At 35.1% G+C, this 115,343-nt stretch carries 111 protein-coding genes and 2 pseudogenes (1 of these 113 running past the window's edge); 110 read left to right on the top strand and 3 right to left on the bottom strand.

The annotated features are described in order from the left end of the window. The 4 genes from CQ058_RS15460 to CQ058_RS15450 form a co-directional block, all read left to right on the top strand. On the top strand, positions 1-465 hold the end of the coding sequence (locus tag CQ058_RS15460) for an L-threonylcarbamoyladenylate synthase (RefSeq protein ID WP_002016299.1). 576 nt of this gene lie to the left of the window's left edge; the window shows 465 of its 1,041 coding nt (coding positions 577-1,041); its start codon lies off the left edge, out of view; the stop codon is at positions 463-465. A 77-nt stretch (positions 466-542) separates the two neighbouring features. Further along, the gene (locus CQ058_RS15455) at positions 543-1,091 is read left to right on the top strand and encodes a manganese efflux pump MntP (protein WP_002016298.1); all 549 of its coding nucleotides are present in this window, start codon (positions 543-545) and stop codon (positions 1,089-1,091) included. Between the two features lie 19 nt (positions 1,092-1,110). Next, entirely contained in the window at positions 1,111-1,242 is a 132-nt protein-coding gene (locus CQ058_RS32310; protein ID WP_002139014.1) for a hypothetical protein, read from the top strand. An 81-nt stretch (positions 1,243-1,323) separates the two neighbouring features. Further along, on the top strand, positions 1,324-1,602 hold the full coding sequence (locus CQ058_RS15450; RefSeq protein WP_002034899.1) for a DUF3935 domain-containing protein: 279 nt from the start codon (positions 1,324-1,326) through the stop codon (positions 1,600-1,602). A gap of 189 nt (positions 1,603-1,791) precedes the next feature. Here the strand turns inward: CQ058_RS15450 and CQ058_RS15445 are convergent, their stop codons facing one another. Together CQ058_RS15445 and CQ058_RS15440 are read right to left on the bottom strand one after the other, a co-directional pair. Beyond that, on the bottom strand, positions 1,792-2,403 hold the full coding sequence (locus tag CQ058_RS15445; RefSeq protein WP_002034901.1) for a flavin reductase family protein: 612 nt from the start codon (positions 2,401-2,403) through the stop codon (positions 1,792-1,794). A gap of 166 nt (positions 2,404-2,569) precedes the next feature. Next, a complete protein-coding gene (locus tag CQ058_RS15440) occupies positions 2,570-2,956 on the bottom strand; it encodes a DoxX family protein (RefSeq protein ID WP_002068579.1) in 387 nt (128 codons plus the stop codon). Between the two features lie 388 nt (positions 2,957-3,344). On the opposite strand from CQ058_RS15440, the gene CQ058_RS15435 reads away from it, so the two are divergent. From CQ058_RS15435 to CQ058_RS15325, 21 genes and pseudogenes are all read left to right on the top strand, one after another. Further along, positions 3,345-3,842 (top strand): PTS sugar transporter subunit IIA, encoded by a 498-nt coding sequence (locus CQ058_RS15435; RefSeq protein WP_002016294.1) that lies wholly within the window; start codon positions 3,345-3,347, stop codon positions 3,840-3,842. 311 nt (positions 3,843-4,153) lie between these two features. Beyond that, positions 4,154-4,594, top strand: coding sequence for a low molecular weight protein arginine phosphatase (locus CQ058_RS15425; RefSeq protein WP_002130066.1), 441 nt, complete (start codon positions 4,154-4,156; stop codon positions 4,592-4,594). A gap of 96 nt (positions 4,595-4,690) precedes the next feature. Beyond that, entirely contained in the window at positions 4,691-5,134 is a 444-nt protein-coding gene (gene rpiB / locus CQ058_RS15420) for a ribose 5-phosphate isomerase B (RefSeq protein ID WP_000869917.1), read from the top strand. A 66-nt stretch (positions 5,135-5,200) separates the two neighbouring features. Beyond that, a complete protein-coding gene (locus CQ058_RS15415) occupies positions 5,201-5,773 on the top strand; it encodes a TIGR01440 family protein (RefSeq protein WP_002130064.1) in 573 nt (190 codons plus the stop codon). Between the two features lie 253 nt (positions 5,774-6,026). After that, positions 6,027-7,268 (top strand): serine hydroxymethyltransferase, encoded by a 1,242-nt coding sequence (gene glyA, locus CQ058_RS15410; protein WP_002191293.1) that lies wholly within the window; start codon positions 6,027-6,029, stop codon positions 7,266-7,268. 273 nt (positions 7,269-7,541) lie between these two features. Continuing rightward, on the top strand, positions 7,542-8,171 hold the full coding sequence (gene upp, locus CQ058_RS15405) for a uracil phosphoribosyltransferase (RefSeq protein ID WP_002034907.1): 630 nt from the start codon (positions 7,542-7,544) through the stop codon (positions 8,169-8,171). Positions 8,172-8,547: 376 nt separating this feature from the next. Next, complete coding sequence (locus CQ058_RS15400; protein ID WP_000232963.1) at positions 8,548-8,661, top strand: DUF4024 domain-containing protein; 114 nt, start codon at positions 8,548-8,550, stop codon at positions 8,659-8,661. A gap of 26 nt (positions 8,662-8,687) precedes the next feature. After that, positions 8,688-8,912: an AtpZ/AtpI family protein gene (locus tag CQ058_RS15395; RefSeq protein ID WP_002089742.1), complete on the top strand. Its 225-nt coding sequence runs from the start codon at positions 8,688-8,690 to the stop codon at positions 8,910-8,912. Continuing rightward, a complete protein-coding gene (locus CQ058_RS15390; RefSeq protein ID WP_002016288.1) occupies positions 8,912-9,304 on the top strand; it encodes an ATP synthase subunit I in 393 nt (130 codons plus the stop codon). The genes CQ058_RS15395 and CQ058_RS15390 overlap by 1 nt, the downstream gene beginning before the upstream one ends. 7 nt (positions 9,305-9,311) lie before the next feature. Further along, positions 9,312-10,031: a F0F1 ATP synthase subunit A gene (atpB, locus tag CQ058_RS15385; protein ID WP_000399874.1), complete on the top strand. Its 720-nt coding sequence runs from the start codon at positions 9,312-9,314 to the stop codon at positions 10,029-10,031. 56 nt (positions 10,032-10,087) lie between these two features. Then, the gene (atpE, locus tag CQ058_RS15380; RefSeq protein WP_000052064.1) at positions 10,088-10,306 is read left to right on the top strand and encodes a F0F1 ATP synthase subunit C; all 219 of its coding nucleotides are present in this window, start codon (positions 10,088-10,090) and stop codon (positions 10,304-10,306) included. Between the two features lie 129 nt (positions 10,307-10,435). Next, positions 10,436-10,942 (top strand): F0F1 ATP synthase subunit B, encoded by a 507-nt coding sequence (gene atpF / locus CQ058_RS15375; RefSeq protein ID WP_002016287.1) that lies wholly within the window; start codon positions 10,436-10,438, stop codon positions 10,940-10,942. Next, positions 10,939-11,481, top strand: coding sequence for a F0F1 ATP synthase subunit delta (gene atpH / locus CQ058_RS15370; RefSeq protein ID WP_002130060.1), 543 nt, complete (start codon positions 10,939-10,941; stop codon positions 11,479-11,481). Before atpF ends, atpH begins: the two co-directional genes overlap by 4 nt. An 11-nt stretch (positions 11,482-11,492) precedes the next feature. Next, positions 11,493-13,001, top strand: coding sequence for a F0F1 ATP synthase subunit alpha (atpA, locus tag CQ058_RS15365; RefSeq protein ID WP_000027511.1), 1,509 nt, complete (start codon positions 11,493-11,495; stop codon positions 12,999-13,001). 325 nt (positions 13,002-13,326) lie between these two features. Then, positions 13,327-14,187 (top strand): F0F1 ATP synthase subunit gamma, encoded by an 861-nt coding sequence (gene atpG, locus CQ058_RS15355; protein WP_002034912.1) that lies wholly within the window; start codon positions 13,327-13,329, stop codon positions 14,185-14,187. A gap of 69 nt (positions 14,188-14,256) precedes the next feature. Beyond that, a complete protein-coding gene (gene atpD / locus CQ058_RS15350) occupies positions 14,257-15,666 on the top strand; it encodes a F0F1 ATP synthase subunit beta (RefSeq protein WP_002034913.1) in 1,410 nt (469 codons plus the stop codon). A gap of 20 nt (positions 15,667-15,686) precedes the next feature. Further along, entirely contained in the window at positions 15,687-16,088 is a 402-nt protein-coding gene (gene atpC, locus CQ058_RS15345) for a F0F1 ATP synthase subunit epsilon (protein WP_002016279.1), read from the top strand. 396 nt (positions 16,089-16,484) lie between these two features. Then, positions 16,485-17,270: a DUF975 family protein gene (locus CQ058_RS15340; protein ID WP_002191291.1), complete on the top strand. Its 786-nt coding sequence runs from the start codon at positions 16,485-16,487 to the stop codon at positions 17,268-17,270. Between the two features lie 21 nt (positions 17,271-17,291). Next, a pseudogene (locus CQ058_RS32305) lies at positions 17,292-17,528 on the top strand (IS607 family transposase); the annotation flags it as partial. Then, positions 17,525-18,682, top strand: coding sequence for an RNA-guided endonuclease InsQ/TnpB family protein (locus CQ058_RS15335; protein WP_002191290.1), 1,158 nt, complete (start codon positions 17,525-17,527; stop codon positions 18,680-18,682). The pseudogene CQ058_RS32305 and the gene CQ058_RS15335, both read left to right, overlap by 4 nt. A gap of 156 nt (positions 18,683-18,838) precedes the next feature. Next, positions 18,839-19,492: a DUF975 family protein gene (locus CQ058_RS15325; RefSeq protein ID WP_002191289.1), complete on the top strand. Its 654-nt coding sequence runs from the start codon at positions 18,839-18,841 to the stop codon at positions 19,490-19,492. A gap of 17 nt (positions 19,493-19,509) precedes the next feature. Here CQ058_RS15325 and CQ058_RS15320 read toward each other — a convergent pair whose 3' ends face one another. Continuing rightward, the gene (locus CQ058_RS15320; RefSeq protein ID WP_105589845.1) at positions 19,510-22,239 is read right to left on the bottom strand and encodes a putative bifunctional diguanylate cyclase/phosphodiesterase; all 2,730 of its coding nucleotides are present in this window, start codon (positions 22,237-22,239) and stop codon (positions 19,510-19,512) included. Between the two features lie 306 nt (positions 22,240-22,545). Between CQ058_RS15320 and nuoA the strand changes: the two genes are divergently transcribed. The 85 genes and pseudogenes from nuoA to CQ058_RS14895 all read left to right on the top strand — a co-directional run. Further along, entirely contained in the window at positions 22,546-22,914 is a 369-nt protein-coding gene (nuoA, locus tag CQ058_RS15315; RefSeq protein WP_000179270.1) for an NADH-quinone oxidoreductase subunit NuoA, read from the top strand. Then, a complete protein-coding gene (nuoB, locus tag CQ058_RS15310; RefSeq protein WP_002089729.1) occupies positions 22,905-23,423 on the top strand; it encodes an NADH-quinone oxidoreductase subunit NuoB in 519 nt (172 codons plus the stop codon). The genes nuoA and nuoB overlap by 10 nt, the downstream gene beginning before the upstream one ends. Then, entirely contained in the window at positions 23,420-24,571 is a 1,152-nt protein-coding gene (locus CQ058_RS15305) for an NADH-quinone oxidoreductase subunit C (RefSeq protein WP_105589844.1), read from the top strand. The genes nuoB and CQ058_RS15305 overlap by 4 nt, the downstream gene beginning before the upstream one ends. A gap of 3 nt (positions 24,572-24,574) precedes the next feature. Continuing rightward, positions 24,575-25,675 carry an NADH-quinone oxidoreductase subunit NuoD gene (gene nuoD / locus CQ058_RS15300; protein ID WP_002191286.1) on the top strand — a complete coding sequence of 367 codons (1,101 nt, stop codon included), beginning with the start codon at positions 24,575-24,577 and terminating at the stop codon, positions 25,673-25,675. Next, a complete protein-coding gene (gene nuoH, locus CQ058_RS15295; RefSeq protein WP_002068471.1) occupies positions 25,675-26,676 on the top strand; it encodes an NADH-quinone oxidoreductase subunit NuoH in 1,002 nt (333 codons plus the stop codon). Before nuoD ends, nuoH begins: the two co-directional genes overlap by 1 nt. 25 nt (positions 26,677-26,701) lie before the next feature. Beyond that, on the top strand, positions 26,702-27,121 hold the full coding sequence (gene nuoI / locus CQ058_RS15290; protein ID WP_002016193.1) for an NADH-quinone oxidoreductase subunit NuoI: 420 nt from the start codon (positions 26,702-26,704) through the stop codon (positions 27,119-27,121). After that, positions 27,118-27,642, top strand: a complete 525-nt coding sequence (locus tag CQ058_RS15285) for an NADH-quinone oxidoreductase subunit J (RefSeq protein ID WP_001012819.1) — start codon at positions 27,118-27,120, stop codon at positions 27,640-27,642. Before nuoI ends, CQ058_RS15285 begins: the two co-directional genes overlap by 4 nt. Next, the gene (nuoK, locus tag CQ058_RS15280) at positions 27,635-27,949 is read left to right on the top strand and encodes an NADH-quinone oxidoreductase subunit NuoK (protein ID WP_105589843.1); all 315 of its coding nucleotides are present in this window, start codon (positions 27,635-27,637) and stop codon (positions 27,947-27,949) included. The genes CQ058_RS15285 and nuoK overlap by 8 nt, the downstream gene beginning before the upstream one ends. Positions 27,950-27,978: 29 nt before the next feature. Further along, positions 27,979-29,841, top strand: coding sequence for an NADH-quinone oxidoreductase subunit L (gene nuoL, locus CQ058_RS15275; protein WP_105589842.1), 1,863 nt, complete (start codon positions 27,979-27,981; stop codon positions 29,839-29,841). Further along, positions 29,838-31,340 carry an NADH-quinone oxidoreductase subunit M gene (locus CQ058_RS15270; RefSeq protein WP_002191284.1) on the top strand — a complete coding sequence of 501 codons (1,503 nt, stop codon included), beginning with the start codon at positions 29,838-29,840 and terminating at the stop codon, positions 31,338-31,340. The genes nuoL and CQ058_RS15270 overlap by 4 nt, the downstream gene beginning before the upstream one ends. Before the next feature lie 7 nt (positions 31,341-31,347). Continuing rightward, the gene (gene nuoN / locus CQ058_RS15265) at positions 31,348-32,862 is read left to right on the top strand and encodes an NADH-quinone oxidoreductase subunit NuoN (protein WP_002192256.1); all 1,515 of its coding nucleotides are present in this window, start codon (positions 31,348-31,350) and stop codon (positions 32,860-32,862) included. Between the two features lie 208 nt (positions 32,863-33,070). Next, on the top strand, positions 33,071-33,307 hold the full coding sequence (locus CQ058_RS15260; protein WP_002016201.1) for a DUF1146 family protein: 237 nt from the start codon (positions 33,071-33,073) through the stop codon (positions 33,305-33,307). Between the two features lie 51 nt (positions 33,308-33,358). Beyond that, positions 33,359-34,063, top strand: a complete 705-nt coding sequence (locus tag CQ058_RS15255) for a YwmB family TATA-box binding protein (RefSeq protein WP_002130043.1) — start codon at positions 33,359-33,361, stop codon at positions 34,061-34,063. 39 nt (positions 34,064-34,102) lie between these two features. After that, entirely contained in the window at positions 34,103-35,407 is a 1,305-nt protein-coding gene (gene murA, locus CQ058_RS15250) for a UDP-N-acetylglucosamine 1-carboxyvinyltransferase (protein WP_105589841.1), read from the top strand. Positions 35,408-35,765: 358 nt separating this feature from the next. After that, positions 35,766-36,785 carry a stage II sporulation protein D gene (gene spoIID / locus CQ058_RS15245; protein ID WP_002191281.1) on the top strand — a complete coding sequence of 340 codons (1,020 nt, stop codon included), beginning with the start codon at positions 35,766-35,768 and terminating at the stop codon, positions 36,783-36,785. A 102-nt stretch (positions 36,786-36,887) separates the two neighbouring features. Next, positions 36,888-37,895, top strand: a complete 1,008-nt coding sequence (locus CQ058_RS15240) for a LytTR family transcriptional regulator DNA-binding domain-containing protein (RefSeq protein WP_002191280.1) — start codon at positions 36,888-36,890, stop codon at positions 37,893-37,895. A gap of 179 nt (positions 37,896-38,074) precedes the next feature. Beyond that, entirely contained in the window at positions 38,075-38,917 is an 843-nt protein-coding gene (locus CQ058_RS15235; protein ID WP_002191278.1) for an ABC transporter ATP-binding protein, read from the top strand. Beyond that, entirely contained in the window at positions 38,917-39,624 is a 708-nt protein-coding gene (locus CQ058_RS15230) for an ABC transporter permease (RefSeq protein WP_002191277.1), read from the top strand. Before CQ058_RS15235 ends, CQ058_RS15230 begins: the two co-directional genes overlap by 1 nt. A gap of 161 nt (positions 39,625-39,785) precedes the next feature. After that, entirely contained in the window at positions 39,786-40,709 is a 924-nt protein-coding gene (spoIIQ, locus tag CQ058_RS15225; protein WP_002191276.1) for a stage II sporulation protein SpoIIQ, read from the top strand. A 141-nt stretch (positions 40,710-40,850) separates the two neighbouring features. Next, positions 40,851-40,985: a hypothetical protein gene (locus CQ058_RS15220; protein ID WP_002016211.1), complete on the top strand. Its 135-nt coding sequence runs from the start codon at positions 40,851-40,853 to the stop codon at positions 40,983-40,985. A 309-nt stretch (positions 40,986-41,294) separates the two neighbouring features. Then, positions 41,295-41,567, top strand: coding sequence for a sporulation transcriptional regulator SpoIIID (gene spoIIID / locus CQ058_RS15215; RefSeq protein WP_002089714.1), 273 nt, complete (start codon positions 41,295-41,297; stop codon positions 41,565-41,567). 161 nt (positions 41,568-41,728) lie between these two features. Next, positions 41,729-42,730 (top strand): rod shape-determining protein, encoded by a 1,002-nt coding sequence (mreB, locus tag CQ058_RS15210; protein WP_105589840.1) that lies wholly within the window; start codon positions 41,729-41,731, stop codon positions 42,728-42,730. 349 nt (positions 42,731-43,079) lie between these two features. Next, positions 43,080-43,475 (top strand): glycerol-3-phosphate cytidylyltransferase, encoded by a 396-nt coding sequence (tagD, locus tag CQ058_RS15205; RefSeq protein ID WP_070145571.1) that lies wholly within the window; start codon positions 43,080-43,082, stop codon positions 43,473-43,475. Between the two features lie 5 nt (positions 43,476-43,480). Then, positions 43,481-44,647, top strand: coding sequence for a CDP-glycerol glycerophosphotransferase family protein (locus tag CQ058_RS15200; RefSeq protein WP_139211977.1), 1,167 nt, complete (start codon positions 43,481-43,483; stop codon positions 44,645-44,647). 131 nt (positions 44,648-44,778) lie between these two features. Then, positions 44,779-47,283 carry a glycosyltransferase gene (locus CQ058_RS15195; RefSeq protein ID WP_105589851.1) on the top strand — a complete coding sequence of 835 codons (2,505 nt, stop codon included), beginning with the start codon at positions 44,779-44,781 and terminating at the stop codon, positions 47,281-47,283. 124 nt (positions 47,284-47,407) lie between these two features. After that, on the top strand, positions 47,408-48,415 hold the full coding sequence (locus CQ058_RS15190; RefSeq protein ID WP_002184556.1) for an NAD(P)H-dependent glycerol-3-phosphate dehydrogenase: 1,008 nt from the start codon (positions 47,408-47,410) through the stop codon (positions 48,413-48,415). A gap of 46 nt (positions 48,416-48,461) precedes the next feature. Further along, positions 48,462-49,658, top strand: coding sequence for a CDP-glycerol glycerophosphotransferase family protein (locus tag CQ058_RS15185; RefSeq protein WP_105589839.1), 1,197 nt, complete (start codon positions 48,462-48,464; stop codon positions 49,656-49,658). A 5-nt stretch (positions 49,659-49,663) separates the two neighbouring features. After that, positions 49,664-50,467 (top strand): ABC transporter permease, encoded by an 804-nt coding sequence (locus tag CQ058_RS15180; protein WP_105589838.1) that lies wholly within the window; start codon positions 49,664-49,666, stop codon positions 50,465-50,467. Positions 50,468-50,482: 15 nt separating this feature from the next. Next, entirely contained in the window at positions 50,483-52,156 is a 1,674-nt protein-coding gene (gene tagH, locus CQ058_RS15175) for a teichoic acids export ABC transporter ATP-binding subunit TagH (protein ID WP_002184559.1), read from the top strand. A 61-nt stretch (positions 52,157-52,217) separates the two neighbouring features. After that, the gene (galU, locus tag CQ058_RS15170; RefSeq protein ID WP_002184560.1) at positions 52,218-53,099 is read left to right on the top strand and encodes a UTP--glucose-1-phosphate uridylyltransferase GalU; all 882 of its coding nucleotides are present in this window, start codon (positions 52,218-52,220) and stop codon (positions 53,097-53,099) included. A gap of 558 nt (positions 53,100-53,657) precedes the next feature. Then, positions 53,658-54,356 (top strand): YveK family protein, encoded by a 699-nt coding sequence (locus CQ058_RS15165; protein WP_044439499.1) that lies wholly within the window; start codon positions 53,658-53,660, stop codon positions 54,354-54,356. Next, the gene (locus CQ058_RS15160) at positions 54,346-55,005 is read left to right on the top strand and encodes a CpsD/CapB family tyrosine-protein kinase (RefSeq protein WP_002184562.1); all 660 of its coding nucleotides are present in this window, start codon (positions 54,346-54,348) and stop codon (positions 55,003-55,005) included. Before CQ058_RS15165 ends, CQ058_RS15160 begins: the two co-directional genes overlap by 11 nt. A 441-nt stretch (positions 55,006-55,446) precedes the next feature. Continuing rightward, on the top strand, positions 55,447-57,261 hold the full coding sequence (locus CQ058_RS15155) for a polysaccharide biosynthesis protein (protein WP_105589837.1): 1,815 nt from the start codon (positions 55,447-55,449) through the stop codon (positions 57,259-57,261). A gap of 117 nt (positions 57,262-57,378) precedes the next feature. Next, complete coding sequence (locus tag CQ058_RS15150) at positions 57,379-58,533, top strand: glycosyltransferase family 4 protein (RefSeq protein ID WP_105589836.1); 1,155 nt, start codon at positions 57,379-57,381, stop codon at positions 58,531-58,533. Next, the gene (locus CQ058_RS15145; RefSeq protein WP_105589835.1) at positions 58,518-59,618 is read left to right on the top strand and encodes a glycosyltransferase family 1 protein; all 1,101 of its coding nucleotides are present in this window, start codon (positions 58,518-58,520) and stop codon (positions 59,616-59,618) included. Before CQ058_RS15150 ends, CQ058_RS15145 begins: the two co-directional genes overlap by 16 nt. A gap of 57 nt (positions 59,619-59,675) precedes the next feature. After that, positions 59,676-60,767 (top strand): hypothetical protein, encoded by a 1,092-nt coding sequence (locus CQ058_RS15140; RefSeq protein ID WP_070145563.1) that lies wholly within the window; start codon positions 59,676-59,678, stop codon positions 60,765-60,767. 30 nt (positions 60,768-60,797) lie between these two features. Next, complete coding sequence (locus tag CQ058_RS15135; RefSeq protein ID WP_070145562.1) at positions 60,798-61,700, top strand: glycosyltransferase family A protein; 903 nt, start codon at positions 60,798-60,800, stop codon at positions 61,698-61,700. Between the two features lie 151 nt (positions 61,701-61,851). After that, on the top strand, positions 61,852-62,925 hold the full coding sequence (locus CQ058_RS15130) for an EpsG family protein (RefSeq protein ID WP_105589834.1): 1,074 nt from the start codon (positions 61,852-61,854) through the stop codon (positions 62,923-62,925). A 103-nt stretch (positions 62,926-63,028) separates the two neighbouring features. Next, positions 63,029-63,769, top strand: coding sequence for a glycosyltransferase family 32 protein (locus CQ058_RS15125; RefSeq protein WP_105589833.1), 741 nt, complete (start codon positions 63,029-63,031; stop codon positions 63,767-63,769). A gap of 9 nt (positions 63,770-63,778) precedes the next feature. After that, a complete protein-coding gene (locus CQ058_RS15120) occupies positions 63,779-64,975 on the top strand; it encodes a glycosyltransferase (RefSeq protein ID WP_044439486.1) in 1,197 nt (398 codons plus the stop codon). Between the two features lie 84 nt (positions 64,976-65,059). Further along, entirely contained in the window at positions 65,060-66,091 is a 1,032-nt protein-coding gene (locus tag CQ058_RS15115; protein ID WP_105589832.1) for a glycosyltransferase, read from the top strand. 17 nt (positions 66,092-66,108) lie between these two features. Continuing rightward, on the top strand, positions 66,109-67,269 hold the full coding sequence (locus CQ058_RS15110) for a polysaccharide pyruvyl transferase family protein (RefSeq protein ID WP_105589831.1): 1,161 nt from the start codon (positions 66,109-66,111) through the stop codon (positions 67,267-67,269). A gap of 13 nt (positions 67,270-67,282) precedes the next feature. Further along, positions 67,283-68,473: a glycosyltransferase gene (locus CQ058_RS15105; RefSeq protein WP_105589830.1), complete on the top strand. Its 1,191-nt coding sequence runs from the start codon at positions 67,283-67,285 to the stop codon at positions 68,471-68,473. A gap of 12 nt (positions 68,474-68,485) precedes the next feature. After that, positions 68,486-69,667 carry a glycosyltransferase gene (locus CQ058_RS15100; RefSeq protein WP_105589829.1) on the top strand — a complete coding sequence of 394 codons (1,182 nt, stop codon included), beginning with the start codon at positions 68,486-68,488 and terminating at the stop codon, positions 69,665-69,667. 20 nt (positions 69,668-69,687) lie between these two features. Further along, positions 69,688-70,869 carry a glycoside hydrolase family 88 protein gene (locus CQ058_RS15095; protein ID WP_105589828.1) on the top strand — a complete coding sequence of 394 codons (1,182 nt, stop codon included), beginning with the start codon at positions 69,688-69,690 and terminating at the stop codon, positions 70,867-70,869. Positions 70,870-70,941: 72 nt separating this feature from the next. Continuing rightward, a complete protein-coding gene (locus tag CQ058_RS15090) occupies positions 70,942-72,108 on the top strand; it encodes an acyltransferase family protein (protein WP_105589827.1) in 1,167 nt (388 codons plus the stop codon). 128 nt (positions 72,109-72,236) lie between these two features. Then, positions 72,237-73,163, top strand: coding sequence for an SP_1767 family glycosyltransferase (locus CQ058_RS15085; RefSeq protein WP_105589826.1), 927 nt, complete (start codon positions 72,237-72,239; stop codon positions 73,161-73,163). Positions 73,164-73,206: 43 nt separating this feature from the next. After that, positions 73,207-74,214, top strand: coding sequence for a glycosyltransferase (locus CQ058_RS15080; protein ID WP_105589825.1), 1,008 nt, complete (start codon positions 73,207-73,209; stop codon positions 74,212-74,214). A gap of 48 nt (positions 74,215-74,262) precedes the next feature. Continuing rightward, a complete protein-coding gene (locus CQ058_RS15075; protein WP_105589824.1) occupies positions 74,263-75,810 on the top strand; it encodes a lipopolysaccharide biosynthesis protein in 1,548 nt (515 codons plus the stop codon). 440 nt (positions 75,811-76,250) lie between these two features. Then, entirely contained in the window at positions 76,251-76,847 is a 597-nt protein-coding gene (locus CQ058_RS15070) for a sugar transferase (protein WP_105589823.1), read from the top strand. 13 nt (positions 76,848-76,860) lie between these two features. Beyond that, a complete protein-coding gene (locus CQ058_RS15065) occupies positions 76,861-77,493 on the top strand; it encodes an acetyltransferase (protein ID WP_105589822.1) in 633 nt (210 codons plus the stop codon). A 13-nt stretch (positions 77,494-77,506) separates the two neighbouring features. After that, positions 77,507-78,676, top strand: coding sequence for an aminotransferase class I/II-fold pyridoxal phosphate-dependent enzyme (locus CQ058_RS15060; protein ID WP_105589821.1), 1,170 nt, complete (start codon positions 77,507-77,509; stop codon positions 78,674-78,676). Between the two features lie 1,039 nt (positions 78,677-79,715). After that, positions 79,716-81,653 carry a lasso peptide isopeptide bond-forming cyclase gene (locus tag CQ058_RS15055; RefSeq protein WP_105589820.1) on the top strand — a complete coding sequence of 646 codons (1,938 nt, stop codon included), beginning with the start codon at positions 79,716-79,718 and terminating at the stop codon, positions 81,651-81,653. A 14-nt stretch (positions 81,654-81,667) separates the two neighbouring features. Beyond that, positions 81,668-81,799 carry a paeninodin family lasso peptide gene (locus tag CQ058_RS15050; RefSeq protein ID WP_000808480.1) on the top strand — a complete coding sequence of 44 codons (132 nt, stop codon included), beginning with the start codon at positions 81,668-81,670 and terminating at the stop codon, positions 81,797-81,799. Between the two features lie 107 nt (positions 81,800-81,906). Then, positions 81,907-82,836 (top strand): aldolase, encoded by a 930-nt coding sequence (locus tag CQ058_RS15045; RefSeq protein WP_105589819.1) that lies wholly within the window; start codon positions 81,907-81,909, stop codon positions 82,834-82,836. Beyond that, a complete protein-coding gene (locus CQ058_RS15040; protein ID WP_000095761.1) occupies positions 82,836-83,135 on the top strand; it encodes a lasso peptide biosynthesis PqqD family chaperone in 300 nt (99 codons plus the stop codon). The genes CQ058_RS15045 and CQ058_RS15040 overlap by 1 nt, the downstream gene beginning before the upstream one ends. Before the next feature lie 45 nt (positions 83,136-83,180). Next, the gene (locus tag CQ058_RS15035; RefSeq protein ID WP_105589818.1) at positions 83,181-83,633 is read left to right on the top strand and encodes a lasso peptide biosynthesis B2 protein; all 453 of its coding nucleotides are present in this window, start codon (positions 83,181-83,183) and stop codon (positions 83,631-83,633) included. 22 nt (positions 83,634-83,655) lie between these two features. After that, positions 83,656-84,843 carry a nucleotidyltransferase domain-containing protein gene (locus tag CQ058_RS15030; RefSeq protein ID WP_105589817.1) on the top strand — a complete coding sequence of 396 codons (1,188 nt, stop codon included), beginning with the start codon at positions 83,656-83,658 and terminating at the stop codon, positions 84,841-84,843. A 2-nt stretch (positions 84,844-84,845) separates the two neighbouring features. After that, entirely contained in the window at positions 84,846-86,648 is a 1,803-nt protein-coding gene (locus CQ058_RS15025) for an ABC transporter ATP-binding protein (RefSeq protein ID WP_105589816.1), read from the top strand. A 1,195-nt stretch (positions 86,649-87,843) separates the two neighbouring features. Further along, complete coding sequence (fabZ, locus tag CQ058_RS15020; RefSeq protein WP_002184592.1) at positions 87,844-88,278, top strand: 3-hydroxyacyl-ACP dehydratase FabZ; 435 nt, start codon at positions 87,844-87,846, stop codon at positions 88,276-88,278. 600 nt (positions 88,279-88,878) lie between these two features. After that, positions 88,879-89,616, top strand: a complete 738-nt coding sequence (locus CQ058_RS15015; RefSeq protein ID WP_105589815.1) for a YveK family protein — start codon at positions 88,879-88,881, stop codon at positions 89,614-89,616. Next, on the top strand, positions 89,606-90,295 hold the full coding sequence (locus CQ058_RS15010) for a CpsD/CapB family tyrosine-protein kinase (RefSeq protein ID WP_002184594.1): 690 nt from the start codon (positions 89,606-89,608) through the stop codon (positions 90,293-90,295). Before CQ058_RS15015 ends, CQ058_RS15010 begins: the two co-directional genes overlap by 11 nt. A gap of 83 nt (positions 90,296-90,378) precedes the next feature. Beyond that, positions 90,379-91,146: a tyrosine-protein phosphatase gene (locus CQ058_RS15005; RefSeq protein ID WP_105589814.1), complete on the top strand. Its 768-nt coding sequence runs from the start codon at positions 90,379-90,381 to the stop codon at positions 91,144-91,146. A 235-nt stretch (positions 91,147-91,381) separates the two neighbouring features. Next, the gene (galU, locus tag CQ058_RS15000) at positions 91,382-92,263 is read left to right on the top strand and encodes a UTP--glucose-1-phosphate uridylyltransferase GalU (RefSeq protein ID WP_105589813.1); all 882 of its coding nucleotides are present in this window, start codon (positions 91,382-91,384) and stop codon (positions 92,261-92,263) included. 60 nt (positions 92,264-92,323) lie between these two features. Next, complete coding sequence (locus CQ058_RS14995) at positions 92,324-94,135, top strand: polysaccharide biosynthesis protein (protein ID WP_105589812.1); 1,812 nt, start codon at positions 92,324-92,326, stop codon at positions 94,133-94,135. Between the two features lie 23 nt (positions 94,136-94,158). Further along, complete coding sequence (locus tag CQ058_RS14990) at positions 94,159-95,274, top strand: DegT/DnrJ/EryC1/StrS family aminotransferase (RefSeq protein WP_105589811.1); 1,116 nt, start codon at positions 94,159-94,161, stop codon at positions 95,272-95,274. Continuing rightward, positions 95,274-95,918 carry a sugar transferase gene (locus CQ058_RS14985; protein WP_105589810.1) on the top strand — a complete coding sequence of 215 codons (645 nt, stop codon included), beginning with the start codon at positions 95,274-95,276 and terminating at the stop codon, positions 95,916-95,918. Before CQ058_RS14990 ends, CQ058_RS14985 begins: the two co-directional genes overlap by 1 nt. Then, on the top strand, positions 95,915-96,535 hold the full coding sequence (locus CQ058_RS14980) for an acetyltransferase (RefSeq protein ID WP_105589809.1): 621 nt from the start codon (positions 95,915-95,917) through the stop codon (positions 96,533-96,535). Before CQ058_RS14985 ends, CQ058_RS14980 begins: the two co-directional genes overlap by 4 nt. Next, positions 96,535-97,635 carry a glycosyltransferase family 4 protein gene (locus CQ058_RS14975; protein ID WP_105589808.1) on the top strand — a complete coding sequence of 367 codons (1,101 nt, stop codon included), beginning with the start codon at positions 96,535-96,537 and terminating at the stop codon, positions 97,633-97,635. Before CQ058_RS14980 ends, CQ058_RS14975 begins: the two co-directional genes overlap by 1 nt. 27 nt (positions 97,636-97,662) lie before the next feature. Then, entirely contained in the window at positions 97,663-98,931 is a 1,269-nt protein-coding gene (locus CQ058_RS14970) for an oligosaccharide flippase family protein (protein ID WP_105589807.1), read from the top strand. Positions 98,932-99,109: 178 nt separating this feature from the next. Next, positions 99,110-100,351 (top strand): hypothetical protein, encoded by a 1,242-nt coding sequence (locus tag CQ058_RS14965; protein ID WP_258169467.1) that lies wholly within the window; start codon positions 99,110-99,112, stop codon positions 100,349-100,351. Positions 100,352-100,354: 3 nt separating this feature from the next. Next, positions 100,355-101,530: a glycosyltransferase family 4 protein gene (locus tag CQ058_RS14960; protein WP_105589805.1), complete on the top strand. Its 1,176-nt coding sequence runs from the start codon at positions 100,355-100,357 to the stop codon at positions 101,528-101,530. Continuing rightward, positions 101,530-102,426: a glycosyltransferase family 2 protein gene (locus CQ058_RS14955; RefSeq protein WP_105589804.1), complete on the top strand. Its 897-nt coding sequence runs from the start codon at positions 101,530-101,532 to the stop codon at positions 102,424-102,426. Before CQ058_RS14960 ends, CQ058_RS14955 begins: the two co-directional genes overlap by 1 nt. A 5-nt stretch (positions 102,427-102,431) precedes the next feature. Next, positions 102,432-102,995, top strand: a complete 564-nt coding sequence (locus tag CQ058_RS14950) for an acyltransferase (RefSeq protein ID WP_258169463.1) — start codon at positions 102,432-102,434, stop codon at positions 102,993-102,995. 163 nt (positions 102,996-103,158) lie between these two features. Next, the gene (locus tag CQ058_RS14945; protein ID WP_105589802.1) at positions 103,159-104,532 is read left to right on the top strand and encodes a UDP-glucose dehydrogenase family protein; all 1,374 of its coding nucleotides are present in this window, start codon (positions 103,159-103,161) and stop codon (positions 104,530-104,532) included. Then, positions 104,510-105,535, top strand: coding sequence for a GDP-mannose 4,6-dehydratase (locus CQ058_RS14940; protein ID WP_105589801.1), 1,026 nt, complete (start codon positions 104,510-104,512; stop codon positions 105,533-105,535). Before CQ058_RS14945 ends, CQ058_RS14940 begins: the two co-directional genes overlap by 23 nt. A 171-nt stretch (positions 105,536-105,706) precedes the next feature. Beyond that, a complete protein-coding gene (gene tagU / locus CQ058_RS14935; protein ID WP_105589800.1) occupies positions 105,707-106,612 on the top strand; it encodes a polyisoprenyl-teichoic acid--peptidoglycan teichoic acid transferase TagU in 906 nt (301 codons plus the stop codon). 104 nt (positions 106,613-106,716) lie between these two features. Beyond that, a pseudogene (locus CQ058_RS14930) lies at positions 106,717-107,515 on the top strand (SGNH/GDSL hydrolase family protein). A 92-nt stretch (positions 107,516-107,607) separates the two neighbouring features. After that, positions 107,608-108,600: a UDP-glucose 4-epimerase GalE gene (gene galE, locus CQ058_RS14925; RefSeq protein ID WP_105589799.1), complete on the top strand. Its 993-nt coding sequence runs from the start codon at positions 107,608-107,610 to the stop codon at positions 108,598-108,600. Between the two features lie 120 nt (positions 108,601-108,720). Further along, entirely contained in the window at positions 108,721-109,392 is a 672-nt protein-coding gene (locus tag CQ058_RS14920; RefSeq protein ID WP_002191221.1) for a response regulator transcription factor, read from the top strand. Between the two features lie 11 nt (positions 109,393-109,403). Next, positions 109,404-110,834: a HAMP domain-containing sensor histidine kinase gene (locus tag CQ058_RS14915; protein ID WP_105589798.1), complete on the top strand. Its 1,431-nt coding sequence runs from the start codon at positions 109,404-109,406 to the stop codon at positions 110,832-110,834. 66 nt (positions 110,835-110,900) lie between these two features. Then, positions 110,901-111,683, top strand: coding sequence for a DUF3919 family protein (locus CQ058_RS14910; protein WP_105589797.1), 783 nt, complete (start codon positions 110,901-110,903; stop codon positions 111,681-111,683). After that, positions 111,680-112,714: an ABC transporter substrate-binding protein gene (locus CQ058_RS14905; protein WP_002143816.1), complete on the top strand. Its 1,035-nt coding sequence runs from the start codon at positions 111,680-111,682 to the stop codon at positions 112,712-112,714. The genes CQ058_RS14910 and CQ058_RS14905 overlap by 4 nt, the downstream gene beginning before the upstream one ends. A gap of 19 nt (positions 112,715-112,733) precedes the next feature. Next, positions 112,734-114,068 (top strand): MFS transporter, encoded by a 1,335-nt coding sequence (gene pgtP, locus CQ058_RS14900; RefSeq protein WP_002184617.1) that lies wholly within the window; start codon positions 112,734-112,736, stop codon positions 114,066-114,068. A 248-nt stretch (positions 114,069-114,316) separates the two neighbouring features. Then, on the top strand, positions 114,317-115,343 hold a 1,027-nt coding region (locus CQ058_RS14895; RefSeq protein ID WP_105589796.1), incomplete at its 3' end, for an efflux RND transporter periplasmic adaptor subunit.

The following is a 115,343-nucleotide window of genomic DNA, read 5'->3' as shown; positions in this document are numbered from 1 at the left end:
AGCGAGGTTCCGACGATTTTACGTCCAGGTGGGATTACGAAGGAGCAATTAGAGGCCGTGATAGGAAATGTTTCTTTAGATCCAGCTTTAAAGGATGAGAAAGAAAAACCAAAATCACCTGGAATGAAATATACACATTATGCACCGAAAGCGCCACTTAGTATTGTTGAAGGGTCCCGTGAGTTTATTCAACGTATTGTGGATGAGAAAAAGAAAGAAGGATTTAAAGTAGGTGTATTAACGACAGAAGAGTATCAGCATGTGTATAGTGCAGATGTTGTATTGTCTTGTGGTGTGCGAAGCGATTTAGCCAGCGTTGCGACTAAGTTATATGATGTGCTTAGAACGTTTGATGCAAGTGAAGTAGATGTTATTTTTAGTGAATCATTCCCGAATGAAGGCATAGGAAATGCAATTATGAATCGTTTAACAAAAGCTGCGGGACATCAGATTATTATTGAATGATAATGTACCTTTAGCAAACAGAATATTTCTCCTCGGATAAGCATATTGTGAAGTAGCACGTCCGAGGGGGGATATGAATGACACTTGAACAATTAATACCTTTAATAATTATGGCATTTGCCCTGGGGATGGATGCATTTTCAGTGAGCCTCGGTATGGGGATGGTAACATTAAAGTTAAGACAAATCCTTTATATAGGTATGACGATTGGGATATTTCATATTATTATGCCATTTATCGGAATGGTACTAGGACGTTTTCTATCAGAGAGGTATGGGGATGTCGCAAATTTTGCAGGAGCTATTTTATTAATTGGGCTAGGGTTCTATATCGTATATTCGTCTATTTTAGAAGGAGAAGAGACTAGAACTGCTCCAATTGGAATTAGTTTATTTGTATTTGCATTTGGTGTCAGTATAGATAGTTTTTCAGTAGGTCTTAGTCTTGGAATTTACGGAGCAGAGACAATTATTACGATATTATTGTTCGGACTAATAAGTATGTTACTGGCTTGGATGGGTTTATTGCTTGGTAGCCATGCCAAAAATATACTTGGCACATACGGTGAAATAGTAGGTGGTATTATTCTTGTTGGGTTTGGATTGTATCTCCTTTTTCCTATATAATTTTATGTAGGAGGGAATTATGAACAAGCTATTGGAATGGTATGTTAAGCTTTTAACCTTCTTTCCTCGATGGCTAAGAAGACTTATAATATTGGGTGTTATTTTGCAAATTTCGATGTTAGGTTGGATTAAGTTAATTCGTGAATGGTGAGATAGTTCCTTTCTGTGCATAGTTTCGTTTGTACTATATTGATCACACTAAAAAATTACAAATATAGAAAGGATGAGATGAATGACGAGATTGAAGCAAGTTTTTGGTATTATTATTAGTTTTTTTGTTTTTTGGTTCAGTATGCTCGGTGTACAAATGTTTGCTGAGTTTTTAGATATTGAGTCATTGAAGTTTGTTGCAGGAAAATCGGAGGCGGCGCGTACTTTTTATTCTCCGTACCCGTTTTTAATTGTTTTCCTTATTACGTTACTTTCCTTATATTTCTTTGTAATAAAGCTTGGTAGATCTAAAAAAGAGAAATTCCCGGCATTAGAGGAGAAGAACGAAGAATTACGATAAAAAACCCCCCGCTTTCAGCGGGGGGTTATGTTTGAGTGATGAAGCTGGAGCTTTTCGGTGGTATCCAGTTCCAGTGGCCAGCTCCAGCGGCTAGAATGGTCGGTGGCTTCGCGCCTTCCTGCGAGGCAAAAAGCGCCTCTACGTCAGGAGCTCCATCCCCCTCTCATTCTGAACGAGCCGCTTCCGCCTTTAAATGGGCCTCACTAATTCAAATTGTTCTCCTAGTTTTGCGTAGTTGTGTCCTGCTAGGCGGCTTATTGGTTTTAGTTCTTCGGCGTGAATTCGGCCGTTTTCGTATAAGTGTTCAGCGACGTGAAAGCGGACGACGCGGCCGATTAGTAGGTCACAAGCTGGCGAGTCTTCGGTTCCGCCGAGTGGGATAGCGCGTTCTAATATGCACTCCATTCGAATGTTTGCTTCTTTGACCCCTGGTACTGAAATGACATCACTGTCAATCGGTGTTAGTTTTGCTAATTCGATTTCACTTTCATTAGGAGGTAGGTTCGCTGCTGTTTCGTTGATCGCTTCTACGTAAGATTCATCAGAAATATGTACGACAAATTCCCCTTTTTCTATTGCGTTTCTGGAAGTGTCTTTCGGTTTTCCTTCTTTGCGTTGTACTGAAACTGAGATAAGTGGTGGATTGGCAGCGACGATATTGAAATAACTATATGGCGCACCGTTCAATACGCCATCTTTAGTTACAGAAGTAACGAATGCAACAGGACGTGGAATGATACTTCCTGTTAGTAATTTGTAATTATCTTTTTCAGTTTGTTCGTTTGGATTAATGGATAACATGTTGTAATCCCCTTTCTAAATATGAATACTTATTGTTCCTTTACAAGATATCAATGGGAATCTCCTGCTGAAAATAATATTTTTTTGATGATGTAAAAAAAGAGATTACCTCGATTGTACTGAAGTAATCTCTTTTTTGGTAAATATCTTGAAATAGAGATAAATATTAAAGTAAAACGTAAGCGCCAGGTCCAATTAAAGCTACACCGATAGCGACAGCGATTAACATTAAATTATATTCGAATCCGTTTTGTGTTACCCAGTAACCATTTTTTCCGTGAACTGTGAAAATTGCTACTAACATTGTTCCTACGATAAATAATGAACCAACTACAGTGAAAATACCTGCTGCGAATAAGAAACCACCTAATAGTTCAGTTGCGCCAGCCATAAAGGCCATAAATACACCAGGACGTAAGCCGATTGACTCCATCCAGCCGCCAGTTCCCTTTAAGCCGTAACCGCCGAACCAACCAAATAATTTTTGAGCACCATGACCCATGAATGTAATTCCTATAATAAGACGAATAATAAGAAGACCGATATCCATCATTTTAAAAAACCTCCTAAAAGTTATTAACTTACCTTATGTAAGTTAATAATAAAATAGTTACTTACTTTAGTCAAGTGGGTTTCAACAAAAATTTGAAAGGAATTTTACAAATTAACAACAAAAAATAAAATGTAGTAAAGACCTCTAGACAAGTAAGCGAAAAAAAGAGAAAATATAAGTAGAAGTTAACTTCTCATTGTTATTCAGACAATCAGAATTGACTGGAATTTTGTGAAGCGCTACAATAAGAGTCTAGTAGTAATGACATGATTTATTTCGAAAGAGTTTTTACAGTATAACATTCGAAGTATGAAGTCTTACGTGTATTTCGATCTTGAATAGAGATTGCCCTATAAACTTTTAGGTAAATTATAAGGAGGACTATCCTATGTTTAAAAAATTATTCGGTTTTGGTTCAAAAACAAATGAAGAAACAATCGTAGCTCCATTAACTGGAGCAGTGAAAAATATTGAAGAAGTACCAGATCCAGTATTCGCTGGTCGTATGATGGGTGACGGTGTTGCGATCGATCCTACTGAAGGTGTAGTTGTATCTCCAGTTGATGGTGAAATCGTACAATTATTCCACACGAAACATGCTATTGGAATTAAAGCGAAAAACGGTACAGAAATTTTAATCCACGTTGGATTAGAAACTGTAAAAATGGAAGGTGAAGGTTTCGAAGCTCACGTTTCTGAAGGACAAGCTGTAAAAGCTGGAGATAAATTAATCTCATTTGACTTAGAATTAATTCGTGAAAAAGCGAAAAGCACAATTACTCCAATCGTTATTACAAACACAGATGCAGCTGAGTCTATTAAGACAACTGTAGGTGTAACAGCTACAAAAGGTTCAACAGAAGTAATGAAAGTTACAATGAAATAATTATTTGATAGAAGGAATCCGTTTCATATGAAATGGATTCCTTATTTTGTTTCGTAGTGTGTTCATTATGTATGGTAAAATACTTTGGGCACTTGGAAATAGGGTTTCATATATGTGGATAAGGCGCATTTTTCTTAGAAAAAATATAAGAGAAATGCGCCTTTCGTATATTCACATTCCTTTTGTTCTATTCTAATGTACGCTATGATAAAGTGAAACTTTAATGAGTGGAGGGTGTTCATCCCCCGCTGATTATTAGCCTTCACCAATCGAGATAAATGTAGGAAACAGAAAAAAAGGGGTGGGTTTAGATGAAACGGGTGTTATTTGTTTGCACTGGAAATACATGCCGTAGTCCGATGGCTGAGGCTTTGCTTCGTCATTATGGAGAAGGTAAATTTGAAGTGCAATCTGCTGGTGTTTTCGCCTATCCTGGAAGCGATGTGTCGATACATGCAAAGGAAGCTTTAGCTGAAAAAGGAATTGTAATCGATCATGCCGCGCAGCAGGTAAACGATACTTTGGTTGATTGGGCGGATATTGTAGTAACAATGACGGAAAACCATAAGCAAATTGTACTTGGGTATTATCCGAGCGTGGAAAAGAAATTGGATACATTATATGGATTAACTGAGGGTGTAAGTAAGGATATTTCAGATCCATTTGGCGGATCGCTTTCTATTTATAAAGAAACGTTAGAAGAGATGGAAAAACTTGTACAAACTTTACTGAAAAAACATTCAGAAGGTTGATGTTTCGTGTATAATACGATATTGGAGATCACTTTGTTCCATTAAGGTAGCGAGTGTGAAATGAAGATAATTGATTGAAACTTCGGAGGGGTAAAAATGAAAGTAGTAGTAGCATCTGATCACGGCGGTATGAATATCCGTAAAGAACTTGTAAGTTTATTAGAAGAGTTAAATATTGAATATATTGATTTAGGTTGTGAATGTGAAGCTGGTTCTGTTGATTACCCTGATTTTGCGTTTCCAGCAGCAGAAATGGTCGCGAATGGTGAAGTGGATCGTGGTATTTTAGTTTGCGGGACAGGCATTGGTATGTCAATCGCAGCAAACAAAGTAAATGGTATTCGTTGTGCATTAGTTCATGATACTTTCAGTGCGAAAGCGACGAGAGAGCATAATGACACTAACATGTTAGCGATGGGCGAGCGTGTAATTGGAGCTGGTCTAGCGCGTGATATCGCGAAAATTTGGCTAACAACTGACTATGAAGGTGGCCGTCACGAAAACCGAGTAGGAAAAATTAAAACGTACGAAACAAAGTAATAGATTCTAACTATAAGTAGTATGAAATATAATTTGGTGAACCAACCTGTGAAAGGAAGAGGCGTAATGACAGAAATCGTAAAGGTAAGAGAACAGCTACAAATGTCGCTTTCTGATTTCCAAGAACAAGCCACGCTGCAAAGTGGTCAAATTTTTGTAGTGGGGTGTAGCACGAGCGAGGTGCTAGGTGAAAGAATTGGAACATCAGGAACGATGGAAGTGGCAGAGGCGATTTTTTCTGAGTTAAAACAATTTCAAGAGAGAACAGGTATTGAATTGGCGTTTCAATGTTGTGAGCATTTAAATCGTGCTTTAGTAGTTGAGAGAGATGTAGCGATGAAATATCAATTTGAAATTGTAACAGTTACGCCTGTTAGATCAGCAGGTGGTGCATTAGCGACGTATGCGTATCACAATTTTAAAGATCCGGTAGTAATTGAGTTTATTAAAGCAGATGCAGGAATGGATATCGGCGATACATTTATCGGTATGCATTTAAAGCATGTAGCTGTACCGGTTCGTACAAGTGTGAAGGAAATAGGAAGTGCGCATGTAACGATGGCGAAAACACGTGGGAAACTAATAGGTGGAGCACGTGCCGTTTATGCGGCAAATGAAGAAGCTATTCCTTGCCGTTAAACATGAAAAATTATAAAGTCTTATAACAGCTGTATATCGAAAGGTAAAAGGTATGTAGTCTGACTTTATAATAGAAGAAAGAAAAGACCAATTTTGGTCTTTTTTTTTCTTTTATGATATAGAAAGTCATGTTAGAATGTAGTTGAAAACATGAAGGTTCGAAAGAATTACAACCTGAATTTTCGTTTTTTCTGAATAAATGAGAAAAAACTATTGGGAATTGATGTAATTCGTTCAGAAAAGGGGGATTTTGGTGAATCATTTAAAACGTCAAGATGAAAAGGTATTTGCTGCAATTGAGGCAGAACTAGGAAGACAGCGTTCAAAGATCGAGTTAATTGCTTCGGAAAACTTCGTAAGTGAAGCAGTAATGGAGGCGCAGGGTTCTGTTCTAACGAATAAGTATGCTGAAGGATATCCTGGAAAACGTTACTATGGTGGTTGTGAACACGTAGACGTAGTAGAAGATATCGCACGTGATCGCGCGAAAGAAATTTTTGGCGCAGAGCATGTAAATGTTCAACCACATTCGGGTGCACAAGCGAACATGGCAGTATACTTCACGATTTTAGAGCAAGGCGATACAGTACTTGGCATGAATTTATCTCATGGTGGTCACTTAACACACGGAAGCCCTGTTAACTTCAGTGGAGTACAATATAATTTCGTAGAATATGGCGTGGATGCTGAATCTCACCGTATTAATTACGATGATGTATTAGCAAAAGCGAAAGAACATAAACCAAAATTAATCGTTGCAGGTGCAAGTGCATATCCTCGTGTTATCGATTTCAAACGATTCCGTGAGATTGCAGATGAAGTGGGAGCTTACTTAATGGTTGATATGGCACATATCGCTGGTTTAGTAGCAGCTGGTTTACATCCAAATCCAGTACCACATGCACATTTCGTTACAACAACAACACATAAAACATTACGCGGCCCACGTGGCGGTATGATTTTATGTGAAGAGAAATTTGCAAAACAAATTGATAAATCAATCTTCCCTGGTATTCAAGGTGGCCCACTTATGCATGTAATTGCTGCAAAAGCTGTTGCATTTGGTGAGACACTACAAGATGAGTTTAAAACATATGCACAAAATATCATTAATAATGCGAATCGTTTAGCTGAAGGCCTTCAAAAGGAAGGACTTACACTTGTTTCTGGTGGAACAGACAATCATTTAATCTTAATTGATGTTCGTAACTTGGAAATTACAGGTAAAGTAGCAGAGCACGTATTAGATGAAGTTGGTATTACAGTGAATAAAAATACGATTCCATTTGAAACAGCAAGCCCATTTGTAACAAGCGGTGTACGTATCGGTACAGCGGCGGTAACATCACGTGATTTCGGTTTAGAAGAAATGGATGAGATTGCAGCAATTATTGCTCATACATTAAAAAATCATGAGAATGAAGCTGAACTAGAAGAAGCGCGCAAACGTGTAGAAGCGTTAACGAGCAAATTCCCAATGTATACAAATCTATAATAGATTAAAAAAGACTGCTGAAACGTAATTGTTTTAGTAGTCTTTTTTTGTGGACATATATTGTTTTTAAAGTATGTATACAAATGATGAATAAATTTTGGCGATATAATGAAGGATACAGCTCCCATAATTGGTAAAGATACTAGATAGATTCATCGTAAAATCATGATTTTACCAAATTTGCCCTTGAATATTAGTAGCGTTTTCTTTACAATCGTAAATAGTGTAAAGAAGCGTGTAAACGCATGAATATCATCTAAAGGAGAGATTCACATGGGAAAACTGTATGTATTTGATCACCCGTTAATTCAACATAAGATTACATATATTCGCGATAAGAATACAGGTACGAAAGATTTTCGTGAATTAGTGGACGAAGTAGCAAGCTTAATGGCTTTCGAGATTACTCGTGACCTTCCACTTGAAGACATTGAAATTGAAACACCTGTAAGCAAAGCGACAACAAAAGTGATCGCTGGTAAAAAACTTGGTTTAATTCCGATTTTACGTGCAGGTTTAGGAATGGTTGATGGAATTCTGAAATTAATTCCAGCAGCAAAAGTAGGACACGTTGGTTTATACCGTGACCCTGAAACATTGCAACCGGTAGAATACTATGTGAAACTTCCAACGGATGTAGAAGAGCGTGACTTTATCGTACTAGATCCGATGCTAGCAACAGGTGGTTCTGCGGCTGAAGCAATTAATTCTCTGAAAAAGCGCGGTGCAAAGCAAATTAAATTAATGTGTATCGTAGCTGCTCCAGAAGGAGTAAAAGTAGTGCAGGAAGAGCATCCTGATGTTGATATTTATGTAGCGGCATTAGATGAGAAGTTAAATGACCATGGTTATGTAGTTCCAGGTCTTGGTGATGCTGGTGACCGTTTATTCGGAACGAAGTAAGACAACAGACGAGAGGGGGATTCCCCGCTCGTTTTTTTTTTCGCCCTCAGCGCACGGGGGAGGGGGAGATAAATATACAGGGTATATACAACATAAGTTATATACACATCACATATAATATAGAAGTCTTACGTCTCGGGGACACTATATTATGGAAGGAAAGCGCTATATCTTAAAAATATAATAGTGACAAACTTGTGAACATTTTCTTCTATTATAAAGAGAAAACTGTTAGAAATTGCATATCTCTAACCAGTATTTAGAAGGGGAACGTTTTCATTTTTGGGAGGAAATGCCTAATACTCAAATTTTTTGATTTTTTACGATTTCTCGTTGACACTGTTAATACCCTATTGTATGCTAACAACGGGGATAGATGGTAGGGCTTTCAGTGACAAAAATGCATCTATTCCGTGACGAAAATGTAAACTTTTTATTTTGTATAGAATTTATGCAGAAAAATGAGTTATTATTAACACATCGTGAATGAGGGTTACATATTGGAGGGATGAATCCTTGCAAAAAAACGATCGCAGCCATATAAAAGCGTATGCTTTAATGTCAGGAATACTTGCTCAGTTAGTTGGTTCTATTCTTATTGGAATCTTTGGTGGGCAATGGATTGATAATAAGGTTGGAACGTTTCCGTTGTTTCTTATTATAGGGTTATTACTCGGGTTAGGAACAGGGGTATACGCAATGATTCGACTCATTCAACATTACTATTCGGGAGAGCAATGATGATAGACGTACATGGACTTGTCCAAAGACAAAAGAAATATATGTACTACTTGCTTGCGCTTCTAGTGCTAGGATGGGGAATTACCTCTTACAAGGATGTATTTCTTGGGCTGATTATCGGAACGATTTTCAGTTTTCTTAGTTTGCGCATCATTGCACGTAGAACAGACAAGCTATTAGATCGCGTAACAAATGGAGAAAACGTGAAGTTTAAGGCGACAGCGGTAAGTACATATTCAAGATTCGCCACGATTGGGTTATTAATTTTATTTGCAGCCAAATATCAAGAGTTAATTGCGATGTGGGGCTTAGGTGTAGGATTGCTGACAGGATACCTTGTCATGATCATAGATTTTCTTTATTTAGAGTATACGAGCAGGGAAGAGAGGTGAATTACTAGTGGAACACGGTAAATTAGTTGAATTTCTAGGTTTAACGTTCGATTTGTCATCAGTTATGATGGTTACTGTAGCAGCAGTTATTGTTTTCTTAATCGCTGTTATCGGAACTCGCAGCTTAGCGCTTCGCCCAACCGGGATGCAAAATTTCATGGAATGGGTGTTTGACTTCGTGAAAGGGATTATCAATAGTACGATGGATTGGAAAACAGGTGGACGTTTCTTAACGCTTGGCGTTACGCTTATCATGTTTATCATCGTATCGAACTTCCTTGGTTTACCATTCATGTATTCAACAGTTGAGGCTGGCGAACATATTGCATGGTGGAGATCACCAACGTCTGATCCAGCAGTTGCATTAACATTAGCCGTGATGGTAGTTACCCTCACCCATTATTATGGAATTAAGATGAAGGGTACGAAAGAATATGTTAAAGGTTATTTCCAACCTATGAAATTCTTATTCCCATTAAAGGTTATTGAGGAGTTTGCTAACACATTAACGTTAGGTCTTCGTTTATTTGGTAACATTTACGCAGGTGAAATCTTATTAGGATTACTTGCTAAGTTAGGCGGGGCATCATTCTTAGGAGCATTAGGTGCACTTGTACCGATGTTAGCATGGATGGGATTCAGCGTATTCGTTGGTTCAATCCAGTCATTTATTTTCGTAATGTTAACGATGGTTTATATGGCTCATAAAGTAAGCCATGACCATTAATATAATTTAAGTAAGAAAAAATTTATTTTTTTATAATACAAAGGAGGACAAATTAAATGAGTTTAGGTGTAATCGCAGCTGCAATTGCAATTGGTTTATCAGCATTAGGTGCAGGTATTGGTAACGGTCTTATCGTATCACGTACAATCGAAGGTGTTGCTCGTCAACCAGAATTAAAAGGCGCACTTCAAACAATTATGTTCATCGGGGTTGCATTAGTTGAGGCACTTCCAATTATCGGTGTAGTTATTGCTTTCATCGTAATGAACAAATAAGGGAGACTCCCCTTACATAGATGGCGAAGAGTGTTTTTCCGAACTTTCTTCGCCATTGCTTTATGAACGAAACGTATGTCTTTGTTTTTCATATGATCAATTTAGATATTTTGAAGGGAGTGAATCCTTGTGCCAACTTTATTATTAGGGGCTTCCATTCCATTTGGAACGATTGCTTATACATTGTTCATTTTCTTACTTCTATTAGTAATGCTACGCAAATTCGCGTGGGGTCCTTTAATGGGAATTATGAAAGAACGTGAAGAGCATGTTACTAATGAAATCGACGCTGCAGAAAGAAGTAATGCTGAAGCGAAGAAATTAGTAGAAGAACAACGTGAAATGTTAAAACAATCGCGTGTTGAAGCACAAGAGTTAATCGAAAGAGCGAAGAAACAAGCTGTAGATCAAAAGGATGTTATTGTTGCTGCTGCGAAAGAAGAAGCAGAATCAATTAAAACATCTGCTGTACAAGAAATTCAACGCGAAAAAGAGCAAGCGATTGCTGCTTTACAAGAACAAGTTGCTTCTTTATCTGTTCATATTGCTTCTAAAGTAATTGAAAAAGAATTAAAAGAAGAAGATCAAGTGAAGTTAATTCGCGATTATATTAAAGAAGTAGGAGAAGCGCGATGAGCAATGGGATTGTAGCAAAACGTTATGCTGTCGCTCTTTTTAAAATTGCAAAAGAAAAACACGTATTAGAAATGTTTGAAGAGGAATTACGCCTTGTACAAAACGTTTTTACAAAGAACGGAGAACTACATAGCTTTTTAACGCAACCGAACATTTCAAAAGAGCAGAAGAAAACGTTTCTTGCAAACGTATTCGCATCTGTTTCTGAATCTATTTTAAATACGTTATATATTTTAATTGATAACAAGCGTATTGATATCCTACCTGAAATTGCAAATGAATATGTTGTTCTTGCTAATGAAGAACGTAACGTAGCGGATGCAACTGTATATTCTATTCGTCTTCTATCGGAAGAAGAAAAACTTAACATTGCAGAAGCATTTGCAAAAAAAACAGGAAAAGATGCAATTCGCGTGAAAAATGTTGTGGATGAAGATTTACTAGGCGGCATTAAAGTACGTATTGGAAATCGCATTTACGACGGAAGCTTACAAGGAAAATTAGCACGTATTCAGCGTGAATTAATGAAGAATAGATAGGGGTGAAGCACATGAGCATCAGAGCTGAAGAAATTAGCGCACTGATAAAGCAACAAATCGAGAACTATCAGTCTGAAATCGAAGTTAGTGATGTTGGTACAGTTATCCAAGTCGGTGACGGTATTGCGCGTGCTCATGGTCTTGATAACGTTATGGCTGGTGAACTTGTAGAGTTCTCTAACGGCGTTATGGGACTAGCACAAAACTTAGAGGAAAACAACGTAGGTATCATTATTTTAGGACCTTACACAGAAATCCGTGAAGGTGACGAAGTTCGTCGTACTGGTCGCATCATGCAAGTACCAGTAGGAAAAGAACTAATCGGTCGTGTTGTAAACCCATTAGGTCAACCAGTTGATGGTTTAGGCCCAATCAATACAACAAACACTCGTCCAATCGAAAGTCCAGCACCAGGTGTAATGGATCGTAAATCTGTTCATGAACCACTTCAAACAGGTATTAAAGCGATCGATGCTCTTGTACCAATTGGCCGTGGTCAACGTGAGTTAATCATCGGTGACCGCCAAACAGGTAAAACAGCAGTTGCACTTGATACAATCATTAACCAAAAAGATGAAGATATGATTTGTATCTATGTAGCTATCGGACAAAAAGAATCAACAGTACGTAACGTAGTAGAAACACTACGTAAGCACGGTGCATTAGATTACACAATCGTTGTAACTGCATCAGCTTCTCAACCAGCTCCATTATTATACCTAGCTGCTTATGCTGGTGTAACAATGGGTGAAGAGTTCATGTACAATGGTAAACACGTATTAGTAGTATATGATGACTTATCAAAACAAGCAGCGGCTTACCGTGAGCTTTCATTACTATTACGTCGTCCTCCAGGTCGTGAAGCATATCCAGGGGATGTATTCTACTTACATTCTCGCTTATTAGAGCGTGCAGCAAAATTAAGTGATGCAAGAGGCGGCGGTTCTTTAACTGCACTACCTTTCATCGAAACACAAGCAGGGGACGTATCAGCTTACATCCCAACAAACGTAATTTCGATTACGGATGGACAAATCTTCTTACAATCTGACCTATTCTTCTCTGGCGTACGTCCAGCGATCGATGCGGGTACTTCTGTATCTCGTGTTGGTGGATCTGCTCAGATTAAAGCAATGAGTAAAGTATCAGGTACACTTCGTCTTGACCTTGCATCTTACCGTGAGTTAGAAGCGTTCGCTCAGTTCGGTTCTGACCTTGATAAAGCAACACAAGCGAAATTAAACCGTGGTGCTCGTACAGTTGAGGTATTAAAACAAGGATTACACAAACCGTTACGTGTAGAGAAACAAGTTATCATTCTTTACGCTTTAACACGTGGATTCCTAGATGATATCCCAGTAGTAGATATCACTCGTTTCGAAGAAGAATTCCATGCTTGGTTAGATTCAAATGCAACTGACTTATTAGAAGAAATCCGCACAACTAAGAAACTTGCGGATGACGACAAGTTTGCAGCAGCAATTAACGGATTTAAAAAAGTATTCGTAGCTTCTGAATAATAAATAAAAGCGGAAGCGGCTCGTTCTGAATGTGAGGGGGATGGAGCTTCTGACGAAGAGGCGGTCTTTGCCTCGTAGGAAGAAGTGAAACCACCGAGCATTCAAGCCGCTGGAGCTAGATAAATAAAAAGTGAAGCCGACTGTGGCTTAGCTAGATCATATAAAGGCATCTCAGCTTTTGAGATTGCTGACGGTTATGTAAAGGAAAAGAGTAGGTGCACCTATTCTTTTCCTTCAATCATGAGCAAGAATATCTTGCAACGTAGATTAGAAAGAGGATTCTTACTAATCGTGCCAACTTCCGGAAAAAAGGTGGTGAAAACCTGTGGCATCTTTACGCGATATAAAAGCGAAGATTACCTCGACAAAGAAAACGAGTCAAATTACGAAAGCGATGGAGATGGTATCTGCATCTAAGTTAAACCGTGCAGAGCAAAATGCTAAATCTTTCGTTCCGTATATGGAAAAGATTCAAGAAGTAGTAGCGAGCATTGCGCAAGGAAGTAAAGGAATTAATCATCCAATGCTAAATGCGCGTCCTGTAAAGCGTACAGGATACATCGTTATTACATCTGATCGCGGACTAGCAGGTGGTTATAACAGTAACGTATTACGTACAGTAAGTAACGTAGTTCGTGAACGTCATAATATGGATTCAAACCAATATTCAATTATTGTGCTTGGACGACTAGGACGTGATTATTTAAAACGTCGCGGCTTTAACATCATTGATGAAGTAGTTGGATTATCTGACCACCCATCATTTACTGATATTAAAGATCTTGCTTCTCGAGCAATTGCGATGTTCGCAGACGGTGCTTATGATGAGCTGTACATTTACTACAATCATTATGTAAGTAAAATTTCACAAGAAGTAACGGAAAATAAAATTTTACCGCTTACGGATGTGGCGTCTAATAAACCGACGACAGCTTATGAATTCGAACCTTCTGAAGAAGAAATTTTAAAAGTATTATTGCCACAATACGCAGAAAGCTTAGTGTACGGTGCATTACTAGACGGTAAAGCAAGTGAGCACGCGGCGCGTATGACAGCAATGAAGAGTGCTACAGACAACGCAATGGAAGTTATCGATTCACTTACACTTTCATTCAACCGTGCGCGTCAAGCAGCGATTACGCAAGAAATTACGGAAATCGTTGGTGGAGCAGCAGCGTTAGAATAGTAATAAAAAATTAAAAGCCGACTTCTCTTAGAAAGCTGGCTAATTAAAAGAAAGCTAGGAGGGAACCCGATGAATAAAGGGCGCGTTACGCAAATCATGGGTCCGGTTGTAGACGTTAAGTTTGATGGCGGAAAGCTACCAGCAATCTACAACGCCCTTACGGTAAAACAAAGCAACGAAAACGGAGCAAGCATCAACTTAACATTTGAAGTTGCACTTCATTTAGGTGATGACACAGTTCGTACAGTTGCGATGTCTTCCACAGATGGACTTGTTCGTGGCACAGAAGTAGAAGATACTGGTAAAGCAATCTCTGTACCAGTTGGTGATGTAACACTTGGTCGCGTATTCAACGTATTAGGTGATGCAATTGACTTAGATGGTGATGTTCCTGCGGATGTACGTCGTGATCCAATTCACCGTCAAGCACCTGCATTCGAAGAACTATCTACAAGAATAGAAATTCTTGAAACTGGTATTAAAGTAGTAGATTTACTTGCTCCTTACATTAAGGGTGGTAAGATCGGTCTATTCGGTGGTGCCGGTGTAGGTAAAACGGTATTAATTCAGGAATTAATTAACAACATCGCACAAGAGCACGGTGGTATCTCTGTATTCGCTGGTGTAGGTGAGCGTACTCGTGAGGGTAATGACTTATACCACGAAATGAGCGATTCTGGCGTAATTAAGAAAACTGCGATGGTATTTGGACAAATGAACGAGCCACCTGGAGCACGTCAACGTGTTGCATTAACAGGTTTAACAATGGCTGAACATTTCCGTGATGAGCAAGGACAAGACGTACTATTGTTCATCGATAACATCTTCCGTTTCACGCAAGCAGGTTCTGAAGTATCTGCCCTTCTTGGTCGTATGCCATCTGCGGTAGGTTACCAACCAACACTTGCAACAGAAATGGGTCAATTACAAGAGCGTATTACATCTACAAATAAAGGGTCTATCACGTCTATCCAAGCGGTATACGTACCAGCCGATGACTATACTGACCCAGCACCAGCTACAACGTTCGCTCACTTAGATGCAACAACAAACTTAGAGCGTCGTTTAACACAAATGGGTATTTACCCAGCCGTAGATCCATTAGCATCTACGTCTCGTGCACTTTCTCCAGAAATCGTAGGAGAAGAGCATTATGAAGTAGCTCGTCAAGTACAGCAAACTTTACAGCGTTATAAAGAGCTTCAAGATATCATCGCTATCTTAGGTATGGATGAGTTATCTGAAGAAGATAAGTTAGTTGTGCATCGTGCTCGTCGTATTCAATTCTTCTTATCTCAAAACTTCCACGTAGCTGAGCAGTTCACAGGTCAAAAAGGTTCTTACGTACCTGTGAAAAATACAGTTAGTGGCTTCAAAGAAATTCTAGAAGGAAAATATGATGACCTTCCAGAAGATGCATTCCGTCTTGTTGGTAGCATTGAAGAAGTTATTGAAAACGCGAAGAAAATGATGGCGTAAGGCCTTAGGAGGGACGAATTATGAAGACATTTCCAGTCAGTATTGTAACTCCTGATGGACCGGTTTACGAAAAAGAAGTAGAAATGGTAAGCGTAAAAGCAGAGAGTGGGGAAATGGGGATCTTACCAGGTCACATTCCAACTGTTGCACCGTTAAAAATTAGTGCAGTTCGTCTGAAAAATGGTGGGCACACTGATTATGTAGCAGTAAGCGGTGGCTTTATCGAAGTTCGTCCAGATAAAGTAACTGTATTATCATCATCTGCTGAAGAAGCAAACCATATCGATATCCATCGTGCAAATGAATCGAAACGTCGCGCTGAGCAACGTATGCAAGATAAACAAGCACATGTTGACTTTAGACGTGCAGAAATGGCCTTGCAGCGTGCTGTGAACCGTTTAAACGTTTCTGATATGAAGTAAAAAAATCCGTAAGGGCTCTGACCCTTACGGATTTTTTGTTATGGATATAAATTAAAAGAGGAAAAAAAACGCCTCTTTTTTAGGTAGGAGAGAGCATCCAGCCATGCATAGAAGCGGTCAGAGCCTTTTTCTGTCCCATGCCAAGTGAAAATCGAGAAATAAAAAGAACTGCAGGTTATCTCTTTGTTATATAGCTATAAATTTAGATGGGGAAAAAAACGCCTCTTTTTAGATAGTAGAGAGCATCTAGCCATGCATAGCTGTGTTTTATTTAAATGTCGAAACTGAAACTCAATTTAATAGATGGAATAGACTAACAAAATTGGTATAATTATATTGTTGTTTGTATAAGTAGAGAATATATAACAATTTATATTTCATAAAGGAGATGAACAAATGATCGGTGAAATGAAACGAGAAGCATTGTACTCTTTAAAGGGAAAATGGGGACTAGGTGTTGGATCAACGATTTTACATATTATTTTAAGTTATGTTGTTTCAATGGCTGCAATGCTTATACTTTTAATTCCAGGAATTATTATATTTTTCTTAGTTGTTGGTTTAGCGGGTTCAATTGAAGAGGAAGCAATATCAGTCGGGGCAGGTATTACATTTGGAATTTTTTATTGCATAATGATCATTTTGAGTAATGCATCTTATGGTATTACATCATACGGTTATACGAATGTGTTGCTACAAATTAGTAAACGAGAAGATGCTAGAGTAGATTATTTATTTGAAGGATTTCGTGGCTTTAAAAGAATGATGAAAACAATGTGGGCTATGCTTGCGATTTTGTTATATACAGGTACGTGGATTCCGATGTTGTTACTAGGTGTATTCGCGTTTTTTGGTGAGGAAGGGAATGTATCATTAACGATTGCTTTCTTTGTACTATTAGCTATTTCGATTGTTGTAATGATTGTGATGTATTTTTCTTATGCGATGACGTATTATGTTATGATTGAAAATCCAGATTATAGCGTTTCACAGGCGATGAAGGAAAGTAAAAACCTTATGAAGGGACATAAATTAGACTTATTTCTTCTATGGCTTAGCTTCATAGGATGGGCTATTTTAGCGATTTTTACTCTTGGAATAGGGTTTCTTTGGCTTAGTCCATATGTAGGTACTACGACAGCACATTTTTATCGCTATATTGCAAAAGATGAATTGCAGTAGGGACGTGCTATACTAATAGAAGGAAACATTTCGACTATTATCATCGTACACAAAGATAGATTTGTTCATTTTGAATAAGATTGGTTTGAACAGTTTCTTAATAAAATGGGAGTGGAAATCCTTGTTGTTCATAATGAAAAATTATCTTCACAAGAAGAACTTGTTCAAGATTTGCTATCTATCATTCATGTATGTAGTTGTAGGATATATGGATTGAGAAAATACAAAAAGCAAATGTCGGAGGATAAAGAGGTATGAGAAGAGCCTATTTGATAGAGATGAAACCGACAAATGAACAAATAACCAAGATCAATCAAATGATTGGAGTGTGTAGGTATGTTTACAATCTGTATCTCTCTAAAAACAAAGAGATGTATGAATCTGAGGGAAAGTTTCTAAGTGGATATGACTTTTCTAAATGGTTAAACAATGTCTATACAAAAGAATGTGATCAATGGATTAAAGAGGTATCTAGTAAAGCGGTAAAACAGGCAATTATGAATGGAGATAAGGCTTTTAAGAGATTTTTTAAGGGCTTATCTGGATTTCCTCGTTACAAGAAAAAGAAGAATCAAGATGTGAAGTGCTATTTTCCTAAAAACAACAAAACAGATTGGACAATAGAAAGACATAGAGTAAAGATTCCAACGATTGGTTGGATGAGAGTAAAAGAATATGGTTATATCCCCAAAAAAGGGATTGTAAAAAGTGGAACTATATTTACCCGAGCAGGGAGATATTTTGTATCTGTGCTTTGTGAATTGGAAGAAAGAGCAACAAAGCCAACACTTAATCAAACAGGTCTAGGTATTGATTTAGGGGTGAAGGATTTCGCTATACATAGCGATCGTATCGTTCATGAAAACATCAACAAAACAATAAAAGTAAAAAAGATAGAAAAACGGTTAAAACGTGTACAACGCTCTTTATCGCGTAAATTTGAAAATACAAAAAAGCGAGGTGAACAATCTGTTACTAACAAAAGAGCGAATATAGATAAAAACATTCTTAGGTTGCAAAAACTACATGCTCGATTAGCAAATATTCGACTAGAGTATGTAAAGTCTATTGTAAATGATGTGGTGAAAACCAAGCCGACGTTTATTACAGTAGAAGATTTGAATGTAAAAGGCATGATGAAGAATAAACATCTATCTAAAGCAGTTGCTGGGCAATGTTTTTATACATTTAAAATATGGCTATTGACTAAATGTGAGGAATATGGAATTGAACTACGTCAGGTAGACAGGTTCTATTCATCGTCAAAGTTATGTTCATGTTGCGGTCAAAAGAAAGTGGATTTAAAGCTATCTGACCGCGTATATACATGTGAATGTGGAAATGTAATGGATAGAGATTTGAACGCATCAATCAACCTTTTACAAGCGAAAGAATATACAATACTAACGTAAATAGATTGTATGTATGTACAGTGGGCTACATCGGAATTTACGCCTGTGGAGTGTTATAGCAAACTGTAGTAGCGAGTGATTGGCGAGACAGGACACGTAGAAGCAGGAATACTCTAAGAATATACATTTATCTATATTTTTAGTAGCAGGTTAAGTATGATTAGTGATTTAAAAGGAGAAGCGCTAGATTCACTGGAAGGGAAATGGGGATTAGGTGTAGGGGCTACATTACTTATTTGGATTCTTACGTCAGCTTTTAGTGTTAGTATTAAATTTATTTTTTCGCAAGTATGGAACTGGGGAGAATGGAATAGTTCGCTTTCGATAGAGATTATTACAATTTTTATAGTGGGTCCATTAACGCTAGGTGGCTATTGTTTAGCGCTACATATAATTCGGGAAAAAGAAGTTCGTATTGGGCATCTATTCAGCTGGTTTACAGAAGGTACAAAGTTTCTAAAGTCATTTTTAGTATATATACTAGTAAATGTTTATATTTTTTTATGGTTCTTGCTTTTTATTATTCCAGGCATTATTAAATCATTTTCTTATGCGATGACGTATTATGTTTTAAATGATCATCCTGAGTACTCATTGAACCAAGCTATTACAGAAAGCCGTCATATGATGGCTGGACATAAAATGGAGTATTTCATTTTATGTTTAAGTTTTATTGGTTGGTTTATATTAAGCGTGATTACATTAGGAATTGGATTCTTATGGTTAACTCCATATTTTTATACAACAAAAGCAGCTTTTTACGAAGAGATTGCAGAAGAATATTACGAAAAAAGAATTCCGACACTTTAAAAAACACCCAGTGTGAACTATTGGTTCATACTGGGTGTTTTTTGTAGGAATTTTATAAACTGTTTACTTGTTAGAGGTTTACTGAAATAGTAACCTTGCATGTATTTACAGTTGTTTTTTTGCAGAAACTTAAGCTGTTTTTCTGTTTCAATTCCTTCAGCAACGACAGAGAGATTTAAAGTGTTTGCAAGGGAAAAGATAGTGGAAACGATGGCTCTTTCTTCAGGCCGATGATCGGCTAGTTGTGTAAATTCTTTTGGTACTTTTAATGTATCGATAGGGAAAATTGATAAATAAGCAAGAGAAGAGTAGCCGGTACCGAAGTCATCAATGGACGTTTGAATACCATATTCTTTTAATTGCTTTAGTCTCGATAATGTTTCTTTTTCATCAATCATCGCAATTCGTTCTGTTAGTTCAAGTGTTACATCTTTCGGGTCAATCTTAACGTCCTTTAGTATTCGTGAAATATTTTCGATTAATTGATTTTGTTGAAATTCTTTCGCTGATAAATTGACACTCATTTTTAAGTTTGTGTATCCAAAACTTTGCCATATTTTTAGTTGAAGACAAGATTCTCGTAGCACCCAATGTCCAAGTGGGATGACCTGCGGAGTCTCTTCCACAATTGGAATGAACTCACATGGTGAAATGTCACCTAGGAGCGGGTGTTTCCAACGTATTAATGCTTCAGCACCGATGATTTTATTCGTTGAAATGTCAACTTGTGGTTGATAGACGAGAAAGAATTCTTTATTTACTAAAGCAAGTGGTAAATCTTTTTCAATTCGAGCTTTTCGCTCCATTTTTTTATATAACTCTTTCGTATAAAGTGAGCTACCATTCTTTCCTTTATTTTTGGTTTCGTACATGGCCATATCAGCATGTTGTAAAATAGATAACGGATCTTCGCCTGCTTCTGGGTATATTGCAATCCCGATACTTGGCGAGATTTGTAAATGTTGATTTTCAATTTCGAATGGCTCATTCATAGATAGTACAATCATATCAGCTATTTTTTGTACATCTCTATCTTCTTTATAACCTTCTATAAGAATTGTGAATTCATCCCCAGCTAACCGAGCAAGTTTCATATTTGACGTCGATATTCGTTCTAGTCTTTTTGCTACAGCAATTAAAAGAAGATCTCCTACCCGGTGACCGAGAGTATCGTTAATAACTTTAAAACGGTCTAAATCGAGAAACATAACAGCAAAAGGTCTTTTTGATATTTTTGCTCGTGCAATTGCCTTTTCTAACTGTTGATGAAATGAACGGCGATTTGCAAGTTCCGTTAAAGTATCATGATATGCTAGGAAATTAATTTGCTCTTGTTGCTGCTTGCTTTCTGTAATATCTTTAATCATTAAATAGGCCCCAGAAATATGTTCCTTTAAAAAGATGGGAACGGCTGTAACATGCAAGTAGTAAATATCTCTATTTTTATGATATGCCCGTATTTCTAAAGAAATAGATTTCCCTTTTCTCACGTGATGAAAGGCAGTAATGATTTCTTCTAAATCTTCTTCATACATAAGTGAATAGTATGGTTGGTTTAATAATTCATTCGTTTGATAACCGAGTAAAGTAGTTCCAGCGTTGTTCACATTGAGAAAATTACCGTACAAATCTAATGTGAAAATTGGATCTGGATGATGCTCGTATAAAGATTTAAACATTTGTTGGTTATGATATAACTCATTTTTTTGTTCTACTAAATCTTCTGTACGTAGTTCGATTTGTTTCTCGAGTTCTAAGCTGAATTGCATTTGTGCTAGCAATAATATTTTATTTTGTCTTCGAACTAACATATGGCGTATGAGAACGAAGGCGAAGGTTACCATAAGCCCAATTATTACGATAGGTGCAAAAACATTTTCGACCAATATAAAAACAATAAGCATCACTACAGAAATATACGGTAATGATAATCGGATTGATTCACCCAATCGAGGTGTTAGTAATACTTGTTCTTGTTTTTCAGGCTCTTTTGTGTGAAGTATACAAGCGATTGCTACTAATACTAAGGTTACTTGATATAATGGAGCAACTGTGAACATAGAGTGCTCGGGCTGGAAATATTTTATATAAGCATAAATAGCATCCGTAGTAGCATACAAAATTAAAGCACTGCCAAGAAGAGCGCCAACTTGTTTTGGTAGTAAGAATAATGGTCTGAATAAAAGGTTGATTCCTATTAAAAGAAAGAGTAAATCAGCCATTGGATACGTGAGTTGAACAAACATGTCGATATATGATGTTGTAAAAATATGAATGGTTCTTTCAATAAGCAAATAGTAGCTTAAAGTAAATTGAGCCGTAACAATAATACAAATATCACATATCGTAAAAAGCTGTTCCAATAAGTTTCGGCCATAAATAATTTCATATAGAAAGGCAAATGCAAAGCTAACTAAAAATAATAAGTAAAAAAAGTCTGATGGATCAACGAATGTATAGTAGTCATGCAAAATTAAGCGTTGATAAGCAACTATTATATCACCGATGAAATAAGAGAAGGTTCCAATAGTTAATATTATCCAAAATAAACGTGCTAATCCTTGTTTTACATTTGAAAAGTAAAATATATAACTGCAAATTGTAATATCAATTAATATGGTACTTATTCCAGTCAAAATTTGAAATGGAAGTGCGTATTCATATAAAAAGGGCATTGATACGTAATGAATAGTTATATACAACAATGAAATGCTTATAAGAATACTTACATGTGTTTGTTTTTTCATTTATATCACCCACTGTATATACATAAGAACCACCTTTTTGTAGTTTATGTTTTTTATGATTGCTTGAAAACATATAGAATTTCTATATTTATTTTACACATTTATAATGAGTTGTAAAAATAGATTTGCTCAGCAAGTATTAATTGTTGTTTCTGTTCCCAATATATCGACATAGGAATTTGAAGTTTGCTATAATGAATTAAATAGTTGCATTATTTAGAAAAATTTAAAAATAATAAATAATGCAAGTAAGACATATTGTTTACTATGTGAACTTGTTCTTAATTCAGGGGGGAGGGTTTCACAATGGCAAGTGTATATGAAAATAGTTATATGATCGTTTTGATTTTCTTGCTATTAGGTATATTGCTGCCGGTAGTGGCTCTTACATTAGGGAAAATGCTGCGTCCAAACAAACCGAGTGCAGCGAAAGCGACGACGTATGAGAGTGGAATTGAGCCTTTTCATGATGCAAATATTCGGTTTCATGCTCGTTATTACATTTTCGCTTTATTGTTCGTCATCTTTGATGTAGAAACTTTATTTTTATACCCATGGGCTGTTGCATATGACAAGCTTGGTTTATTTGCACTGATTGAAATGCTCATTTTTGTTGTGATGTTGCTAGTTGGATTAGCGTATGCTTGGAAAAAGAAGGTGTTACAATGGTTATAAATTTTGAGGAATTACACCCACAGGAGCGAGCGGAATTAGAAAGAAATATCTTTTTTTCTACATTGGAACAGTTGAAGGGATGGGCGCGGAGCAACTCTTTATGGCCGATGACATTTGGACTGGCATGCTGTGCGATTGAAATGATGGGAGTAGGCTCATCACATTACGATTTAGATCGATTTGGGTCATTTTTTCGGACTTCACCAAGACAATCGGACGTCATGATTGTGTCAGGAACGGTAACGAAGAAAATGGCACCTATTGTTCGGCGCCTATATGATCAAATGCCTGAACCGAAGTGGGTAATTGCGATGGGATCTTGTGCAACGGCCGGTGGTCCGTATGTGAATTCGTATGCTGTTGTGAAAGGTGTAGATCAAATTGTACCAGTTGATGTGTATATTCCTGGATGCCCTCCAAATCCTGCTGCTTTAATTTATGGAATTAATAAATTAAAAGAAAAAATTCGTTACGAGGCGAGGACCGGGAAGCAGGTGACGAATAAATGAGTGATCCAAATAAAGACTTAGAAAGTATGAAAAGAGAAGCAGCCCGTCATGCGAAAGAGGAAGCGCGAAAACGTCTTGCTGCGAAACATGGGGCGGAAATGTCTAAACTTGAAGGAGAACATCGAGAAAAAGAGAAAGCGCTACCAAAAGATAAAGGGATTAATGTAGAAGAAGCGAAGGCAAAGGCCGCAGCAGCTGCAAAAGCAAAAGCGGCGGCATTAGCGAAGCAAAAGCGAGAAGGATCAGAAGAAGTAACGGACGAGGAAAAAGTTAAAGCAAAGGCGAAAGCCGCAGCAGCTGCAAAAGCAAAAGCAGCGGTATTAGCGAAGCAAAAGCGAGAAGGATCAGAAGAAGTAACGGACGAAGAAAAAGCCAAAGCGAAGGCAAAGGCCGCAGCAGCCGCAAAAGCAAAAGCAACGGCATTAGCGAAGCAGAAGCGAGAAGGATCAGAAGAAGTAACGGACGAAGAAAAAGCCAAAGCGAAGGCCGTAGCAGCTGCAAAAGCCAAAGCAGCAGCGTTAGCGAAGCAGAAAGCCTCACAAGGTGAGGGGGATTCTGGAGATGAGAAAGCAAAGGCAATTGCAGCCGCGAAAGCGAAAGCCGCTGCTGCGGCAAGGGCAAAGGGATCTGTAAATAAGATAGAAGACGAACTGCAGCAGGAAGAACCATCAGTTAACCAACCATATTTAAATCGCTATGTGGAGGTTGTTAAGGAGAGGTTAGGAGAATATGCATTAGTAGATTCCTATATTAATAAGCTTTCAAAAGATGTTCCAACGCTTGTGGCGGAGCCTTCGAAATATTATGAAGTGATGGAATTGCTAAGATTCCATGAAGGACTTGCTTTTGATTATATGTCAGAGCTACATGCGACAGATTTTGTGACACATATGGAAGTATACGTTCATTTATTTTCATATGGAAAGAAACAGTCAGTAGCAGTGAAGGTAAAGCTCGATAGGGAAGCGCCGCAAGTAAAATCGGTGACGCCGCTTTGGAAAGGGGCAGATTGGCCGGAGCGTGAAACGTATGATTTGCTCGGTATTGTATTTGAAGGTCATCCTAATTTATCTCGCATTTTAATGCCGGATGATTGGGTGGGGTATCCGCTTAGGAAGGATTATGAACCGTATGATGTGGAGGTGTAGCTTGTGATCCGTACGGAAGAGATGCTCTTAAATGTAGGGCCGCAGCATCCGAGTACACATGGTGTGTTTCGGCTTGTAATTAAGATTGACGGGGAAATTATTAAAGAGGCTACACCGGTTATCGGATATTTGCATCGCGGAACAGAAAAGATTGCTGAGAGCTTGCAATATACACAAATTATCCCGTATACAGATCGAATGGACTATTTATCAGCAATGACGAATAATTACGTCCTTTGCCACGCTGTAGAGACGATGATGGATCTTGAGATTCCAGAGCGTGCTGAATATTTACGGGTGCTTGCGATGGAGCTTGGGAGGGTTGCGAGCCATCTCGTCTGGTGGGGAACGAACCTGCTTGATATAGGAGCGGTTAGTCCATTTTTATATGCCTTCCGTGAACGAGAGATGATTATAAATTTATTAAGTGAATTGTGCGGTGCAAGGCTTACTTTCAACTATATGAGAGTCGGCGGTGTGAAGTGGGATGCGCCAGACGGCTGGATTGAAAAGGTGAAAGAGTTTGTTCCGTATATGAGAGAGCAGTTGGAAGGGTATCACGACCTTGTTAGCGGAAATGAAATTTTCTTAAATCGTGTGAAAGGCGTTGGCGTATATAGCGCGGAAGAGGCGATCTCGTATTCTTTAAGCGGCGCAAATTTACGGTGCACGGGAGTCCACTGGGATCTTCGCAAAGATGAGCCGTATTCTATTTATGATCGTTTTGACTTTGATATTCCTGTTGGGAGCACGGGAGATGCTTGGGACCGCTACGTTTGCCGGATGAAGGAAATTGAGGAGTCATTAAAAATTATTGAGCAAGCAGCCGAGCAGTTCCCGAAAGACGGCGCTGTGCTGGCGAAAGTGCCGAAAATTATTAAAGCACCGAAGGGAGAAGCGTTCGTCCGTATAGAGTCACCGCGGGGAGAGATTGGCTGTTATATTGCTAGTGATGGAAAGAAAGAGCCGTACCGCTTGAAATTTCGCAGACCGTCTTTTTATAATTTGCAAATCTTACCGAAGTTATTGAAAGGTGAAAACATCGCCAATTTAATTACGATTTTAGGTGGGGTTGATATTGTACTTGGGGAGGTTGACGGCTAATGATTGAGACGCTCTTACAATCACCTTCAAGCTGGACGAATTTCTTCATTTTTTTCGGGTTAGCGGTGCTTCTATTATTTGCAGTCCTTGGCTTCGTTACATACGGTATTTTGGCAGAACGGAAAGTGATGGGATTTATGCAAGGACGGATTGGACCAAACCAAGTTGGGGGCCGGTTCGGTTTACTCCAAACGGTAGCTGATGTTTTGAAATTATTATTAAAAGAAGATAGTATTCCGAAAGCTGCAGATAAACCGTTGTTTATATTAGCTCCTGTTATTGCATTCGCACCAGCATTTATGGTGCTTGCGGTTATCCCGTTTACTGATAAATTTCAGTTTGCGGATATTGGCGTAGGATTGCTGTATTACATTGCTGTCTCTGGGATTACGACGATCGGCGTCGTAACTGGGGGATGGGCATCAAATAATAAATATTCCCTTTTAGGAGGGATGCGTGCGGCAGCGCAAATGATTTCTTATGAGATTCCACTTGTGATGAGTGTAATTGGCGTCGTTTTGTTAGCTGGTAGTCTTAACTTGAATGAAATTGTAGCGGCGCAGGAAAAGGTATGGTACATTTTCGCACAGCCAATCGGTTTCGTCATTTTCTTAATCGCGGCAGTTGCAGAGTTAAATAGGACACCGTTTGATTTACCCGAAGCGGAGTCAGAACTTGTTTCAGGATACCATACGGAATACTCAGGTTTTCGCTGGGCGTTTTTCATGCTTTCAGAGTATGTGTATTTCTTCGGGATGTCATCTTTAATTACAGTACTCTTTTTAGGAGGCTGGAATCCAGTTATGTTCCTTGGGTTTATTCCAGGAGCCGTATGGTTTGCTTTGAAATTCAGCAGTGTGGTCTTTCTATTGATTTGGTTCCGCGTTACGTTCCCGCGCATAAGAGGTGACCAGTTAATGGAGTTTGGCTGGAAAGTATTATTACCAATCGCACTTGCAAATATTTTCTTAACGGCATTGATTAAGGAGCTATTCTTCTAATCTATAAAGGGGGTGCCAGTAAGAGATGAAAGGACTATTTAAAGGGTTAAAATATACGCTTAGTAATTTGAGTAAGAAAAAGGTGACGTATGATTATCCAAATCAACCGTTGCCATTACCAGACCGATTTCGAGGTATTCAAAAGTTTTATCCAGAGAAATGTATTGTTTGTAATCAGTGTTCCAATATTTGTCCGACAGATTGCATTCAATTAACAGGAAAAAAACATCCTGATCCTACGAAAAAAGGGAAAATTATCGACACGTATGATATTAATTTTGAAATTTGTATTCTTTGCGATTTATGTACAGAAGTTTGCCCGACAGAGGCGATCGTAATGACAAATAACTTTGAACTTGCAGAGTATTCACGTGATGATTTATTTAAAAATTTGCAGTGGCTTGACGAGAACGACGAGAACATCAGGAAGGAGAATAAAGCATGAACGGCGAGTTTGTAGCTTTCTTTATATTATCCTTGTCTGCGATTATCGGCGGCGTTCTTATGCTGAATTTAACGAAAGTAATGCATATGATGCTGGCCCTTGTGCTTACGTTTCTTAGCATTGCGGGTTTGTACTTTCTCTTATCAGCCGAATTTATCGGAGTGGCACAAATTTTACTTTACTCTGGTGCAATCACTATTATTATGATTTTTGGCATTATGTTAACGAAACATAACGCGGAAAATGAATCGCGCCTTACTCTTCGAAAATGGATTATCTTCTTTGCGGTTGTAGCATTTGGAGCAGTTATGTATTTCGCTGTTAATAGTATCGATTTTTCAAATCAAAGCACACAAGGAAGTTTACCTCTCCATGAAAATAACACACTTCAAATCGGTACACTTCTCTATTCAAAATATATTATTCCATTCGAATTAACCTCAGTTATTTTACTTGTAGCACTTGTAGGAGCGATTATCCTTGCGAAGAAGGATGAGGGAGAGGAGGATTCCCATGAGTAGCGTTCCGGCTTCTGCGTATTTAACACTTGCGATTATTTTGTTTTGCATCGGCTTATTTGGAGCTTTAACAAAGCGAAATACAGTAATTGTACTAGTTTGTATCGAATTGATGTTAAACGCCGCCAATTTAAATCTAGTAGCGTTTAGTAAATTAGGCTTGTTTCCGAATTTAACAGGACAAATTTTTTCGCTGTTTACGATGTCTGTAGCGGCATCGGAGGCAGCGGTAGGTCTTGCAATTTTGATTGCTTTGTACCGTAATCGCCCGACAGTTCATGTAGATGAGATGGATACGCTCAAAGGATAGCATTGTGACCGAAAAGGGGGAAGGAAACAATGATCGATTATGCATGGCTCATACCGCTTTTCCCGCTTGTTTCGTTTTTGTTACTTATTGTGTTCGGGAAGAAAATTAGAGAGGGAAGTAGTGTACTAGGTATTTTCTTTACCTTTCTCTCCTTTATATCCGCGGTAGTGGTACTAATAGAACGGTTTTCATCCGAGGCAGTGAAGCATAAGTGGGTATGGCTTAGGGTAGGAGATATAGATATATCATTTGGTTTTGAAGTTACCGCATTAGGGGCTTTAATGTTGTTTATCGTTACGCTTGTGAGTTTTCTTGTACATGTGTACTCAAAAGGTTATATGAAAGGTGACACCAGATTACCAACCTTTTATGCATATTTAGGGCTCTTTACCTTTGCGATGCTTGGGCTAGTTATATCGACGAATTTATTACAGCTTTATATATTTTGGGAGTTAGTCGGCCTTGGTTCGTTTTTACTTATCGGTTTTTATTTCTTTAAAGAAGAAGCGAAGGCTGCTGCGAAAAAGGCTTTTATTATGACACGCATTGGGGATGTTGGGCTATTTATTGGGATGATATTAATTTTTTGGCACGCAGGTAGTTTTGAATATGACGCGATTTTTAAAGCGATTCATACGGGTGACCTCTCTCCTTCTATGATTACAATAACGGCGATATTAATTTTTATCGGTGCGATGGGGAAATCGGGTCAGTTCCCGCTTCATACATGGTTGCCAGATGCAATGGAAGGACCGACGCCTGTTTCGGCGCTTATTCATGCGGCAACGATGGTTGCAGCCGGCGTATATTTAGTAGCGACGATGTTCCCGCTATTTTCAGCAAGTGCGGTAGCGATGCAAACTGTGGCAATCGTTGGGGCTTTCACCGCAATCTTTGCGGCCTCTATCGGTCTAGTGCAAACTGATATTAAGAGGGTTCTTGCTTACTCTACAGTTAGTCAGCTCGGGTATATGATGCTTGCGCTAGGCTCGGCTGGTTATGTAGCTGGTATCTTTCACTTAACGACACACGCCTTTTTTAAAGCATTATTGTTCCTGGCAGCAGGAAGTGTAATTCATGCAGTCCATACGCAAAACATTAATAAAATGGGCGGTTTACAGAAAAAGATGAAATTAACCGGTGCACTATTTTTAATAGGCACACTTGCAATTAGTGGTGTTCCTCTGCTTTCCGGATTTTTTAGTAAAGATGAAATTTTAGCGGCGGCTTGGATGAATGGCAATTACTTTCTATTCGTTTTAGCAGTAATTGCGGCATTTCTAACAGCATTTTATATGTTCCGTCTATATTTTCTTGTCTTTACGGGGGAAACGAAGACGAAGGAAGAGGTGCATGAATCACCTCGCACCATGACGTATCCGATGATTGTCCTTGGTGTTCTTGCGGTAGTGGCAGGTTATATAAATACACCGTGGTTCGGAACGTTTCTTGGGGATTGGCTTACGAAAGATATAGGATTCCAGGTGAAGGAAGTGCATGGACCTGTTTGGATTATGGTTGTTGCGACGCTCGTTTCATTTGCGGGAATTGCCCTCGCATATTTCATATATGGCAAGAAATCTATCTCTAGAGATTGGGCCGGCGGAGAAGCGACGTCTTTTTATAACCTTTTGAAAGAAAAATATTATGTGGATGAACTATACAATGCGACGGTGCTTCCTATTACGAAAGGAATCGCTCATGTGCTTCGCTTATTTGAAGTATACGTTGTAGAAGGAATCGCAGTTTTAATTGCTGGACTCGTTAAAGGTATGAGTGGACTAGGATCGCGGCTTCAAAACGGGAATGTACAAGTGTATGGAACTGTAACAGCAGTTTCGCTCGCAGTGCTCCTAATTATTTTGTTATATACGGGAGGGGATTTACGGTGAATGGATTGCTATTAACGTTCTTCATTTTTTCCCCGCTTTTAGGAATTCTCTTGCTTTTATTAACGCCGAAACGAGAATCGCGTACAGTGCAGGCGCTTGGTTTATTCGGAACGGCGCTTCCATTTGGAATTGCTATCGTCCTTGCTTGTACATACGCTTCAGGAAAGAGCTTATCGATATTTGATGAAAAAGTGAAATGGATTAAATTTGGGGATTTCACAGCAGTGGACAAAAGGTGGTTTTCAATTTATTACGAGCTCGGCATTGATGGTTTATCGCTTATAATGATGGTGCTCACAGCCCTTCTAGCGATGCTTGCAGCTATTGCGGCATTTTCTATTAAAAGAAATTTGAAAGCATTCTACATGCTGTTACTCATGTTAGAAATAGGTATGCTCGGTGTCTTCGCTGCTCAAAATTTAATGTTGTTCTTCATGTTCTTTGAGATTACGTTGCCACCAATGTTTTTATTAATTGGCAAGTGGGGGAAATTGTCGAGTGAAAAGGCTGCATATAGTTATTTAATATATAACGGTATTGGATCAGCTATTTTACTTATCGTTTTCTCGGTTTTATTTGCGAAAACAGGTACAACAAATATTGCGGAGCTTAAAGAAATATTAACGAGTGTAGGTGCTGGGGGAGGAATGGCCGTCTCAAGTAGCGTACAGTTCGGCTTGTTTCTTGCCATAATGATTGCTTTTGCGATTAAACTCCCTGTTTTCCCTTTGCATCGCTGGATGGTCAATGTACACATAGAAGCGCATCCTGCTGTAGTTATGCTTCACGCGGGGGTTTTGCTGAAGATTGGCGCGTACGGTATTGTTCGCTTCGGGAAAGGATTATTCCCAGAATATTTTCGTGATTTTGCAACGCTAATTGCGATTTTAGGGGTAATTAATTTATTGTATGGGGCCTTTCTAGCACTCATCCAAACGGACTTTAGAAAGGTACTTGCTTACTCTAGTATTTCGCATATGGGCATTGTATTAATGGGGCTTGCGGCGTTAAATGCACCAGGTACACAAGGGGCATTGTTCCAAGTTGTGTCTCACGGTTTAATTGCGGCCTTACTCTTCTTCTTGCTTGGCATTATTGAAGAGCGTTTCGGGACTTCGGATATTACAGCACTTGGTGGACTTGCAAAAAGTGTTCCGGTGCTTAGCGGTTTCTTCCTAGCGGGCGGTATGGCATCGCTTGGAATGCCAGGGATGTCCGGATTTATTAGCGAATTCCTTGCCTTTCTCGGTTTATTCCAAGGGAAACCTGTTATCGCCGCCGTCGGTGTAATTGGAATTATTTTAACCGCTGTATACGTATTAAGAGCGACACTTCAAGTGATATTTGGTAAGAAAGAATGGGAAGCGAAATTTGATATACACGGATGGGAGTACGTTCCTGTTATAGTGCTTATCGTTTGTATTATTGCAATTGGGGTAATGCCAGAACTACTAGGGGATCCACTTCAAACTACATTGAAAACATTGGGGGTGAAGTAGGATGGATATGAACACGTTACTTAGCTTATCATGGCATCTCATGGTACCAGAATTCATTATTCTCGGGGCAGCCATCCTTCTTTCCATATGTGATTTGTTTTTTAAGCTGAACCATAGGTACGTTGCGATTGGTGCAATTGCCGCTGCCTTGTTAGCGATAGTGTCATTAATGACGCTATATAGCGAACCGGCAGGAGATATTTTAAATGGATCGTTTGTACTAGATGGATTTTCAAAAGGATTTAAAACGTTGTTATTAGGCGGAGCAGCTCTCGTTTTATGTATGGCAATAAGCGATGACAAGAAGGAGCCTATTCAAGATAAAGGAGAATATTATTATTTGTTTTTAATGGCGCTTCTTGGAGCGATGTTCATGGCTTCTAGCGTTGATTTCATAACATTGTTCGTTGGTTTAGAGTTGCTTTCGCTCTCTTCCTATATTTTAGTAGGAATCCGAAAAAGAAACCGTGCATCGAATGAGGCTGCAATGAAATATGTCATTAACGGAGGAATTGGAACAGCAATTACACTCTTTGGAATGAGTTATTTATACGGTATTACAGGGTCGACCAACATAGTGGAAATGCAAAAGGTATTTACGCAAGGATTGGCTGGGGGCATTCAGTTATTGTTAGCTCTCGCATTTCTACTTTTGCTCGTTGGACTCTCATTCAAAATTGCAACAGTGCCATTTCATATGTGGGCACCAGATGTGTATGAGGGAGCGGCTACACCTGTCACTGCTTTTCTCGGAACGATTTCTAAAATTGCTGGTTTTCTACTCATTACGCGTTTGTTTCTTATGGTGTTTGCAGGTGTGGCAATCCAAGGAGACGCACAATCTTTGTACGGGCGTATGAGTATATACATTGCGGTACTAGCTAGTATTACGATGATTGTTGGGAACGTAGTAGCATTAAAGCAATACAACGTAAAACGTCTATTTGCCTATTCAGGTATCGCGCATGCTGGGTATTTGCTAGTCCCTCTTGTAGCGCTATCACAGTTTACGATGGATAGTATGTGGTTTTATATGCTTGCATATATGCTTATGAATATAGGAGCATTTGCAATCATCCACGGATTAATCTTACAAAATGATAAGGAAAACATGACGATTTTTACAGGGTTATATAAGCGATCCCCCTTTACAGCTATAGTGATGACGGTCTTTATTTTATCGTTAGCTGGAATACCGGGGACAGCAGGTTTCATCGGGAAAATTAACATTTTTTTAGGGGCACTTCATGTTGAACCTGCTCATTACGTATTAGCTTCTATTATGATGGGGACGACGGTTATTTCATTCATATATTATTTCCAAATATTACAGCAAATGTTTTTCCGCAAGGGAGAGACAGAAGAAAAGCTCCGATTACCGTTAAATATAAAGATTGTCATGAGTCTTTGCGCAATTTCAATTGTAATACTAGGGATTATGCCGATGATTGGTTACAATTTCTTTTATGAACATTTTCCATTAATGAAGGATTTCTTCTTCTTGGGGAACGTGGTACAATAGTGGAAATAAAAGGTGTAGAGTCCGTACTCTACGCTTTTTATTTTGGAGTAACAACAAATGAAAACGTCTATAGGTATATGTTTTCCGAGAGGAAATTACGATGTAAGATGCTTATTTGCGTTTGAAAAAGTGTGGCTCCTACTTATTTATGGTATCGTTTTTTACATTTTGCGTAAGTAGTAGCCAAGCAAAAAAAGGGGTCGATTTTTTGGCACATCTTTTAGGGCAACAAGCACTGATTGCCATTGTTTCGCATTTATTGTTTATTACCATTACGTGGTGGGCCTTACAAGGTATTCACATTGAGCGCTTAATGAAGTCTGGAAAAGTGATGCAGACGAGAGTATTACTTATCCTAATTACAATTGCAATTGGGACATCTGTAAGTAACTTTTTCCTTGATTATTTAGGCTATTCAAAGAGTTTAACGTATTTAGTAAAGTAAGTGTATAGAACCTCATATCTCCGTTAACAATGGGGATAGGAGGGGATGAAATTGAAGTTTAAAGCCATTCTTATCGTTATCGTAAGTGTTGTTTTATTTTTGGTTGGATATAAAGAGATGAAACCTATAAGCGATGAACAGAAAATGGAGAGCATGATTGCAGCTTTAGAGAAGAACGATGCAAAAGTAGAGCGGTGGTCATGGTTAGCGCGAGAAACGAAAACAATTTCTAATATACATACGTTTCAAAAATTGTTAAACGATGTGAAGGAAGAGGCAAACATCGAAGGTTGGGAATTAGAACAATCTCCAGATGGATATAAGGCTACATCCTATAAAAAATCTTCTTCACATGAAGAACGAATAGTAGTAACTTGGAGTAAGGAAAATACTAAAGAAAACACTTTTATTATTTTTGAAGTGAGCGGGGCGAAATGGGACCCGAAGTACGTTCAGAACATGGATAAAATTTTTAGTGAAAAACCTATAATTTACACTTGTGTTCAAGGTGTACTGAATGATAAGATTGAAGGTGTTTTGCAAAATAAAACCAATCAGGTTTTGAAAGATCTTTCAGCAAGAGCGATCGAACAGATAGAAGAAAGAGCATTTGTATCAGTCTCCGCATATAATAAAAAGTGGAATGACGCTCTTTCAACAAATAGAGAGAAAATAAATGTGCAAATAGCAATACGTTCTACAAACAACAAAGATACAATTGTGGTTGGCACACCGATCATAACTTCTGAGTATTGAGTGAATAGATACTGAAAAAAGGACACGGAGGGGAATAATTTGGAAAAGATCATCGTCCGTGGCGGAAAGCGGTTAAGCGGCACAGTGCGTGTTGAGGGCGCAAAAAATGCTGTATTACCTATAATCGCTGCAGCCCTATTAGCGAGTGACGGAAAGAATGTACTATCTGAAGTACCAGTATTATCTGATGTATACACAATTAACGAGGTATTACGTCATTTAAATGCTGAAGTCGTATTTGAAAATAACCAAGTAACAATCGATTCTTCTAAAGAATTAAACATTGAAGCACCATTTGAGTATGTACGTAAGATGCGTGCATCTGTTCAAGTAATGGGACCATTATTAGCACGTAACGGTCGTGCTCGTATTGCACTTCCTGGTGGATGTGCAATTGGTTCACGTCCAATTGACCAACATTTAAAAGGCTTCGAAGCAATGGGAGCGAAAGTAAAAGTTGGTAACGGATTTGTTGAGGCACACGTAGAGGGCGAACTAAAAGGAGCTAAAATTTATTTAGACTTCCCAAGCGTAGGCGCGACAGAAAACATTATGTCTGCAGCTACATTAGCAAAAGGGACAACAGTCCTTGAAAACGCAGCGAAAGAGCCAGAAATCGTTGACTTAGCTAACTTCTTAAATGCAATGGGAGCGAAAGTACGCGGAGCTGGAACTGGAACGATTCGTATTGAAGGCGTTGAAAAATTATATGGTGCAAACCACCCTATTATTCCTGACCGTATTGAAGCAGGAACATTCATGGTTGCAGCGGCAATTACAGGTGGAGACATCTTAATTGAAAATGCTGTGCCTGAACATTTACGCTCAATTACAGCAAAAATGGAAGAAATGGGTGTTAAAATTATTGAGGAAAATGAAGGTGTACGTGTTATCGGCCCAGATAAGTTAAAAGCGGTTGATATTAAAACTATGCCTCATCCAGGTTTCCCAACAGACATGCAATCACAAATGATGGCATTATTACTACATGCTGATGGAACAAGTATGATTACAGAAACGGTATTCGAAAACCGCTTTATGCACGTTGAAGAATTCCGTCGTATGAATGCTGATATTAAAATCGAAGGTCGTTCTGTAATTATGAACGGTCCAAGTAGCTTGCAAGGAGCTGAAGTTGGCGCAACTGATTTACGTGCTGCAGCAGCATTAATCTTAGCTGGTTTAGTATCAGAAGGTTATACTCGTGTAACAGAGTTAAAACATCTTGACCGCGGTTATGTAGACTTCCATAAGAAATTAGCTGCATTAGGTGCAACTATTGAACGTGTAAACGAAAAAATAGAAGAAGTGAAAGAACAAGAAGTTTCTGATCTTCACGCTTAATTGAAGTAGTCTCTATGTCTTTTGACATAGGGGCTATTTTTTTTGGGTTATTACTGTTATAGTCAATAAATTCTATACTTATGCACGTCTCAGTAAAAATATTTAGAAAATTTTTGTTTTATTCCACTATTTGCGGTCAGTAAGCCCCACACCTCAAAGTTCGGCGAATGGGAGGAAGTTAGGCGGGAGATCAACTGCCCGTAAACGCCCGATTGGTGAAGACTAATAATCAGTGGGGGATGGACAAAACCCCCACTGATTATAGTTTCACTTTATACCGATACCCCCAAGTATGTTCTAAAAGATCCCGTATTTCCATAAGAATGAAAGGAATCCAACTTTATATTGGGGGAATAGGATGAAATTTTCAAAGCCACTTTTCATTACAGTAGCGCTCTTAATAGCGCTCGTTATCATTGTACCTGCTGCTCTTGTTATTCCGTTTGCGAAAGCAAAAGTAGGGGAAGAAGCAGCTTCTAAAACTCCTCCAGCGATAGAAAGTATACCAGCTCCAGGGAAAGTGGATACAGCGGTTCAAGTTGCTGTATATCGTGATCAGCAGAAGAAGGTAGAAACATTACCTATGGAGGAGTATGTGGCCGGTGTAGTAGCTTCTGAGATGAATGCCAGCTTTGAAATAGAGGCGCTAAAGGCGCAGGCATTAGCAGCAAGAACATTTGTAGTGCAGCGTATGCTAAGCGGAGGTAAGAAAAACAACGCGGATGTGACAGATACAGTGAAAGATCAAGTGTACAAAAGCAAAGAGGAATTAAAGAAACAATGGGGTAATAACTACGAAAATAATTTAAAGAAAATTGAGGAAGCCGTTTCGAAAACCGCAGGACAAGTTTTAACATATGATGGAAAACCAATTTCAGCATCCTTCTTCTCAACGAGTAACGGACGAACAGAAAATGCAGCTGATTATTGGGGGAATGATTATCCGTACTTGAAAAGCGTAGATAGTCCGTGGGATCAAGCCTCTCCAAAATTTACGAGTGAGCAAAAATTCACAGTAGCTGATTTTCAAAAACGTCTCGGTGTGAAAGTACTAGCAAACGGAAAGGTTGGTAATATTAAAGACCTTACGGAAGGAAAGCGAGTAAAGGATGTAGAGTTCCAAGGGAAAACATTAACAGGAAAACAAGTTCGTGAAAAGTTAGATTTACGCTCCTCAGACTTTACGTGGAAACAAGAAAGGGATAACATCACCGTTACAACGAAAGGGTTCGGTCACGGCGTCGGTATGAGCCAGTACGGCGCGAATGGTATGGCAGGAGAAGGTAAGAAATATACAGAGATAGTCGCTCATTATTATAAAGGTATTGAAATAAAGACGATGAACGAGTATGAAGGGAAATTGATGGTGAAGAAGTAGGTGTCAGGGGTTTCCTGATACCTACTTCTTTTTTGTTTAAAATATCATAATTTTCCATTAATTGTTTGGTATAATAGGATAAAAACATTTGGGGGAGACGAAATGGCGCTACTGGAGTTGAAACAGTTAGGGAAGACGAACCAGTTACCGGCAATTGAACTGGAGGTTGAAAAAGGACAATGTGTTGTTTTGCAATGCAATAATCATACAGCTAAAGTGTTGCACCGCATCATTATCGGTGAAGAAGCAGCTTCAACTGGGAATGTACTATTTGAAGGCACAGCGATTGGAAAGAAGAATTATTCCCGCATTGGTTTTTGTTTTTTGAAAGATGAAGCATACGATCGTTTGAAGGTGAGGGAGTACTTCAAGTTTATATTAGGGCTTTATGAATCTAACATGAGTATGGAAGAAGTAGTACAATATGTCGGTCTCCTAGATAAGTTGAACGTTAAAATAGAAAAACTATCATTTTCAGAGAAACGCCGTCTTCATCTTGGGCGAGTTATGATTCATAATCCGGATTTAGTTATTTTAGAAGAGCCAGAGCAAAATGTCGATACAGAGAGTACGATCATTATTCGAAAAGCGATTATGAAAATGAAAGAGCAAGGAAAGGCAATCTTTATTACGTCCTCCTTTTTATCAGATGCCCTTTCGCTGACAGAAGATGTGTACATATTAAACAACGATGGTGTGAAAAAGATAGAAATAGAGCAAGAGGAAGTTGAAGAAGTCGATGAAGAAAAAGTAGTTCAAATGATTCCGCAAATGAAACTGGAAAGAATACCAGCGAAAGTGAATGATAAAATCATTTTACTGGATCCGATGGAGATTCATTTCATTGAAACGCAAAACGGAGTGACACATATTCATGTGCGCGAAGGGGATTTCGTATGCGCATTAACATTAAGTGAACTAGAAGTGAGATTAACAGGATTTGGATTCTTTAGATGTCATCGCTCGTACCTCGTCAATTTACAAAGAGTACGAGAAGTCATTACTTGGACACGTAATAGTTTTAGTTTAATTTTGGATGACGAAAGAAAAAGTTCAATTCCGCTTTCAAAGGGACGAATGGATGAGTTAAAAGGTGTAATTGGGCTATGAAAATGCTCCAATAAGCTTAAAATACGATCCATTCACCGGTAAAAATACTCCTTTTATCGGTATTTTACTGCGCCTACCCTTTGTTTTTCATATGATTGAGTCAAGAAAAGCGAAACAAACAAACGAAAAGCGCTAAAGCGACTTTCATCTATAAAAAGAAAAACAAAGGGGATGACGAAATGACATTGGCAATTGAAATGAAAGATGTAATGAAAAGTTTCGATGGAAAAACGGCCCTTCGAAATGTAAATATTGAGGTGAAGCAAGGAGAAATCTTTGGATTCCTCGGACCAAGTGGATCCGGGAAAACAACAACAGTAAAGATTTTAACTTCTCAATTGCTTCATAGCGTTGGAACAGTACGAGTGTTAGGGAAAGATATTACAGGACCAAGTAGTATCGATTACAAACGAATCGGTATTTTAACAGACAATAGCGGCTTATATGAAAGACTTAGCATTTATGATAACTTACTATTATTTTGCGACTTATACGATTGTAAAAAAGAACGAATTGATGAAGTACTAGCACAAGTGAACTTATTAGATGATAAAAAAATGCCAGTAAAGAAACTATCAAAAGGAATGAAGCAGCGCGTCACATTGGCAAGGGCAATTCTTCATAAACCAGATATCCTCTTCTTAGATGAACCAACATCCGCACTTGATCCAGTAAACGTGCAAAACATTCATAAAATCTTAAAAGACTTAAACAAAGAAGGAACAACCATTTTCTTAACAACGCACAACATGGATGAAGCAGAAACGCTTTGTAACCGCATCGCCTTTCTATGCGGCGGAGAAATTGTAGCGCTTGATACACCAGAGAACCTTCGCCTACAATACGCGAAAGATCAAATACAAGTCGTATTAAAAGATAAGCAAAAAGAAGTAGTGCAAAAAGACGAATTAGGTGCAAAACGTATTTCAGAATGGATGAAAAAAGGTGAATTACTATCCATTCATTCACACGAACCAACGCTAGGCGATATCTTTATTGAAGTTACTGGGAGGGGATTATAATGACATTTTCAATGAGACGATTTTCAGCTATTTTTCGGAAAGAGTTACAGGATTTTAAAACGAATTCACAAACTTTAATTATGATGGCAATGCCAGTTTTCTTTGCAATACTATTTAGTCGTGCAGATAACTTTAGAGAAGTTGGGGCAGGTACATTAACTGCGATGGCGTTAGTTATGGTCGGAGGTTTTGTACAGGCAATGCTCATCGCTGAAGAAAAAGAAAAAAATACGCTTCGTGTTCTTATGCTATCACCAGCATCATCAATTGAAGTATTAATTGGTAAAAGTTCATTAACAGGTCTGATTACAGTTGCAATTTGTTTTATTAATCTACTTATTTTAGGTAAATTAGAAGGTAATTTTGCATTATTATTACTCATCTTTGTTCTTGGAATGCTAATATTTAATCTCATTGGCACTTGTATCGGATTATTAGCTCAAAATGTGCCACAAACCTCAACAATTGGATTGCCAATATTAATGACATTTCTTTTGGGCGATTTAATTGGAATGTTTGTGAAGAATGAAGTTGTTACAAAGATGATTGGTTATTTACCAACTCGTCATATCGGTCTTGCAGTTAGCAGTGTTATAAAAGGTGAAGGTTTTAGTGCAATTGCTAGTAATTTATTGAATATAACTATTTGGTTAGTTGCAGTACTTGTTATTACGCTCTTTATTTATAGAAAGAAACAAATGGACTAAAAACTGAGCTGAAACGCTCAGTTTTTTCCTTTTTCTATCATTTCCTCGGAAATTTTACAATTCCTATACATAATTTTACAGATTTTGTCGAAAAGTAATTAGTTATAGGTTGTATAGGATGAATGAATATTGTTCAAAATGATTGCTGAGGTGATGATGGAATGCGAGGAAGAAATAGTAAAAAGTCGCAAAAAGTAGTACATTTATTTCAAAAAAGATGGGTGTTTCCGGCACTATACATTGCTTGTGCAGCGGTAATCTTAATGGTTGCGCTATGGTTCCAGGGAGCTAATCCAAAGAAAGCTCCGAACCAAGATCAAGCAACACCGTATACACAAACGGAAGATCCGGCAGTACCAGTAACAAAATCTTCAGAAGTAGTGAAAATGCCAACTGCAGCAAATGCAGAAGTAGTAGTACAGAAGAAATTCTATGAAGATGCAGCATCAGAGGCGGAACAAGAAAAAGCACTTGTTTTTTATAACAACACATATTCCCCGAATAAAGGAATTGACATTGCTGCGAAAAACGGAAAAGAATTTGATGTTACAGCTGCTTTAAGTGGTACAGTAACGAAAGCTGAAAAAGATTCACTTCTTGGTTATGTTGTAACAGTAGATAGTGGAAATGGTGTAGCGGCATCTTATCAAAGCTTAGGCAGTGTGAAAGTAGAAAAAGGTGCAAGAGTCGCGCAAGGTGAAGTGTTAGGAAAATCAGGTCTAAATGCAATGAATAAAGATGCAGGTTCTTACGTTCACTTTGAAGTACGTAAAGACAATGTGGCTGTGAACCCTGAGCGTTATTTAAATAAATCAGTAGCAGAAATTAAAGCTGATGCAGGTGCTGCAAAGGCGACGAATGCTTCTGGTAAAAAAGCTGATGACAAATCTCAAAAAGAAGAAAAGTCAACAAGCACGAAACCAGAAAGTAAAACAGAAGATAAGTCTCAAAAAGAAGAGAAATCAACAAGCGGTTCGACTAGTGATAAAGAGACGAACGGCAAACAAGATGACAAATCTCAAAAAGAAGAAAAATCAACGAATGGTTCTACAGAATCATCTAACGGTTCTTCTTCACAAGAATAATAAAGTAAAAAAATCAGTTCTCATTAGGAGAGCTGATTTTTTTATTTTTATATAAAAATAATCAATTTCGAGAAAAAAGTTGCAATAACAAGGAAAAATGACGAGATTCTCGAATATATATTACAAAAGGGAGGGGATACTGTGTCATTTTTATCTGTTCTGTCGATTGCTATCATTTTATTGTTTGTTTTATTCGCTTTATATTATTATATTGCCGGTAAGAAAGAAGTCCCCCACCATCAGTTGTTAGAAGAAGAATATGAAAGAGAAGAGTGACACCTTTTATAAAGAGGTGTCACTTTTTTTCGCCATAATTGTCATCGTTAACGTATTTCTCACAAAAAAACGTAATTTTTCTTAACTTAGTCCGCAAAAATAGTGAACATGTAGCATATATCAGTAGTGCGGGCAATACAATGGTATAAACCAATGCAAAGAGAGTGTTTGAGGTGAGAAATCGTGAATCATTTCATTATAAATCCAAGAATGTTTAACGCTTACAAACAGCACTCACATTTACTTCATAGTCGTATGCAGCGAGTCTCATTTCACACTTCTCACATCCAATTTAGGGAGGCGAGTGGTGTGCACGATTACATCAAAGAGAGAACTATCAAGATTGGCAAGTATATCGTGGAGACAAGAAAGACAGTGCGTGTAATCGCAAAGGAGTTTGGGGTATCAAAGAGTACAGTCCATAAAGATTTAACAGAACGTTTGCCAGAAATTAATCCAGAGCTCGCAAATGAAGTGAAAGAAATTCTTGATTATCATAAGTCTATTCGTCATTTAAGAGGGGGAGAAGCAACAAAGCAGAAGTATAGAAAAGAAGATACTGAAAACCCTGTGCGCCAATAAATCTAAAATAGCAAACATTCCTTGCAAATTCGGTAATATTTTTCAGAAGAATTCTTTTTGCGAATATTACGTTTCTGTTAAATTTGTGATAAAATCAGAAATTAGGTGTAAAAGAATTCGGGTGTAACCTGATTTTGAATATCGAGGAGGAAATGACGGGAATGTTTGCGCGAGATATCGGAATTGACCTAGGTACGGCTAACGTATTAATTCATGTTAAAGGTAAGGGTATTGTATTAAATGAGCCATCTGTTGTGGCAATTGATCGTAATAGTGGAAAAGTATTAGCAGTAGGTGAAGAAGCAAGAAGTATGGTGGGACGTACACCTGGTAATATTGTAGCAATTCGTCCGCTTAAAGATGGTGTAATCGCAGATTTCGAAATTACAGAAGCAATGTTAAAGTATTTCATTAACAAATTGGACGTGAAGAGCTTCTTTTCAAAACCTCGCATTTTAATTTGCTGTCCAACAAATATCACATCTGTAGAACAAAAAGCAATTCGTGAGGCTGCTGAACGTTCAGGTGGTAAAACAGTATTTTTAGAAGAAGAACCAAAAGTATCCGCAGTTGGTGCTGGTATGGAAATCTTCCAGCCAAGCGGAAACATGGTTGTTGATATTGGTGGAGGTACAACAGATATTGCCGTACTTTCTATGGGTGATATTGTTACCTCTTCCTCTATCAAAATGGCTGGCGATAAGTTTGATATGGAGATCTTAAACTACGTTAAACGTAAGTATAAGCTATTGATTGGAGAACGTACTTCAGAAAATATTAAAATTGAAGTTGGTACAGTATTCCCAGGTGCACGTAGTGAAGAGCTTGAAATTCGCGGACGTGACATGGTAACTGGTTTACCACGTACAATTACAGTATGCTCTGAAGAAATTACAGAAGCACTAAAAGAAAACGCGGCTATCATTGTACAAGCTGCAAAAGGCGTACTAGAGCGCACACCACCAGAACTATCTGCGGACATTATTGACCGTGGTGTTATTCTAACAGGCGGTGGAGCTTTATTACACGGTATCGACATGCTTCTAGCAGAAGAGTTAAAATTACCAGTATTAATTGCTGAAAACCCAATGCAATGTGTTGCTGTTGGTACCGGTATTATGTTAGAGAACATTGATAAATTGCCACGTCGTATGTTGAAATAGTTATATAAAGGGTAGTAAAAAGTGCGAAGGAAATAGTTCCTTCGCACTTTTTTTGTAAATAAAAGAAAGTAAGAGGAGATTTGTAATGCCAGAAAAGAAAGCGCTTTCTTAAACTAGATGTGACAATAGTTGTTAGGTTATTGTCATAGTTTGTAAATAAAAATTATGTTATAATCATCCTTGTGAATTTCGTGTGAACTTGATGTAAAATCTATGTAAATTTGTTTTGGATTTACATAGGGGAATTTGAGACCTTCTTATCGTGCATAGGTGCAAGGGAAGCTCTAATTTTAATATATTTCTAAAGTAAATAATTATAAAAAAAGAACATTTCACAGGGGGCGCGATTATGAAAAAGGTTATTACATATGGGACTTTCGATTTATTGCACTGGGGACACATTAACTTATTGAAGAGAGCGAAAGATTTAGGGGATTATTTAATTGTTGCTGTTTCTTCAGATGAATTTAACAAATTAAAAAATAAAAAGTCTTATCACAGCTATGAGAATCGTAAAATGATTCTAGAAGCAGTTCGTTATGTGGATGAGGTGATTCCTGAGCATAATTGGGAGCAGAAAGTAAAAGACGTTGTTAATCATGACGTAGATACATTTGTTATGGGTGATGATTGGGAAGGGGAATTTGACGAATTAAGTGAATACTGTGAAGTCGTCTATTTACCACGTACAGCTGGAATTTCAACAACAAAAATTAAAAAGGAACTAGTGCAAGTTGCTAGATAAAATAAATGATTAGAGAAATAATGGTAGAAATCTATCTCATCTTAGTTGCAATTTTACATAGTATGATGAAAGTGTTTCCAATTAAAAAGAAAGTAACTTTTATTATGTCTTATGGTGAGAATTTATTTTTTATTTATGAGGAAATGCAACGCCAAGGTATAAATTGTGAGGTGGTTTTTTTATATAAATCTACATGTAAATATGAAGTGGACAACTACTCGAATGTGAAATCTTATAAATTTGAAACAAGGAATATATTCCACACTATTAAATCCGTCTATCATTTATCTACTTCTCAATATGTCATTGTTGATAATTATTTTGGATCGCTAGCAAAAATTAAATTTAAAAAAGGCGTAGAGTGTATTCAAATATGGCATGCAGCAGGTGCTTTTAAAAAATTCGGATTATTAGCTCCGTCTTTAAAAAAAAGAAGTCTACGAGCTCAAAACAGATTTATGGATGTTTATAAAAACTTCCATAAAATTGTTGTAGGGTCAGAAGCGCTTGCTGACATTTATAAGAAAGCTTTTGCTCTATCGGATAATAATATATTAAAAACAGGTATTCCGAGGACAGATTTGTTTTTTGATGAACAGAGACAAAAGAAAGTTAAAGATAATATTTTTATAGTAAATCCAAAGCTAAAAGATAAAAAGGTTATTTTATATGCGCCAACTTTTAGGGATAAAGAACTAGTAGATTTTGATTTACATCTAGATATCGATGAGATGTATAGGCAATTGAAAGGTGAGTATATTCTCATCATTAAATTACATCCAGCAATACGAAACATATGTAATTATGAGGAAAAGTATGCGGGATTTTTATATGACTATTCCCTTTATCCAAATATAAATGATCTATTTCTAGTGACGGATATATTAGTCACTGATTATTCCTCCATACCATTTGAATTCTGCTTATTAAATAAACCAATGATCTTTTTTGCATACGATTTAAAGAAATATATGAAAAAAAGAGGGACTATTGGTGATTATATATCTGATGTGCCAGGACCAGTTGTTTATACAACTGAGGAGGTGGTACAGGTGATAACAGATGGTAAGTTCAAAATAGATAGTATAAATAATTTTACTTTGAAATGGAATGAGTATTCGATAGGTGATTCAAGTAAGCACTTTGTAAATATGCTTTTTAAAGGGAAATAGTAAGGTAGTCATGCATTTCTATAATAAGGATGTGTTCGAGGAAAAGATAAAAGACTTTTTATAGGAAGTATACTTTATAAATGAATTAAAGAGGGGTTTTAATATTGCAACTCAAGAAAAAGATTAACAGAATGAAAAATCGTATTAATTTTTTATCAGGCCCGCTGAAAAAATATTCGAATGACCAAGGGTTTAAGAGAACTGTTAAGTACACTGATTTTTATGTGAAATTAGACTTGGATGAGAAAGTTATATTATATGAATCTTTCCATGGTAAAGGTATGACAGATAGTCCATACGCAATCTTTAAAAAAATTATTGATAATCCAGAGTATAAGGATTATACACATGTTTGGGCATTAAATGATGGAAATAATTTTTATGCTAAACGTTATGAAAATGAAAAAAATGTTAAGTTCGTTAAAGTTCATAGTGAAGAGTATTTAAAATATTTAACAACAGCGAAATATCTAATTAACAATACTACATTCCCACCTTATTTCCAGAAAAAAGAGGGACAAATCTATGTTAATACATGGCATGGAACACCTATTAAAACATTAGGAAAGGATATGAAGGGCGAAATAGGGCAACATAAAAATATTCAAAGAAATTTTATGCATTGTGACTATATATTAAATCCTAATAAATTTACTGCAGATACCATTGTAAATTCACATGATTTAGAAGGGTTATACAATGGTTATGTTGTCGATGAAGGTTATCCTCGAATTGACCTCACTCTACAAGTAAACCCGGAAGAAGTACGAGAATATTTAAAGGAATTTGTAGAAATTGATGAAACGAAAAAGATAATTTTATATGCACCGACTTGGAGAGGAGGAGTAAATCAGGTAAGTAATATTAAGGATGAGATTAACAATATTGTGAAAAAAATGTATTCTGAAATACCTAGTGATTATCAACTCCTGTTAAAAGTCCATACATTGACATATAAATTTATTAAAGATGATGAAAGCTTACGAGAGATTTGTATACCAGATTGGGTAGATTCCAATGAATTGATGTCAATAGTAGATGTTTTAGTAACAGATTACTCTAGTATATTCTTTGATTATATGGTAACAGAAAAACCAATCATTTTCTTAACGTATGATAAGGAAGCGTATGAAGAGCAACGAGGTTTATACGTTCAATTAGAAGATATGCCAGGTCCAATATGCTATACGGTAGACGAAGTTGTTCGTAGTATTGAAAAAATTGAGAGTGTAAAAAATGATTACAGTTTTAAATACCAAGAAATATTAAAAGAATATTGCTATCATGATGATGGAAATGCTACAGCAAGAGCGATTGAGATTATTTTCCGAGGAAAACATACGGAGAATGTATATAAAGTCACAAATGAGAATAAGAAAAATATTCTAATGTACTGTGGTGGGTTTTTGAATAATGGAATTACCACATCAGTTATTAACCTTTTAAATAATATTGATTACTCAAAATACAATGTGGCAGTTATTGATAAAGGGAAGTATGATCAAATTTCAAGAGATAATTTCAATCAAATTAATTCGAATGTGAAAAGATTTTATCGAGTAGGTAGTTTAAACACCACTTTAAAAGAATCTTATCAAAATAATTATGTTATGAAAATGGGGCTAAAGAATGAAAGAGCTCAGAAGGCGCTACCAAAGCAACTATACAAGCGTGAAATTTCAAGGTTATTTGGTAATGCGGAATTTGATATAGCTATTGACTTTAGTGGATATGTCCCATTTTGGACATTGTTATTTGCGTTTGGAGATTTTAAAAAGAGAAATATCTATCAACATAATGATATGTGGGCAGAATACTCTAAAAAAATTAAAGGTAAATTTAAGCATAGAGCTAATTTAAATATTATTTTCCCGTTGTATAAGGAGTTTGATAAAATAGTAGCTGTTGCAGAACACACAAGAAACTTAAATAGGAAGAATTTGAAGGATTATATTACACTAAAACAAGGTGTGTATGTCCATAATGCCATTGACCCTAATAAAGTACTTAAACAGATTGAAGAAGGCGACATATATAAATATGACGGGAAAGAATATTTATTAAAAGAAAATATTCACGGAAATGGTAAGCTTGAAATTAGAGGAATTGAAATGCCCCAAAAAGAGAACATTAATTTTGTTAATATGGGAAGATTGTCACCTGAAAAAGATCAGAAAAAGCTTATACATGCTTTTGCAAAAGTTACGGAACTCTATGATAATATTAGGCTTTATATTATTGGAGATGGAGTTTTAAAAGAAGAATTAGAGAATTTAGTGAGAGAAAAAAATCTAGAGGACAAAGTGATTTTTACTGGTCAAATGAGTAATCCTTTCTTACTTATTAATCAATGTGACTGTTTTGTTCTCTCGTCTAATCACGAGGGACAACCAATGGTATTGTTAGAGGCTTTAATATTAGGAAAGCCTATTATAGCTACTGATATTGCAGGATCAAGGAGCATTTTGGAAAAAGGCTATGGGGATTTAGTTGAAAATAACATTACTGGTTTAGTAATTGGGATGCAAAAGTTTATATTAAGTAAAACATCTTTTAAAGAATTTGATTTTCAAAAATATAATGGGCATGCTCTTGAAATGTTTTACGATGAAATATGCACTCTTAAAGAGAAGTAGAGCGTAATCAAATTAAAAAATATAATGAAATATGGAAGCTAAGTGAATTATGTTTATATCACTTAGCTTCTTGCATAAATAGTGATATTTTTAACGTTGTTAAGGTGATAAAAGGGGGCTTATTTTGAAAAAAATCACAGTGGTTGGTGCAGGAAGCTGGGGAACAGCACTATCTATGGTTCTAGCGGATAATGGGCATGAAGTGCGAATTTGGGGAAATAAAGCAGAACAAATCCATGAAATTAATGAGAAGCATACAAATGAAACATATTTACCTGGGATTCAGCTTTCTAAAACAATAAAAGGGTATGAATCCTTAGCGGAAGCAATGGATGGGATAGATACGATATTATTAGTTGTCCCAACGAAATCAATTCGTAGTGTAATGCAGCAACTGAAGGACATCGTAAAACAACCGATAACAATTATTCATGCAAGTAAAGGAATTGAACCAGGGTCATTTAAACGTATATCAGAAATGATTGAAGAAGAGATGCCGAAAGAGTTAATAGAAAGTGTTGTTGTTCTTTCAGGACCAAGCCATGCAGAAGAGGTGAGTCTTCGTCATCCTACTACTGTAACCGCTGCGTCATATCATTTACAGGCTGCGGAAAAAACACAAAAGCTATTTATGAATACAAATTTCCGTGTTTATACAAATCGAGATGTGATTGGTGTTGAATTGGGCGGGGCACTAAAAAATATTATTGCCCTTGGTGCAGGAATTTCAGATGGTCTTGGTTACGGAGATAACGCGAAGGCAGCTTTAATTTCCAGGGGACTAACTGAAGTTACACGATTAGGGTGTGAGATGGGAGCAAATCCGCTTACCTTTGCAGGATTAACAGGTGTAGGTGATTTAATTGTGACTTGTACAAGTGTTCATAGTCGCAATTGGCGAGCTGGAAATTTACTTGGAAAAGGTCATAATTTAGAAGAAGTATTAGAAAATATGGGTATGGTAGTAGAAGGGGTTCGTACAGCTGAGGCAGCGTATCATTTAGCTGAAAAAATGAATATTGAAATGCCAATTACGAATGCAATATATAATGTTTTGTTTAATGGGAAAAATGCAAAAGAAGAGGTAGACACATTAATGGGAAGAACGGGAAAAGGCGAGGTTTCGCGTTAATGTATCGTAAGTATGAAGCGACTGAATTAGAAGGTGTGTAAACGACATGAGTTTTATAAGAAGAATAAAAAATCACCGTATTGTAAAGGAATTATGTAAGGCAGTATTTCTATTCTGTAGTTGTTTGCCTCCCAAAAAGAAATTAATTTTATTTGAAAGTTATTCTGGAAAACAATATAGCTGTAATCCACGGGCTATATATGAATATATGTTACAAAATAATATGGATTTTGAAATGATATGGAGTGTAAATAAAAACCATACAGTGCAATTTGATAAAGAAAATATCCCATATGTAAAAAGGTTCTCGATTCGTTGGTTTATTTTGTTGGCGCGTTCAAAATATTGGGTTACAAATAGTAGAATGCCCTTATGGTTACCTAAACCAAAACATACGGTATATATCCAAACTTGGCATGGTACGCCATTAAAGAAATTAGCTGGTGATATGAAAGAAGTACATATGCCAGGTACGACAACGGAAAAATATAAGCATAATTTTCATCTTGAAGTACAAAATTGGGATTATCTGCTTTCACCTAATACCTATTCTACAGATATCTTTAGAAGGGCATTTCAATTTCAAAAGGAAGTCGTAGAAGTTGGTTACCCACGTAATGATTTTTTATATCAGAGTAACAATTCTTCAGTAATAGAATCTTTAAAGAAGAATAATAACTTACCGATAGATAAAAAAATTATTTTATATGCACCAACATGGAGAGATGATCAATTTTATAGTAAGGGACGATATAAATTAGATTTACAACTAGATTTGGATCTCTTACAAAGTAAGTTAGGATCGGACTATGTTATTTTATTACGTATGCATTATTTAGTAGCAGAAAAATTTGATTTAGTTAAATATAAAGGGTTTGTTTACGATTTTTCCAAGCATGTTGATATTAACGAACTATATGTAATATCTGATTTGTTAATCACAGATTATTCTTCAGTCTTTTTTGATTATGCAAATTTAAAGCGTCCAATCATTTTCTATACGTATGATATTGATTCTTATCGTGATAAATTAAGGGGATTTTATTTTGATTTGGAAGAAGAAGCCCCTGGACCGATTGTAAAGAATACAAGAGCGGTATTAGAAGAAATAGTAAAGTATGAAGTAAATGGATTGGGAGAATTTGCAGAGAAATACGATAGTTTCTATAATAAGTATTGTTATTTAGAAGATGGTGGTGCTTCTAAACGAGCTGTAAGGAAAATATTTTTCGGAGAGGCATAGTAAAGATGAACTCAATGATCATGGTATTGAAAGAACAGATAAGCAGTTTATATTTAATTAAACGTTTATCTATTTATCAAGTAAAAAGTACAAATAATAATAATTACTTAGGACTTTCTTGGGAACTTTTGAATCCACTAATACAGATGAGTATTTATTGGTTTGTTTTTGGGTTAGGTATTAGAGGGGGACAAGGTGTTAATGGAGTTCCTTTCGTCTATTGGTTATCTGCAGGATTAGTTGTATGGTTTTTTATAAATCCGGCAATGATGCAAGCTTCTAAGTCAATTTATACAAGGTTAAATATGGTTTCAAAAATGAGCTTCCCGATGAGCGTTATTCCAAGCTTTGTAATCATGTCTAATTTTTATTCACATGTAATACTTGTAGGAGTTATAACAATTTTATTTTTAGTAACAGGACAAGGAATTTCTATTCATTATATTCAGCTTGTTTATTATATGTTTGCCACTCTTATGCTAGTATGCTCACTGTCTCTAATTACATCCACTTTAGCGACAATTGTTAGAGATACTCAAATGATTGTTCAATCGATTATGAGAATGTTATTTTATTTAACTCCTATAGTATGGACTCCTGAAAGGCTACCATCTATTTTCCAAAAGATTATGCAATTAAATCCTTTTTGCTATATTGTTGATGGATACCGGGCATCTTTATTAGGAACAAATTGGTTCTTCCAAGATATAAATTATGCGCTATATTTTTGGGGATTTGTTTTTATTACTTTTTTAATTGGCTCAGCATTACATGTGAAATTTAGAAAGCACTTTGCAGATTATCTATAATGAGGGTTGTAAAAAATGAATGAATCAGTCAGGTTTCATAATGTAACAAAAAAATACAAAATGCACAGTAAAAATTCAGATAAATTAAAGGATATCATATATCCTGGAGGATTTGGCGAAGACTTTTATGCATTAAGAAATTTAGAGTTTGTAGCTCAAAAAGGTGATGTAATTGGTATTGTTGGGGTAAATGGCTCAGGAAAGTCGACGATGTCTAATTTAATTGCTGGAATTACACCACCTACAAAAGGAAAAATTGATATTAAAGGAAAAGTTACACTTATTGCTATTGCAGCTGGGTTGAACAATCAACTTTCTGGTAGAGAAAATATTGAACTAAAGTGCTTGATGATGGGATTAAGTAAAGAAAAAATTGAGAAGTTGACACCGGAAATTATTGAATTCGCCGATATTGGAAAATTTATTGATATGCCAGTCAAGAAATACTCAAGTGGAATGAAATCCCGTTTAGGGTTTGCTATTTCTGTAAGTATTAATCCAGACGTCCTTGTAATTGATGAAGCACTTTCAGTAGGTGATCAAACATTTACAGATAAATGTTTGAAACGTATGAATGAGTTTAAAGAACAAGGGAAAACTATCTTCTTCGTCAGTCACTCTTTGGGTCAAGTGAAAAAGTTTTGTACAAAGGCTTTATGGTTAGAATATGGAGAAATTAAAGACTATGGTCCAATTCAAGAAATTATGCCGAAATATGAAAACTTCTTAAAAGAGTACAGGGCTATGAGTAGAGAAGAGCAGCAGAAGTTTAAAAAAGAATCAATGGAGAAGCAGGCGGGTAAAAATTTAATAAACAATGAAGATACGAAAAAAGAGGGCACTGCTCAAGTTGTAGATCACCTATCATTATTAGGAAAACAAAGCCCACATCATACAAAAAAGAAAAAGGGACGAAAGTTCTTAAGTGCTATTATTGGTGTTATGTTATTGATGATACTTGTTGGGGTAACTTACTGGCAAAAGGATAGTATTCTATATTCTTTACAGGCGAAAGAGCAGAAGAAAGAACCAGTAAGTAAGGTGGAACGTACTAAAAAAGAGGAGAATCCACTTGCATCTTTAGATGTCCGGTATGTAAACTCTGCAAAAGGTCGTGTTAGGGGTACACCAACTTTAGATGGACAAGTAGTTGGAACGATATCGTTTGGAACTCCATTTGTTGTAAAAGAGCAGCAAAAAGAGATGGGATCAGATATTAATTGGTTAAAATTTACATTAGGGAATGGAGAAGAGGGTTGGATTAGTGAATCCATAGTTAAATCGATTCCGTATAACCAAACAATACCTTATGAAGAATTTTTAGATAAATTAAAACAATTAGATGGAATTACTCCAAATTTAGAAGAGTATCTTACTTTTTTAGGAAAGTCTAAAGAAGAGATAATTAACATAGTAGGTAATTCAAAAAATGAAAAACAATTAGCAGTTGGAACATTAGTTCAATATGAAGATATTGATATAGTATATAATAATCAATTAATTGTTCAGAAGATAAATATTAAAAATATGAAAATATTAAAAGAAAATTTATTTGGAAAATTGGGTGAAGCACAATTGAAGGCTGAAGATAATTCGCTGTTTATTTATCGATCAAATAAATTTGACTTTGACTTTTCTTTAATAGGTTCGATAATTAATGAAATATCAATTTCAGATATTTCAAAGTAATAAAGTTTGTTATTATATTAAATGAGCATGTAGTATTTGGATATTTATAGGAGGTTAACCGTTGAAAACAGTAAAAAAAGCCATTATTCCAGCAGCTGGATTAGGGACTCGCTTCCTACCAGCAACAAAAGCAATGCCAAAAGAAATGTTACCAATTGTTGATAAACCAACAATTCAATATATCGTGGAAGAGGCAATTGCGTCTGGAATTGAAGATATTATTATCGTAACAGGAAAAGGAAAACGTGCAATTGAAGATCATTTCGATCATTCCTTTGAATTAGAACAAAACTTACTATCAAAAGGAAAGTATGAAACTCTTGAAAAAGTACAAGAATCTTCAAAGATCAATATTCATTATATTCGCCAAAAAGAGCCTAAAGGTTTAGGACATGCTGTTTGGTGTGCTCGTAAATTTATTGGAAATGAGCCATTTGCGGTACTACTTGGTGATGATATTGTTCAAGCGGATACGCCGTGCTTACGCCAATTAATGAATCAATATGAGAATACACAATCATCAGTAATTGGTGTTCAAACTGTTCCAGAGAATGAAACGCATCGCTATGGTATTATTGATCCGATAGAGCAAAAGGATCGCAGTTATCAAGTGAGTAAATTTGTTGAAAAACCTGCTAAAGGAACAGCACCATCTAACTTAGCGATTATGGGGCGTTACGTGTTAACTCCAGAAATCTTTATGTTCTTAGAAGATCAACAAACAGGGGCAGGCGGAGAAATTCAGTTAACAGATGCGATTCAGCGTTTAAATGAAATTCAACGTGTATTTGCATATGATTTCGAAGGAAAACGCTATGATGTCGGAGAAAAACTAGGGTTTATTCAAACAACAATTGAAATGGCACTGCAACACGAAGAGTTAAAAAAAGAGCTATTAGATTATATGAAAAAGTTAGTGGAAAGCGCAATGGTTTGTAACTAAGCTTTAACGATACAAAAAAGACTTCATTAGAAATGAAGTCTTTTTTTGTAGAAAAGGATGCTAAAATTTTTATGGATCAGAATCAATATGTTGGGTAAACAGTTAAGGTGAATCTGTTTTTGGAATTAGCTTTTTAATAATACTTCTTTTTTTCAGTCGTCAAACTTGTAGGATATTGTTTAATTCAGTTTTAAATAGTTTTTATAATATATCAATATATGAATAAAATAATTCATTTGAAATAATTATTTATGAAGTTATTTTTGAATTTATATAAGGATAATTGAATTAAATATACTAAGGTAATTGTTGGATTTGATGTATAAATTTATATTGACGGGTTCATTATCAAGAACTAAAATGAATATTAAATGAGTATATTAAGATTAAAGAAACAAGGAGTGAATTTTCCGAATGAAATGTATACTCAGAAAATTCATTCTACTTATGATTTAGTAAATTATGTTCGATATAATCAAAATTAACTTAGGTTATACGATTTGATTTACCAGCGATTAGCTTTTTTATTAGTTAAATAGACAGTAATGGAGGGGAAACATGGAAAAGGAAATAAACTTAAAAAATTTATTTAATGTTATAAAAAGAAAATTTTGGATTATTGCAGTAATTACGATATTAGCGGCATGTATTGGTGGTATATATAGCATTTTCATGAAAACGCCTTTATATGCGTCTTCTGCAAGAATCCTCATTCCAGCTAATGCTGATGCTATAGCTACACTTAAAGTGATGATAAAGGAACCTATTGTTTTAGAGAAAGTGGCCCAGCAATTAAATTCGCAAAAATCAGCAGATGCATTGAATGGACAGGTTAGTGTTGGAAAGATTGAAGAGTCACAGGTTTTTGTTATTACGGCTGTAGATACTAATCCAGCCCAGGCAGTCAAAATTGCCAATGCTACAGCAAATGTTTATAAAGAAGAAGCCAATGCTATCCTAAATTTTTCGAATGTCCGCATCTTAACAGAAGCAAAAGTACAAGAGCATCCTTTACCGATAAACTTGAATCATGCAAAAGCGATTGAGATGGCCTTGGCTGCCGGTCTTATACTGAGTATCGGAGTAGTCTTTGTATTGGATTCTCTTGATGAAACAATTAAATCGGAACGTAACATTGAAAAATTATTACCGGTTCCCGTTTTAGGAAGTGTTTCTCAAATGAAGAAAAATAATATAGTAGATAAAACAAGTAAGAGAGAAAGTGTAATAGTGGAGGGGAAAACATTTGATTCATAATAAAAAGCAAAGCCGTATCCTTGATAATAGTCATTTAATTGCTCATATCGCTCCGAAATCGAAGATGGCTGAGGAATATCGAACAATTCGTACTAACCTTCAATTTGCAATTGGCACGGACAAAACAAGAACTATAATTATTACTTCTCCTGGATATGGAGAAGGTAAAACCACCACTGTGGCAAATTTGGCGGTTTCTATGGCTCAGCGAGATGAAAAAGTCTTAGTTGTTGATGCGGATTTGCGAACTCCGGAACTACATGCGATTTTTGGAATGGAAAATAAATCTGGATTAACAAATGTTTTGGAGGGAAAAGCAGCATTAGAAAAAGTGGTAATGCAGACAGAAATCAAAAATGTACATATATTGACAAGTGGTCCCGAAATTAATAATCCAGCTGAGATGCTTAGTTTACCATCTATGCAAAATTTAATTAGCAAAGCAATAGAGCAGTATGACATTATTTTATTTGATTCTCCGCCCCTTCTTGAGGTTATAGATACAAATATACTAGCTAGTCAATGTGATGGGGTATTATTGGTGTTAAGTTGCTATCAAACTGCTAGTGAAGCAGTTGTTGAAGCGAATAGGGCCTTAGATTTAACAAAAGGAAAGCTTGTAGGGGCTATTCTAAATAAAAAAGTATAAGAGATTTATTAGAATTGATTATACATAAAATAATAATACAGCGCTTTCCTAATGGGTGACGTAAGGATGAGAAGCTTTTCATATATTTTATAGTAGAGAATGAAAGACTACCTATAAAAAATTATAGGGTACGGTGATGTCTCCTTACCACTATCAATGGAGACACTCGATCATACTGTGGGTTGAAGAACCTTAGACGTTAGTCGTCAAGAGTGTGGTGTGAGGGAGGGTTGGATGCCCAAACTTATTTGAAGTTCTTGTCTAGAAAGTCTTTCTAAAGGATTTTGTAGATAGGAACTTTGTATTAGTTGGTTATTGATTATTTTCCTTGTCTATATGTTTAGCTAGACATATTCAATATATAAATCTTTTAATTCTAAGATAACAATTATGAGGATTTCCTTTTATTATATATAAAAAATTTAGAGAGGGGGGCCTATTATGACGTATCGCCAGAGATTATCCTTATTAATTTTAATTGATTCCTTAATCGTATTAACTACGGTTTTCTTTAGTCGCTTCTTAGTAAGTGCTGATTTCAATGTCATAACATTTCCCATCGTAGTGAGTGCAATGACGCTGCTATTTAGCCATCATATTTTTTCTTTTATTTATAAGCTTTATAAAAAAGCATGGGAGTATGCAAGTGTAGGAGAATTGCTAATTATTTTAAAAGCAATCACACTTTCTGTTATCACAACAGCAGTAGTACAACAAATATTGGTTCAAGATATTTATTTCCGTCTTCTTGTTGTAACGTGGATGATTCATATTTTACTGATTGGAGGATCACGTTTTCTATGGCGGATGTTCAGAGATGCTTATATTCAAAAAGGGGAGGACAAAAAAAGAACACTAATTATTGGTGCGGGTTCTGCAGGTACAATGGTTGTAAGGCAACTTTTGAATAGTAATGATACTGAATTACTGCCTGTGGCATTTATAGATGATAATATAAAGAAACAAGGGTTGGATATTCTTGGAATACCGGTAATTGGAGGAATTGACCGTATTGAATTTGCTGTTCAGCAATTAGATATCGATAGCATCATAATAGCAATTCCTTCACTTAGCAAGAAAGCATTAAATATGATTTTTCAAGAATGTTCCAAGACAAAAATAAAAACACAAATTCTTCCAATGCTAGAGGATTTAGTGACTGGAAAAGTTTCAGTGAATGAATTTCGTGATGTCCAAGTAGACGATTTATTAGGACGTGATCCTGTTGAATTGGATATTGAAAGTATTTCAGAATTTATTACTAATAAAATTATTTTAGTAACTGGTGCTGGTGGTTCAATTGGATCTGAAATTTGTCGTCAAATTGCAAAATTCAACCCAAAACAATTGATTTTATTAGGTCATGGTGAAAATAGTATTTATTCTATCGAAATGGAATTGAAAGAGCTATACGGTGACACAGATATTGTCGTTACCACAGAAATTGCTGATGTACAGGATGATCTGAAAATGATGTCAGTAATGAGTCAATATCAGCCTCAAGTTGTTTATCATGCCGCTGCACATAAGCATGTACCATTGATGGAACGTAACCCCGAAGAAGCTATCAAAAACAATTTAATTGGGACAACAAACGTGGCAAAAGCGGCAAGCTGGAATGGGGTCGAGACGTTTGTAATGATTTCTACAGATAAAGCTGTGAATCCGACAAGTGTAATGGGAGCAACAAAAAGGCTTGCTGAAATGGTAATTCAAAACTTGGACAAAACAAGTAATACAAAGTTTGTGGCTGTAAGATTTGGTAATGTATTAGGAAGCCGCGGTAGTGTTATACCGTTGTTTAAAAAACAAATTAAGCAAGGTGGTCCAGTTACGGTTACACATCCAGATATGATTCGTTACTTTATGACAATTCCAGAGGCGTCCAAGCTTGTAATACAGGCTGGTGCATTAGCTAAAGGTGGAGAAATATTTGTGTTAGATATGGGAGATCCTGTGAAAATAGTAGATCTTGCGAAAAATTTAATTACATTATCAGGAAATTCGCTAGAAGAAATACAAATAGAGTTCACTGGAATAAGACCTGGAGAGAAGCTCTTTGAAGAACTATTGAAAAAAGAAGAAATACATGAACAACAAATTCATCCTAAAATTTATATAGGTAAAACATCGAACCTTTGTATAAACGAAATTGAAGCAGTTCTCCAAACTTATAAGAATCTCGAGAAGACGGAATTAAGAAAACGTGTATTGACATTGGCAAATAGTCATATAACTCCACAAAATATGATGTAAATATGGATTTTGATCTGCATATATATGCTTAGAATTATGTTTTACTATGTAGAGAAATGAGAATGAAGTATGCACAGGTGGTTAGTTACAATATAACAATTGTAGGGTGATATATATATGGAAAATAAAGTATTATTTTGTGCGACGGTAGACTTTCACTTTAAAGCATTTCATTTGCCATATATGAAATGGTTTAAAGAACAAGGCTGGGAAGTCCATGTTGCTGCTGCTGGCAACATGGAACTTCCATATGTGGATAAGAAGTATGACATTTCTATTCAAAGGTCACCTTTGCAATTTAAGAATATTAAGGCTTATAAAGAGCTGAAAGATATTATTTATGAAAATCAATATAAAATTATTCATTGCCATACCCCGATGGGGGGAGCCGTTGCACGTTTGGCAGCAAGAAAGTCTAGAAAGCATGGAACAAAAGTTTTATATACTGCGCATGGATTTCATTTTTGTAAAGGTGCCCCGCTTGCAAATTGGCTGTTATATTATCCAATTGAAAAAATGCTAGCAAATTATACAGATTGCCTCATTACAATTAACCAAGAAGATTATAACTTGGCTGTTCAGCGAAAGTTTAAAGTACCTAAAATTGAACAAATTCATGGGGTGGGAGTGGACACAGAATATTTTAAACCAGTTAGTGAGGCTCAAAAGAATTGTCTAAGGATTGAGATGGGTTATAAACCGGATGATTTTTTAATGTTTTATGCGGCTGAGTTTAATAAAAATAAAAATCAGCAGTTTTTGATTCGTTCATTGGCCTTAATAAAAGATCATGTTCCCAATGCGAGGCTTCTATTGGCTGGGAATGGTCCTTTGATAAATGATTGCAAAAATTTAGCTGAAAAAATGGGCGTATTTGAAATGATAGATTTCCTTGGTTATAGGAATGATATTGCAAAAATTTTACCTATTTGTGATATTTCTGTTGCATCCAGTCTACGTGAGGGGTTACCAGTTAATATTATGGAAGCGATGGCTTGCGGGTTGCCTGTTATAGCTAGTGAGAACAGGGGCCATAAAGAGTTAATTCAAAATGGTGTAAATGGTTGGACAGTAGGTCGTGAAGACATACAGACAATGGCAGAAAAGATAAAATATCTTGCTGAAAATAGTAGCTTACAAGGCATATTCGGAGAGTCTGGTCGTGAGATTATTAAAAATAATTATGCCGTCAATAAAGTATTAGAAGAAAAGAGCTATATTTACACCATGTTTATGAGTGGAACGGAGGCGTTAGATTGGATTGTCCATTAAGAATCTTACATGTTGTAGTCAATATGAACCGTGGTGGTGCAGAAACCCTTATTATGAACTTGTACCGGAATATAGATCGAAATAAAGTGCAGTTTGATTTTCTTACTTGTAAGGAAGGTGTTTTTGATACAGAAATATCAGAATTAGGTGGGAAAGTGCACAGGATTCCATATATTACTGATGGTGGTCATAACGAATACATAAAGTCTTTAGATAATTTTTTTGAATCTCATCAAGAATATAAGATTGTACACTCACACATGGATAAGATGAGTGGATTTGTGTTACGTGCAGCTAAGAAAGCCGGTATACCAGTTCGTATCGCACATAGTCACAATACTAGCAGTGAAGGTGGAGTTGCTGCGAAAGTATATAAGTGGTATGCAGGGAAGTATATATTAAGAAGTGCGACACATCTTCTAGCATGCTCGGATGCAGCATCTCACTGGTTATTTGCAGGTAAAACAGATACTGCCACGATTTTAAAAAATGGAATTGAGCCTGAAAAGTTTTCATTTTCCCCCGAAATTAGAAAACAGATAAGAGAGGAACTAAATCTTACAGTTGATAACTTTGTAGTAGGGCATGTAGGAAGGTTTGCGCATCAAAAAAATCATGGATTCCTTATAGAAGTGTTTGCTCAGTTAGTTAAACTTAGAAGAGATTCCGTTCTTGTTTTGGTGGGGGATGGTCCGTTACGGTTAAAGAGTGAACAAAAAGTGGAAGAATTAAATTTAGGGGCTAATGTAAAGTTTCTTGGCATAAGGAGCGATATCGACCATTTACTTCAAGCTTTTGATGTATTTGCATTCCCATCCATTCATGAAGGATTGCCTGTTACTCTTATAGAAGCGCAAGGAGCTGGGTTATCTTGTGTAATCTCGGATGCGATAACTAAAGAAGTAGACATGGGAGCAGGTCTAGTGAGTTTTGAAAGCATAAATACCTCTCCCGAAATATGGGCGCAGGATATATTGGATGTCAATAAACGTATGCAAGATGTAGAAGGATATATCAAGAAAGAAGGATATGATATAAGTGAATCGGCTACTTGGCTTGAGAATTTTTATCTTCAAGCGCTTTAATTAATAGTAACTTCTATATTTTAAATAATGTCTAAAGGATTAAAAAGGAGCACAATGATGTCAAGAGTTTCATGTTGTCTTAGGCTAGGAGAAGTTCCGCTGCATCTCTATAATATAACTGCAGGTTTTGTTCTACTTGCTCAACAAGGAGTAATAGACTTGAGGATAGAGAAACTTAGTAAGAATCATCAAGATCAATTACCTTATAATATGATGGAAGTTATAATCAACGGGAAAACTCGAGTGTTATATGATGTTAATGATGGTTATGATAATTTGCTTAAGCAAAATCAGGATTATGTTGAGTTTATGAATGTGTTGTTAGAAAAATACGACTTTTACTTTAAGCGAAGTTTTAATAGTTTTTATAATTCAAAGTTAAGGCATAAGGAAAAAATTTATCCTCTTGGATTAAATTATATGGTTACAATACCTGGAAATATTGCGCATTCACCGATGCCTCAAGATCCACTTAGGGAGAAAATTAAGAAAATAATACGGAAGGTTCCGTTGTCTCAATATTACAATGGTTTATATCGTATTAATTCTTTTGAAGATATACCTCATAAAGAAATAGATTCAAAAATTCTTTTTATGGCTAGGCTATGGGATGTAAATGGAGATTATGAAGGGCAAATTTCTTCGAATAAAAAGGAAGAACGTGCATATATTAATGATTTTCGAGCAACATGCATTAGACTTTGTCGAAAAGAGTTTGGAGATAAATTTTATGGAGGAGTAGCACCATCAGAATTTGCATATAAAAATTATGCAGATATTGTCATAGAAGACGGAAAAGCTACTGAACGGAATAATTACCTAAGAAAGGTAAAAGAATCTGCAATTTGTATTGCAACTATGGGATTACATCAATCTATTGGTTGGAAATTTGCAGAGTATGTTGCAGCAAGCAAGGCTATAGTAACAGAAGAATTACATTATGAAGTCCCAGGTGATTTTCGTGATGGTCAAAATTATCTTGTTTTTAAAACACCAGAAGAATGTATAAATCAAATATATACTTTATCAAATGATGAAAATTATAGATATCAAATGATGATTAACAATTATAGATATTACCATGAATATGTAAGACCTGATAGATTAGTATTAAATAGTATATTAACAATATTAGGGGATGAATTTTAATAGATTAGATGATTGATGGAGAGATGTAAATTGAAACCTACTCTTACAATTTTTACACCTACATTTAACCGTGCTTACACGCTGCATTTATGTTATGAAAGTTTAAAGCGACAGACAAGTAAGGATTTTGTTTGGTTAATTATTGATGATGGATCTACAGATGACACAAGAGAGTTAATAGAAAATTGGATTTCCCAAGGCAGTATCTCAATTCAGTATCATTATCAAGAGAATCAGGGAATGCACGGGGCACATAATACTGCTTACGAATTAATTGATACGGAACTTAATGTTTGTATTGATTCTGATGATTATATGGCGGATGATGCCGTTGAAAATATCACTCGTTTTTGGAAGGAGTATGGAAGTAATGATTACGCTGGCATAATAGGATTAGACGCTAATCCAAATGGAAAAGTTATTGGAACGATGATGCCGGAACATGTGAAGGAATCTAAACTGACAGATTTGCATGCGAAATATAAAGTCACAGGTGATAAAAAGTTAGTTTATCGATCAGAGTTAACACGAAAAACCCCACCATATCCAATATTTCCGGGCGAAAAGTACTGTCCTTTAAGTTATAAATATATTCTTATTGATCAAGAGCAGCCTTTACTCATCATGAATAAAGTTCTTTGTCATGTTGAGTATTTAGCAGATGGATCTAGCATGAACATTATTAAGCAATATAGAAAAAACCCCCAAGGGTTCTCATTCTTTAGAAAAGTTGCTATGAAATATGCTCCTACATTAAAAGAAAAATTTCGAGAATCTATACATTATGTATCTAGCAACTTGATGATCAAAAACTATAAATTTCTTATTGAGTCCCCATGTAAGCTTATTACTTTGGTGGCTACACCTTTTGGGATTATGCTTCATTTTTATATTCAAAAGACGAGTAAAGCTACTGTTTTGAAAAATAAATAGTAGGTCTTTAATTAACTATGTATTTTATTGTCACATGTATTTAGATTGTAAGAGAAATATAGGACTTGATAGGCTATATTATTGAATTATTTGGTTAAAGAATAGCAAAGAGTTCTATATTTGCAATCTATAATATGAAAGGAATTTAAAAATGTTTATATTTTGGGTTACGCTGGTCTTAGTTTATATTCTTTCTTTTTTAGCAAGATATTTTTCTACTCCTGTAATAAGGGGACCACACATTGTTCAATCAAAGCCAAATAAGCTGTTAGTATTTTTAACAATAGTTATTCTTGTAATGGTGTCTGGTCTCCGTAATAATATCGGGGATACTTTTTTTTATATGTATTCTTATAAAAAAGATACGTTTGATTGGGAACATATAAAAGAAGGAAAAGATATGGGTTTTAATGTGCTTCAGATGATTTTAAAACAGTTCTCTAATGACCCTCAAATATTGATTTTTGTAACGGCACTAATAACAAATGTACTTATTGTGTTGGTTTTATATAAATATACAAGAATGTTCGAATTAAGTTTATATGTATATATAACAGGTGGAATGTATTTAATATCAATGAATGGGATAAGGCAATTTCTTGCAGCAGCAATTATTTTTGCTGCAACAAAATATATATTTGAAGGTAACTGGAAAAAGTATATTCTAATTATTCTATTTGCATCAACAATACATCAAACTGCACTTATCCTTATTCCAATATATTTTATGATTAGGAGAAAAGCATGGTCATGGGAAACGTATGTAACCCTTTTTTGCTCTGTATTCATAGTTATAGGGTTTAATCAATTTTTAGATACGTTATTCTCAGTCATAGGAGATAGTCAGTATGGAGATTACAAGAACTTTTCTGAGGGCGGAGCAAATATACTTAGAGTTGGAGTTAATATTCCTCCAATTATTATTGCTTACATTGGAAGAGAGAAACTTAGGGAAATATTTCCTAAAAGTGACTATGTAGTAAATATGTCTATATTAGGACTTGTATTCATGATAATTTCAACACAAAATTGGATTTTTGCAAGATTTTCTATATATTTTGGATTATACCAATTAATTTTAATTTCATGGATTATAAAATTATTTACTGATAAAGACCAAAAACTAGTTTATTATGCAATATTAGTATTTTATTTTATTTTCTATGCATACGAGAATGTAATAACATTAAACATTATTTATAAAAGTAATTTTTTAAATTTCTAAGTTTTTTAAGGTGAAATATGTTAATGACTAGTTGATCAATGAAATATGGAAATTTAGGTGTATAGGTATATTATTCTATATAGTTTAGAAAGGGGATACTGAGTTGGCATTTACAGAAAAGATTCCACGCATCATTCACTATTGTTGGTTTGGTAAAGGAGAAAAACCTATAATAGTAAAAAAATGTATAGATAGCTGGAAAGAGAATTTAGCTGGTTATGAAATAATTGAGTGGAATGAAGATAATTTTGATATAAATTGTAATTTATATGTCAAGGAAGCCTATGAATACAAAAAATTTGCATTTGTAAGTGATTATGTAAGAGTATACGCTCTTTATAAATTTGGAGGAATTTACTTAGATACGGATGTGGAGGTATTCAAATCTTTTGATGATATGCTACATCATGATTCATTTTGGGGATTTGAACAAGAGAACTATATAGCTACAAGTACAATAGGAGCGACTAAAGGAAATGTGTTAATAAGAATGTTTCTAGATTCATACGAAGAAAAAAGTTTTATTAAAGAGGATGGAAAGTATGACAGTTTAACCAATGTGGCCATTATAAGCGAGATACTAAAAAATAAAGGATTACAGTTGAATGGAGAATATCAAGAAATAAGTGGGATAGGAGCCTTCTATCCTCAAACATATTTTTCTCCATATGATTATATTAACTGTAGAAAATTTATTACTCCAAATACATATGCAATGCATCATTTTTATAAAAGTTGGTTACCACCTAAAGCAAGATTGAAGAGTGGTTTAAAACTGTTAGCATCTAAGGTTATAGGTGGAGAAAATATAGCGCGGATAAGAAAATTTGTTACAAAAAATTAGGAGGCATATATGAAGGATATACTGGTGGCCTCATTTGATATGGAAGTTGGAGGAGTAGAAAGAAGCCTTATAAGTATGCTTGAGGGTTTTGATTACAAAAAATACGCTGTTGATTTAATGCTGTATAGACATCAAGGGGATTTTATGGAATTAGTTTGTAACAAGGTAAATTTATTAGAAGAAGTTCCACAATACACCACCTTTAGGAAGTCAATCGGAGAAACTTTAAAGGATAAAGAATATGGCATTGGATTTTCTAGAATTTTATCTAAGATAAATACTCGTTTTGCAGGAAAAGCTAAAGGAATAGTAGAGACAGGATATTATCAAATGCAATTAATGTGGAAATATGCTATTCCATTTTTACCTAAACTAGATAAAGAGTATGATGTTGCAATTAGTTATTTGTGGCCGCATTATTTTGTAGCAGATAAGGTCAAGGCTAAGAAAAAAATAGCATGGATTCATACAGATTATTCTACAATTGAGACAGATATAGAGATGGATTTAAAAGTATGGAATAAATTTGATTGTATTGTAGCTGTATCAGAGGCATGCAAAAATTCATTTTTAAAAAAATATAGTGCATTAAAAAATAAGGTTATAGTAATGGAAAATATAACCTCCCCGCAGTTTATTAGAGACATGGCGAATGAAGAAATAGATACCCCTATGCTCCTTGATAACCGTTTTAAAGTTATAACTGTGGCTAGACTATCTCATGCAAAAGGAATCGATAATGCTGTTAGGGCTTTAAGGATATTGAAAGATAAAGGCTATGAGAATATAGCCTGGTATGTAGTTGGATATGGTGGAGACGAAACAATGATTAAAAATCTAATAAGGGATTTGAAATTAGAAAATAGCTTTGTGTTGCTAGGAAAGCAAATTAATCCATATCCATATATAAAAGAAGCTGATTTATATGTCCAACCATCTAGATATGAGGGAAAAGCTGTTACAGTAGGAGAGGCTCAGATACTTGCAAAACCAGTCCTAATTACAAATTATACAACCGCAAACAGTCAAGTGAAAAATGGGGTTGACGGATATATTACGGAATTATCCGTTGAAGGAATAGCAGATGGAATAGAAAAATTGTATAAGGATGCTACCGTAAGAAAGCAGTTAGCTAACAATTGTAGTAATACTGATTATAGTAATAAGTATGAATTAAATAAGTTGTATGAAATTATAGAGGCTTAAAAGTTTATTAAGTGTATTGGTACAACTACAAAAATTTTTAAAAATGAAAGTATAAGGGATTCAAAGTAAAGGGGTGATTTGCCCATGAATAGAAATGTCAGTGTAATTATACCGGTTTATAATGCTGGTAAATATATTACTCGGTGTATAGAATCACTGTTAAATCAGGTGCTTCATAACTGCGAATTTATCTTTATTAATGATGGTTCAACGGACAATAGCGTAGAGATTATTGAAAAGTATAGGGCACTAGATGACAGGATTATACTTATAAATCAAAAAAATCAAGGTGTGAGTATTGCAAGGAATCAAGGACTTCTTATAGCTAATGGTGAATATATTGGATTTGTTGATGCTGATGATTATGTAGAAGCGGATATGTATGAAACTCTGTATAATTCAGCAAAACAAAGCAATTGTGATGTAATTATATCAAATTTAAGAAGTGAGATTGAAGGGCATAAGGTAACAATTGAATATCCATTTCCAACTAATATCGTTCTAAAAAAAGAATATATAAATAAAGAGATATTACCCTATTTTCTTAAAAGCGATAATTTAAATACTGCTGTAAACAAAATTTATAAAAATAGCATAATAACGAAAAATAATGTGAAGTTTCCAGAGAAGGTTGCATTAGGAGAAGATGGAATGTTTAATATTCAGTTTTTTAGTAATGCAACTAATATGAAATATATAGATTATACGGGATATTATTATAGGGATGTAGCGGGTAGCGCAACTCGGGATATCTCAAAAAAAGATTATTTCAAGCGAGCTGTAGAAGTATATAATATGGAACTACCGAAAATTTACATCGAAAAGGTCGATAAGGCAAAGATACGTGAATTGAAATCAAGAAAGTTTATAAATAGTGTAATTTCCTACGTATATATTTATTTTGAACCGTCTAAGGAAATACGGTTTAGTGAGAGATATGAATACATAAAAAATATGATATGCAATAAATATGTTAGAGAGGCATTGCCACTATATTGTGAAGTAACTTATAGCAAGCTTGGTAGATATGAGAAATTTTTAATAAATATGATTAAAAGAAAATCTACTGTGGGGTTATACTTCGCAGTCTCTTACAGCAGGCTTAGAAATAAATAAAACTGGAGGAATTTAGTGTGAAGTTTATGATGTTTGCCCATGGGGGCAGTTTGAATAGAGGGTGCGAAGCGATAGTTCGAGCTTCTACAAATATTATAAAAGAAAAAATAGATGGAGCAAAAGTATGTTTGGCATCAGATAGACCTGAAACAGATAAGGTAATCAATAAGTTAGATTATATATATGATGGCTCTAGCCGCAGTCTGAAAAAATATTCATATGATTGGTTATTGTCCTCAGTTAAAGTAAAACTCTTTAACGATGAGTCTTATGCATTAGGGAAAATTCATCATAACATAATAAAGCATATAAAAAGTTCCGATGTATGTTTATCTATCGGAGGGGATAATTATTGCTATGGAGAGCAACCTGGGTGGTATGAGATTGATAGAAGAGTAAAAATGCAGGGAAAAAAGCTAGTACTATGGGGATGTTCTATAGGAGAAGAGGATATGTCTGAAAGAAAGTTGGAAGATCTAAAGCTCTTTGATTTAATATTAGCACGCGAAAGTCTTACCTATAATATGTTAAAAAAACAAGGATTAAATAATGTTCAATTGTGTGCTGATGCTGCGTTTACAATGGAAAAAGAAGAATTGGAGTTGCCTAATGGATGGCAGGAAGGAAATACAATGGGTCTTAATTTTAGCCCGCTTGTATGGAATAGAAATGAGAATTCTCAAGTTGCGGTAAGAGAGTTAATTAATCATATATTAAATACTACAGATATGACGATTGCTCTTACACCTCACGTTATTGAAGATGGGAACAATGATTACGAAGTTCTCTACAAATATTACCAAGAATTTAAGGACACAGGCAGAGTGATTCTGTTACCAGATAACTTAAATGCAATACAGTATAAGGGGTATATAGCTAGAATGCGTTTCTTTATAGGAGCTCGAACGCATGCAACTATAGCTGCTTACTCTAGTTTTATTCCGACTATGGTATTGGGATATAGTGTAAAGTCCAAAGGGATATCTAAAGATATATTTGGGGAAGAAAAATTAGTTTTAGATATAGAGGAGATATCTGATAGTAATAAATTAAAAGCAAGATTTGATGAGATGGTACGAGAGGAAGAGGAGATAAGGCAAAAGCTACGACAATCTATACCTAATGTAAAGAAAATGTCCTACAAAGCAGTAGAGTATTTGAAAGAATTGTCTAATTAATTTGGGGTATATTATGAAAAAAAAACTACTATTTGTTATGCCTAGTTTATCTACTGGTGGTGGAGAGAAAAGCTTGATAAATCTACTATCACAAATAGATTACAGTTTATATGATGTAGATTTATTTTTGTTTAGTAAAACAGGAACATTCATGAATTCAATACCAAGAGAGGTAGATATATTAGATTTGCCAAGTGATTATAAAATATTTGCATCGAGCCTTAAAAATTCAATAATGGGCTTTTTAAAGAATGGGCAAATTAAATTGGTATATTCAAGATTGATGTTCACCATTAAGAATAGATTGATAAAGAATGCTGCTATTTCAGAACAGTATACATGGGAATATCAAAGTAAGTCATTTGAAGTTTTAAGGAAAGAGTACGATGTAGCGATTGGTTATCTTGAGAAGTCTTCAATATATTTTGTAGTTGATAAAGTGAATGCGAAAAAAAAGGCCGGATGGATACATACAAACTACTCGAATTCAGGTATGGATCGTCAGTTTGATAATCCATATTTTGAACAACTAGATAATCTAATAACGGTTTCAGAAGAGTGTGCAAAATCGTTACAGGAAAACTTTCCACATTTAAAAAATAAAGTTACGGTTATATATAATATAGTAGCTCCTAGGATTATATATGATTTATCTAAAGAAGATATAAAAGATGATAGTTTGTTTGATAGAAATTATACTAATATTATTACTGTCGCTAGATTAAGTCATGAAAAGGGTTTAGATTTAGCGGTGAAATCTTGTAAGTTAATTCTAGAAAAAGGATACAAGATAAAGTGGTATGTACTAGGGGATGGGGATGAAAGAGATAAATTAGAAAGTTTAATAGAAGATAATCATCTATCCCAACATTTTAAAATCTTAGGTGTTCGAGAAAATCCATATCCCTATATACGAAAAGCAGATGTATATGTACAGCCATCTAGGTATGAGGGTAAGTCTATAGCAATTGATGAAGCAAAAATATTGCATAAACCGATAGTGGTGACCAACTTCGAAACTGCAAAAGATCAAATAAATCATGGAATAAACGGAATTATTGCTGAGATGTCTGAAGAAGGAATAGCAACTGAAATTGAAAGGCTTATCAAAGATATAGAATTAAGGGAAAGAATCGTAAATAATTTATCTACAGAAAAGTTAGGAACCGAAAAAGAAATAAATAAGCTCTACGGAATTCTTTAAAAGGTGATTATTATGAAAAAAGACGTATTATTTGTTATCAATAATTTGAACTGCGGTGGGGCTGAGAAGTCATTAATCTCTCTGTTGAATACGATGGATTACTCTCGCTATAATGTGGATTTATTTTTATTTAAGCATGAAGGTTTATTCCTTAATAAAATCCCTAAAAAAGTGAATGTATTGGAAGAACCTTCTGAGTATCAGTTGTTTGATATGCCGATAAAAGCAGCTATCATGAAATGCTTGCGACAAGGAAGACTAGATATAGCCTTATCAAGGGTTTGTGCGGGTTACATATTTAAAAGTGAAAAAAACAAAGCCCGTTGTGAACAGAGAGTATGGCGATATCTATCAAAATCTTTACAGAATATAAGTAAAAAGTATGATGTAGCGATTGGGTACTTAGAAAAAAACCCAGTTTACTTTTGTATAGACAAAGTAAATGCGAATAAGAAAATTGGTTTTATACACACTGATTATGACAAATTAGGAATGGATCCTAACATTGATATGGGTTATTTTCGTTCATTGGATCATATAGTGACGGTGTCTGAGGAATGTGCCAATGTTTTAAAACAAAGATTTTCTATATATAACGACAAAATAGGTGTTATTCATAACATCGTATCTCCAAGTACGATAAATAAAATGTCACAGGAAGAGGTAGATCTAGAGCGTAAAGGGGTAAAGCTTGTTTCTGTAGGAAGGTTAAGTCATGAAAAAGGATTTGATTTGGCTATAGAAGCATGTAAGAATCTGGTTGGAGATGGATATGAAATCAAGTGGTATATCATTGGAGAAGGGGAAGGGCGAGGCAAGTTAGAAAAAATGATAGAAGAAAATCACCTTCAAAATCATTTTTTACTGTTAGGACTGAAAGAAAATCCCTATCCGTATATAAGAGAAGCAGATATATATGTACAACCATCCAGGTTCGAAGGAAAATCTATCGCAATAGACGAAGCAAAAATACTGCATAAACCAATAGTGGTAACAAATTTCAGTACAGCTAAAGACCAAATTAAAAATGAAGAAAATGGGCTGATGATAGACATGGATGCTCACTCACTTTCGGAGGGAATTAAGAAATTAATACATAATGAAGAATTAAGAAATAAGTTAATAAAGAACTTATCAGATGAAGAGCTAGGAACCGAGTCGGAGATAAAAAAATTATATACATTATTTAAGTAGTATAGAAAGGACATAATTATATGGTTATACAGGCAGTGTGCTTTGTGTTACTTGCCGTAATCGCAATTATTGTAGTGATTGATTTCATTCCTATAGGAAAGAATTGGTTGGGAAGAATAAAAATAGGAAGATATACGGATAAAAGCTTATGGAATCAGTCAATCACTCATATAGGTGTTAAGTGGCTAAATAAAACACCAAAGATTAAGGTAACTGATAACACAAGATTAATAGCAATTGATATGTTGAAAGGAAATTATACGAAAAGCGCTATACAGCATTGGCAAGAAGCATCTTTAATATTAGGGTTGTCTGAATACCTGAAATATAATGATGACAGAGCAGTAAAACATGAAATCACAAAGTTTTTGAACTCCAAATTTGATTCTAACGGTCAGTGGGTACACAAACCTCAGTATGTAGATGGGGCAATACTTGCTTATGCTATTATGAAGCTGGATTTTGAGGAGATAGATAAATATAAAAAAGCTTTGGATGCTACTTGGGAAATGATACAAGAGCATATAGGTGAGGATGGTACGATAGAATATAGAAAGTTTATGAAGGGGTATCGATACGTAGATACCATTGGTTTCATATGTCCATTCTTAGTGACTTACGGCATTAGGTATAACAAAAGTGAGTGTATAGATTTGGCTGTAAAGCAGATTAAAGAATATGAAACATATGGAATGTTAAACTTAAGTCATATACCATGTCATGCTTATAGATTAGAAGATAAAGTTCCTCTAGGTTTATATGGCTGGGGAAGAGGTCTTGGATGGTTTGCTATAGGTCTTATAGATACGTGGAATGAATTACCGGAAAACAACGGCTATAAACCTGTATTAGAAGAAAGTGTACGTAAATTTGCAAAAGCTACGATGAAATTTCAACAACAAGGCAATTGGAATTGGACTGTAACCAGAAACGAATGCGGACCAGATTCCTCCGCTACATCCACACTGGGGTGGTTTATGTTGAATGCAGCAAAGATAGAAGATATTTCAAAGGAATGTTTGGAAAGTGCAGATAAAGCTATCGGTTATTTGATGGGAGTGACAAGAAGAAACGGAGCGGTCGACTTCTCTCAAGGTGATACGAAGGATATAGGTGTATATTCTACGTTATTCGATATATTGCCATTCACACAAGGGTTTTGTATTAGATTAATTAATTTACGTAATAATTATAAAATTTAGTTATCCTTATAAGGATAACTAAATTTTAATAGTTAGATTAATAAATTTTATTTTAGAACAGAGGGAAGAATTATGACGAGACGTTATAAAGAATTGGATTCCCTTCGGGGTATTGCTGCAATCATTGTTCTATTAGGACACTTCTTAGCATTATTTCCGATATTAGGTAAAAAGGTAATGTATTCAACATTTGGGGCCTATTTTTCTATATTATGGCAAGGTCATTCGGCTGTTATTATATTTTTTGTGTTAAGTGGATTTGTTCTATCCTTGCCTTTTTATAAAGGGACGGAATTTAATTATTTAAAGTATCTTATTAAAAGAGTTTGTAGGATTTACATTCCTTATATTGTGATTCTTTTTATTGCAATAGGAATTAAATTGGGGATTCATTCTAAAATTGGTACCATTCCTGGTTTGGTACAATGGGGTTCATGGAACATAGAAGTTTCTTTTAATAGAGTAATAGATCATATTTTATTCTTGAGAGAATTTAATTCTGATGCGTTTATTATGGTGATTTGGTCATTAGTTCACGAGATGCGAATTTCCATAGTGTTTCCTTTAATTATTTTTCTTTTACTTAGAGTAAACTGGAAAGTAAGTATTGGGATAGCGATGTTTTTATCAGTTATTGGTTATTTATTAATGAAGAACATTCCAAGCGAATTTAATATGCCAGTATCCACCAATTACTTTATCACATTACATTATAGCTCAATGTTTATTATTGGTGCACTACTAGCCAAAAACAGAGAATATTTAGTGAGTAAAATTATTAATTCAAAAGTAAAATATATATTATTGCCTTTAGGTCTTTTATTTTTTAGCTATCCCCGTATCCCATTTATGTTACTTTCCAAACTAATTGGTGAAATTGATTATGATTTGTATCTTATTATTATCGATTGGTATATATGTTTTGGTGCAGTTTTAATTATTCTATCCGCTCTAAGTTCAAAACTATTTTCTAAATTATTACTGATTAAACCAGTACAATTTATAGGGGAAATATCATATAGTCTTTATTTAGTACATCCAATTGTTCTATTAACAACAGTTCATATTTTCTATGGAAAGATATCAGTGCCTTTAATTTTATTAATTTCTTTCTTATTTACTATGGTTGTGTCGGTCTTATGTTATAAATTTATTGAAATTCCATCAATAAAAATAGGCCGGAAACTTGCCACTAAAAATTCTAGAGGCGATGTTTCGTTGAGAAAAAAGGCTAGTTGAAAAATTGGGAAATAATAAGAATAAATATTATGTAAGATGTGAATAGAGGGATAAGATTAATTTTCTTAAGAAAAAGAGGAAAGATAATCTAATGTTCTATCGAGAAAAGTATTAGAAAGGAGCTTGGTATGGTGCAAATAAAAATAAAAAGTATGTTAGTTTTTATTTGGAATAAATTGATCGATATGAAAATTCAGAGTTTGAATCGATTAACTATCATAAAAGATCGATTCACGAAGTGCTTTTTCAAGCCCCCTAGAATTCAATCTATAGATGAAACTTTAAAAAAAATTATTCATGATAAAGCTTCCATAGCCAGGTATGGTGATGGTGAATTTAAATTAATTCATAATCTAGATATAACATTTCAACGGGCTGATCATTTGTTATCAAAAAGATTAAAAGAAATATTGCTAAGTGAAGATGAGAAGTTCTTAGTTTGTTTACCGGATGTTTTTCAAGATTTATCAAAATATGCAGATGAACCAAAGGGTTATTGGAGTCTTCATACTGCAAAATATAGATTAAAGTGGTATAAAGACTTGAAGAAGGGAAAAGTATATTATAATTCCTTTATATCGAGATTCTATTATCCCTTTCGAGATAAGTCAAAATGTAAAGAATGGTTTATATTATTAAAATTAATATGGAAAGATAGGGATATAGTTTTAATAGAGGGCAGTAAGAGTAGATTAGGTATTGGAAATGATCTGTTTGACAATGCTAAATCAATTGAAAGGATTTTAGTACCAGAGGAGCACGCATTCTTACATTACAATAAAATCTTAATAGCAGCAAAAAAAAATAATAAATCTAAATTGATTCTATTAGCAATAGGGCCTACTGCTACTATATTAGCATATGATTTGTATAAAGAGGGATATCAAGCAATTGATATAGGGCATGTGGATATTGAATACGAATGGTTTTTAAGACAAGCAAAAACTAAAATCAAAATTGAAAATAAGTACGTATGTGAAGCAGGTGCTGGACAAAATGTGGGCGATATTCAAGATGAAAAATATTTAAGCGAAATTAAAGCTGTAATAAGATAGGCATGAGGGTTTAACTTATGTAAGTAATGTAGAGGTGAAAGGATTGCATGAATTAATAAGTGTTATTGTTCCCATATATAATGTGGAAAAATGGTTAGCTAGATGTATTGAAAGTGTTTTAAAACAGCCTTTCGTCAATATTGAATTAGTTCTAGTCAATGATGGTTCAACAGATAAATGTGGTGAAATATGTGAAGGATATTTAGAAAAGGATAATAGAATTAAAGTAATCTATAAAGAAAATGGAGGAGTGAGTAGCGCAAGGAATGCAGGGATCGAGGCTGCTACAGGGAAGTATATAGTGTTTATAGATCCCGATGATGAGGTAAGCGAAAACTATTTTACTAGGTTATATGGTACTGCGGAAGATAAAAAGTGTGATGCTGTAATATGCGGATACAAAACTGTTCCAAATAATAATAGTATTATTCCTAACTTCAAATTAGATACTGTTATGAACGGGAGAGATTTTGTACTGAGCTCTCCGAATGTTCATTCCAAGAATGATCTATGCTTTGCATGGAGGTATATATACAATTTAAGCATTATAAAAGAAAAAAACATCAGATTTAATGAACAAATGTTTATTGGAGAAGATGTTATTTTTAATTTAGAGTTTTTATTGCACTCACAAAGGGTATGTGCAATCTCAGAAGTTCTTTATTTTTATAATATTAATAATCCAAATAGCTTAATGAGGGTTCCGTATAAACCAAATTTAGAGAACAGTTTAGTTTTACAATATCAAATGAGAAGACAACTTTCACAAGAATTTGGTTTACTGCACGATAAGCAATTTAAAAAAGATATGGCTAATTATTATATAAATCACATATATAGACTGTTGGTTAATAATTTAAAAAGCGATCCTAATGTGGATGTTAATAATGCTTTTCGTAGAATAGTGAATTATGAAATGTTCTCAGATAGTGTAAAAGGAATTGGTTTTTCATATCGATGCAATAACTTTAAGGAGTATATATATTATTTAGCAATAAAGTTTAAAGTGTACCCTTTAATAGTTGCAGCATATAAAAGAGAAATCAGGTAATACTCTTGGATTAAAAGTGTTTTCATACTTTCTGAAGTGGGAGGAAAAATGAGAGTTAAAAATTCAATAATTAATATATCAGCCGGTATAGGTAGTCAAGTTATTATTACGTTACTAAGTTTTGCTTCCAGAACCATATTTATTACTTATTTAGGTGTTGAGTACCTGGGGGTAAATGGATTATTTACTAATATATTAGGAATGTTATCTTTAGCTGAAGCAGGAATAGGATCTGCTATCATATATAATCTATATAAACCAGTGGCAGAAAATAATCAGGATAGAATCAATATGCTTATGAATTTTTATAGAAAGGCATATATGGCAATAGCTTTAATAGTATTGTTACTAGGATTACTTTTATTACCTTTCCTTGGATATATTGCTAAAGATGCAAAGGTAGACAATATTCATTTTATTTATATTATATTTTTAATTAATACAGCTTCATCTTATCTATTTTCTTATAAAACCTCATTTTTAAATGTATGTCAAAAGGGATATATTGTTACAGGGATTTATTCTATCTCATCTATTATATCTACTTGCGTTAAAATAGGAATTTTATACTTTACGCATAGTTATATTTTATATCTAATAATCGATATTATTATAACAATTAGTACCTCTGCGTTCTTGGCTATATTGGTAGATAAGATGTACCCATTTTTAAAAAATAAAGCAGCAAGCAAATTAGATAGTGAAACCAAAAGTAATATTGTTAAAAATGTAAAGGCTTTAGTGCTACATAATATAGGGGGATATATTGTCTTTGGTACTGATAACATGTTAATTGCGTCTTTTGTCAGTGTTGCAGCTGTTGGATTGTATTCAAATTATTATATGTTAATTAACATTTGTAGAACCTTTATAAATCAAATCTTTGATAATATTAATCATAGTGTAGGGAATTTGGTTGCAAGAGAAAGCGATGAAAAAATTTATAGCATATTTAAGGTTACTATGCTTTGTAATTTTTGGATATACTCATTTTTTTCCATATTTTTATATATTATAATGCAACCCTTTATTACTTTATGGATTGGTTCGAAATTTATTATGGATATAAGTGTATTAATTATATTAATGATAAATTTTTATGTATCAGGAATGAGACGTTCTATATCTATGGTCAAAACAACATCAGGGATTTTTCATGAAGATAGGTATGCTCCCTTTTTAGAGGCTGCCGTGAATCTGGTGGCTTCTATTGTCTTGGTGCAATATATGGGTATAACAGGTGTTTTTATTGGAACACTTATAAGTACACTAGTGGTTCCATTTTGGATTGCTCCTTATTTAGTATATAAGAAAGTATTTCGTAAACCGGTTAGGGATTATTTTTTAAAATATACTTACTATGTGATGATAGGGCTAGGAGCTTGTGTTATCACAAGTTTAATATGTGATCTTATTCCGTATAATGGATTACTAGAATTAATATTAAGAGGGATGATTTGTTTAATAATTCCAAATGCTATTTATGTATTTGTTTTTTATAAGACAGATGAATTTAAGTATTTATTTGGAATTGTTAAAGGTATAATGGGAAACCTGAGGGTGAAAATTCAGTCAAATAAAAAGGGCACTTTTTAATTTGAAATGTACATTTCTATAATCTCGTTACTAACCCAATCCATCGGGCGCGATAAAGCCATTAACGAATCAACTTTACCAATTCATTAGGCACAAGCGCAAAAAAAATAGTATTTAAGAATCTTGCTTATTATAATCGAGCGCCAGCACCTAATGAATTGATGCAAAATTATAATGCTTTAAAGTAAGAGCAAGTAAATAAAAGGAAAGTATTAAGAATCTTTTAGAAATGAAACACCACTATGTTCTGTTGAATATGGTGGTGTTCTTATTACTGAGTATTTTAATTGAATATTTCACATGACATGTCCTTAAATAAAAAAGTAAATCAATTCGTTATTTTTCAACTATGAATGGGGCTGCTTTTTATGAAGATAGAAGTTTTAGGCAGTTATGGAGTAGAGGTTAATACATAAACCAAATTAGGAGTATGATTATATATGAAAAGACTTTTCGATTTGTTCGTTTCTTTGTCATTATTGGTGTTTCTTTTACCACTTATTATAATAGTGGCTGTTTTAGTTAGAATTAAGTTGGGTTCTCCTATCATATTTAAGCAGCAACGCCCGGGATTGCATGGTGTCCCTTTTTTTCTTTATAAGTTTAGAACTATGAATGACGAGAAGGATAGTGAGGGGAATGTGTTGCCCGATGATGTAAGGTTTACCCGTTTCGGAGGGTTTCTGAGAAAATATAGTTTAGATGAATTGCCACAGTTGTTTAATGTTATAAAAGGAGACTTAAGTTTGGTAGGCCCAAGACCATTATTGATGGAGTATTTGGAACTATATACAGAAGAACAGGCCAAGCGACATAATGTCAGACCAGGGATTACGGGATGGGCCCAAGTAAATGGGAGGAACGCGATTTCTTGGGAGGAAAAATTTGATTTTGATGTATGGTATGCAAAAAAACGGACTTTTTGGTTTGATATGAAAATTTTGTTGTTAACGGCAAAGAAAGTATTTAAGTCAGAAGGAATCAATCAAGTTGGGCATGTAACTGTGGAAAAATTTAATGGCACAAAGAATTCTTGAGGAGGTGAGATGGATGCGAATAATTATGATTGGGGCAGGTGGTCATAGTAAAGTAATCCGAGATATTATCCTATCGTATGGAAATTATGAAATCATTGCGCAATTAGATGATGTGTATAAAGAGTTAAAAGTTGAGGATGGCGTTTATTTTGGACCCATTTCTGCAGCTGCAAAGTTAATGGATGAATATGTAGATACAAAGTTCGTGATAGCTATAGGGAATAACAGAACAAGAAAGATAATTATGGAGCAGTTAGAGATTCCCAGTCATCGCTATGCGACGCTGATACATAAACAATCTATTGTTAGTTTAAGTGCAAAGATTGGAGCTGGTACGGTTGTGATGCCCGGTGCAATTATTAATGCAGATGCTGACATTGGGAATCACGTTATTGTCAATACAGGCGCTATTGTTGAACATGATAATAAGGTAAAAGATTTTGCACATATTTCCCCAAATGCAGTGCTTACAGGATCCGTTACTGTAGGAACAGGAGTACAGATAGGAGCAGGAGTTAATGTAATTCCAAATATTACAATTGGCGATTGGTCCATTATTGGTGCGGGGGCAACAGTAATTTGTGATATTGTAGCGAATTGTACAGCAGTTGGCATTCCAGCTAGAGTAATAAAAAAAGAATTATAGGAGAGTGTTTAAAGTGGTATATTCACAGGAAAAAACAAGAATCTATCTCTCCGCTCCACATATGAGCGGTAATGAACAAAAATATATAGGGGAAGCATTTGATATGAATTGGATTGCTCCACTTGGTCCAAGCGTAGATGCGTTTGAAAGTGAACTTTCATCCCATGTTGGAGTTCTTGATGCGGCTGCAGTTAGTTCAGGAACCTCTGCTATCCATTTGGCACTTCGCTTACTGGATGTAAGAGATGTAGATACGGTGTTTTGTTCAAGTCTTACTTTTATAGCGAGCGCAAATCCAATTTTATATTTAGGGGCTACACCAGTATTCATTGATTCAGAGCCTGAAACATGGAATATGTCACCGCAGGCTTTAGAATGTGCATTACGTGATGCAAAAGAGAAAGGGGTACTTCCGAAAGCAGTAATTGTTGTGAATCTATATGGACAAAGCGCTAAAATGGATGAGATTCTTTCGTTATGTAATACATATAATGTTCCAGTAGTAGAAGATGCAGCGGAATCACTTGGTTCTTTCTACAAAGGTAAAGCGAGTGGAACATTCGGAAAATTCGGTGTTTATTCATTCAATGGCAATAAAATCATTACAACCTCAGGTGGAGGTATGCTTGTTTCGAATGATGTCGAAGCATTAAGAAAAGCAAGATTTTTAGCTACCCAAGCAAGAGATCCGGCTCCACACTACCAACATAGTGAGGTTGGATATAATTATCGTATGAGTAATATTTTAGCGGGTGTAGGTAGGGCGCAGCTGCAAGTCTTACGAGATAGAGTACAGGCAAGGAGAAAAATATTTGATAGGTACTATCAAGAATTATCTCATATTCCAGGGGTACAGTTTATGCCTGAGTTAGAGGATACCTATTCAAACCGATGGCTTACAGTTCTTACTGTAGATGAAGAAAAAACAGGAGTATCGATTCAGGCATTACTGAAACAACTGGAAAATGAAAACATTGAGGCGCGTCCTGTTTGGAAACCTCTTCATATGCAACCGCTATTTGAGGGAATAACTTATTATTCTCATAGTGAACGTGAAGATATTGCTAGAAAACTATTTGAAACCGGTCTATGTCTTCCATCTGGATCAGGTATGACAGAAAAAGATCAGACAAGAGTTATTACATGTATTAAGAATATATTGACGGTAAGTGCTAGCATGTAAAGATAAAAAATAGAAAGAGCTTCAATTAAGAAAGGCGTTAATGAACTAGGAGGGTTTAATATCTCAGTCAGTGCCGTTTTTGTGAAATTTCATTTTACGGAAAAAAATTTTTTTTGAATGAAAGTCACGGCAATCCCTATAAAGAGTGAAATAGTAAGCGTACATAATCTTGTGGTAAATGTGAATTATATTCTTTGCTAGCATTATTAGTGGTAAACGCATATTATATCATCCCTTTTGTGAAAATGGTATAAATATAAAAAGGTTATTCTCCTGTTTTGATTAAATAAGCAGGAGAATGAAGTAATAGAGAACATAAAATATGAAAATCAGCGTTAATTAATAGGTTAATAATAAATTATATGAAATATCATAGCACAGAAATTTTCAAAATATAAAAAGATGGGAATTCTCCTGTGTATTTGTAAGATATAACGTTTCTCCTGCTATTTGTGAACATTAAGAGCACTACCTTAAGATTTTAGGGAAACTAAGAAAATAGATGGAATGTTCGTAAAAGCTCGATTGGTGAGATTAATAGTCGGTAGGGATGTAAAGCCTCCTACCGATTAAAGTTTTACTGTATTATTTGTTTTTACAGTTACTAAAAAAGATATATAAATATTCATTTTTTTAAGTATATAGATGCTTGACAATGCAATAGTGAAATGGTAATCTGAGTTTATATTCTTTATAAAGAATATAAACGTTTTATTGATATATTAAATTCAAGGATTTTTATTCATATAAAATTCAGATGGTAATATCTTGATTCGAATTAAGAGAATCACACCTTTGTTCATTTTTTGAGAAAATCAAAATGCAAGGGTTTACAATAGGATAGGTAGCCTGAAGGTTTGAATACTTCAACTGAAAAAAGATTTAAGGCTATAAAATCAGGTTTTAAAATCTGTTATGCGTAAACGAGGTAGTTTGAGGAAAGAGTTTTCTGGTATATTAATAATATTTTTTTGATATATCTGGTAATTTGCTTATCCATCGGGTTTTCCCTTAATTGTCTCGTAGTGGGAGGAAAAAAATGAGTGCAATAACCGGAATTTATCATTTAAATGGAGAACCGATACCGCCTGAACATAGGATTGGAATCATGAAGGATTTATCTCGTTATCCAGGTGACAATACCGATATATGGCACAAGGAAAATATTTTTTTGGGTTCCCATGCAAAATGGATAACATCTGAATCTATTAATGAACAATTACCTTACTATGATTATGAAACACAGTTGGTTATAACTGCTGATGCTATTATTGATAATCGCAATGAATTATTCGATAGATTGCAAGTAGAAAAGGTACATAGAAGAGAGATGCCTGATAGTAAGTTGATTTTACTCGCTTATCAAAAGTGGGGAGAGCATGTACCAAAGTATCTAATTGGTGATTTTGCTTTTATGATTTGGGATGAGAGAAAGCAATTGCTCTTTGGTGCACGTGATTTTTCAGGAAGTCGGACTTTTTACTTTTACCGCAATCAAAATCAATTTGCTTTTTGTACTAGCATACAACCGCTGTTTTCTTTACCGTACGTAGGGAAGGAATTGAATGAGCAATGGTTAGCTGAATATTTAGCGATACCTAATATGCTTGATACAATAGATGCATTTTCAACAGTGCATAAAAATATAGAGCAAGTCCCGCCTTCTCATACTATCTCCGTAGTTAAGGGAAGAGTTAGTATTGCGAAATACGACACGTTATTTGTAGAGGAGCAGTTGCAACTCAAATCAAATGAAGATTATGAAGAGGCGTTCAGGGGCGTATTTGAAAGCGCAGTAACATCAAGGTTACGTACTCATCGTAATGTTGGTTCTCATTTAAGTGGGGGATTAGATTCAGGAGCTGTTGCTAGCTTTGCTGCGAGAGCCTTGCAAAAAGAGAACAAAAAATTATATACATTCAGCTCGGTACCTGCGGAAGGGTTTACTGATTGGACTCGTGGTCATACGATTGCTGATGAAAAGCCATTTATTCAAACTACAGTACAACATGTAGGGAATATTAAAGGGAATTATTTGAATTTTCCGGGAGAAAATTCTTTCTCAGAAATTGATGATTGGCTTGAGATTATGGAGATGCCATATAAATTTTTCGAAAATTCCGTCTGGGTGAAAGGGATTTATGAAAAAGCCCAACAACAAGGGATTGGGGTGCTCTTAAATGGAGCGAGAGGAAATTTCACAATCTCTTGGGGGCCAGCTTTAGATTATTATGCGATTTTACTTAAAAAGTTCAGCTGGTTGCAGCTTTATCGTGAAATTGATTTGTATGGTAAGAACGTTGGGGTCAAAAAATCGAGAATACTGAAAGTTGTAGGAGAGAAAGCATTTCCATCGATAAAAAACATGTTTTCCTCAGAACAGCAATACGAACTGCCAACGTTAGTTAGTCCAGAACTTGCAAAACGTACTGATGTATTTAGAAAGCTTGAAGAACATGGTGTAAAAGTAACAGGGGCCTCTATCCCAAATATATATGAAATAAGGCAGAAACATTTTGAACAGCTAAACTTGTGGAATACAACGGGTACAAGTGGAACAAAGCTCTCCTTGCGTTATGGTTTACAAGGGCATGATCCAACGAATGACTTACGGGTAATTCGATTCTGTTTATCGTTACCACTCGAACAATTTGTTCAAAATGGCTTAAATCGTGCACTTGTCCGGAGGTCCACAAAAGGATTTCTTCCTGACAAAGTAAGATTAAATCAGCGTGTGCGGGGAATACAGGCAGCTGATGTGGTTCATCGCATGATTCCTTCATGGAAAATGTTTATCGAGGAACTTCGGCAGCTTAGTAAAGACCCAGTGGCCTCTAACTTTTTTAATATGGAGATTATTAAGAGCGCGATTTTGAAAATTCAAGGAGAACCACGAGTAGAATACGTGTTTGATCCAGATTTTAGAATTTTAATGCGTAGTCTTATTGTCTATCGATTTATCAAAAAATATATTTGAAAGGGGGTGAAATTATGAAACAAGAATGGCAATCACCAGTATTAGAAGTACTTGATATCAACATGACAATGGCTGGACCTGGAAAGAGACTTGTTGACCAAGTTTTTGAAGATGAGGATGAGCAAGGCGCTCTTCACCACAGCTAATGCACTAATATTTAAATGAGATTTATATGCTTTACAGCCCTTATATAGTTTAATTACGGTATAAGGGTTTTTTTTAATCAATTTTTCAACTATTTGGAGTGAGAAAGATGATACATACTGTAAAGAAAGAGATTTACAAAGCCTTCGGATTAGCCCTATTAAGTGAGATTCCCCTGCCGGAATTGCCTCAAGTAAGTAATTACGAAAATGAAGTAGACGTAAAAATAGAAACTGCAGATTTGTCCCAATTATGGGGAGAGTTATCTTCTCCGAAGTCAGTGTTTGTAGTTGAAGAAAAATTAATTATGTTTCAAATCCCCGAAACTGCTACGTTTTGTATTAAAAATGGAGAAAAAATCATTGTTTCACCTATGAAAGGGTCTGATCAAGATAAGATTCGGCTTTATATTCTTGGGACTTGTATGGGGGCATTGTTGATACAGAGAAAAATACTCCCTCTGCATGGAAGTGTAATAGCCATCAATGGAAAGGCGTATGCTTTTGTAGGAAGATCAGGAGCTGGAAAATCAACTCTTGCATCAGCCCTTTTAAGCAAAGGCTATAAGCTTTTAAGTGATGATGTAATTGCTGTGTCTCTTTCTGAGGATAATACTCCTTTTGTTACACCATCTTATCCGCAACAAAAGTTATGGAAAGAGAGTCTTGATCAGTTTGGAATGGAGACAGCGCATTATCAGCCATTATTTGAAAGGGAAACTAAATATGCTGTCCCCGTTACAGCTAACTTTTTCGAGGAACCATTACCATTGGCAGGTGTATTCGAATTAGTGAAAGTAGAAAATGGGGATGTTGAACTTCAGCAGATTGAAGGACTGGAGAGACTACGCACATTGCTGCGTCATACATATAGGAATTCATTAATCCCACGATTGGGGATGATGGAATGGCATTTTATGCATTCTACAAATATCGTAAACAAAATAGATATGTTTCAATTGAGACGTCCTATTTCAAAGTTTACGGCACATGATTTAGTATCCGAAATTCTAGAGTCTTTAAAAGAGGAGGAAAAATAATGAGTAGTAAACAAACAATTTCATTACACAGTTTTGTTGTACAAGGTCAGGAAAATGTAGTGAGCGATATGGATGGGGAGAAAGTGATGATGAGCATCCATAATGGGAAATACTATAACTTAGGAGGTATAGGTGGTGAAATTTGGAGTTTAATTAATGAATTAATATCTGTCAATCAAGTGATTGATATATTATTGTCTCGATATATGATTGAAGAGGCAGAATGTAAGGAACAAGTACTCTCTTTCTTAAATCATTTGTATGCAGAAGGGTTAATCTCGGTTGATGAAAAACTTTGATTTTTAATTGAACGTTCCAGATTTAATAGATTAGGAGTAGGATCGATGAATATCATAAATAAAGCCAAAGCTTTCTTGTCGTTCGATATGGGAACAAAATTATTACTTATAGAAGCTTTCTTTTATTTAGGCTGGGCTCGTATTCTTAAAAGTATACCGTTTTCTAAAGCTGCTCCTATATTAGGAATTCATATGGCAGAAACGTCTTTAAACTATGATGAATCGGAAAAGATTACGTTAAGGAAAATTTCTCAAGCAGTGCATATGATGAGCCGTTATACATTTTGGGAAAGCCAGTGTCTCGTTAAAGCTATCGCTGCAATGAAAATGTTGGAGAAGCGTCAAATTGAAAGTACCCTTTACTTAGGGACCGCGAAAGATGAGACAGGAAATATGATTGCCCATGCGTGGTTACGTAGCGGGCCCTTTTATATTACTGGCGTAGAAGAAATGAAGAGATTTACCGTTGTTGGTAAATTTGCAAAAAGGATAGGGTAAAAAAATCTTGAAGGAGAATGAGATGTATACCGGTTGTAATCTTGATTTGAGTCATTTACCTAAAGAACTAAAATTGTTACTTGAAATTATAAAGAAGGAAGATAAAGAGATACAAGAAATCCCGGGAGACTGGTTCATAAATATTGATTGGAACAAATTTTTGAAACTGGCGCTGCATCATCGTATGTACGCGTTCATTTATCCAAAAATGAAATCCATTGATAAACAGTTAGTTCCATCAAATGTTGTGCAAGTATTAAGTACATATTTTAAAAGGAATACATTCCATATGCTTCATTTAAGTGGAGAAATGGGGAAAGTAAGTAAATTATTTGCTGAAAACCAACTTCAACTTCTATTTTTGAAGGGCCCTATTCTTGGCGCAGACCTATATGGAGATGTTTCCCTTCGAACATCAGGGGATCTGGATGCCCTTGTTCCTATAGATGATCTTGGAAAAGTGAACGAATTACTTGTAAAGAATGGTTATGTCAAAGAGGATGATTTTCCGACGGTTATGAATGAATGGAAGTGGAGACGCCACCATACAACTTACATGCATCCGATAAGTAAGGTGAAATTGGAGATTCATTGGCGACTACACCCAGGACCGGGAAAGGAACCACGCTTCGATGAGTTATGGGGGCGAAAGAGGACGAGTCCTGTCACAAATTATCCTGTCTATTTTTTAGGGAGAGAGGATTTGTTTATGTTTCTTGTGACTCATGGGACTAGGCATGGTTGGTCCAGGCTTCGATGGTTAACGGACATTGACCGTATGGTAAGGCAAGAAATAGATTGGGAAGAACTCACTGTTATGTTGGAAATGTATGGATGTAAACAACTGGTAGGTCAGGCGCTTATTTTATCTTCTGAGCTTTTAGATACTCTTATAATAGCGGAAGAGGCAAAAGTATTAATGTCAGGGAGAAGGGTAACGCAATTAGCGCAGCTTGCTATATATTACTTGGAAAATATGATTAACTTGCATACAGATCCTGTCCCAGAAGAAGTTTCAAAATATCATGAGCGATATTTATATTTGTTAAAGACAAGCTCTCAAAAGCTACTGTTTCATCTTAGTTGGTTGTATCCTTATCCTCAGGATGTGGAAACTTTACCACTGCCAAAACAACTGCATGTTTTATATTTCCCTTTGCGGCCGGTTTTATGGATTTGGAGGGAAATGAGGTACCGTAAGGAGAAGTGAAAATGAGAAATATTTTATATTTTACAAAGCGGTTATACTCTTTTACTGGAAACATTCTCATTGTTAATCTCATGGGAATGGTATTGGTCAGTCTTGTAGAAGGAATCGGCATTTTATTATTAATTCCTATGATAAGTATTAGCGGTATTGCGAAGATGAATGAACAGACAAGTCCTCTTTCAGGGGTTCTTGGATTCCTAGGTGAGATTCCAACTACTTTAGGATTACCACTTGTATTAGGAATATATATTATATTGGTCGTGGGACAAGCGCTTTTGCAAAGGAATATAACAGTTCGTAATGCGAAAATCCAGATACGTTTTATTAATCATTTGAGATTGGAAACTTATCGTGGATTGTTGCAGGCCAACTGGAGTTTTTTTGTGAAAAAGAGAAAATCAGATCTTATCAATTCTTTGACAACGGAATTAGGGCGTGTTAGCGCAGGCACTAATTTATTTTTACAGTTGCTCACTTCTTTAATGTTTACATTTATACAGATTGGTTTCGCTTTTTGGTTAGCGGCAGATATAACAATTTTTGTACTATGTTGCGCTGTGGTACTTGCCTTTCTTTCACGAAGATTTATTAAAAAATCAAAAAGATTAGGTGGTCGAACCTCAGAGAATTCAAAAGCGTATCTTGCAGGTATAACTGATCATTTTAATGGAATTAAGGATATTAAGAGCAATACACTAGAACGATCTCGTTATATGTGGTTACGTAATTGGGTGGAAGATGTGGAACGTGAACAGTTTGCATATATTAAGGTGAGAAATAATTCTCAACTCTTTTATAAAATTGCATCAGCTGTTTTCATTGCTATTCTTATCTTTCTATCTGTTAAGTTGTTTCAGACGAAAACGGAGCAATTATTATTAATTATTCTTATATTTTCTCGTTTATGGCCACGATTTGCAGGTATACAGTCAAACATGGAACAAATTGCAGCGAATCTTCCCGCTTTTAAAGATTTGCTGCAATTACAGGAAGAGTGTAAGAAAAGTATAGAATTGCAAGATATAGAGCAGGATTATGATTGTATAAATCCTATGCAGATAGAACAATCTATTGAGTGTCAAAATATCTCTTTCCGCTACAATAAAGAAAATGCTGTGTACTCACTTAAAGATATTAATTTGTGTATTCCTGCAAATTGTATGACAGCTATCTCAGGGCGTTCCGGTGCTGGAAAGAGTACATTAATTGATATCATAATGGGACTTATGCAGCCGGAGAGCGGTCAGTTATTAATAGATAACAAACCGTTGACAAGTAAGGACCTATTATCATTGAGAAAATCTATTAGCTATGTTCCTCAAGATCCATTTCTATTCAATGCCAGTATAAGAGACAATTTGAGAATGGTTGAACCAAATGCAAGTGAGGAGCAGCTTTGGGAAGCTTTGGAATTTTCTGCTTCCGCTGATTTTGTTAGCAGGCTCTCGCAAGGATTGGATACAATGATTGGCGATAGGGGAGTCAAGCTTTCAGGAGGAGAACGACAACGTCTTGTTCTGGCTAGAGCGATACTTCGAAAGCCTTCTATTTTAGTACTGGATGAGGCAACAAGTGCTCTAGATGCTGAAAATGAAGCGAAAATACAAGAAGCATTGGAAAGATTGAAAGGAAGCATGACAATTATTGTCATTGCACATAGACTATCTACTATACGTAAAGCTGACCAAGTAATTGTAATGGATCAAGGACAAATTATTCAACACGGTAGTTTCGCACAACTGGCAAAAGATGAAAGTGGTTTATTTAGTAGTCTACTTGGACAACAGGCTAAGGTAAACATTTAAATATGACTAGTCACAATTATTTTTTATAAATTTAAGGAATACACTGCCTTTATTTCTTTCGGGCCGGTAACGCAATTTGATTATTTATGGTTTGGGGGATAATTGGTATTTGTGTACTGGTCTTTTTATGGAAATATGAGCTTAATTTAATTGTGTGACCAGTAAAAAAACTAGAAATACTTATTATGACTTATTAATATACCATCTATATACATGTATAAATATCCGTGTTATAATTTAACATGGAACCTGATTTTATTTATACCATATAACAAAAAGCAGCGAGACCCCTTGTCTTTAGGACTAGAGGTCTCGCTGCTTTTTGTATATAAAGGTTTATTAGTGTAGTTGTGATAATATATTTTGAAGCACCTTGTAGACATTTTTATGGTCAGTGATTAATGAGAGGTAGTGCCTAATGAATTGTTAGTATTTTGAATTGCTACTAATTTTATATAAGTAATTAAGAAGGGAAACGATTTGAGAAGATGAAAGAGAGATAGTGAAGAATATTATATAAGTATTCCTTTTTATTTCATTTGAGTTTTTCTCTCAAATACTCCGGAATGCCTTATTTAACAGATAAACAAGGAAAAGCAACAATTTCTTATTAGTTATACTCTATTTTTATGTATCGTTAAATAGATTTAAAAGAATTTATATGTAATATTGGATATTTCTGTGAAATGTAAATGTATCTTTTGTGATGATATTTTATGGGGTTTTTATTAAAGGCTAATCCACGAAGATTTATTTTTTTATAAAGCATAGTGTTCTGGATTACGAATCTTAATTTCTAGATATGCTATTTAAGATAATATAAGAAAAATGAAGAAATTTGTAGAAATTTGTAGAAAATTAAGGGTATGATGGTAAAAAGGAGTAAATATTAAATTTTTCTTTCTTATATTTGTCCTTTATAATGAGCTATGAATACGACATGTGAGGAAAATAATGTATATTTCCTCTCCCTAACTTTGATATACACCTTTTTCCAACCTCCGTGTTAATTGCTATTATTTTGTTATACCGATTAGCGAAGGGAAAAGGGTGTATCTTTTTTGTATGAATAGCCCTAATAGATATTTTGGGTAGAAAGCATTTCTTGTTTTTCGTGACAAAAACAATGGAGAATGGGATAATAAGGACAGTGTGTTGGTGGTATGACCAATTTGGTATATAAGGAGAGAATGATATGCTAGATATTCAACAGATTAAAGAAATTATTCCACATCGTTATCCATTTCTACTAGTCGATCAAATTCTAGAAGTAGAAGAAGGAAAGCGTGCGGTTGGGATTAAAAATGTAACGGCAAATGAGGAATACTTTAATGGACACTTTCCAGATTATCCTGTGATGCCAGGTGTTCTAATTGTAGAAGCATTAGCGCAGGTGGGTGCTGTTGCGGTACTGAAGAAGGAAGAAAATCGCGGTCGCCTTGCATTCTTTGCTGGCATTGATAACTGCCGCTTCAAACGTCAAGTTCGCCCAGGTGATCAACTTCGCCTAGAAGTCGAAATGACACGTGTCCGTGGACCGATTGGAAAAGGAAAAGCAGTAGCAACTGTAAATGGTGAAATCGCTTGTGAAGCTGAAATCACATTTGCAATTGGTGATAAGAAAGAATAAAGATTTGTTAACATAACTTTACCTTGGAAGATGAATGAAGAGAGTATGGTCATTCATCTTTTTTATTGTTATTGAAGCGAATTATGAAGAAATGGACGAAAGGTAAGAGAATTTGTCGATAGGTAAGTTCTCTTACTTTTAAACAAACGTTTGATTAAAAAATATAGGGGACTTTCGAAAAAAAGTTTATCAACTAAAGTCTGAAAAAGATGTCGAAATATTAAGAAAAAACAAAATAAAAATTAACAAAGGTAAGATTTTTATAAACGGGATATTATAAACACGCAGATCAATCAATGGTATATTCACTAGTAATACTAATAATACCCATATATCGACAGTATATAGCAAATGAAAACCTATACATTAAAAACCGTGTCGAAATTCGTTGGATTCGGTAGTAAAATATTTGTCAAGTTCTCCAACGATTTTCTCAACCATTCTTGCTATACTAATATAAGTTCTGTAATATGTTAAATAGTTATCTATCACTAAACAATTTTAGGACTAGATACCAGATTTTTGTTGTCAGATTAAAATCCAACAATTTATTTTTTTTTAGAAGTTTTTATGACAAATTATTGAAAGCTGGAGGAAGGCATGGAAGAAACAATAAGTTTGAAAGAGTTATTTGCTATTTTAAGGAAACGATTAGTTATGATCCTTGTAATTACGATTGGTGCAGCACTTGTAAGTGCGATTGTAAGTTTCTACTTTATAACGCCGATTTATCAGACTTCGACGCAAATTCTTGTTAATCAAAAGAAGCAAGAAGGTGTTTTTCAACCTGGTGAAGTACAAACAAGTCTTCAATTAACAAATACATATAAAGTTATTGTGAAAAGCCCAGTTATTTTAGATCAAGTGAAAGAAAAGTTAAAGCTTAACATGTCAACTGGGGCTTTAAATAGCAAAATTAACGTCGCAAACGAGAAAGATTCACAAGTGATCGCTGTTACTGTACAAGATAAAGATGCAAAGCTAGCTCGTGATATCGCAAACACAACAGCGGAAGTATTCAAGAGTGAAATTGCAAAAATCATGAGTGTTGATAACGTAACAATCTTATCAAAAGCAGAAGTAACAGAAGGACAGTCACCAATTAAACCAAATAAGATGCTGAACGTAGCAATTGCATTTGTTGTTGGATTAATGGCTTCTGTTGGACTAGCATTCCTACTAGAATACTTAGATAACACGCTGAAAAAAGAAGAAGATATTGAAAAACTACTTGGCGTACCTGTTCTTGGTGTCGTTTCTCATATGGAGGAAGATGGCACAAAGAGCAATAGTTTATCAGCAACGAAGAGAGTAGGGGGTCATACAATTGGTTCTTAAGAAAAAAATATTACGTGCTCGCCGTCAGCTGATTGCATATGAACAACCAAAATCATCTGTGTCAGAGCAATACCGAAATATACGAACAAATATTGAATTTGCATCTGTTGATAAGAAGATTCGTTCTCTTATCGTAACATCTGCGAATCAAAGTGAAGGAAAGACAACAACGGCTGCTAATATTGCAGTTGTTTTCGCACAACAAGGTAAGAAAGTATTACTTATCGATGCAGACTTACGTAAACCAGCATTACATCAAATGATGCAAGTGGATAATATATTTGGCTTAACAAGTGTATTAACACGTAGTAATACACTAGAAACATGTGTGACACAAACGAAAATCGGTAATTTAACATTTTTACCATGTGGTCCAATCCCACCAAATCCAGCGGAATTACTGGGTGCAAGCTCGATGAAAGATTTACTTTCAGAAGCTTTTGGCACGTATGACCTTGTCATTTTTGACACATCACCAATCTTACCAGTTACAGATGCACAAATTATGGCAAATCAATGTGATGCTTCTGTACTTGTTATTCGAAGTGGTGTAACAGAAAAAGAGGCGGCACTTAAAGCAAAACAATCATTAGATAGCGCAAAAGGTACATTACTTGGCGTTGTCTTAAACGATAAAGAACAAAATGGATCCGAATATTACTATTACGGTTCTAACTAAATGCAAAAGAAGGAAAGGTGAACATTCATCTTTTCTTCTTATATTCAGTATGTGAAGAATATGTGGAGAGAGGATGAAATAGAATGATTGATTTACATTGTCATATCTTGCCTAATGTCGATGATGGAGCACAATCAATCGAAGACAGCATTGCAATGGCAAAGGCAGCATGCGAAGAAGGAATTCATACAATCGTTGCTACTCCTCATCACCAAAATGGGGTTTATATGAATCTAGCAGAAAGCATTCTTCATCAGGTAAAGCAGTTAAATGAAAGATTAAAAGAAGAGGATATCAATTTAACCATTTTACCTGGTCAAGAAATCAGGTTGTACGGAGAGTTATTAGAAGACTATGATTTGGGACGTATTGTTACACTGAATCGTACTGATAAATATATATTAATTGAATTTCCAGCAAACCATGTCCCGCGCTATGCAGAAAAAATGTTATATGAATTACGTGTGAAAGGGATCACGCCGGTTATTGTTCATCCAGAACGGAATATGGAAATTATTGAACGACCCGATGTGTTGTATAAGCTCGTCAATCAAGGGGCACTAACACAAATTACCGCAGGAAGCGTCACAGGGAAGTTCGGAAAGAAAATCAAGAAGGTTTCATTGCAACTTATTGAGCATCATTTAACACATGTCATATCATCAGATGCTCATAACACAACAACGCGCTCCTTTCACTTGCAAGCTGCGTATGAAACAGTAGGGAAAACATTTGGGAGTTCTACATTGTGTTACTTCAAGGAAAATACATATGAACTAATAAGTGGAAAAATGATTTATCGAGAAGAGCCTGAGAAAATAAGACGAAAAAAAATATTCGGTCTCTTTTAAAGAGAAAACAACTTGGTGATGCCTCCTAACCAATATCAATGGAGACACTCGGCTATGCTGTGGGTAGAGTAAATTTCTACCTTAGACGCGTTTGTTGTCAAAAGCATGATGTGAGGTAGGGTTAGATGCCCATAATTGAAACTCTACCTATGGAGTTATAAATATGGCTCTATAGATAGGTTTTTTCATTATTACTACATATATATATACGAAAAAAATGTTTGGGGGTACTGATTTGAAAAAAGTAAGGAAAGCAATTATTCCAGCTGCTGGACTGGGAACAAGATTTTTACCAGCGACGAAAGCGATGCCGAAAGAAATGTTACCTATCGTTGATAAACCGACGATTCAGTACATTGTAGAAGAAGCAATTGAATCTGGCATTGAAGATATTATTATTGTAACTGGAAAAGGAAAACGTGCAATTGAAGATCATTTTGATCATTCTTTTGAACTGGAACAAAACCTTTTAGAAAAAGGTAAATATGAAATGCTTGAAAAAGTACAAGCATCTTCAAAGATTAATATTCATTACATAAGACAAAAAGAACCAAAAGGATTAGGTCACGCAGTATGGTGTGCTCGTAAATTTATTGGGAATGAGCCATTTGCAGTATTACTTGGTGATGATATCGTACAAGCTGATACGCCATGTTTACGTCAGTTGATGAATGAGTACGAGGCAACGCATTCGTCTGTAATTGGTGTGCAAACAGTACCCGAAAATGAAACGCATCGTTATGGAATTATTGATCCAATCACGCAAAATGGTCGTCAATATCAGGTGAGCCGATTTGTTGAAAAACCAGCACAGGGAACAGCACCATCTAATTTAGCAATTATGGGGCGTTACGTATTAACACCAGAAATCTTCATGTTCCTTGAAGACCAACAAACAGGTGCAGGTGGAGAAATTCAATTAACAGATGCGATTCAACGTTTAAATGAAATTCAACGTGTGTTTGCATATGATTTTGAAGGTACTCGATATGATGTTGGGGAAAAATTCGGATTTATTAAAACAACGATTGAAATGGCACTTCAAAATGAAGAGTTGAAATTAGATTTAATGAAATATATAGAGGAACTTGTAAAAAAGGAAGAGGTACATTCATAAGCGAATGTGCCTTTTTATTATAAATAAGATACTAATTATATAAAGAAGGGAACATATATATTGAGTTATCAAAGACGGCTCTCATTATTAATTTTATTAGATTCATTTATCGTATTAACGGCCGTGTATTTAAGTTATTGGTTCGTACATCCTAATGTATTAAACAAAATTCCTACGACAGTAATTATTAGTTCTATTACATTATTGTGTAGCCATCATATTTTTGCAGCTATTTATAGGCTTTATAATAAGGCATGGGAATATGCAAGTGTTGGAGAATTAATACAAATATTTAAAGCAATTACACTTTCTATTATTGTAACAGCAATTGTTCAACAAATAATAAATCATGATATTTATGTTCGAATTTTAGCAATCGCATGGATGTTACATTTATTATTAATTGGTGGTTCTCGCTTTGTATGGCGTATGTTTCGCGATACATATATTACGAAAGCTACAGATAAAAAACGAACATTGATTATCGGTGCTGGTTCAGCGGGAACTATGGTAGTAAGACAATTGCAACATAATAAAGAAGCGGATCTATATCCAATTGCGTTTGTTGATGATGATAGAAATAAACAAAAATTGGAGATTTATAATGTGCCGGTTGTTGGTACAACAAATCATATTCAAGAGATTGTGGAAGATAATGATATAGAGCATATCATTATTGCTATTCCATCTTTAAATAGAAATCAAATAAACGAAATTTTTGAGAAGTGTACAAAAACGAAAGCAAAAACGCAAATTGTACCAATGCTTGAAGATCTTTTAGATGGCAAAGTTTCTGTTAATGAATTTCGAGATGTACAAGTGGAAGATTTATTAGGTAGGGAGCCAATTCAATTAGATGACGCGGGCATCGGGGAAAAGATTGCAGGTAAAACGATTTTAGTAACGGGTGCGGGCGGATCAATTGGATCAGAAATTTGTCGTCAAGTGATGAAGTATAATCCTGCAAAAATTGTTCTTTTAGGACATGGTGAAAATAGCATTTATACTATTGAAATGGAAATGCGAGTTACTTATAAAGATGCAGTGGAAATTACGATAGAAATTGCTGATATTCAAGATCGACATAAAATCTTTGAAATAATGAACAAGCATCAACCATATATCGTATATCATGCAGCTGCACATAAGCATGTACCTTTAATGGAACGTAATCCTGAAGAGGCTGTAAAAAATAATATTTTTGGTACGAAAAATGTAGCAGAAGCGGCTGATACATTTAAAGTAAATACGTTCGTAATGGTTTCTACAGATAAAGCGGTAAATCCGACGAATGTAATGGGAGCTACAAAACGATTTGCGGAAATGATTGTCCAACATATGGCATCCATTAGTACTGGTACACGTTTTGTTGCAGTTAGATTCGGTAATGTTCTTGGAAGTAGAGGAAGTGTAATCCCATTATTCAAGAAACAAATTCAAAAAGGTGGACCTGTAACAGTTACTCACCCTGATATGATTCGTTACTTTATGACAATACCGGAAGCTTCAAGATTAGTTATTCAGGCTGGAACACTAGCTAGAGGTGGAGAATTGTTCGTACTAGATATGGGAGACCCAGTAAAGATTGTTGATTTAGCTAAAAATTTAATTACTCTTTCAGGGTATTCAATTGAGGAAATTGGAATTGAATTTACTGGATTAAGACCAGGTGAAAAAATGTATGAAGAGTTATTAAATGAAGGTGAAATTCATCCGGAGCAAATATTCCCTAAGATTCATATAGGAAAAGCTGTTTTAATGGATCAAGAGGTTTTAAGACAGTTTATGAATGATTTTGAGGAAATTAGTAAAGAGGAAATAAGAGAACGATTATTAGATATTGCCAATAATAAAGTTAATTTTAAACATTAATTTAAGGGAAGGAAGTTTTTTAAATGGGAGACAGAATATTTCTTTCATCACCACATATGAGTGATGAAGGTTATGAAATGCATTATGTTAAGGAAGCTTTCGATACAAATTGGATTGCACCACTTGGGGAAAATGTGAATGGATTCGAAAAAGAATTAGCTATGAAAGTGGGATCTAAGGCAGCGGCAGCACTATCTTCTGGAACAGCTGCAATTCATCTGGCCCTAAAAGCAGCGGAAGTAGGGGAGGGGGATGTTGTTTTTTGTCAAACACTTACATTCTCAGCTACTGCAAATCCTATTATTTATCAAAATGCTACTCCTGTCTTTATAGATAGTGATTATGAAACTTGGAATATGTGCCCTAAAGCATTGGAAGAGGCATTCGAAAAATATCCAAACGTAAGAGCAGTTATAGTGGTTCATCTTTATGGGCTTTCTGCAGATATGGATAAGATCGTTGAACTTTGTAAAAAGTACGGTGTTACTTTAATTGAAGATGCAGCGGAGTCTTTAGGTACTTACTATAAAGGTAAGCATACTGGAAGTTTTGGAGATTATGGTATTTTCTCTTTTAACGGAAATAAGATTATTACTACTTCTGGTGGCGGTATGCTCGTTTCTAATGATAAGGAACGAATTTCAAAAGTAAGATTTTGGGCTACTCAAAGCAGAGATCAAGCAAGACATTATCAACATAGTGAATTAGGCTTTAACTATCGTATGAGTAATGTAGTTGCCGGAATTGGTAGAGGGCAGCTTAAAGTATTAGAGCAGAGAGTTCAGAAGAAAAGATACATATTCGATTTTTATAAGGGAAAATTAGGAAATCTTGAAGGTATTGAGTTTATGCCTAGCAATGATTGGAATGAACCAAACTATTGGCTAAGTTCTATGACTTTGAATGGTAAGATTCGACCAATCGATGTGATGGAAGCTCTTGAAAAGGAAAACATTGAATCTAGACCAGTTTGGAAACCGATGCACTTGCAACCATTCTTTGAGAAGTATGATTTTGTTGGAACAGGTGTAGCAGAGAAGTTATTTGAGAAGGGTGTTTGCTTACCAAGTGATACGAAAATGACGGATGAAGATTTAGATAGAATCGTGAAAATTATTAAAGGATTGTGGTTAGCATAATGAGGAGCTCTAAAGGTAGCGCCTATAGAAAGTTTATAAAAAGACTAATGGATTTTATGCTGTCTTTAATTGCTATTATAGTGCTTAGTCCGGTATTTCTTATAGTAGCTTTTCTCGTGAAAACAAAGTTAGGCAGTCCAGTGTTATTTAAACAAGAGCGACCAGGATTGCATGGGAACATTTTTAAAATGTATAAATTTAGAACAATGACAGATGAAAAAGATGAAAATAGTGAGCTGTTACCTGATAGTGTAAGACTTACTAAGTTCGGTAAATTTTTACGCTCGACATCACTTGATGAGTTACCAGGTCTGTTTAATATTTTTAAAGGTGATATGTCAATTATAGGACCTAGGCCTTTATTAGTTCAGTACCTACCGTTATATAATGAACATCAAAAGCGCCGTCATGAAGTTAGGCCAGGATTATCAGGTTTAGCACAAGTTAACGGTCGGAATGCTATTAGTTGGGAAGACAAATTTAATTACGATGTAGAATATGTAGACAATGTAAGTTTTATTACAGATTGGAAAATTATATTTTTAACTCTCAAGAAAGTCTTTATTAGAGAAGGGATTAATTCAGAAACTGCAGCTACTATGGAACCATTTAAGGGGAGCAGTAAAGGAAGGGTGGAGTTATGAAAAAAAAACTCCTTATAATAGGTGCTGGCGGACACGGAAAAGTTATAGCTGATATTGCATTAAAAATGAATAAATGGAAATATATTGCCTTTCTCGATGATAATGATGGTGTAAAAACTTCAATGGGAATAGAAATAATTGATAAATCAACAAGAGTTTCGGAATATATAAAAGATTATGATGTTTTTGTGGGCATTGGCAATAATGTCATACGAGAAAAGCTTCAAGGACAACTTGAAGCTTTTGGAGCCAGTATACCAATATTAGTCTATCCTAATGCAATTGTTGGCGAACAAGTTCAACTAGGGACAGGATCAGTTGTTATGGCCGGTGTTGTGATAAACTGTTGTACTAATATTGGAAAAGGGTGCATTATTAATACCGCATCTACAATAGATCACGATAACATAATTGAGGATTATGTCCATATATCACCAGGTGCACATTTAGCTGGTACCGTTAAAATAGGCAGGGGTACTTGGTTAGGTATTGGAAGCATAATAAGTAACAATATTAGTATTACTAACCAGTGTAAAATTGGTGCAGGGGCTGTTATTGTTAAAAATATAATTAAAACTGGAACTTATATCGGAGTTCCTGCTAGGAGAGTAGTTTAATGAAAAAAGTACTTATATTAGCAAACAATGATGTTGGTCTATATAAGTTTAGAAAAGAATTAATAAAAGAATTGCTTGAAAAATACGAGGTATATATATCACTTCCTGATGGCGAATTTATTAATGAATTAAAAGAGATGGGGTGTAAATTTATTAATACACCTATTAGCAGAAGAGGGACCAACCCAATAACTGATTTGAAATTAATATACAATTATTGGGAAATTATTAATAAGGTCAAACCTGATGTTGTTTTAACGTATACAATCAAACCTAATATTTATGGTGGATTAATGTGTCGAGTTAATAGGATTCCTTATATAGCTAATATTACGGGGTTGGGTACAGCTGTAGAAAATCATGGAGCACTCCAACGAATTACTTTATTTTTGTATAAAATGGCACTAAAAAAAGCAAAATGTGTATTTTTCCAAAATAAAGAAAATGAAAGCTTTATAAATGAAAGAATTTTTATTAGTAATTATAAATTATTACCTGGATCAGGGGTTAACCTTGAACAATATTCAGTGTTAGATTATCCATCAACGGAGACAGTAAACTTTCTATTTATTGCGCGTGTAATGAAAGAGAAGGGGATTGATCAATATTTAGATGCGGCTAAATATATAAGAGAGAAATATCCAAATACTGTATTCCATATTTTAGGATTTTATGAAGACGAATATGAAGAAAAATTAAAGATAATGCATGAGAAAGGGATAATTCAATATCATGGAATGCAAAGTGATGTCAAAGAGTTTCATAAACTTTCTCATTGTACTATTCATCCTACATATTATCCTGAAGGTATGTCTAATGTATTGCTTGAAAGTGCTGCTTGTGGAAGACCTATCATTACAACTGATAGAAGTGGTTGCCGAGAAATTGTTGAACATGGAGAAAATGGCTTAATTGTTAAGCAACAAAACAGTCAAGATTTAATAGAAAAAATAGAGAGCTTTTTAGGTATGGAGTGGCAAGATAAAGAGAAAATGGGGTTAGCTGGTAGAAAAAAAGTAGAAAAAGAATTTGATAGAAATATTGTTCTAAACGCTTATGTAGAAGTAATAAATAAAATATTTAATAATGTACAGAAATGATTATAAATAAGAGGGTTATATGATATTATGACTAATTCTAAGTCTATGTTACTTAAAGTTATATCGGTTTTTATGGGATCAGCATTTTTTATGGCAGCACAATTTTTAATAATAATCATATTGGCAAGATTAGGTGATGCTAAAGTTGTTGGAGAATTTGGGTTAATGCTAGCAATTACAGGTCCAGTATACATGTTTTTTACAATGCAAATTAGAAATAAAGTTACCAGTGAAGATAGTAATTTATCTTCTTATATTGAAATTGTAATTTTAAATGTAGTATTGGGAACTATAGCATCATTAGTTATTTGCTTTGTTACAAATGCTAGTTCTAACGTAACACAATTGGTTTTAGTTTACTTGCTAGCAAAAAATGTACAATTAGTTTCAGAATTAGTTTATGGATTTTTACAACAACAAGAAAAGCTTCATGAAGTAGGATTTTCAAATTTTATAAAAGGTATTTCATCAACCTTTTTATTCTTTATTTTTTATTATTTAACAAGAGACATTTTATTGGCAACTTTTAGTATAGGCTTGTCGTGGCTGTTTATACTTTTAATATATGATATCCCCAAAATCAATATTAATAGGAAAAAAAATATTAAAGATTACTTGAGATTACCTAATGATATTAAAAAGATTAGTTATTTATATAGGGCTTTATTGCCTTTAGGGATCATTTCTCTTTTATACTCATTAAATACAAATATAACTAGGTATTTTATTACTTATTATATGGATACAGAAAAGTTGGGATACTTCACAGCCCTTTCATATTTAATGATAGCTGGAAATACTCTTGTTGGTGCAATAGGGCAATCTTTTTGCAATAGGTTATCTCGTTATAGTAATCGAGAATCAAAGAGTGATTTTAATAAATTATTTAACAAATTAGTTGCCTTCGGTGTGATGTTAGGCCTGTTAAGTACGTTATTGACTTTTTATCTTGGAGAGTTGTTATTGTACATTCTTTTTGGACCGGAGTATATTGAATACTCTTCACTTTTAACCATTTTAATGGCAGCGACTATTTTTAGATATCCTGCTGAATTTATGGGGTACGCAACTATTGCAACTAAGACCTATAAGAATGAGTTACCTCAACTTATTTTTATGTTAGTTGCCACATGTATTTGTTCGTTTTTATTAATACCTATATGGGGATTATATGGTGCCGCTATTACTTTACTTGTGGGCTCTTGTATTACTGCAATTGGAAGATTTGCAATAATTTTAAGGGTGAATAAAGTAAATGAAAGGAAAGTAAGTTATGAAACACAACAACATGGGTAAGGTTGGAAATTTAATTTCATTACCACTACTAATTAATGTATTACTCGTAATCTTTTTTTCGATTTTTTGTTCAATATCATTTTTGTTCTTAAGCACGAATGAAATATTGACTGTAATTCCTATTGCAATTACAGCTTTATTTATAATTCGAAGAATAGTATTAATAATTTTTCATAAGGTGCCCACTTTGGATATTTGGGCTGTTTTTACTTATACTTCGATATTAATTTTTATTTATTCCCCATTGTACCATTTGATAACTCGTCAACCAATCGCAAATAATTTACCATCTAATTTTACTAGTCTAATCACTTTTATCGCTTGGACTTCGTTACCGATAATACCGTTGTTTTTTTTAGGAAGTTATATTAGAAAAAAGATTAGATGGGGAGCGAAAAAAGAAAATTTTAATAACGGAGAAATAAAGGTACCTAATATTTCTTTACTCGCCCTTCTTTATATACTAGTTGGTTTTAGTGCAAATATGGTTATAGAATCAGGAGTAGGTTTAGGGGTATTAACTGGGACCCTTTATGTTCTAAATGATTTTTTTAGTGTAGGGTTAATATTTTTATATTTTAATTGGGCTAGTAAGGTTCCTAAGCAAGGCAAAGCTGTAAAATTTTTAGGAATAGTATATTTACTAGTTATTGTAGTCTTGATTTCACTATTTAATTTAGATAGAGGAAGCCGATTTTTTATTTTGATCTATTCATTTTGGGGATTGCATATCTATATAAATTATTTAAATAAAAAGTTTAATATCACAAAACTGATAATAATTACACTTGTATTAATACCATTGCTTACACAATATAAGTTATTCAAATATGCAGAATATGATACGAATTATCTTGTAGATAGTAATTATCGAAATTCTATTCAAAATCAATATGAGCAGTTGACGCCTGGTTACACAATTGCTACAGATTTGGGGCGATATTATATTTGGATGTTATATTATCAAGAATTACAACCAAACGGTAATATTGATTACCAGTATGGAAAAACTTATGTTGATGCTATTTTAACTATGTTACCTAGTTGGATTGTACCAAATAAACCCCCAGGAATGATTGCTCTGTCCCATGATGCAGAATCTGGTAGAGGATTTTATGAGCAATATAGACCTACTACGGCAAAAATAGGAGGATTCTGGGCTGAAAGTTATGTAAACTTTGGATTACTAGGGATATGGACTTTAGCAATTATATTTGGCTATTTTTTAGAAGTCATTAATGAAGTAATAAATAGAAATAAACTGGGGAGTATTACACCAATTGTATCTGGCTTGTTAGTGACATTTGGTGCAGAATTTTTGTTACACGATTCAAGATTAATATTATGGCATGTTACAAAGGATTTAGTTTTAATTCTTCCATTAGTAATATATATGAAATTTAGGAAAAAAGAGGTTTAGTATATGAAAATAATTTTCGCTATAAGTTCACAATACTATGAAAATCAAGATGGGATTTGGACAACGACATCATATAATAATACGATGTGGGATGAATATCTTAAAAGTTTGGATGAAATCTTTGTTCTAGCTCCACTAAAAAAAGTAACTACACTCCCAATTGGATGTAAAAAGGCTGATAATAAAAGGATAAAGTTTATCGATTCATCTGCTATTAAGAAAAAAGATGCAATTGGTATAGTAAAAATGAGAAATAAGATTCATTTGTTAGTTAAATCGTTAGATGGTGGAATATTGCATAGTCCATCATTTGAAGCGGAGTTTGCGTTTAGTGCCTTAAAAAAGTATAAAAAGCCTTATGTTGTTGAAAGTAGAGGAGAGCAATCGATGCATGAAGGCTTTTTAAAAGCTAGGGGTATTCCTTTTGCTAAGGTTGTGAAACAAATTTTTCTAAAGATGCACATGAAACATCTTGAAAGCGCATATGGGTGTATTTATGTTTCTAACACTTTAAAAGAAAGATATGCGCCGAAAAATAAAATTAAAGCAGCAGTAATAAGTGATTTAAGATTGCCGGATTCTTTTATAAAAAAATCAAGGGTTTGGGAACAACAGTCAGAACCTTTTAAAATAATTAATGTAGGTAATTTAAGTCCCTATAAGGATCAAAAGACTTTAATAAAAGCGCTTCATTTCATTGTAAAAAACTTTAATTATAATATCCAATTAAATATAGTTGGGAAAGGTCCACTTGAATCTGAATTAAAACAGTTTGTGAAAGATTTAGAAATAGAACAACATGTGAATTTTCATGGTTTTGTACCATGGGGCGAGGAACTTTTTAATTTATATGATCGAAATGATTTATTTGTCCTATCTTCTCTTACTGAGGGTATGCCTAGGGTAGTTCTTGAATCATTAGCTAGAGGACTACCGGTAGTATCAACAGAAGTTTCTGGGTCAATTGAAATTCTACCTAAAGAGTGTATAGCCCCTGTCGGTGATTATGAGGGATTAGCTAAAGCCATTACAAGATTAATGGAGTCTCCTTCTTTACTAAGTGAACTTTCCAGTTTAGGAATTAATGAGATTAAGAATTATAGAGAGAGCATCCTGAAGGAGAAGAAGATAAACTATTTTAATGAATTTAAAGAAGCTTTTAAGGTGGATGGGGATTGATGAAAGAGCCATTAGTTAGTGTTATAATACCAAGTTATAATCCAGGAAGGTTAATAGAATTTGCGGTAAAAAGTATAGAAAATCAAACGTACACAAATAAAGAAATTATTATTATAGATGATGGATCAACTGATGGAACGATTGAATGGTTAGAAAATAATAAGAAAAGATTTAAATATGTTACTCAGAAAAATAGTGGGGCTTCTAGCGCAAGGAACAAGGGAGTCAGTGTTGCTAATGGGGCTTTTGTTGCTTTTCTTGATGCCGATGATATTTGGTTTCCTAATAAACTCGAAAAACAAATGGGAATTTTCAAAGAAGAAAAAGACATTTCTTTTGTATTCTCAAATGGCCTGATAATACATGATGATATTGAAACTGATAGTATAATTTCGGAGAATCATGAAAAAGTATTTGATTTATACACTTTACCCCCAAGAGTAATAGATTTTGATTGGAATTTTCGTATCCATTCAGTACCTACAAGTAGCCTTCTTGTAAGAAAAGATGATTTTCTGAAAGTAGGGGGATTTCCAACCTTAGTTCAAGGGGAGGATTTCGCTCTACTACAATTATTACTAACTTATAATAAAGGTTATGCTTTTGCTGAGCCTTTAATGTGCTATAGAAGACATCAGAATAATACAAGTTCATCTATACAAAAGGTATCTATGAAAAAAAGACTAGGAAAGATTTTAAATAAGGATTTAGCAAGAATTACATTATTCAATATTTTGAAAGAAAATAATCATCCAATACCAAAAATTATTAATAAATATAGGATTTATCCAGTTCCTTTTAGAATGCTTGCATTGTTTATTTGGAGATTAAAATATGGGGCAAATAAAAATAAAGTAAAACAGGATATTATTAATTATCTAATGGGGAGGGCTTGAAAAAATTGAGAGGAAGAGAGAAAGCAAAAAAACTCCAAATTTTACTAAAAATAATGGTGGGTATTTGGAATTTATTCCCACGGAAGATATTGTATTCTTTATTAGGGTTAAATCGAAATTTACCAGGATATTTAGGTTTAGGGATAAGATATACTATATTTAAAGTTTTATGCAAATCTTGTGGAGATAATGTTTTAATTAAACCTGGAGTATATTTCTTTAAGTTAGAAAATTTAGTAGTAGGGGATAATGTTAGCTTCCATCCTCTATGTTACATTGACGCTACTGGTGGAGTAGAAATAAAAAAGGATGTTTCAATTGCACATAATTGTACAATTGTATCTTTTGAACATGATTATACTTCGGGGACTGTATATAGGGATAATCCAGTAATTCCAAAATCTATTAGTATAGGTTCTAATGTCTGGTTAGGGGCAGGAGTAAGAGTCTTATCGGGAACGATTATTGAGGATAATGTTGTTATTGGCGCGGGTTCAATTGTTAAGGGGAGGGCAACTAAGAATTCGTTATATGCTGGAGTGCCTGCAAAAAAAATAAAAGGGATTTAGTTCTATTTTATTTGGGTACTAAGTTAAGAAATTATTTTAGTTAGTTTTTAAAAGGAAATGAATATCAAATTAAGTTATTAATATAAGGTAGTATGGTGCTTGTCTCTTCTATATTATTGAGGGATATAGAATTGTGAATTAAGATATGAAGAGGAAGGTAAATATGTACAAAATAGCAGTAGCAGGAACAGGGTATGTTGGTCTGGTAGCAGGTGTATGTTTTGCTGAGGTTGGTCATCAAGTAACTTGCGTTGATATTGATGAGAAAAAAGTTGAATTAATGAAATCAGGTGTTTCACCAATTTATGAAGCTGATTTAGAGGGTTTAATGCAGAAAAATTATGCTGCTGGAAGAATTAATTATACAACGGATTACAAGTCAGCATATAAAGATGCAGATGCAATTTTCATTGGTGTAGGAACTCCTGAACAAGCTGATGGTTCTGCAAACCTTTCATATATTGCAACCGTTGCAAAACAAATTGCTGAAAGTGTAGAAAAGGATTGCCTTATTGTTGTAAAATCAACCGTTCCAATTGGAACAAATGACAAAGTAGAGCAGTTTATTCAGGACTTTTTAGTTAATGATGTGAAAGTAGAAGTGGCATCAAATCCAGAATTTTTAGCTCAAGGATCTGCGGTTCATGATACGCTATATGCAGAAAGAATTGTTATTGGTACAGAAAGTAAATGGGCTGAAAAAGTGTTAATGGATCTGTATAAACCATTCCATTTACCTATCGTTTCAGTAAATAGAAGATCAGCAGAGATGATTAAATATGCTTCTAATGATTTCCTAGCTCTTAAGATTTCTTATATGAATGATATTGCTAATCTTTGTGAGTTAGTTGGTGCGGATATTCAAGATGTTGCAAAAGGTATGAGCTTTGATGAGCGTATTGGAAGCAAATTTTTAAATGCAGGTATTGGGTTTGGAGGATCATGCTTCCCTAAAGATACTAAAGCATTAGAGTACTTAGCGAGACAAAACGGTTATGAATTAAGAACGATAAAAGCTGCCATTGATGTAAATAAAGATCAAAAGACTCTATTATACAAAAAAGCGAGTCAAAGATTAATTACTTTTAACGGTCTTAAAGTGGTGGTATTAGGATTGACATTTAAACCTGGTACAGATGATTTAAGAGAAGCTGCATCTTTTGAAAATATTCCTCTACTGTTAGAGCAAGGCGCAGATATTTATGCATTTGATCCAGTAGGTGCGAATAACTTTGCTAAAGTGTATCCAGAGGGAAAAAATAAGAACGGTAATATCACATATGCTACGGATATTGAACAAGCTTTAGAAGGTGCAAACGTCTGCTTTATTTTCACAGAATGGGGAGAAGTGAAGGCATTAACTCCAGAAATTTATAAAACATTAATGCGAACACCTCTAATTTATGATGGTAGAAACATTTATGATGTGCAAGCAATGCAAGAAGCAGGCATAGAATATCATTCTATTGGTAGAAAATCAACAAGTAGAGATTGCATGAAGGAGTTGAATAACAGTGATTTACAAGCCTCTAGATAAAAATAAAATATACCTTATTACTGGAGCCGCTGGTTTTGTAGGATACTTCTTATCTAAAAAATTACTAGAGCAAGGTTGCAAAGTAATAGGTGTTGATAATATAAATGATTATTATGATGTGAATCTTAAATATGCTCGTTTGGAGCAACTTAAGCCATATGAGAAATTTACCTTCATTAAAGGGGATATTTCTGATAAGGATATGATTACTAAAATCTTTGAAGAGTACAAGCCAAATATTGTAGTGAATTTAGCTGCACAAGCTGGCGTGAGATATTCAATTGAAAATCCAGATGTATATATTCAAAGTAATATTATTGGTTTTTATAATATTCTCGAAGCATGTAGATATTACCCAGTCGATCATCTTGTATATGCATCATCTAGTTCCGTTTATGGAGCAAATAAAAAGGTTCCTTTTGAGGAAACAGATTTTGTAGATAATCCAGTATCACTTTATGCATCTACTAAGAAATCAAATGAACTAATGGCTCATACGTATAGTCATTTGTATAAAATTCCTGCTACTGGACTTCGTTTCTTTACGGTGTACGGTCCTATGGGACGTCCGGATATGGCTTACTTTGGATTTACTGATAAGTATTTTGCTGGGGAGTCAATCAAGATATTTAATAATGGTGATTTTGAAAATGACCTATATCGTGATTTTACTTATATAGATGATATTGTTGAGGGAATTCAACGTCTTTTAAGTAATCCACCTAAAGGTGATGTTGAACATAAAGTATTCAATATTGGAAACAATAACCCTGAAAAATTAATGGTGTTTATTGAAACATTAGAGAAAGTACTAGGTAAAGCTTTAGGAAGGGAAGTGGCATTTGAAAAGGTGTTTGAGCCTATTAAACCAGGAGATGTACCAGCTACTTATGCATCAACTGATTTATTACAGAAGGCTGTAGATTTTAAACCTGAAACTTCTATAGAAAAAGGCTTACAGGAGTTTGCTAATTGGTATGTAGAGTATTATAAAGTGAAATAATATTGATTATGCTTTTGGGAAAGAAAAATCCATCAAAGGTTTAGGTTACTTAAGATAGAATATACTTTGATATAATGGTTATAGAATTTCATTCTTAGTATAAGAGACTAAATTGATACTTTTATTATCTGGATATTTATTCAGAATGATGGAAAGAAGAGGTCTATAATAATGAAAAAGAAAATCTTATTTTGGATATTAGGAATCATAGGAGTATTAATTATAGGTGGAGGAGTCTACGCTTATAATATATATTCTTCTGTTTCAAAAACATTAGATGAAGTTCATGAACCTTTAAAGCGTGATCAAAATAATAAACAAGAAGAAAAAATCAATAAATCTGAACCTGTTTCAATCCTATTACTAGGTGCAGATGAACGCGGTGAAGATAAAGGACGTTCTGACTCTTTAATGGTTATTACTTTAAATCCGAAAAACAATTCTATGAAGACGTTAAGTATCCCTCGTGATACGTATACGGAAATTGTCGGTAAAGGAAAAAGTGATAAAATTAACCATGCTTATGCGTTTGGTGGAGTAGATATGTCTGTTGCAACAGTGGAGAAGTTCTTAAACATTCCAATTAATTACTATGTGGAAGTTAATATGGAAGGATTTAAGGATATTGTTGATGCGGTCGGTGGTGTAGATGTTAATAATGATTTAGAATTCTCACTTGAAGGAAAACACTTCCAAAAGGGTGATATTCATTTAACAGGTGATCAGGCTTTAGTATATACTCGTATGCGTAAAGAAGATCCACGCGGCGATTTCGGTCGTCAAATGCGTCAACGTCAAGTGATGCAAGCTGTTATTAAAAAGGGCGCAAATTTCTCTTCACTTACAAGTTATGGTGATGTATTAACAGCGATTCAAAAGAACGTGAAAACAAATTTAACGCAAGATCAAATGTTTGATATGCAAAAGAATTATAAAGATTGTTTACAAAATAGTGAAGATATTCAAATCTCAGGTGACGGACATAAAGCAGCTGATGGTATTTGGTACTACTATGTTCCAGAAGCAGCGAAAAAAGATTTAACGAATAAATTAAGAACATATCTAGAGTTAAAATAAGTAATAATAGGAATAAACCCGTCTCTTTTGGAAAGAGTCGGGTTTATTTTTTATGTTTTTATATTAGTATTATATAATGTAAGACTATTAGACGAGGTAAATCGATGAGTGAAAAAGCAATAACGATCCTTGTTATGTTCGTATTGTCTGTAGCTGCTATTGTAAGTGGTAAGATACACTGGAATAAAAAAGTTGCGAATGCAACAGCACAAACAAATGAAGTACAAACGACAAAGACTAAAGTAGAGAATACGAAGACGAAAAAGGAAGAAGAAAAGCAAGATGCAAAGGTATCTTTTAATGAAGCATATGCAAAGAATTTACCAGATGCAGTAAAAGAGAAATTTAAAAAAGCCGCAGCTGATAAGAAGGCAGTAAACATTGTTATTGTTGGTGATGAGGCTTTTTCACCTGCAAAGGATGCTTGGGTGTCTAAGTTTGTATCGAATTTAGATGCCAATTATGGAAAAGGTCTATGGAATGAGACGGTTAAGGAATACAAGAATGAAAGCACTGAGGAACTGATTACGAATAAACGTGCTCAAGATATTGCGAAAGAAAATCCAGATGTTATTTTATTTGAAGCACCGTTCATTACAGACAATAATAAAACGGGTAATGGAAATTCTGTCGCTAATGCACAAAAGTTTGTTGGAGAACTTTCTAGTAGTGCGAAAGATGCTACGATTATGATCCAACCATCAAATCCAGTGTATGGTGCGAAAAATTATCCGAAAGCAATTGAAGCAAAATGGTTATGCATATATTGACCATTGGGAAGCGTGGCCAAATGCAACTACGAAGGAGATTTTACCGTACTTACAAGAGGAGTTCGGTTTCCCAGGTGCTAAAGGATATGAAATTTGGGCACAATATGTTACGGACTATTTTGTAGCTAAATAATATGCATAAATCAGAAGGTATACGTTAAATCGTATACCTATTATAATAGGGAAGTAACTATAAGATTCTAACATATGAGCGGGAGGAAGAACATGAGTTCAATTTTAGTATGCGGTGGAGCTGGTTACATCGGTTCTCACGCTGTAAAAAAATTAATAGATGAAGGCCTATCTGTAGTAGTAGTTGATAATTTACAAACTGGGCATGAAGATGCGATTACAGAGGGTGCAAAGTTTTATAAAGGGGACCTTCGTGATAAAGGTTTTCTAAGAGATGTTTTTAAACAAGAAAATATTGAGGCGGTTATGCATTTTGCAGCTGATTCTTTAGTTGGCGTTAGTATGGAGAAACCGCTTCAATATTATAATAATAATGTGTACGGTGCACTTTGCTTGCTAGAAGTAATGGATCAGTTCAAAGTAGATAAATTTATCTTCTCTTCTACTGCAGCAACTTATGGTGAGGTAGATGTTGATCTTATTACTGAAGAGACGGTAACAAATCCAACGAATACGTATGGAGAGACGAAGTTAGCGATTGAAAAGATGCTTCATTGGTATAGCCAAGCTTCTAATTTAAAGTATAAGATTTTTAGATACTTTAATGTAGCTGGTGCAACGCCAAACGGTATTATTGGTGAAGATCACCGTCCTGAGACTCATCTTATTCCTTTAGTTTTACAAGTAGCTTTAGGACAACGTGAGAAGATTATGATGTTTGGTGAAGACTATAATACACCAGATGGTACTTGTATTCGTGATTATATTCATGTCGAAGATTTAGTAGCAGCTCATTTCCTTGGTCTTAAAGACTTACAAAAAGGCGGGGAAAGTGATTTCTATAACTTAGGAAATGGTAATGGTTTCAGTGTTAAAGAAATCGTTGAAGCTGTTCGTGAAGTTACGAATCATGAAATCCCAGCAGAAGTAGCACCAAGAAGAGCGGGAGATCCAGCACGTCTAGTTGCTTCTTCACAAAAGGCGAAAGAGAAATTAGGATGGAATCCACAGTATGTAGAGGTTAAAACAATTATTGAACACGCGTGGAATTGGCATCAGGAGAAACCTCATGGCTATGAGAAGTAAGTAGAAATGAAAAAGAGAGGGTATCGTCGTTCAATATATGTTCGACAATACCCTCTCTTTTTTTGTATGATTTTTGCTATACTAAACTGTACTATAATACAGGATGGAAGGAGGAGAATGATGAAAATACTTGTAGTTGATGATGAATCGAGTATTCGTAATTTGATTCGGATGCAGTTAGAAATGGAAGGGTATGAAGTACTGACGGCAGCTGATGGGAGAGAAGCTTTAGAGAGATGGAATGAGCAGCCGGATGTACTCATTTTAGATGTGATGCTTCCTGATACGGATGGGTATGAGTTATTACGTTTATTCCGAGAGAAGGATCGTGATATTCCAGTGCTTATGCTAACAGCGAAGAGTCAGATGAATGATAAATTGCTTGGCTTGCAGCTTGGTGCGGACGATTATGTGACGAAGCCTTTTAATTATGCGGAGCTTATTCTTCGTGTGAAAAATATGAGTCGGCGTGTGAGGAAGGAGGAAGTGTCTTCTACTCATGAGGTGATCCGAGCAGGAGAATTGGTAATTTGTCCAAAGGAAAGAAAGGTACATGTGAGTGGACAGGAAATTCAGTTAACGTATCGAGAGTTTAATTTATGTCAGTTGTTTGTTTCGAATCCTCAGCGTGTGTTTATGAGAGATGAGTTACTTGAGAAAGTATGGGGCTTTGAGTATATCGGAAATACGAGAGCGGTTGATATTATGGTGCAAAGGCTTCGAAAGAAACTAGGGAATAGCGGAGAGTATATTAAGACAATTTATGGTGTGGGTTATAAGCTTGATTGCTAAAAGGTGATGATATGTCTTTAAAACGAAATATGGTGTTTGGAATAGTTGGATTGTTGATTCCAATTCTTGTCCTTTTATACGCGGTTGTTTATATTGCACTGGAGAAGAATGTGTATCATAATGCGGCGGATTCTTTAGAAAAGTTAAGTGTGGAAGCGCAAATTTATACGATGAATTATTTAGAGAAGGAAGCAGAAGTAGAGACGTTAGGTCCTAATTCGCTTTTAATTGCTTCGTATTTAGCGAAGCGAATGGATGTCCGGGTGCAGATGATTGGGAAGAATGGAGATGTTGTTGCAGATACACAAAAAGGAGCATTACTTCATCGGAATATTGATATTGAGAGTTCTTTGAAGGGAAAGAAATCTTATGTTTTCGAGGAGGGAGACCCAGCTCCAATTCTTTTGTTTTCAAGTCCGGTTTATTATGGAAACGATGTCATTGGGAGTATTCGTTTTATAAATGAGTTAACGGATGAGAAGGAAGTTTTAACAAATGTGAGTTGGACGTTTTTGATGACGTCGCTTTGTTTAGTAGCTGCTGGTATTTTCTTTGCGATTCGTTTGGCAAAGTCTCTTCATAAACCAATTGATCAGTTAAGGCAAATGGCGCATCGGCTTGCGAATGGGGATTATGAAAGTAAGATTGAGCTAAATGAGTATGTGGAGATTGCACAGCTTTCAGCATCCTTTAATGCGATGGCTGATGGGATTGAACTGCATATTAAGCAGCTGAAGGAAGAGAAAGAGAAACAGAAAGATTTCTTAGACCGCATTACACATGAGCTGAAAACACCGCTTACGGCAATTATCGGTTATGTGGATTTGATTCCGAAGTTACAATCGAAGGAGGATGTGCAGGAGAGTCTCCGTTATGTGGCTGTAGAAAGTGAGCGTCTATTATCACTTGTAGAGGAATTACTTAAGTCTTCAAAGTACGGGACGAGTACGTTTGAAGTGTCACCTACAGTCGTGAATATAAAAGAATTGGCAGAAGAAGCGGTTTCGATTGTGAAACTCAGGTTGCAGCAGTTTGAAATTGAAGTTATGAATGAGTTAATGGAAGTACACGTTGTTGCGGATTTTGATAAGACGAAGCAAATTTTCTTGAATGTACTTGATAATGCGATTAAATATAGTGATGCTACGCAAGTTCGTATGAATGTAATTATAAATGAGCAGGAAGCGAAAATTTTTGTTCATGATGATGGTATTGGTATGGATGAAGGTGTTCTTGCAGAATGGAATGAGTCTCCGGAAGGTAAAGTGCTTCTTTCTAGTTACGGGAATGGCTATGGCTTATACATTTGTCAGGAGATTATGAAGAAGCAAGGCGGGAGTATGCGAATTGAGAGTAGTGAAGAAATGGGAACTACAATATGTATGACATTTTTACTCCCAAGACGGATGGAAGACATAAAAAACTTGAAAGCGGTTAAATGATACATTTATGAAACAATTATGCGGTATTTTCGAAACAACGTTTTTTTATCTTGGAGGTAGGCAGAAATGAAAAGGCTATCATTTCAAATTCTTATGTTTGTCTTTTGTATGATCGGTTCTCTTATTTTGTTTTATGTTATTGAGAAGCAAATATATAATCGAATCACAATTGTGGATGACAAACAAGCCGTTTTACAAAGAGTGAATGAATCCCTTCCTACTGAAGTGAAAGTAAGGCATGAGAAGTGGGGAGAAATTGTTGTAACGGATGAAGTTCGTTTGCATACGATTGTTTCATTCTTTGACCGAATTCGAATAGAACCGAGAGAAGCGAGGAATCAAGAACAAGTATTTACTGGAGAAGTAACGTACTTGAATGGACATAAACGTACTTTTGCAGTAGGTGACTTGTTCCAGTACGAGGCTAATGTATACGGAAAGAATGGCACGGATCCGATGATCTCAGCATTTCAAACGTATTTGTTAAGTCTGTATTATACACCAGAGCGCATTAGTAATTTCTTTGCGGAGGCAAAGGAAGTTGTAGTGAGGCAAGGGGATGTAATACGTACTATAGATCTTACGCAAATATTTGATTCTATTCGATACGCAAAGCAAATTACAGATTACGGAGAAATTCAGAAATTATTACAATCACAGAATGAGCCGATTGCTTATATTACTGCCTATAAAACAGGCAAACGTGTAAAGAATGAGCGGGAGGATATTCTAACTATTTCTGTGTATCCATCGTACTTTGTTGTGCAATATCTCGGTGATAATAACGGGAATGTCATGTATATGAAGGGCTCCCTAGCAGAATTCCTTGTAAAGGAGAGTGTGTCATGAGAAAGATAGCCTTTTTCTTCTTTTTGCTAGTAATCGGAGGAGCGATGTCTAGTTGCTCTCGAGATACAACCTCTATTAAATATAATAAAAGTGGTCTCCCTATTTTGGATGATCGTCATCTCGTTGCGTATGTAGCGGCCCGCGAGGAAGTTGGTGAAGCTTTGCTTTCGTCATTTTGTAAACAACGCGGGTGTACATATGAATTTATTCGTCTATCGACAGAAGAACTTCTTCGGAGAGTAGAAGAGGAAGCTGGAAATCCGAAGGCGGATATTATTATTGGCGGTACAGTAGATGCGCATCAAATGATGAAGCAAAAGAACCTTTCTATTCCTGTTACGACCCAGCATGCGAATCGTATTTCAAAGACTGTTAAAGATAAAGATGGTTATTGGTACGGTTATGAAGTGGAGAAACTGGCAATCGCGATTAATAAAGAGCGGTGGAATGAAGAAATAGCGCCGCTCGGTCTTCCCTATCCATCAAGGTGGCAAGATTTATTAGATCCGGTATATACGGGTAAGATTGCAATGCCTGATCCAAATGTTTCCGGCACAGCATATACTTTGTTTCAATCACTTATTGATACTTTAGGTGAAGAAGAAGCGAAAGAGTATGTTAAGAATCTTGCAAGGCAAGTTGGTGAAGTAACGGTGAATGGTTATATGCCCGCAGAACTGGTTGCGAGCGGTGAATATATGATAGGCATCAATTTTGCGGGAGATCAGAGAATGCTTCAGAAACAAGGCTTTCCTATTGTAAGTAATGAACCTGAGCAAACAGGCTTATCTGTTAATGCGATTTCGAAACTGAAGCGTGCACCGAGTGGTTTTATAGCGGACTTATTTATTGATTATTGTTTATCAGAAGAAGCGGGGCACATTTTAGAAAAAGTTTCGTTTGGCGTACCAACGATGTTTGCGAAGAATCAGAAAGAGATAGAAGGTCAGCCAGTTAGAAGGACGAACAAAAATATATCAAATAGTGGAATAATCGAGATATGGAATAGACAGCGTCTCTCTCAGCAGTGAGAAAAGGAGACGAAAGAATATGTTTAAATGGCTTAAGCCAGCACCTGCAATTGAGAGATTGCCGGCAGATATGATTGACAGGGTATACAAATTATTACGTATTCGTGTGCTAATGGGAATTTCAGTTGGGTATGCTGCTTATTATTTAGTGCGCAGTAACTTTACGTTATCAAGTACGTATTTAGTACAAGAATATGGTTTTAGTACAGCTGAAATTGGATTGCTAGGTTCAGTAATGGCAATTGTTTATGGATTTAGTAAGTTCTTTATGGGGAATTTATCGGATAAAGCTTTCGCCCAGCGCTTTATCGCAGTCGGATTATTCTTATCAGGGCTTGTAAATATTTGCTTCGGTTTTGCATCTTCATTTGGGATGATTGTTACATTACTTGTCTTAAATGGTATTGTACAAGGTATGGGAGCACCACCTTGTAGTATCGTTATGACGAAATGGTTCTCGAAGAAAGAACGTGGTACGAAAACAGGTATTTGGAATATTTCACATAACGTTGGTGGAATGCTAGTACCGCCCCTTGTCGGAATTGGTGTAGGTATTTTCGGTGAAAATCATTGGCAGGGCGGGGTATTTATTTTCCCAGCGATTATCGCAATGGTAATTGCAGTTCTTGTTTGGATTAATGCGAAGGATACACCAGAATCTGAAGGTCTTCCTCCAATTGATGAGTATCGTAATGACTATGAAAATCTTGAAAAAGCAGATAATGCTAATAAGATGTCACCAAAAGAAATTTTAATGAAATATGTAGTGACAAATAAGTTCGTTTGGTATTTATGTATTGCGAATGCATTTGTTTACTTAATTCGTTTCGGTGTTATTAACTGGGTTCCGCTTTATTTAACGACAGTTAAAGGTTTTTCAAAAGCAGAAGCGCATGCTGCATACGCGATTTTTGAAGGTATGGCAATTCCAAGTTCATTAATCGTTGGTCTTTTAAGTGATAAGTTATTTAAAGGAAAACGTATGCCATTATGTATTATGAGTATGGCCGGAGTTGTTGTTGGTACGGTTGTATATTGGCAAGCATCTAGCGTACTTGTTGTAAGTATTGCAGTTTCTATTATCGGTTGTTTAATTTACGTACCACAGTTTTTAATCGGTTTAAGTGCGATGGAATTAGTACCGAAATTTGCAGTAGGTACAACAGTTGGTATGTGTGGTCTGTTCGGTTATGTAGGCGGAAGTCTTGTAGCAAACGCAGCAATTGGTGTTATTGTTGATCGTTCTGGCTGGGATGGCTGCTTCATCTTACTATTAGCAGGCGGTATTTTATCAACAGTATTCTTATTTATCGTTCAACGTGGACATGAGAGAAAAGGTCCTAAAGTGGCGTAATAGTTTATTCAGAAAAGCGATCCAATCATTATTTTGGATCGCTTTTTTTATATAAAGAAACCTTTCCTTAAAACTATCTTAAAAGATAGAATGTCATATTTCTAATCATTGGTATTTTTGTTACAATATAAATGATTGTGTAAAACTTTGTAAAATGAGTGTAACAATGTAAGTGGGGATGCAATTTTCCGAAAGTTTTATACAATTAAATAGCTATTAAACTATTAAGATATAAAAGGAGAGAGAATATGTTACCAAATACGGTTCGTACTCCAAACAAGAAGAAGAAATGGATTATCATCGGAGTTATTGCACTAATTGTTATTGTAGCAGCAGTTAATATTTTTGTTATGCAAGGTAAGAAGAAAGGTACGGCTAATACAGATGCTGTAAGTTTTGAGAAAGTGACAGAGCGTAAGCTTAATAATACGAAGTTAATTTCGGGTCAGGTGAAGCCAGGGAATATTGAAAGTTTTTATGCGGATCCGACTAAAGGAAAAGTGAAAGATATTGCAGTGAAAGAAGGACAAGAGGTAGAAAAAGGAACGAAACTATTCTCTTATGATAATGAAGAAATTAATCTTCAAATGAAGCAAGCTGATCTTGATCAGAAGATGGCTGATATGCGTTACGATCAAGGGAAAAAGAAGATTGATTCATTGAAGAAAGAAATTAAGAAGGTAAAAGATGGCGGGGCTGGGAAAGAAGTAACAGACCCAATGGAAGAGCAAGTAAGCGAGTTAGAAATGGCTCAGAAAACAACTGACCTTGAGAAAGAAAAAGGGAAGTTACAAAAAGAAGAGTTAAGTAAAAAACAGAAAGAACTTACGATTTATAGTAATTTTACTGGTGTTGTACAGAAGTTAGATAAGGATGCAGCGCAAAGTTCATCTCAGGCATTAGGTGGTCAAGGGAAAGCATTTTTACAAGTTGCTTCTAAAGACCCGTTCCAGGTTCAAGGGACTTTAACAGAGCTTCAAAAGTCACAAATTCAAAAAGATCAAACGTTCACTGTAACTGCGAAAGCAAATAATAAGAAGAAGTGGACAGGTAAGATTACGGAAGTAAGTGAATTCCCAACGAGTGCAGAGATGGCTCAAGCTGCTGGTGAGGGAACTCAAAATATGTCTCAATATACATATAAAGCAAGTCTTGATAGCCAAGATGGTTTATCTCCAGGTTATCACGTTTCTCTGCAAGTAAATTTAGAGAATAAGACGATGATTGCTGTTCCAAGTAAGAGCATTGTAGAAAAAGGCGAAGATGCATTTGTTT

This window comes from Bacillus sp. MYb56, assembly GCF_002976445.1.
Taxonomy (GTDB): Bacteria; Bacillota; Bacilli; order Bacillales; family Bacillaceae_G; genus Bacillus_A; species Bacillus_A mycoides.
Note: the sequence above shows the minus strand (reverse complement) of the source record. Positions and strands in the feature narration are given on the sequence as shown.

Bases quoted from the DNA above. Each gene is read 5' to 3' on its own strand.
- CQ058_RS15455 (WP_002016298.1), top strand. From the start codon at position 543: ATGACACTTGAACAATTAATACCTTTAATAATTATGGCATTTGCCCTG.
- CQ058_RS32310 (WP_002139014.1), top strand. From the start codon at position 1,111: ATGAACAAGCTATTGGAATGGTATGTTAAGCTTTTAACCTTCTTTCCT.
- CQ058_RS15450 (WP_002034899.1), top strand. From the start codon at position 1,324: ATGACGAGATTGAAGCAAGTTTTTGGTATTATTATTAGTTTTTTTGTT.
- CQ058_RS15445 (WP_002034901.1), bottom strand. From the start codon at position 2,403: ATGTTATCCATTAATCCAAACGAACAAACTGAAAAAGATAATTACAAA.
- CQ058_RS15440 (WP_002068579.1), bottom strand. From the start codon at position 2,956: ATGATGGATATCGGTCTTCTTATTATTCGTCTTATTATAGGAATTACA.
- CQ058_RS15435 (WP_002016294.1), top strand. From the start codon at position 3,345: ATGTTTAAAAAATTATTCGGTTTTGGTTCAAAAACAAATGAAGAAACA.
- CQ058_RS15425 (WP_002130066.1), top strand. From the start codon at position 4,154: ATGAAACGGGTGTTATTTGTTTGCACTGGAAATACATGCCGTAGTCCG.
- rpiB (WP_000869917.1), top strand. From the start codon at position 4,691: ATGAAAGTAGTAGTAGCATCTGATCACGGCGGTATGAATATCCGTAAA.
- CQ058_RS15415 (WP_002130064.1), top strand. From the start codon at position 5,201: ATGACAGAAATCGTAAAGGTAAGAGAACAGCTACAAATGTCGCTTTCT.
- upp (WP_002034907.1), top strand. From the start codon at position 7,542: ATGGGAAAACTGTATGTATTTGATCACCCGTTAATTCAACATAAGATT.
- CQ058_RS15400 (WP_000232963.1), top strand. From the start codon at position 8,548: ATGGTAGGGCTTTCAGTGACAAAAATGCATCTATTCCGTGACGAAAAT.
- CQ058_RS15390 (WP_002016288.1), top strand. From the start codon at position 8,912: ATGATAGACGTACATGGACTTGTCCAAAGACAAAAGAAATATATGTAC.
- atpE (WP_000052064.1), top strand. From the start codon at position 10,088: ATGAGTTTAGGTGTAATCGCAGCTGCAATTGCAATTGGTTTATCAGCA.
- atpH (WP_002130060.1), top strand. From the start codon at position 10,939: ATGAGCAATGGGATTGTAGCAAAACGTTATGCTGTCGCTCTTTTTAAA.
- atpA (WP_000027511.1), top strand. From the start codon at position 11,493: ATGAGCATCAGAGCTGAAGAAATTAGCGCACTGATAAAGCAACAAATC.
- atpD (WP_002034913.1), top strand. From the start codon at position 14,257: ATGAATAAAGGGCGCGTTACGCAAATCATGGGTCCGGTTGTAGACGTT.
- atpC (WP_002016279.1), top strand. From the start codon at position 15,687: ATGAAGACATTTCCAGTCAGTATTGTAACTCCTGATGGACCGGTTTAC.
- CQ058_RS15340 (WP_002191291.1), top strand. From the start codon at position 16,485: ATGATCGGTGAAATGAAACGAGAAGCATTGTACTCTTTAAAGGGAAAA.
- CQ058_RS15335 (WP_002191290.1), top strand. From the start codon at position 17,525: ATGAGAAGAGCCTATTTGATAGAGATGAAACCGACAAATGAACAAATA.
- CQ058_RS15325 (WP_002191289.1), top strand. From the start codon at position 18,839: ATGATTAGTGATTTAAAAGGAGAAGCGCTAGATTCACTGGAAGGGAAA.
- CQ058_RS15320 (WP_105589845.1), bottom strand. From the start codon at position 22,239: ATGAAAAAACAAACACATGTAAGTATTCTTATAAGCATTTCATTGTTG.
- nuoA (WP_000179270.1), top strand. From the start codon at position 22,546: ATGGCAAGTGTATATGAAAATAGTTATATGATCGTTTTGATTTTCTTG.
- nuoB (WP_002089729.1), top strand. From the start codon at position 22,905: ATGGTTATAAATTTTGAGGAATTACACCCACAGGAGCGAGCGGAATTA.
- CQ058_RS15305 (WP_105589844.1), top strand. From the start codon at position 23,420: ATGAGTGATCCAAATAAAGACTTAGAAAGTATGAAAAGAGAAGCAGCC.
- nuoH (WP_002068471.1), top strand. From the start codon at position 25,675: ATGATTGAGACGCTCTTACAATCACCTTCAAGCTGGACGAATTTCTTC.
- nuoI (WP_002016193.1), top strand. From the start codon at position 26,702: ATGAAAGGACTATTTAAAGGGTTAAAATATACGCTTAGTAATTTGAGT.
- CQ058_RS15285 (WP_001012819.1), top strand. From the start codon at position 27,118: ATGAACGGCGAGTTTGTAGCTTTCTTTATATTATCCTTGTCTGCGATT.
- nuoK (WP_105589843.1), top strand. From the start codon at position 27,635: ATGAGTAGCGTTCCGGCTTCTGCGTATTTAACACTTGCGATTATTTTG.
- nuoL (WP_105589842.1), top strand. From the start codon at position 27,979: ATGATCGATTATGCATGGCTCATACCGCTTTTCCCGCTTGTTTCGTTT.
- nuoN (WP_002192256.1), top strand. From the start codon at position 31,348: ATGAACACGTTACTTAGCTTATCATGGCATCTCATGGTACCAGAATTC.
- spoIID (WP_002191281.1), top strand. From the start codon at position 35,766: ATGAAATTTTCAAAGCCACTTTTCATTACAGTAGCGCTCTTAATAGCG.
- CQ058_RS15240 (WP_002191280.1), top strand. From the start codon at position 36,888: ATGGCGCTACTGGAGTTGAAACAGTTAGGGAAGACGAACCAGTTACCG.
- CQ058_RS15235 (WP_002191278.1), top strand. From the start codon at position 38,075: ATGACATTGGCAATTGAAATGAAAGATGTAATGAAAAGTTTCGATGGA.
- CQ058_RS15230 (WP_002191277.1), top strand. From the start codon at position 38,917: ATGACATTTTCAATGAGACGATTTTCAGCTATTTTTCGGAAAGAGTTA.
- spoIIQ (WP_002191276.1), top strand. From the start codon at position 39,786: ATGCGAGGAAGAAATAGTAAAAAGTCGCAAAAAGTAGTACATTTATTT.
- mreB (WP_105589840.1), top strand. From the start codon at position 41,729: ATGTTTGCGCGAGATATCGGAATTGACCTAGGTACGGCTAACGTATTA.
- tagD (WP_070145571.1), top strand. From the start codon at position 43,080: ATGAAAAAGGTTATTACATATGGGACTTTCGATTTATTGCACTGGGGA.
- CQ058_RS15200 (WP_139211977.1), top strand. From the start codon at position 43,481: ATGATTAGAGAAATAATGGTAGAAATCTATCTCATCTTAGTTGCAATT.
- CQ058_RS15195 (WP_105589851.1), top strand. From the start codon at position 44,779: ATGAAAAATCGTATTAATTTTTTATCAGGCCCGCTGAAAAAATATTCG.
- CQ058_RS15185 (WP_105589839.1), top strand. From the start codon at position 48,462: ATGAGTTTTATAAGAAGAATAAAAAATCACCGTATTGTAAAGGAATTA.
- CQ058_RS15180 (WP_105589838.1), top strand. From the start codon at position 49,664: ATGAACTCAATGATCATGGTATTGAAAGAACAGATAAGCAGTTTATAT.
- tagH (WP_002184559.1), top strand. From the start codon at position 50,483: ATGAATGAATCAGTCAGGTTTCATAATGTAACAAAAAAATACAAAATG.
- CQ058_RS15165 (WP_044439499.1), top strand. From the start codon at position 53,658: ATGGAAAAGGAAATAAACTTAAAAAATTTATTTAATGTTATAAAAAGA.
- CQ058_RS15155 (WP_105589837.1), top strand. From the start codon at position 55,447: ATGACGTATCGCCAGAGATTATCCTTATTAATTTTAATTGATTCCTTA.
- CQ058_RS15150 (WP_105589836.1), top strand. From the start codon at position 57,379: ATGGAAAATAAAGTATTATTTTGTGCGACGGTAGACTTTCACTTTAAA.
- CQ058_RS15140 (WP_070145563.1), top strand. From the start codon at position 59,676: ATGTCAAGAGTTTCATGTTGTCTTAGGCTAGGAGAAGTTCCGCTGCAT.
- CQ058_RS15130 (WP_105589834.1), top strand. From the start codon at position 61,852: ATGTTTATATTTTGGGTTACGCTGGTCTTAGTTTATATTCTTTCTTTT.
- CQ058_RS15120 (WP_044439486.1), top strand. From the start codon at position 63,779: ATGAAGGATATACTGGTGGCCTCATTTGATATGGAAGTTGGAGGAGTA.
- CQ058_RS15115 (WP_105589832.1), top strand. From the start codon at position 65,060: ATGAATAGAAATGTCAGTGTAATTATACCGGTTTATAATGCTGGTAAA.
- CQ058_RS15105 (WP_105589830.1), top strand. From the start codon at position 67,283: ATGAAAAAAAAACTACTATTTGTTATGCCTAGTTTATCTACTGGTGGT.
- CQ058_RS15100 (WP_105589829.1), top strand. From the start codon at position 68,486: ATGAAAAAAGACGTATTATTTGTTATCAATAATTTGAACTGCGGTGGG.
- CQ058_RS15095 (WP_105589828.1), top strand. From the start codon at position 69,688: ATGGTTATACAGGCAGTGTGCTTTGTGTTACTTGCCGTAATCGCAATT.
- CQ058_RS15090 (WP_105589827.1), top strand. From the start codon at position 70,942: ATGACGAGACGTTATAAAGAATTGGATTCCCTTCGGGGTATTGCTGCA.
- CQ058_RS15085 (WP_105589826.1), top strand. From the start codon at position 72,237: ATGGTGCAAATAAAAATAAAAAGTATGTTAGTTTTTATTTGGAATAAA.
- CQ058_RS15075 (WP_105589824.1), top strand. From the start codon at position 74,263: ATGAGAGTTAAAAATTCAATAATTAATATATCAGCCGGTATAGGTAGT.
- CQ058_RS15070 (WP_105589823.1), top strand. From the start codon at position 76,251: ATGAAAAGACTTTTCGATTTGTTCGTTTCTTTGTCATTATTGGTGTTT.
- CQ058_RS15065 (WP_105589822.1), top strand. From the start codon at position 76,861: ATGCGAATAATTATGATTGGGGCAGGTGGTCATAGTAAAGTAATCCGA.
- CQ058_RS15055 (WP_105589820.1), top strand. From the start codon at position 79,716: ATGAGTGCAATAACCGGAATTTATCATTTAAATGGAGAACCGATACCG.
- CQ058_RS15050 (WP_000808480.1), top strand. From the start codon at position 81,668: ATGAAACAAGAATGGCAATCACCAGTATTAGAAGTACTTGATATCAAC.
- CQ058_RS15045 (WP_105589819.1), top strand. From the start codon at position 81,907: ATGATACATACTGTAAAGAAAGAGATTTACAAAGCCTTCGGATTAGCC.
- CQ058_RS15040 (WP_000095761.1), top strand. From the start codon at position 82,836: ATGAGTAGTAAACAAACAATTTCATTACACAGTTTTGTTGTACAAGGT.
- CQ058_RS15035 (WP_105589818.1), top strand. From the start codon at position 83,181: ATGAATATCATAAATAAAGCCAAAGCTTTCTTGTCGTTCGATATGGGA.
- CQ058_RS15030 (WP_105589817.1), top strand. From the start codon at position 83,656: ATGTATACCGGTTGTAATCTTGATTTGAGTCATTTACCTAAAGAACTA.
- CQ058_RS15025 (WP_105589816.1), top strand. From the start codon at position 84,846: ATGAGAAATATTTTATATTTTACAAAGCGGTTATACTCTTTTACTGGA.
- fabZ (WP_002184592.1), top strand. From the start codon at position 87,844: ATGCTAGATATTCAACAGATTAAAGAAATTATTCCACATCGTTATCCA.
- CQ058_RS15015 (WP_105589815.1), top strand. From the start codon at position 88,879: ATGGAAGAAACAATAAGTTTGAAAGAGTTATTTGCTATTTTAAGGAAA.
- CQ058_RS15005 (WP_105589814.1), top strand. From the start codon at position 90,379: ATGATTGATTTACATTGTCATATCTTGCCTAATGTCGATGATGGAGCA.
- CQ058_RS14990 (WP_105589811.1), top strand. From the start codon at position 94,159: ATGGGAGACAGAATATTTCTTTCATCACCACATATGAGTGATGAAGGT.
- CQ058_RS14985 (WP_105589810.1), top strand. From the start codon at position 95,274: ATGAGGAGCTCTAAAGGTAGCGCCTATAGAAAGTTTATAAAAAGACTA.
- CQ058_RS14980 (WP_105589809.1), top strand. From the start codon at position 95,915: ATGAAAAAAAAACTCCTTATAATAGGTGCTGGCGGACACGGAAAAGTT.
- CQ058_RS14975 (WP_105589808.1), top strand. From the start codon at position 96,535: ATGAAAAAAGTACTTATATTAGCAAACAATGATGTTGGTCTATATAAG.
- CQ058_RS14970 (WP_105589807.1), top strand. From the start codon at position 97,663: ATGACTAATTCTAAGTCTATGTTACTTAAAGTTATATCGGTTTTTATG.
- CQ058_RS14960 (WP_105589805.1), top strand. From the start codon at position 100,355: ATGAAAATAATTTTCGCTATAAGTTCACAATACTATGAAAATCAAGAT.
- CQ058_RS14955 (WP_105589804.1), top strand. From the start codon at position 101,530: ATGAAAGAGCCATTAGTTAGTGTTATAATACCAAGTTATAATCCAGGA.
- CQ058_RS14945 (WP_105589802.1), top strand. From the start codon at position 103,159: ATGTACAAAATAGCAGTAGCAGGAACAGGGTATGTTGGTCTGGTAGCA.
- tagU (WP_105589800.1), top strand. From the start codon at position 105,707: ATGAAAAAGAAAATCTTATTTTGGATATTAGGAATCATAGGAGTATTA.
- galE (WP_105589799.1), top strand. From the start codon at position 107,608: ATGAGTTCAATTTTAGTATGCGGTGGAGCTGGTTACATCGGTTCTCAC.
- CQ058_RS14920 (WP_002191221.1), top strand. From the start codon at position 108,721: ATGAAAATACTTGTAGTTGATGATGAATCGAGTATTCGTAATTTGATT.
- CQ058_RS14915 (WP_105589798.1), top strand. From the start codon at position 109,404: ATGTCTTTAAAACGAAATATGGTGTTTGGAATAGTTGGATTGTTGATT.
- CQ058_RS14910 (WP_105589797.1), top strand. From the start codon at position 110,901: ATGAAAAGGCTATCATTTCAAATTCTTATGTTTGTCTTTTGTATGATC.
- CQ058_RS14905 (WP_002143816.1), top strand. From the start codon at position 111,680: ATGAGAAAGATAGCCTTTTTCTTCTTTTTGCTAGTAATCGGAGGAGCG.
- pgtP (WP_002184617.1), top strand. From the start codon at position 112,734: ATGTTTAAATGGCTTAAGCCAGCACCTGCAATTGAGAGATTGCCGGCA.